Annotated in this window: 76 protein-coding genes, 1 pseudogene and 1 riboswitch (1 of these 78 running past the window's edge); of the genes and pseudogenes, 34 read left to right on the top strand and 43 right to left on the bottom strand. The window is 44.2% G+C overall.

Going from position 1 to position 103,241, the window contains the following annotated elements; translation table 11 throughout:
• The 4 genes from F551_RS0105290 to F551_RS0105275 all read right to left on the bottom strand — a co-directional run.
• A partial coding sequence (locus tag F551_RS0105290; protein WP_018996450.1) for a PEP/pyruvate-binding domain-containing protein occupies window positions 1-1,379 on the bottom strand: 1,379 nt, incomplete at its 3' end.
• Between the two features lie 13 nt (window positions 1,380-1,392).
• A complete protein-coding gene (dld, locus tag F551_RS0105285; protein WP_018996449.1) occupies window positions 1,393-3,114 on the bottom strand; it encodes a D-lactate dehydrogenase in 1,722 nt (573 codons plus the stop codon).
• Between the two features lie 93 nt (window positions 3,115-3,207).
• Window positions 3,208-4,506 (bottom strand): DcaP family trimeric outer membrane transporter, encoded by a 1,299-nt coding sequence (locus F551_RS0105280; RefSeq protein WP_018996448.1) that lies wholly within the window; start codon window positions 4,504-4,506, stop codon window positions 3,208-3,210.
• Between the two features lie 159 nt (window positions 4,507-4,665).
• Window positions 4,666-5,478 (bottom strand): FadR/GntR family transcriptional regulator, encoded by an 813-nt coding sequence (locus F551_RS0105275; protein WP_018996447.1) that lies wholly within the window; start codon window positions 5,476-5,478, stop codon window positions 4,666-4,668.
• A gap of 223 nt (window positions 5,479-5,701) precedes the next feature.
• Between F551_RS0105275 and F551_RS0105270 the strand changes: the two genes are divergently transcribed.
• From F551_RS0105270 to F551_RS0105260, 3 genes are all read left to right on the top strand, one after another.
• Window positions 5,702-6,781, top strand: a complete 1,080-nt coding sequence (locus tag F551_RS0105270; protein WP_018996446.1) for a TRAP transporter substrate-binding protein — start codon at window positions 5,702-5,704, stop codon at window positions 6,779-6,781.
• Window positions 6,782-6,855: 74 nt separating this feature from the next.
• Complete coding sequence (locus F551_RS16295) at window positions 6,856-7,611, top strand: TRAP transporter small permease subunit (protein WP_018996445.1); 756 nt, start codon at window positions 6,856-6,858, stop codon at window positions 7,609-7,611.
• 3 nt (window positions 7,612-7,614) lie between these two features.
• Window positions 7,615-9,063 (top strand): TRAP transporter large permease, encoded by a 1,449-nt coding sequence (locus tag F551_RS0105260; RefSeq protein WP_018996444.1) that lies wholly within the window; start codon window positions 7,615-7,617, stop codon window positions 9,061-9,063.
• Between the two features lie 731 nt (window positions 9,064-9,794).
• Here F551_RS0105260 and F551_RS17485 read toward each other — a convergent pair.
• A pseudogene (locus tag F551_RS17485) lies at window positions 9,795-10,929 on the bottom strand (IS3 family transposase).
• Window positions 10,930-11,677: 748 nt separating this feature from the next.
• Entirely contained in the window at window positions 11,678-12,736 is a 1,059-nt protein-coding gene (locus F551_RS0105240) for an alpha/beta fold hydrolase (protein ID WP_018996442.1), read from the bottom strand.
• An 810-nt stretch (window positions 12,737-13,546) separates the two neighbouring features.
• Here F551_RS0105240 and F551_RS0105230 point away from each other — a divergent pair.
• The 5 genes from F551_RS0105230 to F551_RS17480 all read left to right on the top strand — a co-directional run bounded on the left by F551_RS0105230 (window position 13,547) and on the right by F551_RS17480 (window position 19,908).
• The gene (locus F551_RS0105230) at window positions 13,547-15,694 is read left to right on the top strand and encodes a TonB-dependent receptor (RefSeq protein ID WP_018996441.1); all 2,148 of its coding nucleotides are present in this window, start codon (window positions 13,547-13,549) and stop codon (window positions 15,692-15,694) included.
• A gap of 154 nt (window positions 15,695-15,848) precedes the next feature.
• A complete protein-coding gene (locus tag F551_RS17090; RefSeq protein ID WP_018996440.1) occupies window positions 15,849-16,973 on the top strand; it encodes an alpha/beta fold hydrolase in 1,125 nt (374 codons plus the stop codon).
• Between the two features lie 233 nt (window positions 16,974-17,206).
• Window positions 17,207-17,482, top strand: a complete 276-nt coding sequence (locus F551_RS0105220; RefSeq protein ID WP_018996439.1) for a LysR family transcriptional regulator — start codon at window positions 17,207-17,209, stop codon at window positions 17,480-17,482.
• A gap of 372 nt (window positions 17,483-17,854) precedes the next feature.
• On the top strand, window positions 17,855-18,958 hold the full coding sequence (locus F551_RS0105215; protein ID WP_233355210.1) for a glycerophosphodiester phosphodiesterase family protein: 1,104 nt from the start codon (window positions 17,855-17,857) through the stop codon (window positions 18,956-18,958).
• A 413-nt stretch (window positions 18,959-19,371) separates the two neighbouring features.
• Window positions 19,372-19,908, top strand: coding sequence for a hypothetical protein (locus F551_RS17480; RefSeq protein WP_233355209.1), 537 nt, complete (start codon window positions 19,372-19,374; stop codon window positions 19,906-19,908).
• Here F551_RS17480 and F551_RS0105205 read toward each other — a convergent pair.
• On the bottom strand, window positions 19,905-20,381 hold the full coding sequence (locus F551_RS0105205) for an Lrp/AsnC ligand binding domain-containing protein (RefSeq protein WP_018996436.1): 477 nt from the start codon (window positions 20,379-20,381) through the stop codon (window positions 19,905-19,907). The two genes, F551_RS17480 and F551_RS0105205, sit on opposite strands and share 4 nt — an antisense overlap.
• Before the next feature lie 113 nt (window positions 20,382-20,494).
• Between F551_RS0105205 and putA the strand changes: the two genes are divergently transcribed.
• The gene (gene putA / locus F551_RS0105200) at window positions 20,495-24,166 is read left to right on the top strand and encodes a bifunctional proline dehydrogenase/L-glutamate gamma-semialdehyde dehydrogenase PutA (protein ID WP_233355208.1); all 3,672 of its coding nucleotides are present in this window, start codon (window positions 20,495-20,497) and stop codon (window positions 24,164-24,166) included.
• Window positions 24,167-24,212: 46 nt separating this feature from the next.
• On the opposite strand, the gene F551_RS0105195 is transcribed toward putA, so the two are convergent.
• From F551_RS0105195 to F551_RS0105185, 3 genes are all read right to left on the bottom strand, one after another.
• Window positions 24,213-26,384: a TonB-dependent receptor gene (locus tag F551_RS0105195; protein WP_018996434.1), complete on the bottom strand. Its 2,172-nt coding sequence runs from the start codon at window positions 26,382-26,384 to the stop codon at window positions 24,213-24,215.
• Window positions 26,385-26,430: 46 nt separating this feature from the next.
• Window positions 26,431-26,727: a hypothetical protein gene (locus F551_RS0105190; protein ID WP_155825769.1), complete on the bottom strand. Its 297-nt coding sequence runs from the start codon at window positions 26,725-26,727 to the stop codon at window positions 26,431-26,433.
• A 171-nt stretch (window positions 26,728-26,898) separates the two neighbouring features.
• A complete protein-coding gene (locus F551_RS0105185; protein WP_033404661.1) occupies window positions 26,899-28,515 on the bottom strand; it encodes a GMC family oxidoreductase in 1,617 nt (538 codons plus the stop codon).
• Window positions 28,516-28,648: 133 nt separating this feature from the next.
• Window positions 28,649-28,839, top strand: a riboswitch (cobalamin riboswitch).
• A 153-nt stretch (window positions 28,840-28,992) separates the two neighbouring features.
• On the opposite strand from F551_RS0105185, the gene F551_RS0105180 reads away from it, so the two are divergent.
• The 5 genes from F551_RS0105180 to F551_RS0105160 are packed head-to-tail and all read left to right on the top strand — an operon-like array spanning window position 28,993 to window position 34,941.
• Window positions 28,993-30,897, top strand: coding sequence for a TonB-dependent receptor plug domain-containing protein (locus F551_RS0105180; RefSeq protein WP_018996431.1), 1,905 nt, complete (start codon window positions 28,993-28,995; stop codon window positions 30,895-30,897).
• A gap of 5 nt (window positions 30,898-30,902) precedes the next feature.
• A complete protein-coding gene (locus F551_RS0105175) occupies window positions 30,903-31,748 on the top strand; it encodes an ABC transporter substrate-binding protein (RefSeq protein WP_018996430.1) in 846 nt (281 codons plus the stop codon).
• Entirely contained in the window at window positions 31,741-32,733 is a 993-nt protein-coding gene (locus F551_RS0105170) for a FecCD family ABC transporter permease (RefSeq protein ID WP_018996429.1), read from the top strand. The genes F551_RS0105175 and F551_RS0105170 overlap by 8 nt, the downstream gene beginning before the upstream one ends.
• Window positions 32,726-33,487, top strand: a complete 762-nt coding sequence (locus tag F551_RS0105165) for an ABC transporter ATP-binding protein (RefSeq protein ID WP_018996428.1) — start codon at window positions 32,726-32,728, stop codon at window positions 33,485-33,487. The genes F551_RS0105170 and F551_RS0105165 overlap by 8 nt, the downstream gene beginning before the upstream one ends.
• Window positions 33,484-34,941: a cobyric acid synthase gene (locus F551_RS0105160; protein ID WP_018996427.1), complete on the top strand. Its 1,458-nt coding sequence runs from the start codon at window positions 33,484-33,486 to the stop codon at window positions 34,939-34,941. Before F551_RS0105165 ends, F551_RS0105160 begins: the two co-directional genes overlap by 4 nt.
• 2 nt (window positions 34,942-34,943) lie before the next feature.
• Here the strand turns inward: F551_RS0105160 and F551_RS0105155 are convergent, their stop codons facing one another.
• The 4 genes from F551_RS0105155 to F551_RS0105140 all read right to left on the bottom strand — a co-directional run bounded on the left by F551_RS0105155 (window position 34,944) and on the right by F551_RS0105140 (window position 40,709).
• Window positions 34,944-35,765 carry a UDP-2,3-diacylglucosamine diphosphatase gene (locus tag F551_RS0105155; RefSeq protein WP_018996426.1) on the bottom strand — a complete coding sequence of 274 codons (822 nt, stop codon included), beginning with the start codon at window positions 35,763-35,765 and terminating at the stop codon, window positions 34,944-34,946.
• A 76-nt stretch (window positions 35,766-35,841) separates the two neighbouring features.
• Window positions 35,842-37,041, bottom strand: coding sequence for a serine hydrolase domain-containing protein (locus F551_RS0105150; protein ID WP_018996425.1), 1,200 nt, complete (start codon window positions 37,039-37,041; stop codon window positions 35,842-35,844).
• A 77-nt stretch (window positions 37,042-37,118) separates the two neighbouring features.
• The gene (locus F551_RS0105145) at window positions 37,119-39,488 is read right to left on the bottom strand and encodes a 1-deoxy-D-xylulose-5-phosphate synthase N-terminal domain-containing protein (protein WP_018996424.1); all 2,370 of its coding nucleotides are present in this window, start codon (window positions 39,486-39,488) and stop codon (window positions 37,119-37,121) included.
• Window positions 39,489-39,524: 36 nt separating this feature from the next.
• Entirely contained in the window at window positions 39,525-40,709 is a 1,185-nt protein-coding gene (locus tag F551_RS0105140; RefSeq protein ID WP_018996423.1) for a methionine gamma-lyase, read from the bottom strand.
• 115 nt (window positions 40,710-40,824) lie between these two features.
• Between F551_RS0105140 and F551_RS0105135 the strand changes: the two genes are divergently transcribed.
• On the top strand, window positions 40,825-41,280 hold the full coding sequence (locus F551_RS0105135; RefSeq protein WP_018996422.1) for an Lrp/AsnC family transcriptional regulator: 456 nt from the start codon (window positions 40,825-40,827) through the stop codon (window positions 41,278-41,280).
• A gap of 76 nt (window positions 41,281-41,356) precedes the next feature.
• Window positions 41,357-42,253: a 3'-5' exonuclease gene (locus F551_RS0105130; RefSeq protein ID WP_018996421.1), complete on the top strand. Its 897-nt coding sequence runs from the start codon at window positions 41,357-41,359 to the stop codon at window positions 42,251-42,253.
• Here F551_RS0105130 and F551_RS0105125 read toward each other — a convergent pair.
• The 13 genes from F551_RS0105125 to F551_RS0105065 form a co-directional block, all read right to left on the bottom strand.
• Window positions 42,250-44,433 carry an FdhF/YdeP family oxidoreductase gene (locus tag F551_RS0105125; RefSeq protein ID WP_018996420.1) on the bottom strand — a complete coding sequence of 728 codons (2,184 nt, stop codon included), beginning with the start codon at window positions 44,431-44,433 and terminating at the stop codon, window positions 42,250-42,252. The genes F551_RS0105130 and F551_RS0105125 overlap by 4 nt on opposite strands.
• Before the next feature lie 111 nt (window positions 44,434-44,544).
• Window positions 44,545-45,936, bottom strand: a complete 1,392-nt coding sequence (gene lpdA / locus F551_RS0105120) for a dihydrolipoyl dehydrogenase (protein WP_018996419.1) — start codon at window positions 45,934-45,936, stop codon at window positions 44,545-44,547.
• Between the two features lie 2 nt (window positions 45,937-45,938).
• Window positions 45,939-47,228 carry a dihydrolipoamide acetyltransferase family protein gene (locus F551_RS0105115; RefSeq protein WP_018996418.1) on the bottom strand — a complete coding sequence of 430 codons (1,290 nt, stop codon included), beginning with the start codon at window positions 47,226-47,228 and terminating at the stop codon, window positions 45,939-45,941.
• Window positions 47,229-48,242, bottom strand: a complete 1,014-nt coding sequence (locus F551_RS0105110) for an alpha-ketoacid dehydrogenase subunit beta (RefSeq protein ID WP_018996417.1) — start codon at window positions 48,240-48,242, stop codon at window positions 47,229-47,231.
• Window positions 48,243-48,246: 4 nt separating this feature from the next.
• Entirely contained in the window at window positions 48,247-49,479 is a 1,233-nt protein-coding gene (locus tag F551_RS0105105; RefSeq protein ID WP_018996416.1) for a thiamine pyrophosphate-dependent enzyme, read from the bottom strand.
• Between the two features lie 231 nt (window positions 49,480-49,710).
• Window positions 49,711-50,604, bottom strand: coding sequence for a 3-hydroxyisobutyrate dehydrogenase (gene mmsB / locus F551_RS0105100; protein ID WP_018996415.1), 894 nt, complete (start codon window positions 50,602-50,604; stop codon window positions 49,711-49,713).
• 40 nt (window positions 50,605-50,644) lie between these two features.
• On the bottom strand, window positions 50,645-51,793 hold the full coding sequence (locus F551_RS0105095; RefSeq protein ID WP_018996414.1) for an isobutyryl-CoA dehydrogenase: 1,149 nt from the start codon (window positions 51,791-51,793) through the stop codon (window positions 50,645-50,647).
• Between the two features lie 18 nt (window positions 51,794-51,811).
• Window positions 51,812-52,588 (bottom strand): enoyl-CoA hydratase-related protein, encoded by a 777-nt coding sequence (locus tag F551_RS0105090; protein WP_018996413.1) that lies wholly within the window; start codon window positions 52,586-52,588, stop codon window positions 51,812-51,814.
• A 5-nt stretch (window positions 52,589-52,593) separates the two neighbouring features.
• Window positions 52,594-54,087, bottom strand: a complete 1,494-nt coding sequence (locus F551_RS0105085; RefSeq protein ID WP_018996412.1) for a CoA-acylating methylmalonate-semialdehyde dehydrogenase — start codon at window positions 54,085-54,087, stop codon at window positions 52,594-52,596.
• 361 nt (window positions 54,088-54,448) lie between these two features.
• Complete coding sequence (locus F551_RS0105080) at window positions 54,449-55,213, bottom strand: 3-hydroxyacyl-CoA dehydrogenase (protein ID WP_018996411.1); 765 nt, start codon at window positions 55,211-55,213, stop codon at window positions 54,449-54,451.
• A gap of 201 nt (window positions 55,214-55,414) precedes the next feature.
• The gene (locus F551_RS0105075; protein ID WP_018996410.1) at window positions 55,415-57,049 is read right to left on the bottom strand and encodes an AMP-binding protein; all 1,635 of its coding nucleotides are present in this window, start codon (window positions 57,047-57,049) and stop codon (window positions 55,415-55,417) included.
• 27 nt (window positions 57,050-57,076) lie between these two features.
• Entirely contained in the window at window positions 57,077-58,780 is a 1,704-nt protein-coding gene (locus F551_RS0105070; protein ID WP_018996409.1) for an AMP-binding protein, read from the bottom strand.
• 156 nt (window positions 58,781-58,936) lie between these two features.
• Window positions 58,937-61,678: a TonB-dependent receptor domain-containing protein gene (locus F551_RS0105065; protein WP_018996408.1), complete on the bottom strand. Its 2,742-nt coding sequence runs from the start codon at window positions 61,676-61,678 to the stop codon at window positions 58,937-58,939.
• Window positions 61,679-62,096: 418 nt separating this feature from the next.
• Here F551_RS0105065 and F551_RS0105060 point away from each other — a divergent pair, with 418 nt between their 5' ends.
• The 3 genes from F551_RS0105060 (at window position 62,097) to F551_RS0105050 (ending at window position 67,768) form a co-directional block, all read left to right on the top strand.
• Window positions 62,097-63,116 (top strand): AraC family transcriptional regulator, encoded by a 1,020-nt coding sequence (locus F551_RS0105060; RefSeq protein WP_033404394.1) that lies wholly within the window; start codon window positions 62,097-62,099, stop codon window positions 63,114-63,116.
• Window positions 63,117-63,482: 366 nt separating this feature from the next.
• Complete coding sequence (locus F551_RS0105055) at window positions 63,483-65,360, top strand: DUF885 domain-containing protein (RefSeq protein WP_026296661.1); 1,878 nt, start codon at window positions 63,483-63,485, stop codon at window positions 65,358-65,360.
• A 224-nt stretch (window positions 65,361-65,584) separates the two neighbouring features.
• The gene (locus F551_RS0105050; protein ID WP_018996404.1) at window positions 65,585-67,768 is read left to right on the top strand and encodes a Tex family protein; all 2,184 of its coding nucleotides are present in this window, start codon (window positions 65,585-65,587) and stop codon (window positions 67,766-67,768) included.
• A 68-nt stretch (window positions 67,769-67,836) separates the two neighbouring features.
• Here the strand turns inward: F551_RS0105050 and F551_RS0105045 are convergent, their stop codons facing one another.
• From F551_RS0105045 to F551_RS0105015, 7 genes are all read right to left on the bottom strand, one after another.
• Window positions 67,837-68,232, bottom strand: coding sequence for a response regulator (locus F551_RS0105045; RefSeq protein WP_233355207.1), 396 nt, complete (start codon window positions 68,230-68,232; stop codon window positions 67,837-67,839).
• A 61-nt stretch (window positions 68,233-68,293) separates the two neighbouring features.
• The gene (locus tag F551_RS0105040; protein ID WP_018996402.1) at window positions 68,294-68,713 is read right to left on the bottom strand and encodes a response regulator; all 420 of its coding nucleotides are present in this window, start codon (window positions 68,711-68,713) and stop codon (window positions 68,294-68,296) included.
• Window positions 68,714-68,733: 20 nt separating this feature from the next.
• Entirely contained in the window at window positions 68,734-71,178 is a 2,445-nt protein-coding gene (locus tag F551_RS0105035) for a GAF domain-containing protein (protein WP_018996401.1), read from the bottom strand.
• 145 nt (window positions 71,179-71,323) lie between these two features.
• Window positions 71,324-72,016: a nitroreductase family protein gene (locus tag F551_RS0105030; protein ID WP_018996400.1), complete on the bottom strand. Its 693-nt coding sequence runs from the start codon at window positions 72,014-72,016 to the stop codon at window positions 71,324-71,326.
• A gap of 110 nt (window positions 72,017-72,126) precedes the next feature.
• Window positions 72,127-72,684 (bottom strand): rRNA large subunit pseudouridine synthase E, encoded by a 558-nt coding sequence (locus F551_RS0105025; RefSeq protein WP_018996399.1) that lies wholly within the window; start codon window positions 72,682-72,684, stop codon window positions 72,127-72,129.
• 105 nt (window positions 72,685-72,789) lie between these two features.
• Window positions 72,790-73,692, bottom strand: coding sequence for a hypothetical protein (locus F551_RS0105020; RefSeq protein ID WP_018996398.1), 903 nt, complete (start codon window positions 73,690-73,692; stop codon window positions 72,790-72,792).
• A gap of 110 nt (window positions 73,693-73,802) precedes the next feature.
• Window positions 73,803-74,684: a LysR family transcriptional regulator gene (locus tag F551_RS0105015; protein WP_018996397.1), complete on the bottom strand. Its 882-nt coding sequence runs from the start codon at window positions 74,682-74,684 to the stop codon at window positions 73,803-73,805.
• A gap of 111 nt (window positions 74,685-74,795) precedes the next feature.
• Between F551_RS0105015 and F551_RS0105010 the strand changes: the two genes are divergently transcribed.
• The 5 genes from F551_RS0105010 to F551_RS0104990 are packed head-to-tail and all read left to right on the top strand — an operon-like array spanning window position 74,796 to window position 80,724.
• On the top strand, window positions 74,796-75,944 hold the full coding sequence (locus F551_RS0105010; RefSeq protein WP_018996396.1) for an isovaleryl-CoA dehydrogenase: 1,149 nt from the start codon (window positions 74,796-74,798) through the stop codon (window positions 75,942-75,944).
• Window positions 75,944-77,545, top strand: a complete 1,602-nt coding sequence (locus F551_RS0105005) for a carboxyl transferase domain-containing protein (RefSeq protein WP_018996395.1) — start codon at window positions 75,944-75,946, stop codon at window positions 77,543-77,545. Before F551_RS0105010 ends, F551_RS0105005 begins: the two co-directional genes overlap by 1 nt.
• A gap of 4 nt (window positions 77,546-77,549) precedes the next feature.
• The gene (locus F551_RS0105000; RefSeq protein WP_018996394.1) at window positions 77,550-79,433 is read left to right on the top strand and encodes an acetyl/propionyl/methylcrotonyl-CoA carboxylase subunit alpha; all 1,884 of its coding nucleotides are present in this window, start codon (window positions 77,550-77,552) and stop codon (window positions 79,431-79,433) included.
• 2 nt (window positions 79,434-79,435) lie between these two features.
• Complete coding sequence (locus F551_RS0104995; RefSeq protein ID WP_018996393.1) at window positions 79,436-79,888, top strand: MaoC family dehydratase; 453 nt, start codon at window positions 79,436-79,438, stop codon at window positions 79,886-79,888.
• A complete protein-coding gene (locus tag F551_RS0104990) occupies window positions 79,885-80,724 on the top strand; it encodes an HpcH/HpaI aldolase/citrate lyase family protein (protein ID WP_018996392.1) in 840 nt (279 codons plus the stop codon). Before F551_RS0104995 ends, F551_RS0104990 begins: the two co-directional genes overlap by 4 nt.
• A 6-nt stretch (window positions 80,725-80,730) precedes the next feature.
• On the opposite strand, the gene F551_RS0104985 is transcribed toward F551_RS0104990, so the two are convergent.
• On the bottom strand, window positions 80,731-81,597 hold the full coding sequence (locus F551_RS0104985; RefSeq protein WP_026296660.1) for an alpha/beta fold hydrolase: 867 nt from the start codon (window positions 81,595-81,597) through the stop codon (window positions 80,731-80,733).
• Window positions 81,598-81,721: 124 nt separating this feature from the next.
• On the opposite strand from F551_RS0104985, the gene F551_RS0104980 reads away from it, so the two are divergent.
• The 5 genes from F551_RS0104980 (at window position 81,722) to F551_RS0104960 (ending at window position 85,333) form a co-directional block, all read left to right on the top strand.
• Window positions 81,722-82,420, top strand: a complete 699-nt coding sequence (locus F551_RS0104980; RefSeq protein WP_018996390.1) for a TetR/AcrR family transcriptional regulator — start codon at window positions 81,722-81,724, stop codon at window positions 82,418-82,420.
• Window positions 82,421-82,733: 313 nt separating this feature from the next.
• Window positions 82,734-83,441 (top strand): CoA transferase subunit A, encoded by a 708-nt coding sequence (locus F551_RS0104975; RefSeq protein WP_026296659.1) that lies wholly within the window; start codon window positions 82,734-82,736, stop codon window positions 83,439-83,441.
• A gap of 2 nt (window positions 83,442-83,443) precedes the next feature.
• The gene (locus F551_RS0104970; RefSeq protein ID WP_026296658.1) at window positions 83,444-84,073 is read left to right on the top strand and encodes a 3-oxoacid CoA-transferase subunit B; all 630 of its coding nucleotides are present in this window, start codon (window positions 83,444-83,446) and stop codon (window positions 84,071-84,073) included.
• Between the two features lie 3 nt (window positions 84,074-84,076).
• On the top strand, window positions 84,077-84,889 hold the full coding sequence (locus tag F551_RS0104965; RefSeq protein WP_018996387.1) for a 3-hydroxybutyrate dehydrogenase: 813 nt from the start codon (window positions 84,077-84,079) through the stop codon (window positions 84,887-84,889).
• Window positions 84,890-84,907: 18 nt separating this feature from the next.
• Window positions 84,908-85,333, top strand: a complete 426-nt coding sequence (locus tag F551_RS0104960) for a PaaI family thioesterase (RefSeq protein WP_018996386.1) — start codon at window positions 84,908-84,910, stop codon at window positions 85,331-85,333.
• Between the two features lie 5 nt (window positions 85,334-85,338).
• Here the strand turns inward: F551_RS0104960 and F551_RS0104955 are convergent, their stop codons facing one another.
• From F551_RS0104955 to F551_RS0104935, 5 genes are all read right to left on the bottom strand, one after another.
• The gene (locus F551_RS0104955; RefSeq protein WP_018996385.1) at window positions 85,339-86,163 is read right to left on the bottom strand and encodes a sulfite exporter TauE/SafE family protein; all 825 of its coding nucleotides are present in this window, start codon (window positions 86,161-86,163) and stop codon (window positions 85,339-85,341) included.
• Between the two features lie 93 nt (window positions 86,164-86,256).
• Window positions 86,257-87,267, bottom strand: coding sequence for a fatty acid desaturase (locus F551_RS0104950; protein WP_018996384.1), 1,011 nt, complete (start codon window positions 87,265-87,267; stop codon window positions 86,257-86,259).
• A 251-nt stretch (window positions 87,268-87,518) separates the two neighbouring features.
• Window positions 87,519-88,436 (bottom strand): hypothetical protein, encoded by a 918-nt coding sequence (locus tag F551_RS0104945; protein ID WP_026296656.1) that lies wholly within the window; start codon window positions 88,434-88,436, stop codon window positions 87,519-87,521.
• Window positions 88,437-88,477: 41 nt separating this feature from the next.
• Entirely contained in the window at window positions 88,478-90,478 is a 2,001-nt protein-coding gene (locus F551_RS0104940) for a hypothetical protein (protein WP_018996381.1), read from the bottom strand.
• Window positions 90,479-90,489: 11 nt separating this feature from the next.
• Window positions 90,490-91,818 carry a hypothetical protein gene (locus F551_RS0104935; RefSeq protein WP_018996380.1) on the bottom strand — a complete coding sequence of 443 codons (1,329 nt, stop codon included), beginning with the start codon at window positions 91,816-91,818 and terminating at the stop codon, window positions 90,490-90,492.
• 156 nt (window positions 91,819-91,974) lie between these two features.
• Here F551_RS0104935 and hemN point away from each other — a divergent pair, with 156 nt between their 5' ends.
• The 4 genes from hemN to F551_RS0104915 all read left to right on the top strand — a co-directional run bounded on the left by hemN (window position 91,975) and on the right by F551_RS0104915 (window position 97,921).
• The gene (hemN, locus tag F551_RS0104930) at window positions 91,975-93,396 is read left to right on the top strand and encodes an oxygen-independent coproporphyrinogen III oxidase (protein ID WP_018996379.1); all 1,422 of its coding nucleotides are present in this window, start codon (window positions 91,975-91,977) and stop codon (window positions 93,394-93,396) included.
• Between the two features lie 320 nt (window positions 93,397-93,716).
• Entirely contained in the window at window positions 93,717-95,120 is a 1,404-nt protein-coding gene (locus F551_RS0104925; RefSeq protein ID WP_018996378.1) for a DEAD/DEAH box helicase, read from the top strand.
• A 134-nt stretch (window positions 95,121-95,254) separates the two neighbouring features.
• Window positions 95,255-96,298, top strand: a complete 1,044-nt coding sequence (locus tag F551_RS0104920; protein ID WP_018996377.1) for a GGDEF domain-containing protein — start codon at window positions 95,255-95,257, stop codon at window positions 96,296-96,298.
• A gap of 336 nt (window positions 96,299-96,634) precedes the next feature.
• Complete coding sequence (locus F551_RS0104915; protein ID WP_018996376.1) at window positions 96,635-97,921, top strand: GGDEF domain-containing response regulator; 1,287 nt, start codon at window positions 96,635-96,637, stop codon at window positions 97,919-97,921.
• A 7-nt stretch (window positions 97,922-97,928) separates the two neighbouring features.
• Here the strand turns inward: F551_RS0104915 and mfd are convergent, their stop codons facing one another.
• The 3 genes from mfd to F551_RS0104900 all read right to left on the bottom strand — a co-directional run bounded on the left by mfd (window position 97,929) and on the right by F551_RS0104900 (window position 102,137).
• Window positions 97,929-101,384 (bottom strand): transcription-repair coupling factor, encoded by a 3,456-nt coding sequence (gene mfd / locus F551_RS0104910; RefSeq protein ID WP_018996375.1) that lies wholly within the window; start codon window positions 101,382-101,384, stop codon window positions 97,929-97,931.
• Window positions 101,385-101,461: 77 nt separating this feature from the next.
• Entirely contained in the window at window positions 101,462-101,848 is a 387-nt protein-coding gene (locus F551_RS0104905; RefSeq protein WP_018996374.1) for a hypothetical protein, read from the bottom strand.
• Window positions 101,849-101,861: 13 nt separating this feature from the next.
• The gene (locus tag F551_RS0104900) at window positions 101,862-102,137 is read right to left on the bottom strand and encodes an FAD assembly factor SdhE (RefSeq protein ID WP_018996373.1); all 276 of its coding nucleotides are present in this window, start codon (window positions 102,135-102,137) and stop codon (window positions 101,862-101,864) included.
• Window positions 102,138-102,227: 90 nt separating this feature from the next.
• On the opposite strand from F551_RS0104900, the gene recG reads away from it, so the two are divergent.
• A protein-coding gene (gene recG / locus F551_RS0104895) for an ATP-dependent DNA helicase RecG (protein ID WP_018996372.1) crosses the window boundary here: on the top strand, window positions 102,228-103,241 show its start. Its footprint extends 1,050 nt past the window's final position; the window shows 1,014 of its 2,064 coding nt (coding positions 1-1,014); its start codon is at window positions 102,228-102,230; the stop codon falls past the right edge of the window.

The following is a 103,241-nucleotide window of genomic DNA, read 5'->3' as shown; positions in this document are numbered from 1 at the left end:
CCGTGAATATCTTCTGGGCTTGTTTCGATACGAACAAGAATAACATTCTCACCCTTAGCCGCTTCATCAGCAGCCTCATCAGAATCAAACACAATCTTACCGATGGCGGCCCCTGGTGAGGCAGGAAGACCTTTTACAAACACCTGACCGGCAGCCACAGCTTCAGCTTTTGCATCTTGGTCAATCATTGGGTGAAGTAGCTGGTCTAATTGTGCTGGCGCTAAACGCAGCACAGCTTCATTTTCAGTAATGAGGCCTTCTTTACACATCTCAACAGCCATGGCCAAAGCAGCTGGTGCCGTGCGCTTACCATTACGCGTTTGCAGCATGTAAAGCGTGCCTTGCTCAACAGTGAACTCAATGTCCTGCATGTCGCGATAGTGTTTCTCAAGCTTATCTGACACATCAGTCAACTGCTTATAGACTTCCGGCATTGTCACTTCTAATGGGGCATCGTCAGAGCCCATCTCAGCGGCACGCGCTTTAGAAATTGGAGCTGGTGTACGAATACCTGCCACCACATCTTCACCTTGCGCATTGATGAGATACTCACCGTAAAAAAGGTTCTCACCTGTTCCAGGGTCACGCGTAAACGCAACACCCGTTGCGGATGTGTCACCCATGTTTCCGAACACCATAGACTGCACATTCACAGCAGTTCCCCATGAAGCCGGGATGTCATTGTGCTTACGGTAGAAAATAGCGCGGTCATTCATCCATGACCCAAACACAGCACCAACAGCACCCCATAATTGATCCTTTGGATCTTCAGGGAATGGCTCGCCATTATTGTTGGAAGTCACTGCAGCTTTATATTTGACGATAACATCCTGCCAGTCTTGTGCAGTCATATCTGTGTCTAGCTCATAGCCTTGTAGATCTTTATAATCTTCCAGAATGTCTTCAAACACATCGTGTGAAATGTTCAGCACAACATTTGAATACATCTGAATGAAGCGGCGATAGCTATCATAGGCAAAACGTGCATCACCAGAAAGCTTGGCAAGACCTTCTGTTGTTGTGTCGTTCAAACCAAGGTTTAGAACAGTGTCCATCATACCTGGCATAGAGGCACGTGCCCCAGAACGTACAGACACCAATAATGGGTTATCTGCAGCCCCAAAGACTTTACCTGTCTTGCCTTCAAGTGTTTTTAAGCTGGCTTCAAGCTGTTCATTCAGATCATCTGGATACTTACGGCCAAGATCATAAAATGCGGTACATACGGCTGTTGTAATCGTAAACCCAGGAGGCACAGGCAAACCCAAACTTGCCATCTCAGCAAGGTTGGCACCTTTTCCTCCCAGAAGGTTTTTCATTGTCGCGTCGCCATCTGAAGCGCCACCACCGAAATCATAGACCCATTTTGTGTCTTTCATCTAAAGTATCCCATTATTTATTATGTCCTGAACCACACCCGCAACCATATGATTTATCACGTGAGGTCTTCCCTATCCCAGGGTTAAAAGTGTTTGTCGGATCAAGTTTTCTAAAGAATTCAGCCTGATCTTCATCGGCCTCGTAAAGATGACCAACATTATGCTCCGCAGGATATTGAGCCCCTCTTTGACGCAACGTCTCCAGCATTTTTTCTTTCAATGCTTTAGGATCAGAGCCCTTTTTAACAATGTAGTCCTGATGAAAAACATGACAAAAGAAATGACCATAATAAAGCTTGTGTAAAATATGCTTGGATATCTCTTCAGGTAGCTCTTCAAACCAATCCTGATCATTGCGACGTAGCGCTATATCCAATGCCACAATATCTGATAACTTTTGCGGATGCACAGCCTCAAAACGCACTGGAGTTCCCGCAGCGACAAATCTATGCAAGCTCGCTATCTTGCCTTCTCTTTCAGAGCATTCATGAAACTCAAGCCCAGTCTCTTTTGCAAGTTGAGATAAATATACACGTGCATCTTCAATGCCTTGACCGTGCATTTTCAAAATCAGGTGATGCTCAAATTTATCCCGGTATTTAAGCATGAATTTTGGAAGAATATTCGGTGTTAAACGCGCGACAAGTTGCAAACAGCGGTCAAGCAAGTTCTTAGGCAAAAATGGAATTGAGTTTAACCGGCTATCGATTACACCCTTCCACTCAAAGAATTGCGGAAGACGGCTCGTTCCCAATACATCGATTAGAAATAGGCTATCCTTGCCATATTGCTTTGCAAAATCAAAAATCTCTCTATGCACATATTCAGCCGACACAGGCAGACTTGTAAAAGTCTTCAACATGTGCCGACGTAGTTCAGTCAAATCGCTCGTGTCATTGGTGCCGATGTAAAAAATACATTCTTTGTCATTGAGCTCATACGTATCCAAACGCACAGCAAAAACAGCTAATTTACCCGCACATCCACTGGCTTCATATAATCGTCGTTTATCCGCATTAAACCGCGCAGCACTATCAGCATCTACATTGCGCACACGTCGTGCATAATCTGTATCTGAAGCAACTTTATCATTGGAATATCGAATTTTTCCGTCAAAATTACCCTTCTCCAAATTGGTCAGAATTTCCTCCGGCGTATCTCCCAGATCTATTCCCAAATTATTGACTAACTCCAAGCTGCCATCCTCATTACGCTGCGCGTATATGGACAACTCAGTGTAAGATGGTCCGCGCTCAATCAATGAACCACCTGAATTATTGCATACGCCTCCAATAACTGAGGCGCCTATACAGGATGATCCAATCACAGAATGGGGTTGGCGGTCATATTTTCCGGCTATGTTTTCCAACTCATACAAAGTAGACCCCGCAAAACAAATAGCCTGCTTGCCTTCATCGATGGGATAAATGCTGGTCATACGCAAAGTGCTAATTATGACAACTTGACGATCATATTCACCTTTGGGTGTTGAGCCTTCTGTAAGCCCTGTATTGGCTGCCTGCATGATAATAATCACATCAGTATCAATGCAGATTTTAAGTACATCCCAATACTCCTTTAAAGTACCAGGACGAATGACTGCCAATGCCGCACCCTCTCCGGAGCGATAGCCCTGTCGATAGCGCTCGGTTGCACGCTCATCCGTGAGGACATATTTCGCGCCAACGACCTTTCTTAATGATGCAATGATCTGGTCTGAGGAGAGATTAAACATTCTACTATAAATCTAATTATTATTTGAAAAAAAACCGAACGAACAAAGTGTTGAAGGGAAATAGATATTGTCCGTTCGGTGAGTTGAGCGGCGTTAGAAGCCTTTCTTTACGGAGAAGGTAAATCTGCTGAGATCACCCGACAGTCCATTTTCCAATTCGCGTTCTCCAACGAGAACCTCCCCACCGACTGTCATTTTCGGAGCGACTTTTTTTGTCAAAGCTAGGAAAGCTGTCTGTGATTGTGATGTAACTGAATCACCTGTGAGAGCGACGTCATTGTCGATATCTATCCACGACAAACCACCAGACAAGCTGAAATCACCCAACACCTTACGATAGGCTATACTTGCGCTCACAGATGGGATTGCTTCAATACCGGTTCCATCAGCATCAATGACTGCGCCGGGAGAAATTCCCAAACCGACATAACGGCCTAGCCCTTCCCCACCTAAAACGTGGAAGCGAATATCATCCTTTCCAAGGTTTACGCGCCCACCCATTACCGCACCATATCCAGTCGTAGTGCCATCTACGATGCCGTTGTCCATTCTCAATTGGCGCGCAATTGCCGCAAAGGACAAATTCACAGTGTCATTTTTGAAATTGTATCGTGCGACCGCATCTGGAATGACGCTATCATCAACCAATCCAGCGCCTATAACGTTAGTGTTTGGATTTTCCAATGCAAATTGGAAATTACCCGCAGTGTAACGAATTAATGCTTGGCGTTGGAAAACCTGACTATCTGCAGGACCATAAAATGATGCGGTCTCAGGGATTGCTTGAAGAATTTGGAATGTTGACCATTCCTGCCCCACTCGCCAGTTTTTATAGTCTATATATGCTCTACGAATTCTTGGATTGAATGAACTTGAAACACCTTCATTTCCACCCGGAGAAAGAATAAAATCCAATTCAAAATAGGTTTTTAAACTATCCTCACCAACCGGTGTATCACTCCCAAATGCCAAGCGCGAAGATTGAATTGTGTAATCTGTGTAGACCGCATCATCCACATCTACCGCAGAAACAGGCGTTAATTGAGAAACATATTGGTCTCGCCCGACACTATTGCTTGCAATTTCACCATCACTGGTTTTTGTCACGTGAACATCAAGGTCTACAAACCCTGAAAATTTCATCTTGGTATTGCCAACCAAAAAACCATCGGTAGGAGCTGTTTTTTCAGACACCTCATCCACGCGCTTTTCGATGCGATCCACATCATCTTCTTGCGCATCAAGTTTTGATTTCACAGCGTTTAGTTGTTGTTCCAATAATTCTATTTGTGACCGCAATTCAGAGTTGGTTTGCGCCATTGCAGGCGACGCAAACCCAATCCCACTACATGCTAAAGCTGTCATCCCAAGATATTTCGAAATTTTCTTCATCGATTCCTCCCAATTCGGCAATTTCAAACCACTTGTTGCCGTTTTTTTTAGTGGTTCATATCAAGCCCTTAGGCTTAATTTCGGATACAGCTCGACCGTTCTCTACTTGCGATATTGCAAGAGAAGTGCACTCTCAAAAATTTCAGTTAAAAGGTGTGCTTACGTGGTCATGCCGCGTTTATTAGACATAATCTCCCGTTCTTTGGCTGCTAGAACATCCAAGGTTGATTCAATTACAAATTCGAGATGCGCATGTGCTGCTGCTTGCGCCCTCTGGCTATCTCCTTCGACAACAGCTTTTGCTATTGCCCTGTGCTGCTCCAACAATTCGTCTGAAACTTTTTCCAAGTCCAAAGACTCATTTCGATTGAAAAACACATTCGTTCTGTTCAACTCATACAATGAATTCATCATGTGAATGAGAGACCTGTTATGACTGGCATTCACGATGGCTGTATGAAATCGCGCGTCCCATTTGGCACCATTTTCTGAATCACCAATCGCATGTGACTCAGCCAATTTTTCCAAAATAGACAATATCGTTTCTTTGTCGCTTGCAGTGGCGCGTTGCGCAGCAAGTCTCGCGGCAAATCCTTCAAGCTCTTTCCGATATTCCAAATGGTCTTGAACTGCTGATGGATGACGCATGTAAAGACTTACCAATGCTGGAGACATAGCAGCGCCTGTTAACTGGCTTATATACGCCCCATCCCCCGCCTGAATGCGTACCAACCCGCGTTCGTCCAAAACCTGGAGAGCTTCACGAACCTTAGGGCGAGACACATCAAACTGTTCGGATAGGTCTCTTTCAGATGGAAGCTTGCTCCCCTGCTTTAGAACGCCCCCTAAAATGAGCATCTCAATTTGCTGAACAACAGCATCTGCTAACGAGCCATGGTCGATGCGATCAAACAACTCTAGTGAAGCTTTTTGTCCGACGAGCGATAACTCATTTTGATTTGCTTTTTCCATTTCTTCCTCCCTTTGAAAAGCGAATGGTAAATTTAGTTTACCTAGCAAAGCTAATTTTCACTAACGATTGCTTGTTTCGCCTCTCCGGGCATTACGCTATTTTCAAAATTTCATGGTCAACATACTTGACCAATTCGTATCGGTCAAGTTACTTTACCAATAATTCATCTAGACAAATATGAATAAAAGTCCGGTGAAGGAATATTAATAATGGGAGGATCCAATGAAAAACAGTGTACTAGCAAGCCTTTCGCTTATTGCGCTAACTGCATGCAATGCAGAAACGCAAACGACCGCAGAAGAAAAAATTAAACCAGTGGTTCAATCGCAAAAAATAGAAATGACCACAGTTTTTGGTAAAAACTTACCAATTTTGGGAACAGCTGCAGTCGATTTTTCAAACCGAATCAACGATATTTCGAATGAAGTCGAATTCGAACACTACGACCCTGGTAAACTCGTGCCTGCTCTGGAGGCGCTAGATGCAGTATCAAATGGATCAGTAGATGCATCCTATGCGATGTCGGGTTATTGGCAGGGAAAAATAAAGGCTGCATCCCTATTTTCAGCTGTACCATTCGGACCAGAAGTTGGTGAATACATCGGATGGATTTTATATGATGATGGTGCTGATCTTTGGCAAGAAATGTACGATACACACGGGTATAACGTAGTCGCAATGCCATGTGGAATTATTGCACCTGAAACATCTGGTTGGTTTCGAAAAGAAGTAAATTCTGTTGAAGACTTAAAAGGCCTCAACATGCGTTTCTTCGGTTTGGGCGCGTCTGTAATGCAAAAACTGGGAGTATCTACATCTCTTCTAGGTGCTTCGGACATCTTCCCCGCTCTTGAGCGCGGCGCACTGGATGCAACAGAGTTCTCCATGCCGAGAATTGATGCGCGACTAGGTTTCCACAAAATCGCGAAATACAATTATTTCCCAGGCTGGCACCAACCCGCAACAATTTCAGAACTTCTCATTAATAAGGATATTTACGCCGGATTGTCAGACACAGCTAAAGAACAGATCAAATCTGCTTGTTTGGCAAACCTGACAACAAATTTTGCTGAGGGTGAAGCCACAAACTTCCAAGCCATGATTGATAATCAGGAAAATAATGGTGTTCAGATCAGAAAATGGAGCCCAGAGCTCTTAGAAACTTTCGAAGACACTTGGTACGACATTGCCGATGAAATGGCATCTGAAGATGCGTTCTTCAAGAAAGTTTGGGACGACCTGCAAGCCTATCGCAGAGACTATTATGTCTGGTCAACAAACATATACATGCCTCGCGATTAATTGACCCGTAACTTGTTCGGTAGTGATGTAGGTTTATTCGACATCACTACCGCCTTTTTTGAAAGGGTAGTCTCATGGCGGGAACCTCCTCAAATAATGAACCATTGCAAAACACGACGAATGAAGTTGTTGGCAGCAAACTGGTTCGACAATTCGGCGACAACGCTGCATGGATCTTCATGATCCTAATTTTCGCAATTGTGTTGCAAGTTATTCTTCGAAAATTCAATGCAAACCAAGCTTGGTTGGATGATGCGCAATGGTGGCTCTATGGCTTCTCTATGACTGTAGCTTTTGGCTACGCCATCACGACCAATAGTCACGTTCGTGTAGACATTCTGTATGATCATTATTCACCTTCCAAGAAAGCAAAAACTGATATTTTTGCTCTTGGATGGCTGCTAATGCCCTTCATTGTTTTGATGATTGATGTCTTATTTCAATACGGGCTTACTTCGCTCAAAGCTGGAGAAGGATCAGATAGCCCCAATGGGCTACACAAGCTCTATATTTTAAAAATGAGCCTCCCCTTCCTGTTTGTACTTGCAGGCGTGGCAACGATATCGAAAGTCATTGAACATTTGCGCGAACTAAACAAATTTGGTGTGCATTTCTTGCTAATCGGATTGTTTCCGGGAGCTGTTTTTACAATAGAACGCACTCTCCATTATGTTGTTTGGTGGAATTTGAAAATAGCAAATCCAGACATGGCAACCGCTCGCATTAGCCGTTTGCCACAATTTGAAAACCTCCCTTTGATTGCTTTGCTGACAACTCTTGCTGCAATCGGTGCTGGTTTCACCTATTCAAAATTTAGAAAGGAGGCCTAAATCATGGAAATCCTTTCTCTTATTGGGAATATTATGGACTTGAACCAATGGTTAGTCCTGTCCATGTTCGTTGCATTTTTAGTGATGCTCATCCGAGGGATTCCGGTTGCCTATGGATTAGTTGGCATCAGCCTAATCTACACCTTAATCGCATTCTTCATTCTCGATCCCAATGCTCATGCCATCAACCAGCACATTACTTATGATGATACTGGGCTGACTTATAAACGCATGTCGGCAAATGGTGGTCGGTTCTTTGGTGGAATCATCAAAAACCCGGTATTGGTCGCTTTGCCTATTTTCATTTTCATGGGGCTAATGCTCGATCAGTCGGGCGTCGCAAAACGCTTGATGAATTCTATGCAAATCCTGTTTGGGCCCATGCGTGGTGGTTTAGCGATAACAGTTATGCTGATTGGCATAATTTTGGCTGCATCAACTGGCGTTGTGGGTGCATCAGTTGTTCTACTAGGTGTGATGGGCATTCCAGCTATGCTCAATCAAGGCTATGAAAAGTCGGTCGCTACTGGAACAGTCGCTGCAGCGGGAACGTTGGGTATTCTAATCCCGCCATCCATCATGCTTGTCATAATGTCAGATCAACTAGCAATTAGCCTTGGGGACCTCTTCATGGGAGCCCTTTTTCCGGGCTTGCTTTTGGGCGGCCTATATCTTGCCTATATCATCATTAAAGGATTAGTCTCTCCATCCTCAATGCCCGTTCCAGAAAACCGTCGTCCAATTACGCCACAAGTAATAAGAAACGTGTTGTTCGCGATTTTTCCGCCCATAATGCTTATCTTGTTAGTACTGGGATCAATATTCTTCGGAATAGCCACGCCAACAGAAGCAGCTGGCTTAGGCGCATTGGGAGCAACTATCCTTGCTTGGCAAGCCGGTCATCTACACCTTTACGTTATAAAAAACGTGCTAAAGCAGACACTTAATACTTCTGGGTACATAATTGGAATTTTTATTGCTGCTGCGTTTTTTGCATTTGTACTACGGCGATTTGGAGGTGATGAAATAATCGAAAACATGATTTTGGGGTCTTTTGAAAACCCTTATCTAGTCATCGCCTTCATCTTGTTTATCATTTTCCTACTCGGTTTTTTACTCGATTGGATTGAAATCACTCTAATTGTGATGCCGTTGATTTTGCCGATTGTGCAAGGATTAGATATCCCAGTTGACGGATTTGGTGTTGTTGAAGATCCAATTGTTGTGTGGTTTGCAATCTTGGCTGCGGTCACATTACAAACTTCTTTCCTAACTCCACCAGTTGGATTTGCCCTCTTCTACCTCAAAGGCGTTTGTCCAGAAGGTGTGACTCTTGGAGATATTTATAAAGGCATTATTCCTTTTGTTCTTCTTCAACTCCTTGGTCTAATAATTGTTTTCATGTTTCCACAAATTACAACATGGTTGCCTGCAGTGACCTATGGAAATTAGCTCAACCGCAATAGGATAAATAAACTTACACTTATAGTATCGCTTGCTTACTTATGCATCAATGCCAAGCGGGAAAAACTGACGATCCAATAAAAGAGTTGGCATTACACACTCTTGATTACTTTCGTCCGTATGAATCTCCAATACTAAATACGTCAAGTCTTTTAGTTGGAGGTTCACTCAGTAAGACAACAAAGGAAACGCCTACTCTTAAAACTACAACGACATGCCTATGACTTTGAATTACAGCTTTGCAGAGTTCTGATAGGTTATTTGATGTACTATCAAAAAACGCGCTTCATTTAATCAATATAAGCAGAACGAGATTTACCCGTTTAGGTTACAACCAAATGTACAATAAGGAATTTAGTGTTGAGTACTAAGTTAAGAAATTAGCGAAGAATGCTCTTGTGACCATTTCTAGTGAGAAATGCTCTGCTTACGAACTGATATTATTGGCACTAATTGAACGGATGATGAGTTACCCGGTGCTCTGATGCTACCTGATCGGCTTATTTTTGAGCATTATGTAGACTTCGATTGTTGCTAGTTAGCTTTTCGATTGCGTAGCTTAATCTGTTTCTTGACAAAGCTCACTCAGTGTTATTGTTATAATATAACATAAATGTAGAGGGCGATATGATAAGAAAAAGCACTTTCACTGAATCACTCTTGAATGATGCTTCCTTGCAGAAAGTGAAATGCTTAGCTCAGGTAGTCCAACCTCGATGTTAAAATCCAGCAGCGATTTTGACCTTGACACTAAGGCATAGGTCGGTGTTAAGGGCATACTCAGCGGGAGATTGACCATTGTGAGTTATGTGAGGACGACACTCATTGTAGTCACACCGCCAGGCCTTAATCAGGCGTCTTGCCTCGGGTAGAGACGCGAACCAATTAACGTTCAAGCATTCATCTCTCAGCGATCCATTGAAGGATTCGGTGTGGGTATTATCGGTTGGCGTACTAAGCCGCGAGAAGTCCATTTTCACTTTGTGATGATCCGCCCACAGATCGACGATCTATCCCGTGAATTCAGCGCCATTGTTGGCAAACAGAGTCCTCGGAGGTCCGCACAGATACACCAACCGGTTCAGTACCCCGTGCCACATCTTCGCCCCTCAGTCGCACCCCAACTTCGATCGCAAGGCACTTTCGCGAGTAGACATCTATCACAGTCAACAAGCCTATCTTTGACCCGCAAGATAACTGAGCATATACAAAGTCGAGGCTCCACGCTTCGCTTAATTGCGAGGGTTGACAGCGTGATTTACGATGTGCGGCCATCTTGCGCCGACGCGGCCGCTTCGCCCGTAGGCAAAGACCTTCTTAGACCTTCTTCACCATACACCCGATAGACGACATTGTGGCCAACCTGCCAGCCTTCCCGCTTCAACATGATGTGGACACGTCGATATCCAAAGCGGATGTGGGCCGAAACAAACTCATGCATTCGCTGTCGCAAAGCCGTCATCGGATCTCTCACTGAAGACTTGCGCTGGGTCGAGCGATGCTGGCGCGTAAACTTGCAAGCCCGTCGCTGGCTGTAGCCGTGCGCCTGCGTCACGTAATCTACAACCTGTTTCATGAGCGATGGCCGGGAAACTTTTTTGAGAGCACATCTTGAAGGACGGCTTTGTCCAAACTAAGTTCTGCAACGAGCTTCTTCAGACGCGTGTTCGCATTAAGCACTTGCTTCAACTCGCGGATCTGATCGGATTCCAGTCCACCATATTTCTTCTTCCACCGGTGATACGTTTGCTCGGGAATTCCAAGTTGCCCGATCAGGTCGAACACAACCATCCCCATCTCGGCTTGCTTTAGAGCTGCTACGATCTGCCCTTTTGAATAGTGTTTCTTCTTCACGGGGTACTCCTTCAAGATTCCCGCTGGAAAACTAACATACTTTCCGGACCACTTTTACAATGTCACGTCACGAGTCGTTCAAAAATTCACTTTAAACAACAGATTTTAGATATAACTTACAAAATCACCGGATTGGGGCCTGTGTTTTTGCTACACATTTTTCTATACAAAACGCTATACACAAAATATTTTGTATATAAATATCAAATACTTACAAATTTTATTAGCAGGCTCCTTCTCCGCCATATGGCTTTTGCATAGCTTTAGGAAAAATTTTAAACCTCAATACATTCAATAAGTTATTGTAGCGCCAATTCGTCACCTTTGGCCTAATTCCGCCTATCATCGTGCTCTACTCATACTAAAAAACATGAGATAGATTGGGCTTAAGTCTGGAAACATTGATTTGGTTCACTGTCAGGTAAAATTCAGTGTTCTTAAGCTTTGGATGAAAACTGAAATGCAATCAAGCAAGCTTCAATTTTCTTTGCTCTCATAAACATAACACTAGCTCACGAAAACTATCTCATGTGTTATGAATTGCAGGAACCTTGTGCGATCCAGATTGCATTTCTAGTTCGATCTTGGAACAAGAAAAACAAATTTGATTTAGAGGGACGGAACTGTTTTCAAATTCAACTGCAAATTCTACAACTGGATTTGCCCTCATTTACAAATCCGGCTGTAGAATAATACAAACTAATTTCTTTTTCTGTGTTCCAGTGTCTCCGCTTTAAAAAGCTCCATGCTATTCTACAACAATTCCATCCAGCTTTTCTTTTAAGCTTTTCATATCCCTTACAAACCAGTTGGGCCGATACACGTGCGCAGCATGCGGCGTGTCTGGGTATTCAATAACTTCAATCAATTCAGGGTGCAGTCGATGCAAACTTTCATTTTGAGCCGATAGATCTAAATTATCTCCTGTTGGATCTATAATTAGCATTGGAACATGAAGGTTGCGATATGTTTCCAATGGCAGAGTACGCCTCCAAGATTGATGAAACAGCGGCAATTCGGTTGCTTTTGATGGGTCAAAAGCAGCGCGCGACCCATCGCCCCAAAGCTTTTTTCCATCATAACGATAGCCAAAGGATCCGTCCTCATTTTCCGTGATCAAACTCGCGAGCGCAGGATAGGCTCCCTGTGGTATGGGGTTGGTCGCCATTGATTGAAACAATTCAAACATTTCTCTGAACATATCGAATTGAGTTAAGAAAGTGTTGCTCGTATCCGGCCCATAAGAAATATCTAATCCTTGAACTTGCGGGAAATATTTTTCCAGCCGGGCTTGAACATGGTCAGAACCGCCATCCTCAAGCACTAGCGCAAGTGCTCGATCAGGGTATTGTTCGTAAAAAGCTGTAGAAACAAACCCACCTAATGACAAACCGCCTATGACCGCTTTCTCTATTCCTAACTCATTCATAAGAGCATTTATGTCGTCGGCAATGTGAGATAATGTAAAGTTATGATCAGAAACGATTGTCTCGCCATGCCCACGAGAATCTATAGCAATCACACGATATCCAGATTCAACAAGCTCCTCAGCGACCTGAACTAATTCAAATGAACGGCTAGATAGTCCATGCGACCATATGAATGGTATCCCTTCACTGCTACCCCATTCTAGATAAAACAGATCAACATCATTTATTCGCAATGAATTCCCGTGCTCCTGCCGCACCCGCTCGTACTCAACCAATGCGTTTTCTACAAGAGACCTATTTTCAAGATTGTCTGCAAATAAACTGACTTCTGGAACGATCACGTCAGATAGGTTTTTTTCTTGAGAAGATAGAGTCATGCACCCACTCAAACACATTAATCCCGCTGTTGCCGCGACCAAATATTTACTGAATTTCGCGTTATAATTCATGGGTAAAAATCCTTTATTTGTTACGAACACCTTAGTTCGCAACTGATCCAAACAAGTCAGCACTGACTAATCAGACCAACCTCCACTCGCAGCTAAAGTATAGGTCGCTGATCTATTGTAAACGTGGTCAGGTGCGGGGAAATTCGCGATAAAAAGCCTTGATCCATGAATTCAGATCTATTGTTTTTCTTGTCCAAACATAGCCAACTCTTTGGGTAAATTCAGTTCGAATGTTTTTTCGAAATACTCGGGAAATATTGCAAAAATTCTATCCACATGAATATCTTTACGTGCTTCATAATGATGACAAAAACATCATAACATATTGAAAAAAATCAATTTATATTTTTTTCTTATTGATTAGATGTGAATTATGCCTGCTGAAATCGCACACCTCAATCTGACAAAGAAAGCAGATAACACTCAACATATTCACCTGCTCTATTCATCATACTTATAAAAGTATTGGTGCGCACTAAACAAACCATGTATTTGGCCCCAACCACCGATCTCACAGACCAGTTTAAAAACCTTGCAGCCAATTCTTTTTGCACTAACGTTTTTACTTGAATTCATTTTCAAACCGCAAGGTCAAATAAAAGGAACGTGCGGGATAGGACTACCGAAAAAATAGAGTGCTAACTTTTCTTCAATCGCCGGGGGCATTTTGCTTTTTCTGGAATTCTAGAAAACGGCGTTCAAAATCATTGCACAAGAATGCAATAATCGGAGGGAATGATGTTTTTGAGAGAATTTAACTGTAAACTACTATTGAGCGCCGCCGCGTATGCCGTAACGGCTGGGGGTGCCTACGCTCAACAAGCTGAGACAAGTGATGACGACGGCAAGCGGCTTGATACTATAGTAGTCTCTGCGGAAAAACGGGGTGATCAAACACTATTAGATACTGCAATATCTATTGGCGTTTTATCTAATGAAACTCTCGAAAGTGGAGGTGTCTCTGAAATTTCAGATGTACTTAACAATCTTGGGGGAGTTAACATTGTAAAAGTTGGAGCAGGTAATAACTCCATATCCATTCGAGGCGCTGCTGTTGACGATGTATTTGGTGGAGCTTCGACGGTTGGATACTATCTAGATGAAGCTTCTCTTGGCTTTGTTAGGTCTGCTATCGTTCCAGATACAAACTCATTTGATATGGAGCGTGTGGAGGTCCTTCGCGGTCCTCAAGGCACGCTGTATGGTGCAAGTTCACTCAATGGTGTTGTTCGAGTAATTACAAAAGATGCTGATCTTGATGATTTTGAGGTCAAAACTCGTGCTGGCATTTCTTCCACATCTGGTGGTAGTGAGAACTACAGAGGTGACATTGCCGTCAACGTTCCTGTTGTTCCCGGGAAATTGGCTGTTCGAGGTGTGGTCTCCTATGATGACTATAGTGGTTGGATTGATGCGCCTTCGGAAACGGACCTCTTCGGACTAGGTGGTGCAAAAAATGTGAATGGAGGCACCTCAGAGACTTACAGATTGAAAGTAAATGCTCAACCAACCGACACCTTGTCTGTGGAATTGGGAGCCTGGATCTCACGAGTAGAAGCTCAATCGACTAACCGAGCAAACGATGATGGGAATACGACCCTATTCGGAGCTGGGGAAAATGGTTTCCAAGATTTGGATATTTTTACGTTCGAAATCAACAAGGATTTTGGAAGTTTCAATCTTTTAAGCGCCACGAGTTACTCCGAATACAACACATATGGCACGCAGAACATTAAACTCAGCGGTATCGTTCCTCTTACAGTAACTCCAAACAAATATGGTGCCGAAAAACTCCACCAAGAATTGCGATTAACTTCGCAGCTTGAGGGGGATTGGCAATGGTCTTTAGGAGGAATGTATAGGAAAAGTGAAGAGCGCCTCATTCAAGGTGCCCCTGCATTTTTTCTCAATGCATTATTGGACGGTAAAGATTATTCTGAAGCATGGGCCCTTTTTGGTGAGGTCAACAAGTCTTTCTATGACGGCCTAGCCGATATTACAGTAGGTTTGAGATATTTTGAGGACACAATCGAAATTGAAGAATTGTCTAGCCTCGTTCCGCGTGGATTCTTAGTAAATGAAGAAACATCTTTTGATACTCTCACTCCACGTATAGTCCTAAGCGTTCACCCGCAAGAATCTATGACTCTCTACGCGTCATACTCTAAAGGGTTTCGTTCAGGAATTTTGCAGTCCCCTACATCGGTAGCAACTGACCCCACTTCCGACTTCCGAATTAAACCTGATGAAATTCACAATTATGAATTTGGTTTAAAAGGTGCATTGTATGATGGACGCCTCGTATATGATCTGGCCCTCTATTATTTAGATTGGACCGACATTCAACAACGCTCGATTTCTCCTATTGGTGGTTCGGTTGTCCGAAACACTGGTGATGCAAGTGGCCACGGCCTTGATTTGGGCATAACTGCAAAAGTAACTAAAGGCTTCACCGTCGGCTTAAGTGCAGGTTGGAACAATATTGAAACCTCTCGTGAAGATGCAGGAGCTGGTGTGTTACTCTTTGGAATTGGTGATCGAGTAAACAAATCTCCGGAATTCACTGGAAGCCTTTCAGCAGATTATGAATTCCCAATGGGTGATTCAAATATGATGGGTCGTTTCTCGGGTAGCGTAAGATACAATAGTGCTATGGATCGTCGTGACTTTGTCGCAGGAACAATAGTACCCACTGAATCCGATGAGCTATTGACTGGTCGAATGAGCTTTGATGTTGAAATGGACAATGGCGTTGGTGTCTCTTTGTACGCGAACAACATCTTCGATGAAGATGGAGCTATCCAACCCCGTTTAATCACTGCCGACTTTGAAGCACCACGACTTCGTCCTCGAACGATTGGTGTTCAACTGTCATATGATTTTTAAAGGAAACTTACTGCTTCCGGAGATGACTCCGGAAGCTTTTTCTGATGTTCGATCAGCTCAAGAATAACGACCGTGCAAAACACGGCTCATGGTTAGATCATAAACTCAGTTCATTTGTTGAAACTACACTTTTATATCCCAAAGGACGCTCTTCATGCACTCAACAGTAAAACTTTTTACATCGTTGACTTCATTGATTGTTGTCGCACTCAGTCTCGCTGCATGCACGACTGTCGAGCCTCACTCTCTTGAAAAAAGTGAAACAAAACCGACTGAGCAAAACTGGACAGTTTACGAAGATTCTCTCGAAAACAGAGAATTAGTGAACAATGCATTCCTACAATACCAGCAAGTAAAAAAGGACCATGGGAAAACTGTAAGGCTAAATGGAATAGATCTATTCTATCTTGAATGGGGAGACGAAACAGGAACCCCATTGATATGGTCACACGGTTATTCAAGTCGATCATTTGAACTTATGAAAGTCGCCGACAGATTGGTGGCCGCTGGATATCGGGTTATCGCTTTGGACAATCGAGGACATGGCGATACGCAAGTGAGCGATTACAATTTTTCGCTGTCTCATATTGCAGACGATATTAATGCTCTCATGGATGAACTCAAAATAGAAAAAGCCATCATCGGTGGGCTTTCTTTGGGGGGCTCCGTCACAACGACATTCTACGATCATTACCCAGAACGAGTACTTGCTTTAATCCTTGAAGATGGTGGCTCAGACCATATTCAATCGCGTATTGAAAAGCATTATCCTTACCTCAAAGACCTAAAAATCGGATATGGCCCCGATAGCAGCAAAGAATACTCTAGTCGTTTCGAGGCATTTCAAGGAATTGCTAGGCTTTATCAATCAGCATGGCAGCAACCTCTTCCCCTCGACCTCTATCCCATACTCGCCAGTCAAATTGTGGAAGCGGAGCCAGGTGTATTTAGATTGCATCATAACGGCCTGAAGCTATGGGGAGAAGGCACATCGGCTTTGCGAAACCCAAGTAAAGCACACGAATTACCCCTGCTGCATCAGTCTTGGAGACGCGTTCACCCCCTAATCACGTATCGTAATTTACATGTTCCAATGCTGATCATAGACCCTGTTGATGATTTTAATGATCTATCAGAGCAAAACGAACGCCTAAGAAGTCTGCATCCAGACCTGATTACTGTGTTGGATTACCGAGATACTCCCCATGCTGCACATCCGTTTAGGCCATCTTGGTTTGTACGAGATCTTACCAATTTCCTGCACAACATAAGCAATTAGAGGAATACAAGCCCCTTCAGATCCTTAGTTATAGAATACAAAAAAGTTAGCTACTCTTTCTCTCAATCAATAATATTTAGTCATTTCATTTTCTAAATACTTGTAGTTCGAAACATCAAACACGACTTTTAACCAAAGTCTGTTGTCTGAAATGAACTCTCGTGTGCTTTTGATCTATCTTTTTTTGAATGATGAATGCCATAATGCTTTGGTAACTTTTACGGAGTTGTGTCGTGGATAAATTTCGCGCAATGCAAACGTTTATTGCAGTCGCTGAGAGCGGAAATTTTGCCGAAGCCGCGCGTAATCTCAATATAAGCGCCCCTTCTGTAACTCGATTGGTAAACGAATTAGAAGCAGAACTCGGCGTTTTACTTCTCAACAGAACAACTCGCCATGTTGTTCTTACAGACATCGGAAAAAACTATCTAAGAGATATCCAAGATTTACTGTCAGACATGCAATATGCTGAAGAAAGCGCTAGAGGGGCAAACAACATCACTTATTAGACCATTGGTAGCAGCCATTAACCGAACTGGCAAAGCTCCATGAAAGGTCACTCCGCAATATTCAAGACACTGATGCCAAAATTAAACTTTTCTGCGAAGAAAATGTAAAACACCAAGTTGAATCTTTTGGAACTAACCCAATTGTTCGAATTACTTGAAAACGTGGACAAAACCTATCGATCCATGGATGGATTTATTCCATATGGGATGGACTGATACGGAACCTAGACCCGAGTATTTCACGATCAACTCACTCTTCAAGAATTCCTCGAGCGTAGAATCAGTTTTTTCAATTTTCATGGCTTCAGATTTGGAGTAATTCAAACTAGTGTTCTATTCAATACTTTGTTCCACTTCATAAAGAGATACATTATGAAGAAAATTCTGTTTTGCGGCTCATTAATTCTAGCTTCGTCATGTCAAAATAACACTATGAAAACCCACCCCATCAAAGAGACCCAACCGATAATTATCGCGCACCGTGGAGCTAGTGGTTATTTACCGGAACACACATTAGAAGCTTATAAGCTAGGTATTGAGATGGGTGCAGATTACATCGAACCTGACCTGGTGCTTACAAAAGATGGTGTATTTGTTGCGCGGCATGAAAATGAGATAAGCACAACAACGAATGTCGCCGATCTCGCCCAATTTAAAGATCGTCATACAACAAAAACCATAGAAGGTGTTGAGCATACCGGGTGGTTCACGGAAGATTTTACATTTGAAGAACTTAAAACTCTAAAAGCAAAAGAACGTTTACCTAAAATCAGACCCGACAACGCAAAGCACGACAATAAATTTGATATTGTAAGGCTTGAAGAAATAATTTTGTTTGCAAGAGAACAGAGCAAAATTCACGGTCGAAACATTGGTCTTTACATTGAATTGAAGCACCCCAAATATTTCAATGAGATCAGCTTGCCGATGGAAGATAGATTCTTATCTGTTTTATCCGAAAATGGCCTCAATTCGAAAGACGCAGACCTTCCTGTGTACATTCAATGTTTTTGGCCAGAACCACTCATATACATGAAGGGCAAAACCATCCATCCTCAAATTTTCCTGATGTACTCAGAAGCGCCCGATCAATCGGTTTTAGAATCGGTGGGAGTAAAAAATTGGGAGGAAAGCTATACGATTGAAGGGTTTGAGAAAATTTCTGAGTTTGCGGATGGAGTGGGCCCTTGGACTGGGTTAGTCTTTCCAGAAGGAAAAAGTAATCAACGCCAGAATACGTCTGAATTCATTGAGAATGCACATAAAGCAGGATTAAAAGTTCACCCTTGGACTTTGCGTGCGGAAAACGTTCATTTACCAGTAGCCTACCGTTCATCTGCTGATGCGGATAACTCAGTTTCAACCCAAGGCGATCTTTCCGCTTTTACGACAGATCTGATAAAAGCCGGAGTTGATGGAGTATTTACAGACCACCCCGACATTGCCGTCAGCGCTAGAAAGAAAGCTGCTAAGTAGCTACAATTCTAATACCAATCATTATAGATGGATGCCGGCACTTGTTGTTTAAAACTAAGTTATCGCTTGTTCAACTAATGCTCGAACGAAAACCAGTCATAACTAAACATGTTTATCAATGTTCTCTATCAAACAAGTCTTTCAACTTCGCAGCCTGCCGACTCGATAAATTAGGCTTCTTTATTTCCGGCAACAAAATTCTCAAGATTGCTCCTAACTTGCAAGAATATCTTTCATCCACGCAAGAAGAAGTACCTATAGCGACTTTCGGAGGCAGCCACTCAAACCACATTAGAGCATTTTCTGCAGTCACTTATGCTCTAAGATTAAATTCTCTTGTATTTTTGAGAGAGAGCCCCAACGGACACCATATTCCTCTGAAGGACCTCGCAACCAGAAAAGGTTGCAAAGTTATGCTGCTTTCTCCTGAAGAGTACAAACACCGTGAAAACAATGCTTTCATAAATAATCTAAAGTCTCAACATGGCCATTTTTATTTAATGACTGAAGGCGGGACTTCTCCCTCTTCTGTAAAGCATTTATCAAATGTGTTTTCGCAAATGGAAACATCAGAATTTGACCACTCAATAGTTCCTGTTGGAATGGGGGGAACTATAGCGGGCCTTGCTTCAGGGATGGGGAGCAAAGTCTTGGTCATTGGCATTTCCTCAGTGAAAGCAGACAAATCCCTCAATCATCGCGTCCGCACAGCACTTATCGATGCTGACCTACACGACCATTACAATTGGGAAATAAGCTATGACTATCACTTCGGAGGCTTCGGTAAGGCAAAGCCAGAATTAACAGAGTTTGCCATAGGTTTTGAACAGCAAACTGGGATAGAATTGAACCAGACTTACACGATGAAATCCGCGTTCGCGATGATCGACCTGATGAGAAAAGGGAAAATCTCAAATGTGCTATGGATGAACACCTATAATCCTAATTAACTTGCGCCAGGAATGTCCATAATAGAAGTGTCTTTAACTTCTTCCATTACTGGAAAACTGATTGTTTGATGCACATTCGGTAACTCAGCAATTACGTCTCCAAGCAGTTCTCTGAATTCAGTCATATCGGCGGTTCGTATCTTCAGTAGGTAATCATATCCACCAGATAGCATGTGACATGACATTACTTGAGGTACTTCTAGTACAGCACTATTAAAAGACTCTAGGGCTTTCCTACGTGTACTTTCTAATTTAACCTGCACGTAGACTAGATAGCTTTGTTGTATCTTTTGAGGATCAAGTTCAGCACGGTATCCTTTTATGTACCCCTTGCGCTCCAAACGTCTGAGCCTTTGCAAACATGGACTTTTTGTTAAATTTACACATTCAGCAAGGTCAACAATAGATATTCGTCCATCCTTTTGAAGCACTTTCAGAATATCCCTATCCTTCTGGTCTAAAAATTCACTCATACCTTCATTCTCAACCTATTATTTCTATATTACTAAATATAATAGAACAATATTTCCAAAAAATCAACAAATACAGCCACAATTACTTTTGTTTCGCGGTAAAATAATATGCAGTGAAAACCGCATCTTTAGGGCCATTTGCGATGAACGTGGAAGCAATCAACCAAAATTCAGAAAAAACCAATTCGAACAAATCATTAATTGGCATAAAAGCACAAATGGCAGCTCAATATACTGCTCCTGAACAACAAGTTATTGAGGAACTCAATAGTATTGCGTCTTTAACATCCGAACAGCAAAGAAACATCACCGCCCGAACAATTGAACTCATTAAAGATAGTCGAAATCAAGCGGGCAATGGATCACTGTTCGATCAATTCTTGCAAGAGTACGGATTATCGACGGCTGAGGGTGTAACCTTAATGCGCCTCGCCGAAGCGTTAATTCGTACGCCCGATTTTTCAAACTCCGCTATGCTTGTAAGAGATAAGCTTGGTTCTGGTGATTGGGATGCACACATAGCAAATTCATCTTCCATGCGTGTAAATTTGGCTACAGCAGGAATGCAGCTTTCTTCCTTTTGGATAAATAAAACTGGTGGTGTAAACGCATCAAATCTACTCGCCCGGCTCGGAGACAAGGTACTTCTGACAGGCATTGAGTATGCAATGGGAGTAATGAGTGGTCACTTTGTACTTGGAAACACAATTGCGAAAGCTCTTAAAAAGTCCAAGTCTTTTCATAAACAAGGCTACACCTTTTCCTACGATATGCTCGGAGAAGCTGCGCATACTTCTGGAGATGCAGAACGATACTTTCAGGCCTATTTACGCGCCGCTCACTCTATCCAGAAATCCCTACACAAAAAAAACAATATCAAATCTGCGCCCAGTATCTCTGTAAAGTTATCAGCACTCCACCCTAGATATGAGCTTTCTCAGAAACACGATTGCGTTCCGCAGCTAACTGAAAAACTGGTTCAACTCGCCCAAATAGCGACGACAGGGAATTTTGGTCTAACAATTGACGCTGAAGAATGCGATCGACTCGAAGTCTCACTCACAATCATTGAATACTTGCTGAGACGACCTGAACTTAAAGATTGGGATGGCTTAGGCATAGTTGTCCAAGCATATCAAAAACGAGCGCCCCAAGTCATCGAGTGGCTAAGGGAAATTGCGCAATCTACAAACAACAAGCTATCCATTAGGCTAGTTAAGGGTGCCTACTGGGACATGGAAATCAAACGGGCCCAAGAGCTAGGTTTATCAGATTATCCAGTCTTCACACGAAAAGAGAACACGGATCTGTCATATTTAGCTTGCGCTAAACTTCTATTTTCTGCTCCTGAATGGATCTATCCTCAATTTGCAACTCACAATGCCCAAACTGCGGCCTCAATAATTGAACTAGCTCCATCCGGCGTAGAATATGAATTTCAACGACTTCATGGCATGGGCCCTGAACTGCACACAAACCTTATGAAAATGGCCAATGTGCAAAGCCGAATATATGCTCCGGTCGGTCAATACAAGGACTTGCTACCCTATCTAGTCCGTAGATTATTAGAAAATGGTGCAAATAGTTCATTTGTGAATCAAATGCTTGATCCAGAAGTTCCAGCTGAGGATTTGGCCACAAGCCCATTTGATTTAATCAACAAAAACGCTTGTGCTGCTCATCCAAAAATTCCTCTTCCTACGGGGCACTTGGGACCAAAGCGAGATACCTCCAAAGGTTGGGATTTTACTCAGGAAAACACTGCCTTAGAATTGGAAAAAACGCCCCTTCTTCCAATTCCATCACGCGTTAGTTCTATTATAAATGGTCTGGAAGTGGACGGTGAAGAAACACCTGTCATTTGTCCATCAAGTTTTGAAACACAAATATCCACTGCCAATTTCGCAAATAGCCAAGACGCCTTAAACGCTATTGAAAACTGCGAGAAATCAGACTGGGCAAATGTATCTCCGAAAGAGCGAAGCAAACGTTTGATGAAAGCGGCTTCATTGCTTGAAGAAGAAGCAGATTCATTCTTTGGATTATGTGTTAAAGAGGCTGGAAAATCACTGCCAGATGCTATTGCTGAAATCAGAGAAGCTGTAGATTTTTGCCGATATTATGCTGTTGAAGCACAACAAACATCACACACTTCAAGAAGACCACTCGGAACCGTTGTTTGTATCTCCCCCTGGAATTTTCCATTGGCCATTTTTATTGGTCAAATTACTGCAGCGTTAGCTATGGGTAATACAGTAATTGCCAAACCTGCAGAAACAACACCTGTCATTGCGTACAACGCCGTTAAATTGCTTCACCGAGCCGGCATCCCGACTAACGCACTCCAACTCATTTTAGGCAAAGGTTCTAAGGTTGGCGCAACGCTAACATCTTCAGACAAGGTACATGGAATTTGTTTTACGGGCTCAACCAATACCGCGAAACTTATCTCCAAAACACTTGCCGACAATGGACGTCCCAACACACCGTTGATCGCCGAAACCGGCGGCATGAATGCCATGATTGTGGATTCCACTGCGCTTTTGGAACAAAGTGTTTCCGATGTAGTTTCTTCCGCTTTTCAAAGCGCAGGACAAAGGTGCTCTGCATGTCGTATCGTTTGTGTGCAAGACAGTATCGCTGACGATTTCATCACAATGCTTTCTGGCGCAATGGATCTCCTCAATACTGGGGACCCCGCACAATTATCAACAGATGTAGGACCAGTTATTGATCAATCAGCCTTCACAATGCTGCGGTCTTACATTGGAGAAGGCAAATCAAAATGGACAACCATTGGTGAAACTCCTCTATTTGAAAATGCCCACAACGGATTTTACATCCCTCCAACGGCTTTTGAGATCCCTTGTATTTCGGAGCTTAAGGAGGAAAAATTTGGACCTGTACTTCATATTGTTCGCTATTCAGCAAACAAACTCGGAGATCTAATCTCAGAAATTAACGCCCTAGGATACGGGTTAACTATGGGAGCACACACACGTATAGATGCACGTGTCGAAAACATTGCTGCTCAAGCCAAAGTTGGAAACCTCTATATTAACCGCAACCAAATCGGAGCAGTTGTCGGAGTTCAACCTTTTGGAGGCGAAGGCTTATCGGGTACTGGGCCGAAAGCTGGTGGCCCCCTTTATCTATTGAGACTTTCTCAAAAGGAAGCTGTAAAGCCTCACGAAAATAATGACGCCCCATTAGACAAAACATCATCTCCATTTGACGCTTCTATTCTATCAGAAATACGCAAAGAGCTCAGCATTTGGAGTGTGGAGAAAGCGAAATCCATCGTAAACTTCAACATCAAGCTTCCAGGCATAGAGACACACCTGCCAGGACCAACTGGTGAAAGCAACACTCTCTCGATTCATGCTAGGGGAATACTTGTTTGTTACGCTGAAACGCCAAACAACCTTCAAGGTCAATTTGAAAAAACTCTCTTAACTGGAAATGGGATAATTGTAGCAATTCCTGAAGCACTAAGACCATTCGCTACGGAATTAAAAAATAAGTATTGCAATCTCGGTATTCCGAAGAAACTTATCAATATTCAACCGGATAATCAGTTAAATAACATTCTTGCGCAAGATATTGATGGAGCCGTTATAGATGGGAAATATTCCCAATCTGTTGCCGATTATTTGTGCCGCAAGGAGGGCCCAATTTTGCCCTGCCTGTCACTGCAAGACGATATCGAAAGATTTGTTATTGAACGTACCGTTACAATTGACACGACCGCTGCTGGCGGAAACGCATCATTACTTGCTATGTAAAAAAAGGCCCAACGGTTTGAAATCGCTGGGCCCAATTACTCACAATTTATAGTGCTATTTTCAGCCCGAAGCGGTAATTCCGGCCTCTAGCTGGAACCGTATCTTTCAACACAGAGGTAGCGTGTCTAATTTCATCATCAGTCACATTTCTGATATCGAAAAAGATTTCAGCATTCTCAACCGGCAGCCCAAACTCAGATAGTCGAAGTCCTGTTTTGAGGTCCAGTTTAGTATATCCACTTGTGTCCAGAAAACCTTCGCCAGAACGTGTTTGCGCACCTGCAATAGTGACATCAGTGCCAGCAAAGAATTTACCCCAATCTGCTTCAAGGCCAACCTTCATTGTTAATGGTGGAATAAGCGGCACATCTTGGCCGTTATCTAATTCTGCTCGAACATATTCTAAGCTAGTGCTTGCATTCCAATCAGCATTTAACAGCGAGTCTGAAATACTGTGTTCGATGATGAACTCACCACCCCAGAAATCTGCATCTTCTTGAGCAAATCCAACAATTGGTAATTCATCCAACTCATCGACGATTTCACCACCTTCAAGTGCAGTTGTCGGCGTGAGGTAGATAAAATCACTGAATTGATTAACAAACAAATTCAGCCCAATCCTAGTTTGGTCTGTTCTCCACCGAACTGCACCTTCAAAATTCACTACAGACTCTTTATCAAGCGTAGCGTCACCTATTTCATATTGAGAAGTAGCCAGGTGAGGTCCGTTTGCAAACAATTCTGATTCGTTGGGTGCGCGCTCAGAATATCCAACTTGTGCGCCTACAAACCAACTTTCTCCTAAGTGTTTATGTGCGCCAAACGAGACATTGAACAGATCAAAATCTCTTTTCCCTTGCACATCATTTTCAAGTTCAATCTTTTCAAAACGAGCCCCACCCTCGATTGCTATGATATCGTCCCATTCACGTAATTCATATGCAAATAATCCAAAGCTTTGAGTACTTGTTGGTGTTATAAATGCTTCAGCTCCGTCAGCTGCAAGTTCTTTGTCCAAATACTGAAGCCCCCAAGAACCTTTAAGGTCACCAAAAGCATGACCAAGCTCTACGCGTGCTTCGGTTCCCTCATTCGTGAACTTAACGCCCACTTCATCGGGACCTTCAAACTCCAAATGTTCATAGTCTGAGTAAGACGCTGAAACGATAAGTTTGGTGAAGCCCGTTTCACCGAAATTCAAACCACCGCGCAAATCAAAGCGTGTTTGCTCAAGGTCAATAAACGGCATCTCTTCTTCGCCGTGTTCATCTTCCTCGTGCTCATGCTCATCTTCATGGTCTTCATCTTCCTCATCATCGTGATGCTCATCCTCGTCACCGTGAGCGTGTGAGTGACCAGGAATTCCGTATTCAGAAGTTGTGTGACGTACTGCAGCACCAAAGAAAGCGGTATCTCCAACCCAACTTACCCCACCAGACAACGTGTCCGTCTTCAGGTAGGAGTTTTCAAGCGTATCCCGCATTTCTTCTTCGTGTTCATCCTCGTGCTCATCTTCATCATCATGATGCTCGTCTTCTTCATGAGCCTCACTTGCACGAAGACGGTCTGACTCAGCAAAGGATGGAATGTCATAGTTTTCATAGTCGCGCATTGAACCAGACAGAGAGAATACAAAATCGCCCACCGCAAACTTCGCATTTGCCGCGACTTCGCTTCCTTCGTTGACACTATTGTAAGCAGAATAAAGTCCACCTGAGAATGCTTTTTCAGGTTTCTCTTCTACTATAAGGCCATCAATAACATTAATAACTCCACCTATTGCTTGGCCACCATATGAAAGTGCAGCTGGACCTCTGAGGATTTCAATAGCCTCTGCGTCAATACCATCAGCAGCAACTTGGTGATCAGGAGAAGATGCAGATACATCAACAGTACCCAATCCGTTGTTCAATACTAATACGCGTTCCGCACCTAAACCACGAAGAATTGGACGACTAGCACCAGCTCCAAAATGAGACGTCGCTACACCTGGCTGAGAATCTAAAGTCTCACCTAATGTCCCACCTAATGTATCAAGAATATCTGAACGGTCTAAAGCACTGGCATTTGATACCAATTCGCTAGCAACACGGTTTGGGCCTGCGCCAGAAACAATGATCGTATCTTGTCTGGATATGGCATCTTCCGCCAATGCAATTTGGCTAGCCGAAGCCAGCAGCATGGTCGCCCAAATAGGCGTTAATTTATTGGGTGTCATAGTCTTATCTCTACTCTAACAGAGTTATTCAGGAATTTTTTTGGATTCAAACTAAATCAGAAGGTGGTCCGCGTCCTCGAGAAGCTCTCTCATACGGCCAACGAATTGCATTAATATCAGGTTCTGAAACTGGATTTTCTAGAAAAATAAAATCAGCAAAAACAAAGATATAAGAAGATCTAGAAACAACAAAATCATCTTCCTGTAAAACATGCACTTCGCACATTACACATTCGTGTTCATGCGGATGATCGCTGTGCTCTGAATCGTGAATTATCGATGCTGTTTGCACAAACACAAACACCGCCGCTAGCACTATCCAGAGCCGGTTAATCGATTTCATTAAACAGAGATCCAGTAACAATCATTACAACAAAGTTGTTACTGTATAACATTTCATGATTTCAAAATACAAGAATGATTATGTGCTTTTTCAACCACTTTTAAATATAATTGGATATGATATCTCATTTGAGAATTGTCTTCTCAATCCAAAACAGGAATTGGCAACCCCCTAAGCTAGGCGATCCGAGAGGATCATGTCTGCAGCTTTTTCAGCTATCATGATCGTTGGAGCATTCGTGTTTCCACCTATAAGGGTCGGCATTATAGAAGCATCAACAACACGTATATTCTCCACGCCTTTTACCCTCAAAGAAGGGTCTACAACCGACATATCATCTCCCCCCATTTTGCATGTTCCCACTGGATGATAAATAGTATCCGACCTTGAACGAATGAACTCTTCCCATTGAGAATCCGTTTCAATTCCTTGAGTCAGTTTATCCTCTTTTAGATAAGGTTTCATTGCTGGTGCAGACATAATGTCTTTGGTCAACTTTGCGCCTTTGATCATAACCTTTAGATCACGCTCATCGCTCAGAAATCCAGGATCAATTAGTGGGGCATCATTAGGATTTGATGATCCTAGCTTTACATTTCCACGCGAGTAAGGGCGCAACTGACAAACGTGACAAGAATAACCATTTCCCCAATGCAATTTCCTACCATGATCATCAACAACAGCGATAACAAAATGCAGTTGAATATCCGGTTTATTCAAACTGTTATCAGTTTTTAAAAATGCGCCTCCTTCGGCCATAGGGCTAGATATCAAACCGCCCTTTCCAGCCAACCATTTCACAAATTCTCGACCAATTTTAAGGGACGGCATAACACCTATTCCAAAAACATCAGCAGACTTCGATGAATATGCGAGAGTTGTATCTAAATGATCCTGCAGGTTTTCGCCTACACCGGGCAAATCATGGACGACATCTATTCCTAAGTTGAATAACTCTTGGCCGTTCCCAACTCCGGACAACATCAAAACCTGAGGTGAATGAAAAGCTCCACCGGATAAGAGCACTTCGTTTCCAGCGAAAACTTCTTGCACTGTTCCTTTTTGCTCAAATCTTACACCAGTTGCAACTTTGCCTTCAAACAGTATTTTGTGGACTTTTGCACCGGTTTTTACTTCCAGGTTTGGCCTATTCATCACTGGGTGCAAATAGGCCGCAGCAGCCGAACACCTTTGGCCATTTTTCTCATCATCGAAAAACTGGGTAACCTGATAAACGCCCATTCCTTCTTGATCGGAACCATTGAAATCGTTGTTAGTCGGAAATTGTAATTCGTTTCCAGCACGAACAAATGCGTTAGTAATTTCCCTTGGCTCTCTCTGATCGCAAACGGCTAATGGTCCTGAATTTCCATGAAGACCATCAGTACCACGTTCGTTCCGTTCAGCTTTTTTGAAATATGGAAGTACATCTTCGAAAGACCAGCCTGTACAGCCTAACTGAGCCCATTCATCGTAATCTGTTTTATGTCCTCTGACATACAGCATAGCGTTGATCGCACTTGAGCCACCTAGCGCCTTACCTCTGGGTTGAAACCCCGTTCTGCCATTAAGCCCCTTTTGAGGAACCGTTTTTAATGCCCAGTTATTGATGGGAGGTTTTCCCCGTACCATAGCAACGATACCCGCAGGCGCTCTCACAAACACGCTTTTACCAGCGCCACCTGCTTCTAACAAACACACTCTGTTTCTAGGGTCTTCAGACAAGCGCGATGCCAACACACAACCGGCTGATCCACCACCAACGATAATGTAATCAAATTTGCTCATCAAAACCCCACTCAACACGAATTGTTCAAACCACATGACAGCATGCGCTTAATGCACTTTATAGAAAGTGGTGAACACAATTTTACGAACTGTAAACATCACGTTGCGTCATTTGACTTCTCTTCGCAATTGCAGCATAAGCCGTCGCAGATGGTGCTTTTTATACGAAAGCTAAGAGGGAAGTTGGTGAGAATCCAACACTATACCCGTAACTGTATACCAGAAGCGGATGATCATTAAGTCACTGAGAGTGTAACGCCTTGGGAAGACGATCATCAGCAAAGATCGGTAAGTCAGGAAACCTGCCATCGCATCGTTCGTCTTAGGCTCGGGAAGAGGCTTGGAAGGCGGAAGAGCGTGCCTCTTCTTTGTAACGATAAATCAAATAGCTTGGCCGTCTGCCTCCAACAGAGGAAGCCAATCATATCGTTATAAAAAGCGCTCTTTCAGACGGCGAAGTGCTTTGGACTAAAAGTTATGAACTATAAAACAGCCCTCCTCAGCGCAGCTGCAGCGACCCTACTGCCGGCTGCTATCGCCCAAGAAGCTGACGTTGACCAATCCACACAAGACACAATTTTGGTCACAAGCACACGTGCACTATCCATAGAGGAAGTTACATCTAGCTTCTCTATAATTGATGCAGAAGCTCTCAATCTTCGAAACTCAACCTTGATAGCAGATCAGCTACGTCTAGTTCCTGGTTTGGGAATTTCCAGAGCTGGCGCACAAGGTGGCCTCACTCAAATTCGTGTTCGCGGCGGTGAAGGAAACCACACAATGCTTCTAGTAGATGGCATTGAAGTTTCTAGCCCAGTTGGTGGAGAAACCAACTTTGGTCTTTGGTCTGGTTTGAATGTAGACCGCGTCGAAATAGCTCGCGGTGAACAATCATCCATTTATGGTTCCGGTGCTATTGGTGGGGTTATCGCTGTAACGACTGATCGTGACGCTCAAGGCGGCGAAGGACAAATCGAAGTTGGCTCATTCGATAGCTATCGTGGAAACGTAAACATTTCCGGCAATAATGATCTTGGAAATATTGGTTTCAATGCATCTACATTCAAATCAGATGGCGTAGATACATCAGGAAATGGTGGTCAAAAAGATGGTTCCCAAGATCAGGCCTACACGGTTTATGGGTCACTTTCACCGTCAGACAATTGGGAATTGTCCAGTCTTCTTGGTTATAGAAATGCAGAAGTAGATTTTGATTCAGATACCGATTTTGATGGCTTTCTAAACGATGTAGATCGCTCTAGCGAAACTGATCAGTATATAGTCGGTTTTGCTTTGGAGGCTGACGCAGCCGGGATCAAACACAATGCCCGTGCAAGCTTCAACCAAGTTACAATCAATACGCAACATGATGGTGTTTTTCAAAATGAAACTGACGGTAAACGCTATAAACTAGCATACCTGCCATCATACAAATTCGGTTCTGCCCTTAAGTCCGTTACAGTGACTGGTATTCTGGACTGGGAAAAAACGGAATATGAACGTGTTGATACAAGCACAGCTTTTGGTGACCCGAACCAACAGCAAGACTTCAAAACACTAGGCTTTGGAACAGAAGTTCTAACTCGTCTGCATGACTTTATTTTAAACGCATCTATCCGCCGTGACGACAACCAAGACAAGTTTGAGGATGCAACGACTTGGCGTGTTGGTGCTGCCTATAACCTACCAATTGACGGTAAAGTTCGCGCTAGCGTGGGAACAGGTGTTAAAAACCCAACATTTACTGAGCAGTTTGGTTTCACCCCAGCAAGTTTTGTCGGAAACCCTGATCTAAAACCTGAAAAATCTCAAAGTTGGGAAGTAGGCTATGATCAAATATTGGGCCCCATCACAGCCAGTTTGACATACTTTGAAGCTGACCTTGAAGACGAAATCTATACAAGTTTCTCCTTCAACCCAGACACATTTGCATTCAATTCAACTGCACTGAACAGAACCGGTGACAGCTCTCGTTCTGGTGTTGAGTTTGCACTTGATTGGCAAATCATGGATTCACTAAATTTAACCACTGCTTTTTCTGATATCACATCAGAAAATGATTCTGGAGAAGATGAAATCCGCGTACCAGATCAAACAGCAAGCCTATCTCTGGGCTGGCAGTCTGAAAACATCGATGGTCTAAGAGCAGGCTTGGCAATTGACTATGTTGGGGAACAAAAAGACAAAAATTTTGGTACTTTCCCAGCAACTGATGTCGATTTAGATGCTTATTCGCTTGTGTCAGCGAATGTAGAAATTCCAGTTTCAGATAGACTATCAGTTACTTTGCGAGGCGAAAATCTTCTTGACGAAAAAGCTCAAGATATCTTCGGTTACCACTCGACTGGAATCGGTGGCTTTGTTGGTCTCCGTTTGAGGTAGTAAAAATGAAAAGTCTGGCAATCCTTCTAACATTTCTTTGTCTCTCTACGGCTTGCTCACCCTCAAGTGAACAACTGGTCGAAGGACAAGATAATGACAGACCACAAAGGATTGTCAGCCTTGATTATTGTGCGGATCAATATGTCCTTAAGTTTGTTGATCCGCATCGTATACTTGCAGTGTCTCCAGATGCAAAAAAGAGCTTCTCTTACATGCGCAACGAGGCTGAAGATATTCCAAGTATTCGACCTTGGGCAGAAGATGTCATTCTTCAAAAACCCGATCTCATTGTTCGTTCTTACGGCGGCGGCCCCAATGCAGCCCATTTTTTTGAACAAGCTGGAATTCCCGTCTTAAATATTGGTTGGGCAAGTAATCTTGATGACATTGAACGTGTCATACAACAAATGGCTGATGGATTGGGCGAAAGTGAAAAAGGCGTTGCTTTGGTTCGGGAAATGCAAAAGAGGTTAGCCTCTATTCCCATTTCTTCGTCTACAGAAACCGCATTGTATATGACTTCTTCAGGTGTCACGACCGGCCCGGGGTCTCTTGTTCATCAAATGCTTCTCGCGGGTAACTATGAAAATTTTCAAACTCAACCCGGCTGGCAATCGCTTCCGTTGGAACGGTTAGCTTATGAACAACCTGATGCTGTTGCGGTTGCCATTTTCGAAGGTAGTTCAGCTAGGCTCGGAGCGTGGAGCGCTATGCGTCATCCTATTGCCAAAAAACAAATCGAAGACCTTCCAACAACCATGCTGGAAGGTGCCTGGACCACTTGTGGAAGTTGGTTTCTAGTAGACGCTATTGAAGCCCTTTCACTAACAAAGGCAGAATCTGATGACTAAAGACAATCTGCTAACCCCCATTCTTGTTTTTGCGATTTTCCTGACTTTGTTTTGCGGGTGCATGCTCGGATCTACCCCCATGGGCGTTGATCGAATAATTGGAGGTCTCACGGGCAATGGCAGTATTGGCGACCAGATAGTCATTTGGCAAATACGACTTCCCCGAACCCTATGCGCTGTCCTTGTAGGTATGGCTTTAGGAGCTAGTGGAGCTGCGCTGCAGGGGCTCTTGCGTAATCCTCTTGCAGAGCCTGGCGTATTGGGCGTCACCACCTGTTCTTCTCTTGCTGCAACTTTCTCAATTTACTACGGGATGACGGCAATATCTCCCATAGCTCTTCCCATATTCTCAATTGTTGGAGCTCTAATTGCGACAAGTATTTTGGCTTTCACGGCCATTCGAACTCAATCGGTCGTTACACTAATTCTAGTCGGAGTTGGTATATCCAGCCTATCCGCTGCCTTCATGAGCCTGTTGATGAATATGGCTCCCAACCCCTTCGCCTTATCCGATATGATCAATTGGATGCTCGGTTCAGTCGCAAATCGCAGTATGGACGACGTACTACTATCAGCTCCATTTATGCTGTTAGGTTTCGCAATTCTTTTTCTCACACGACATGGATTGTCAGCGTTAACTTTGGGGGAAGAAGCCGCAAGTGGATTAGGTCTCAATCTGGCCCGTCAAAGATTATTTGTTGTTGTAGGTGCAGGACTGGCAACCGGTGCATCGGTTTCAATTGCCGGCGCTATTGGGTTTGTTGGTATTGTAGCCCCCCATTTAGTTCGACCCTTCGTACAATATGATCCTGCTAGGTCAATCTTACCCTCAGCACTCTTAGCAGGCGTTTTCTTAGCAGTTGCAGATATATTAATCCGGATCGCACCTACACAAAACGAATTAAAACTTGGCGTTGTCGCAGCCTTGATTGGCGCACCGGCATTCATCTGGATAGCAATACATCGGGGTAGAACCAATGACTAAGCTAGCAGTACAAGACCTGAAAGTTCAGATTGATAACACGCCTTTGCTCAATGACATTTCACTATCAATAGGAACGGGTGAATTGTCCATTTTACTTGGCCCAAATGGTTCAGGAAAAACAACTCTATTAAGAGCAGCATTGGGCTTGATAAAAAAACAATCCGGAACTTCCAAGCTCAATGATGAAGACGTAGCTGCCTTGCCTCCTAGCATACGCGCCAAATCAATCGCTTATCTTCCCCAAATGCAGCAACTCGCTTGGCCTCTATTAGTCAAAGATATAGTCGCCCTGGGTCGCTTTGCTTATGGAAGCAATATCAACAAACTTACGTCAAAAGACAGAGATATTGTATATGAAGCGATTTCATCTTGTGATATCGAACACCTTAGCAACCGAAGAATGAACACACTTTCAGGAGGTGAGAAAGCTCGAGTGCATTGTGCGCGAACTTTTGCCTCTCGAGCACCACTTATTATTGCGGATGAACCAGTTGCGGCACTTGACCCCCGCCACCAATACAAAGTGCTCGATTTGTTCAAAAGCTATGTGGCCCAAGGGAATGGAGCATTGATCGTGCTTCACGATCTATCACTAGCGGCAAAGTATGCTGACCGTCTTATTTGGTTAAAGGATGGACAGATAGTTGCCGATGGAAGCCCCACGGAAACGCTTACTCCTCAACGTCTGGCAGATGTTTATCAAATAGACGCTGAAGTCGTTGGAAGCGGTATAACAATTAAAGGTGCAGTTTGACCGCCAAAGCTCTCATGCTGCAGGGCACTGGCTCGGATGTTGGAAAATCAGTTATTGTGGCAGGCCTTTGCAGAATAGCTACACGCCAAGGCCTTTCAGTTGCCCCATTCAAACCACAGAATATGTCGAACAATGCAGCCGCCTGCCCTGATGGGGGTGAAATAGGTCGCGCGCAGGCCCTTCAAGCAAAAGCGGCGGGAATAGAATTAGAAACTGACTTCAATCCGGTTTTGATAAAACCACAATCTGATACCAGCGCTCAAATCTTAGTACACGGTCACCCGATAGGAACGAGGGAAGCGTCTCAATACATGGATGAACGCAATACTCTTCTTCCAGCGGTATTGGAAAGTTTCAATAGATTGTCTCAAAAACACGACTTAATCATCATTGAAGGTGCCGGCAGTCCAGCGGAGAATAATCTACGGGAACGTGACATCGCAAACATGGGGTTCGCCACCGCTGCCGACGTTCCCGTTTGCTTGATCGGAGATATAGATAAAGGAGGCGTAATTGCCAGTTTAGTGGGAACTAAAAATGTGCTCTCCTCGACAGATTCAGCAATGATAAAAGGCTTCCTCGTCAATAAATTCAGAGGTGATCCAGCACTATTTAACGATGGTGTTTCCGCCATAGAAAAAATGACTAATTGGCCGTCTTTAGGTGTGATACCATGGATAAAAGCGCTGTCTTACCTTCCAGCAGAAGATGCCGTTTCAATAGTTACAGACCGTTCAAACAAAGATTCCATTCGCATTTGTGCGCCAATGCTATCTCGCATGGCAAATTTTGATGATGCTGATCCTTTAAGGCTTGATCCCAATGTAGACTTTCAATGGATTCCTCCCGGGCAATGCATTCCTCGAGATGCAGATTGTATTATTGTGTTTGGAACCAAGTCCACAATCGGCGATTTGGAATTCATTAGAAAGCAAGGCTGGGATCACGATATCATCGCGCACGCCCGTAATGGAGGCCATGTTCTTGGTATTTGCGGTGGATATCAAATTCTAGGCAATACAGTGTCTGATGATCGCGGTTCTGATGGTATCTCCGGCTCTGCATCAGGATTGGGTCTATTATCTGTTACAACAAACATGAAATCGACAAAAACCGTTCTACAGGTATCAGGTGAGCATTCCGCTTCGAACATGCCAATTACAGGATACGAAATCCACACAGGCGAAACAAATGGAAAAGATTGCCAACGCCCATTCTCAGTCGTCAATAATCATAAAGATGGAGCTATAAACCCACAAGGAAATGTGGAAGGAACATATATTCATGGGCTGTTTTCAAGCGATGCATTCCGTGAAGCCTGGTTATCTCAGCTGGGTACATCGAATACAGCTAGCTTTAATTACAATGCATCGACTGAAATGGCATTGGACAAATTAGCAGATGAATTGGAACAGGCTATCGATATCGACGCACTATTCAATATTGCGAGTTAGGATCAATTTGAGACTTCCGCGAGAGGCTTGGAAACTACTTTTTCTGTCTTTTTATAGTCTGCGCGCATAAACTCAGGTTTATGCTCAACAAGCTCCCAACGACCATCAAAGTGTTCAACTAATGCTGTACAGCTTTCCACCCAATCCCCATCATTCATGTAGGTAATGCCGTTGATCTCTCGCATTTCAGCTACATGTATGTGACCGCAAATAGCTCCATCATAGCCTTTACGACGACAATAATCAGCAACATGTTCTTCGAAACTATGAATGAAATTGAGTGCTTTCTTGGTTCTCTTCTTTAGTTCATTAGATAACGACCAATAGGGTAAACCTAATTTTCTGCGCACTTGATTGAGCTTAGTGTTCACCATCAGCATGAAGTTATATGCGTTGTCTCCAAGATACATGATCCACTTACGATCAGTTCTCATCATTCCATCAAACATATCGCCGTGGACAACCAAATAGCGTTTTCCATCAATGCCTTCATGCGTAATCCGGTTTTTCACATCAATATGACCGAAACTCATTCCAAAACCGAGAAACGCACGAAGAAATTCATCATGGTTTCCGACTATGTACGTGACGTCAGTATCACGTTTTGCGGCAGTCAATATTCGACGAATTACATTCGTATGAGCTTGCGGCCAAAACCACTTTTTCCGAAGCCGCCAACCATCAATAATGTCACCGACAAGATACAGCTTTTCACATGTATTGGATTTCAAAAACTCACACAAAGCATCTGCTTGGCATCCTTCCGAGCCAAGGTGAACATCTGAAATGAAAATACTCTTATATGTGGGTTTTCCTGTTGTCATAAAACGCAGGCATACAATGCTTCTGTATAAGTTTTATGACGTCTTTAATCCACTTAATGCAGCTCAATGCTTTGAACTAATGAGCACTTTCTTTATCAATTGCAGCTTTTAGAGCATTGTAAAACTCAGTACGCAGTTTTTGCCCTTGATCTTCGCCATTTCCCTGGGTCGTCTTCCAACTACTATTTGTTGCAATGACCAAATTTCTGGTAGGATCTATGTGCATTCCTTGACCATAAAGACCACCAGCCTGATATGGTCCATCATCAAAAGTCCACCATTGGTATCCATACCCTTCATTGGGTGTACCTGTATCAGCTTGTTTTGTTGTAGCTTTTTCAATCCACCCTTCCGGCACAATGGACTCCCCACCAACAGCTGCGCCTTCCAGCATAAATTGTCCAATTCGAGCAAAGTCACGGGTTGCAGCCTGAACACAACATCCCGCTAACTCAATTCCATCACTTCCAATTAGCCAAGTTGCTTTTTGCTGCATGCCAAACGGTTTCCAGATTTTCTCTGATGCATATTCAGCAAGCGATTTTCCTGTGGACTTGCTGATCAAAACTCCAATGAGATTGGTCTCACCAGTTGAATAGTGCCATTTCTCCCCAGCGGGATGCGCACGCGGGAGCTTTTTCATGTAACTTGTGACATTGGATAGGCCATCATCAGCTTCATAATCAAAGAACAGCGCAACATCAGCTTTTGGGTCTGCGTAATCTTCATTCCATTGCACACCAGATCGCATGGTTAGAAGCTGCTCGATAGTGACATCGTCATAGGACGACCCTTTTAGGCCCTCAATGTAATCGGAAACTTTGTCATCTAAGCTCTTGATGTATCCGTCTTTAACCGCCGCACCGACCAGCGTAGACGTGATTGATTTTGCGACTGAAAAACTTGTCCATCGACCATCTTCTTCAAAACCAAGGCCGTAACGCTCTAAACGGATTTCGCCATTATGAATTACGACCAAACCCGCATGATCTTGAGCATCAAAATACGTGTCAAAATCAAAGTCCCAATCAAGTGGTTTTCCTATAGGGAGCTCTCTAACATGATCGCCAACTTCAATAACTCTAGAGTCTGATAAAAGTGGCAATCTATCCAGCATTCTTAGGCCGGCAGTTCTCTGAGAATGAGACCATTCTAAAAGTCGTGCGGAACTTGGCAAATCGGAGAGTAAAGCACGCCAATCTGGCCCTATAGCCCAGCCAGCAACGACAGCACTAACCGCAATGGCACCAATAGATACACCTATTTTTTTCAACACGCCGACATCTCCCAAGAATTTTGATCAACATGTTGCCACTGTATTTAGGATGGTCAACCGTCCCCCTACGGAAAGGCTCAGACTGGACGCCCAACAGTTAAGCCATTCACTTTGTTGATGATTGCTTCCGCATCAATTCCAAAGTGACGATACAGATCTTTAATAGTTCCTGTTTGCCCAAAATGCTCAACTCCCAACGGAATACACTGATGTCCTGCCACAGCACCAATCCATGAGAGTGTTGCGGGATGACCATCAATAACAGTTATGATTTTACAATATGATGGGATCCCATTCATCAATGTTTCAATATGGCTTTCAGCTTTATCGTTTCCACGCGCTCTGGCCCGCTGTGCGGCTGTCCAACCAGAATTAAGCCGATCTGCTGAAGTGACAGCCAACACACCGATATCACGACGCCCTCCACCTATGGCAGCGGCAGCATTGATAGCTTCCTGCGCGACCGCACCTTGGTAAGCGATTACAATTTCACAATTTGGACCTGGTTTACGAAGCCAATACGCACCATCAATTGTGCCCTGCTTAAACTCATTATCAACACGCTTACCAGGTTGTTCAATTGGGTTGGTGGTTAGACGAAGGTAAACAGAGCCACCTGTTTCATCTCGAAGCCATGTTCGCTCATCAGGGTCATTACTTCCATCACGTTGAAGATAATCGAACGCCCACTCCATTACCACGGCCAATTCGTCTACAAATGCAGGCTCAAATGACGCCAAGCCATCTTGGCTCATTCCAATCAATGGAGATCCAACTGATTGGTGCGCCCCACCTTCAGGTGCTAATGTTACTCCCGACGGCGTTCCCACAATCATAAAGCGGGCATCTTGATAACAGGCATAATTCAACGCATCTAAACCACGCGCCACGAAGGGGTCATAAACTGTCCCAATCGGAATAAGTCGTTTTCCGAAGAGCGAGTGAGAGAGCCCGGCTGCCCCTAAGAGCAAGAAAAGGTTCATCTCAGCAATCCCTAACTCGATATGCTGACCTTCCGGCGCGAACTCCCATTTAGCGGTGGATGGAATTTTTTCGTTCTTAAACGTGTCTTCCTGAAATTCTCGAGCAAAAAGCTTGCGGCGGTTCACCCACGGCCCAAGATTGGTTGTCCCCGTTACATCAGGAGATGTGGTAACAATACGCTCTGCAAGCTTTGAGTTACCCTTTGATAATTCATCTAGAATTTTACCAAAGCCCATCTGAGTTGATATTTCGCGATCAGATTGCATTTCGATGGCAGGAGTTTCAATGCGCTTATCTTCATAGCGGCGGAAACCCTTGGAAAAAAATTTCGTATTATCCAGAAACGTTTGAAAAGCACTTACATCCTCCACGTTTGCAAATTTCTCCCATTCCTCTCCTTCAGCTATCCCCATATGGGATTGCCATTCACTCATCTGAGCTTTGCTCATCAAGCCGCCATGATTATCCTTATGGCCAGCTATGGGCGTTCCCCAGCCCTTAACGGTGTATGCAAGAAAACAGACAGGACGATCATGATCGATTTCATCGAAAACACGGGCCATTGTCTCCACACAATTACCGCCCAAATTTTCCATGAGTTCTGCAAGTTGCTCATCTGATCTAGCATCAATAAGCGCTGTCACATCCCCTTGATCACCAAGATCATCAAGCAAACGTTCGCGCCACACTGCGCCACCCATAAAGGTTAGTGCGGAGTATTTTTGGTTAGGACAATTATCAATCCAATCTTTGAGTTTATCGCCGCCCTTTTCTTGGAATGCCGCCTCTTGCAACACACCATATTTCACGCGAACCACATCCCAACCGAAGGCTCCAAAAATTTGTTCAATACGCTGCCACAGCCCTTCGCGCACAACTCCATCTAGGGATTGACGATTATAATCGATAATCCACCAACAATTACGAAGGTCATTCTTCCAACCTTCTTGCAAGGTTTCATAGATGTTACCTTCATCAAGTTCTGCATCACCAACCAGCGCTATCATGCGCCCAATCTGCTGCCCGTTCCCCCAAGGTTTTGCTTCTATGTAATCTTGCACCAATGACGCGAAAGATGTGATCGCAACACCCAACCCAACAGAACCCGTTGAAAAATCCACATCATCAATATCTTTGGTTCGGCTCGGATAAGACTGCACTCCACCAAACCCACGGAAATTCTTCATTTTCTCTAATGTTTGATTTCCCATCAAATATTGCATCGCATGGAATACTGGCGATGCATGTGGTTTCACGGCAACTCGATCTTCAGGCTTAAGCGCTGAATAATAGAGCGCAGTCATTATTGAAACCATCGATGCAGAAGATGCTTGATGCCCCCCAACTTTAATACCCTCCGTTTTTTCACGAAGATGATTGGCATTGTGAACCATCCAATGTGACAGCCATAGTAAGCGCTGTTCGATAGTTTTAAGGTGTTGGTTGGTTTCAGCCGTAATCATTTAATGTCCCTCGGCCCTTTTCGGACCTGTTATTTATTAGCTTTTTAAGGCTTGTTCTAGGTCAGCCCAAATGTCTACTTCATCTTCTAGCCCGACAGAAATACGTATCAAACCATCACTAATGCCGTGCGCCAGACGTTCCTCAGGTGAATAGGTTGAATGCGTCATGCTAGCTGGATGCTGAATGAGTGTTTCCGCATCGCCCAGTGAAACGGCACGTTGAATCATTTTCAACTTGTTCATTGCTGTGCGGCCAGCTTCAATTCCACCACTAAGCTCAAAAGCGATCATTCCCCCGAAATTGCTCATTTGACGTTTTGCAAGCTCATGTTGCTGAAAGCTTTTCAAACCTGGATAGCTAACATTCACGACAGCAGAATGTGATTCAAGTTTTTCAGCTATCTTCATCGCACTTGAACAGTGACGATCCATTCGCAAAGAAAGAGTTTTCAAGCCCCGCAATACAAGCATCGCGTTAAATGGCGACATGACACCACCTGTCATATCCTTCATGCCAAATAGTCGTACTTCTTGAATTAACTCTGCTGAACCCACTGCAAGACCAGCCACAACATCTCCATGTCCGCCTAAATATTTTGTGGCTGAGTGAACAACTACATCTGCACCCAATTCAATTGGCCGTGAGAGATAAGGGGTCGAATAAGTATTATCTACAACAACCTTGATATCTCTCTGATGGGCAATCTCAACACATGTCGCGATGTCGACAATTCGCATATTTGGATTTGCCGGAGTTTCAAAATAGACGACTTTTGTTTTGTCATTTATCGCGGCTTCCAAATTATTTGGATTAGTCAGATCAACATGAGTAATTTTGATCCCAAATTTAGCCAATCCATGCTGCATGAAGGAAAAGGTGCATCCATAAAGCGTCTTATCTACAATCAGTTCATCACCAGGAGACAACAACGTCCACAATACCGATGTAATGGCGCTCATTCCAGAGGCTGTTGCCAATCCTGCTTCCGCGCCTTCTAAAACCGCTATCCGTTGTTCCAATAGGTCTAGCGTTGGGTTGGAAATGCGCGAATAAAAATGCCCAGAACGCTCACCAGCAAATAATTCTGATCCAGCTTCAGCAGTTTCAAACGAGAAAGTTGAAGTTAAATGCAAAGGTGGAGTCAAAGCCCCTTCATGATCTTGTGGTTCATAAGCGTGATGTATAGCGCGCGTGTTAAATCCAAAGGCTTTATCAGTCATTTTTCCATCCCTACATGAAGATAAAGCATATTACACTAAAAACTAACGCATTAGATTGCGTTTTATGCTATGATAATGAATATTATTGGCATTATATATCAATTTTGGATCGATTATGGACAGTATTGACCGGAAAATAATAAGAGAACTTCAAAAAAATGGCCGTATTACCAATCAAGAATTGGCAACTAAGGTCAATCTCTCTCCATCACCCTGCCTCAGACGACTAAAGGCTTTGGAAGAACGCGGTATTATAAAAGGATATAGTGCCGTCATTGATGCCAAATCCTATGGATTACCACTTACAGCTCTTATCCGAATAAAGCTCGATCGACATTCTGAGGACGCGGTAAGACAATTTGAAGATCGCGTTAGGCGACTAGATGAAGTCATAGAATGCCATGTTTTAACTGGTGCTACAGACTACTTCATGAAAGTATTGGTGGCAGGACTCGAAGAATATGAAGAGTTTGTTCGCAAACAAATTCACCCAATCGGTGACATTAACTCAATCGATTCAAGCTTTGTATACGGAACAGTGAAAACGACAAATGTCTTTCCAGACATCTAGAAAGCAACACACTTTTCCCTGTCACCGCGAATCTCATTAAGATAATTGTTCGATCAATAGATGAGCAGTACCTGAAATGGCGGGAAATTCGAATTTAAAGCGGTTTGCGCATGAATTAGAGCAATCTGGAGACTACAGAGTTCTCAAGCGCTTAGTTCCACCCTTGCCTATGAATTTTATAGGCGCCCCATTCAAAAGAGGGCTAATGATCGATACTGAAACAACTGGTCTGGATTTCAACGAAGCAGAACTGATTGAAATCGCGCTAGTGCCTTTTGAATATTCGACAGAGGGCAAACTCGTGACCTTTGGAAAGGCACTTGATCAGTTTCAAGAACCTTCCAAACCCATCACCGAAGAAATCACTAAGTTAACAGGCATAACCAATGAAATGGTTTCAGGCCAGTCGATCAATATAGCAGAAGTCGATAAATTGATCGAAGAATCTGACCTCATCATAGCACACAATGCTTCTTTTGATCGTCCATTTGCAGAACGACTAACACCCGCTTTTAAAAACAAACCTTGGGCATGCTCACTCAAAGATATTGATTGGAAAGAGGAAGGCTACGAGTCTCCAAAGCTCTCTTTCTTGGCCATGGAACATGGGTTTTATTACAAAGCACACCGTGCGGATATCGATTGTTGGGCAACAATCAAAATTCTCGCACAACGCTTAAAAGCGTCCGGCGACCGCGCCATGACGAAATTGCTAGAAAGTGCAAGACAGGAACGATGGCGCATTTGGGCGACTAATACTGATTTTGCAAAAAAAGACCTGCTCAAGGACCGAGGATATCGTTGGGAAAGTGGACAAAATGGCAAACCAAAATCCTGGTATGTCGATATTCCTGCGGACGACAAAGAATCTGAATTAGAATATCTCAAAAACGAAATTTACAATGGCTGTCTTCCTGACCTGCCAATGGTACACATCACCGCTTTGAACCGCTTCTCAGAGGAAATTGGCTAAACACTTTTTGGTCGTTTTACCGATACCTTCACTGACTTAAAAGCCGGCGTTTTGCTGCGTGGGTCAACTTCCAACCCAGTCAGAACATTCGCTTCGGGATAGTACGTCATCAGATTGCCAGCTGGTAGATCAAACTCAACAATCTCAACATCGGGCATTTCACCGTTTTCACTTTGCAATGTAATCCGATCGCCCGCTCGACATCCCAGATTTTGAATATCGTCTTTATTCATCAAAACAGTCCAGCGGTGGGATGTATTGCGATAGCTATCTTTTTCTTCGTAAATAATAGAATTGAATTGCCCTTCACTTCTAATCGTCGACATCATAAATTCATCGGTATTGGCTGCGCTGATTTGAATTGAAGTCTCTCGAAAACTTGCCCTACCATTTGCAGTGTTGAAATTAGGTTTGTGCAACAATCTGTTTTCTATGTGAAATTCCCGTTTCGCGACATCAATATCTTTCAGCAAAGACAATCCAGGCACTATAGATGCAATCGCATCACGTGTTTTGCTGTGCTGTTTAAATGCACCAAAATCAATAGAGCAATCAGGCAATAGTTTTAGCGCCAAATCAGATAGAATGACACTTTCGGGACGCACATTATCCAAGCGCTCAATTCCCCCATCGCTCAGACGAACATAGTTAAACATTGATTCTTGGGTGGTCGGCTCCCACTCCTCATCACGCGCAGTTACAGGCAGAATTAGCATTTCGCTGTCACTCACACCCATCAAATGGCTCTGATTGAGCGTTGTCGTTAAACAAACCCGAAAACCTATATTGTTTAACGCCTTTTCGGCCCATAATGAATTTGGGTTTGCAGCATACAGATTGCCTCCCATAATCAACGCTGCATCAACTTTGCCTTCATAAGCAGCCTGCATGCAAGCCATCGTATCCATGCCCTTTTCAGTGGGAAGCTGAACTTCATAATACTGTTCTATTTTTTGAATAACATCCTCAGTCAGAACAGGCTTCACGCCGATGGTCCCCACACCCTGTACATTGGAGTGGCCCCTTAAGGGCAGAAGACCTGCACCTTCCCTTCCAATCATCCCCCTCATAAGCGCAAGGTTAGCTATGTATTCCACATTTTCTGAGCCATGCTTATGATGCGTAATGCCCATTCCCCACGAAAACACAGTATTGTCAGATACTGCGTAAATCTCTGCAACTTTTAAAATCTGATCACGCGACAAACCACTTTCTGTCGTGATTTCAGCCCAAGATGTCGATTGAATATTAGCTTCAAAAGCTGCAAAACCATCAGTGTAGGTTTCAATAAAATCTGCATCTAAGCATTCTAGTTCTATTAGCGCTTTCGCTATCCCTTTAAACACCCATAAATCTTGCCCAATATTTGGTTGCAAATATTCTGAAGCAATTTCAGACCCACCCACTAACAGTGATTTCGGGCTTTTAGGCACAGCGAATTTAATGAGTCCGGGTTCCTTAGCTGGATTGATAACAATAACGTTTCCACCGCGCTCCCGACAGGCTTTTAGTTGATGAATATATCGCGGGTGGTTTGAAGCTGGGTTTGCACCGATGACAAAAATTGTGTCTGCCTTTTTGAGGTCTTCAAACTCCACCGTCGCGGTGCCTGTTCCAATTGTAGAACCAAGTCCGACACCCGTGGCCTGATGACAATAATATGAGCAATTATTGACATTGTTTGTTCCATAAACGCGCGCCAACAACTGGAAAACAAAGGCAGCTTCATTTGAAGAACGCCCAGAAGAATAAAAAAATGTTCTGTTCGGATTTGTTTGTTCGAATTTCTGAGCAGCCAATTCAATTGCAGTATCCCAATCAATTACTTCATATTTTTGAGAACTGGCGGATTTATGTATGGGAAAACCAAGGCGACCCAAGCGCTCTATTTCACGAGGTGACAGTTCGCTTAATTCGGATATCGAATGCGCAAATATTTCTTTTGGAATAGAAGGCTGAATATCTGTTGATTGGGCTTGCACACTTTTATTGCAAACGGAAGGAAACTCACCCGCTTCATTAGTCATGCCACCCAACTGCCCCCCCATACCAAAAGCACACGCTTTGCAGGTGTTTTTAGATGTCAGCGCTTTTGTTGCTTTTGCAACGCCAATTTTTCGAACTGTATTTAGCGTATACAGAACCTTTTTTGCGCCACCACCAACAGGTTGAGAATCCATAAGTGCGTTTCCCGTCCATCTTATTGAGATATAATCCTGACGAGAAACGCGGGAGGAATCAATCACCTTCACTAAATGAAAAGATCATTCAGGAAGGCGAGTGATTGAAACTTAGATGTGAAGCGCGTGCCCTAGTGCTCCAAGTGCTGCCTCTTGCAATGCTTCTCCGCGTGTTGGGTGAGCTTGAATAGTCAACGCAAGGTCCTCAAGGGTTGATGCCATTTCAATAGCCAGCGAGAAAGACGCTGACATCTCCGAAATTTCCGCACCAACGCCATGAATCCCGAGCACTTCATGATTGTCCTTACGCGCAATCACCTGCACAAAACCATCTTCACGCTCAGTGGACATCGCGCGGCCTGAAGCTACAAATGGGAATTTCCCTTTGATCACCTCAATTCCCGCTGCTTTTGCATCAGCGACGCTTAAGCCAACAGAAACAACTTCAGGATCAGTGAAACACACAGCGGGAATACAACGTTTATCCCAAACGCGCTTATTGCCCGCAACTAGTTCAGCTACCATCTCACCTTGTGCCATGGCACGATGTGCAAGCATTGGTTCACCTGTCACGTCACCAATGGCATATACGTCTCGCATTGAGGTTTGGCACTTTTCATCAATCGATAGGAATGGGCCGGACATTTTCATTGAAAGGTCTTCTAAGCCAAAACCGGATAAATTAGGTCGACGACCTACGGTCACAAGTACTTTGTCCGCCGCGATTTTGATTTCTTTTCCATCAGCTTCCACCAAAAGAGATTTTCCATCTTTGGACATTCCCTTGGCTTTAGTGGATGTGTGTAGAGTAACGCCAAGCTCTTTCAAACGCTTTTCCACTGGCTTGCTTAACTCTTTGTCGTATTGAGATAGAATATGGCTTTCTGCTTCTACGACAGTAACTTTTGCACCTAGTTTGGCATACGCCATCCCCAACTCAAGCCCGATATATCCACCACCAACAACGGCAAGCTTTTTGGGTATTTTTTGAAGCTCCAAAGCTTCAGTGGAGCTAATGATTTTTCCACCAAATGGTAAGAATGGAAGCTCAACTGCTTGCGACCCAGTCGCGATAACAACATTCTCCGCATAAATGCGTTGCACACCATTGGATGTTGTTACCTCAATAGCCTTGCCATCCACAAAGTTTGCACGGCCCCGAATATGCTCAACACCCGCTTTTTTTAGTAATCCCGAAACACCGCCTGTTAAACGTTTTACAATTCCGTCTTTCCAATCAATCGTCTTGGAAAAATCGATACTCGGTGCCTCTGCTCTTATTCCCAAAGCATTGTCGGTTGTGTTGTGTACTGCTTTCTCGAATTCGTTTGCAGCGTGGATAACCGCCTTAGAAGGGATACACCCAACATTCAGGCAGGTTCCACCTGGTTCTTTTTCTTCAACTACAATTGTTTCAATACCGAGTTGGCCCGCGCGTATCGCACACACATAGCCACCCGGCCCTGCACCAATGACGAGCAATTTACATTTCTTGTCTGACATATTTAGCTCCCCATGAAGATCAGTGCTGGAGTTTCCAGAAGTGTTTTTAAGCGCTGTACGAACACCGCGGCATCCCAACCATCGATGATGCGATGGTCAAAACTTGATGAAATATTCATCATCTTGCGAGGAACAAATTCCGCACCATCCCAATGCGGTCGCACCACCATTTTGTTGACACCAACAATCGCCACCTCTGGGTGATTGATTATTGGTGTTGTTGCGATAGCGCCCAAAGGACCAAGCGACGTAATCGTAATTGTTGAACCACTTAATTCATCGCGCTTAGCTGTTCCCTCACGAGCGGCAGTAGATAGCCGCGCCAGCTCAGATGCAGTATCCCAAACAGACTTCGCTTCAGCGTGACGTACAACAGGCACAATCAGGCCATTGTCAGTCATCGTCGCAATTCCTGCATGAACGCCCTCAAACCGACGAACAAAACCCTCGTCATCATAATAATGAGCGTTCATCTCTGGATGTGTCTTAACAGCTTCAACAAGCGCAGCTGAGATAAAAGGCAACAATGTAAGTTTTGGCTTATCACCACGATCAGCATTTAGCTTTGCACGCAATTCTTCAATCGCGGTCACATCAACTTCTTCGACAATCGTGATGTGCGGAATGCGTTCATTTGCTAATGACATTTTTTCAGCGATCTTCTTACGAAGGCCATTGATTTTAATGTCGGTTTCGCCAGTCAACTCACGACGAATCAAGTTGTTCGAACTACCAATTTGTCCTGTAGGATTAGCAAATACACGGTCCAAATCTGCTTGCGTGATACGTCCTGCTGGACCAGTTCCAACCACTTGTCGTAAATCAATACCGCCCTCTAATGCACGGTGACGCACAGCAGGAGAGGCCAAAGGCGCTTCACCTTCAGCACGTGGCGCACTAGCACTTGATGATGGTGCCGCTGCCGCCGGCTTTGATACCATTGGCTTCGCTGCAACTGGCTTTTCAGCTTTGGGCTCAGGATTTGCCTCTGCTTTTGGAGGAGTTTTCGTTTCCTCGGGCTCGGAACTGGCTTCTTCGATGTTTACATCGTCGCTTGTTTCAATGCGTACAAGGTCTGACCCAACAGCAAGGACTTCGCCCACGTCAGCAGCCACCCATGTTATCTTACCATCACATAGTGACGGGATCTCTACAGTTGCTTTGTCAGTTAGAACCGCAGCTAGAACATCGTCTTCGCGAACTTCATCGCCAACTTTGACACTCCATTCCACGATTTCAACTTCGGTTACACCCTCACCAACATCTGGAAGTTTAATAGCAATCGTTTTCATTTAAGCCTCCACAGTTTCTACTAGAGCGCGGCCAACACGTTTAGGGCCAGGGAAATAGTCCCATTCTTGCGCATGCGGATAAGGAGCGTCCCACCCAGTTACACGAACAATTGGAGTTTCAAGGTGGTAGAAACAAGCCTCTTGAACTTCGGCAATCAATTCGGCACCAAAGCCTGAAGTTCTGGTTCCTTCATGGATTACAACGCATTTGCGCGTTTTCTTTACCGACTCCACTATCGTTTCAAGATCAAGAGGAAGGAGTGTACGAAGATCAATGATTTCTGCATCAATCCCTGTTTCTTTCACAGCGGCCTCAGCAACGTAAACCATTGTTCCGTATGCCAATATAGTGACCGCTTCTCCCTCACGGAAAACGTTGGCCTTACCAAGTTCTGTCTTGTAATACCCTTCTGGAACTTCACCCAATGGATGCGTCGCCCAACCAACAGATTTGGCGTCGTGGTGACCATCAAATGGACCATTATAGATACGCTTTGGTTCTAAGAAAATCACAGGATCAGGATCTTCAATCGAAGCTATCAAAAGACCTTTGGCATCAACTGGAGAAGATGGCTGAACAACCTTCAATCCTGCGACGTGTGTAAACAATGCCTCAGGACTTTGACTGTGTGTTTGTCCACCAAAAATACCACCACCTGTCGGCATCCGGATAGTCATAGGACAAGAAAACTGCCCTGCTGAACGGTGACGAATTCGCGCCGCTTCTTGAGTAATCTGATCATAGGCAGGGAACATGTAGTCTGCGAATTGTACTTCCACACAAGGTCGCATACCCTGCGTTGCCATACCTACACCCATCCCCACAATAGCACTTTCATTGATCGGTGTATCGAAAACACGCTCAATTCCATACTTTTCTTGAAGGCCTGCTGTACAGCGGAACACTCCTCCAAAATACCCAACATCTTCACCCATGATAATTACCTTGGGGTCTTTTTCGAGCATTATATCCATAGCCGAACGAACGGCTTCAATCATTGTCATTTTGGCCATTGGACTATGCTCCCATTTCTTGACGTTGACGTTTCAAGTGCTCAGGCATCTCTTCATAAACACCTTCAAAAATCGCTGACGGTGATAGGTATTGTGGATTGATGAAAGTGCCTAAAGCTTCACTCTCTTTTTGAACGGCGATGACTTCATCCATAATTTCAGCTTCACCCTGTTTATGGCGATCTTCAGACCACTTTCCTCTTTGGATCAGGTATTGCTTCAACCGTTCTACTGGATCACCTAGCGGCCAAGCATCTGCTTCGTCTTTTGGACGATATGCAGACGCGTCATCTGAAGTTGAGTGAGCTGCGACACGATATGTCACCCACTCAATCACGACCGGCCCATGACTATTTCTAGTGCGTTCGGTTGCCCACTTTGTCGCCGCTAACACAGCAAGGAAATCATTTCCATCAACGCGAATAGACGGAATTCCATATCCAACTCCGCGGTTAGCAAATGTTGCTGCTGTCCCACCTGCGATACCGTTGAAACTTGAAATCGCCCATTGATTGTTTACGACATTTAGGATCACCGGCGGTTTATAAACCGCTGCGGTCACCATTGCAGAGTGATAATCGCTAGCGGCTGTGGCTCCATCACCAATCCATGCTGCAGCGATATTGTCTGTACCGGTCAAAGCTGCTGCCATTGCCCACCCAACCGCCTGGACATATTGAGTTCCTAAGTTACCGGAAATGGTGAAAAATCCATAATCCTTGGCAGAATGAAGCGTAGGTAATTGACGACCACCCAAAGGATCATTCTCGTTTTGATAATATTGTCCAAACAAATCTTTTAGAGGGTAACCACCCGCCACCAGCAACGACTGCTGACGATATGTTGGAAAATTCATATCACCTTTATTCAGTTGACGTTGAAACGCACATCCAATCGCCTCTTCACCTGTACACTGAAGATAGAAAGTCGTTTTCCCCTGACGTTGAGCATTCAACATGCGGGCATCGATAGCTCGCATTTTAAGCATGTCTCTTAGCCCTTCTAAAAGGACGTCGTCATTGCCCTCTTCTCCAAGATAATCTGCCCATGGCCCCACTGCATTCCCGTCATCATCCAAAACACGGATCAGACTATTTGCATATTCAAGAGTGTCCTCTGCTGTAATGTCCAAAGGAGGAACAGGAAGCGCTCCTGGTTCTGGAAAATCATATCTTGAAAAGTCTGGTGTCTCACCGGGCCGGGCCGATGGAGTTGGAAAATTTATTTTAATAGGCATCCCGCGTAAATCCTCATTGAAAATCAGAAAAGGAGAGCAATTAGCGCAAAGCTTCACTCTCCCATTCGACATCATATTATGAAGATTAGAATAACCCAAAAAACGCGGTAATGCTTATCTTTTATTGCGCATATTGGCAGTAAGTTGAGCAATTTATGCTAAAATATTTATGATAATTAGCATTAATTACCTTCGCAAAACTCAATTGAAATTTCGACTTTTTCCCTAAGGTTACAAACGCCCTTGTATCAGTTTCATGATTCCCGAAAAATCTAGGTCATCTTTTTGAGCAGATTCCATAAGCGCATATAATGCTTCTGCTTGCGCACCCAATGGTGTTGAAGCTCTAGCGGAGCTTGCTGCTTCTTGCGCTAAACGTAAATCTTTCAACATCATAGCCGCGGCGAACCCCGGTTGATAGTCGCGATTGGAAGGTGCGGCCTCTACTGGTCCCGGCGCAGGACAATAGGATGTCATAGACCAATTTTGTCCCGATGCTGTCGACGCTATGTCAAAAAACGTTTGAGCATCCAACCCAAGTTTGTCTGCCAGATTGAACGCTTCACACGTGCCAATCATATGGATGCCAAGAAGCATATTATTGCAAATCTTGGCTACCTGACCATTACCCGCATCTCCGGCATGGAAAACATTCTTCCCCATCACATCGAGGAAAGGTTTAGCTTTTTCAAATGAACTTGTTTCGCCACCCACCATGAAAGTCAAAGTACCAGCTGTAGCAGCGGCGGTCCCGCCGGATACCGGAGCATCAACAAACAACTGCCCTTTGGAGATCAATTGCTCACCAACACGACGCGCGGTCTCAACATCAATCGTAGAACAATCAATATTTAAAACCCCCTGCTTTAAGGTTGAAGGAAGACCCTCCTCGCCCAGATACACAGATTCGACATGCTTACCTGAAGGCAACATTGTTACGACTGTATCAATCGCACTGCCATGGAACGCATTTAAAGAAGTTACTTCAACAGCGCCTTGCGACACCAACGAGTCTACAGCGACTTTCGAGAGGTCAAACACATGAACTTTATGCCCCGATTTAACGAGGTTGGACGCCATGGGTCCACCCATATTGCCCAACCCGATAAATAGAATTTCAGCCATTGTTTAACCTCTCGATTTTTCGCCCGTCCCGGAACTATCTTTAATTTGTGCTATCTTTGAGCACTTCACGGGCTGTGATCAGCCTCATGATTTCGTTCGTGCCTTCCAATATCTGGTTAACACGAACATCACGGAGCATACGTTCCAAAGGATAATCCCTTAGGTATCCGTACCCACCATGTAATTGCAGCGCGTCATTCACAACTGCAAATCCTGTATCTGTGACAAAGCGTTTGGCCATGGCACAGAATTTCGTTGCATCAGCTCCCTTTTGATCGAGCTTCCAAGCAGCTTGATAGAGCATGACCCGAGCTGCTTCTAATTCGATGGACATGTCAGCCAATTTGAACTGAATCGTCTGTTGCTGATTCAAGCGCTTGCCAAATGCTTTGCGTTCATTTGTATATTCAATCGCCGCTTTAAGAGCTGCATTTGCCGTACCCAACGAACATGCAGATATATTCAAACGTCCGCCATCAAGTCCTTTCATCGCGAAAGTGAAACCTTCACCTTCTTTTCCGACTAAATTTGATGCAGGAACACGGCAATTATCAAATGAAACCACGGCTGTTGGCTGGGAATTCCAACCCATTTTGCGTTCGTTTGCACCAAAGGATAAACCTGGCGTACCTTTTTCCACGATTATTGTGGAAATTCCTTTTGGCCCGTCTTCACCCGTTCTAACCATCACTACATAAACATCAGAAACACCCGCTCCTGAGATAAATGCTTTCGAGCCGTTCAGAATGTAATCATCTCCATCGCGAACAGCTGTCGTACGCAACGCAGCGGCGTCAGAACCCGAACCAGGCTCAGTTAAGCAATAACTTGCTATTTTTTGGCCACTAGTAAGTTGAGGACAATATTTTTGGCGTAGTTCTTCGGAACCAAAACTATCAATCATCCATGAACACATATTGTGGATTGAGATGAAAGCGGCAGTCGAAGTACACCCAGATGACAACGCTTCAAAAATCAAAGCAGCATCCAGACGACCAAGACCTGAGCCCCCAACATCATCTCTAGTGTATATTCCCAACAGCCCAAGTTCAGCTGTTGATTTTATAACATCGATTGGAAAATGCTTTTGCTCATCCCACTCCTCAGCATTTGGTGCCAATTGCTCATCAGCAAAACGCAGCGCCATATCCTGAATTAGTGTTTGATCTTCATTTAATGCAAAATCCATTTCGATAGCCCCGTTATTTTATTTATCTCTGAAATCAGCATCGCGCTTGGAAACGAAAGCATTCATGCCTTCTTTCTGATCCTGCGTGCTAAACAATGCTTGGAATAGGCGGCGTTCAAATCGCACACCTTCAGTTGTCGGCAGCTCAAGAGAAGCACTCACCATCTCTTTATTCGCCATAATCACAGGAATTGAATATGAAGCGATAGCTTCAGCTGCCTCAGTCGCAATGGTCATCAAATCATCAGCCGCGACGACGCGGCTAACCAGACCAATACGATCTGCTTCAGTGGCATCAATCATGCGACCTGTGAGGACCAAATCCATCGCTTTTGCTTTTCCGACAGCTTTCGTCAAACGTTGAGAACCACCCATTCCTGGTGACACGCCTAACTTGATTTCCGGCTGCCCAAATTTAGCTTTCTCAGATGCAATGATAACATCACACATCATAGCAAGCTCACATCCACCGCCAAGCGCAAAACCATTTACCGCGGCGATTACAGGCTTACGCGCAGCCGCAAATCTATCCCATTTGGAAAAGTAATCTTCCATGTACATTGACACAAAGCTATGGCTTTCCATCTCTTTGATATCAGCTCCGGCAGCAAATGCGCGACCCGCTCCTGTTAAAACACTCACTGCAATTTCAGGATCTGAATCCAATTCAGCTATAAGGCTAGCTAACTCGGTCATCACCTCAGAATTCAATGCATTGAGTACGTCCGGACGGTTGATCGTTATAAAAGCAATCCGGTTCTTTTTTTCCAGAAGGATTGTGTTGTATGTGCTCATGTCTCTTACTTCATCGTTGGAATTGTAAAGTCAGAGCTTAACACATCATCGGGCCAGCGCTGTGTGACAGTTTTGACCTTGGTCCAGAACTTAACACCTTCAGGGCCGTGCTGGTTTGTGTCACCAAATGAAGATCGCTTCCAGCCACCGAATGTGTGATACGCCAAAGGTACTGGAATAGGCACATTGATACCCACCATCCCCACTTGAACACGATTAGCAAAATCACGTGCAGCAGAACCATTACGTGTAAATATACACACACCATTTCCATACTGATGGTCAGAAGGCAAAGCTATGGCCTCTTCCAAATTGTCTGCGCGAACAATTTGTAAAACAGGGCCAAAAATTTCTTCTACATAAGATTGATGTTCAGGCTTTGCATTATCTAGCAAAGTTCCGCCCATGAAATAGCCTTCTTCGTAGCCTTCAAGAACAAAATCTCTTCCATCGACTAGCAGGTCTTGCCCTTCATCAACTGCCATCTGGATATAATCAGCAACACGCTGCTTGTGAGCAGCCGTTACCAATGGACCAAGGTCAGCTTCTTCACTCAATGAAGGCCCAATATTCAATGACTTAACACGTGGGATAAGCATCTCAACCAGTTTATCCGCTGTTTCCTTACCAACAGGAACGATCACCGGCGTCGCCATGCAGCGCTCTCCCGCTGATCCGTATGCTGAACCAATAACTTGGTTCACAACGGTGTCCATATCTGCGTCGGGCATAACAATCATATGATTTTTCGCGCCACCAAAGCCTTGAACACGCTTATTATTCGCTGCGCCATTTGCATAAATGTATTGAGCTATATCGGATGACCCAACAAAGCTAATGGCCTCTACCCGTGGATCTTCTAACAATGTATCAACAGCTTCCTTGTCACCATTGACCACATTTAACACGCCTTCAGGCGCACCCGCTTCTGTCATCAGCTCTGCAAGACGCATAGGGACAGATGGATCTCGCTCAGATGGTTTCACCACAAAGGTATTTCCACACGCGATGGCCACACCAAACATCCACATTGGTATCATAGCTGGGAAATTAAACGGTGTTATACCCGCACATACACCCAATGGTTGGCGCATCGAATAAAGATCAATACCTGGCCCGGCACCTTCGGTGTACTCACCCTTTTGAAGGTGAGGGATTCCACAAGCAAATTCTATAACATCAAGACCACGCTGAACATCTCCACGGGCGTCTGGAAGCGTCTTACCGTGTTCTGAAGACAGCATACGCGCGAGATTGTCCATATCTTTTTCAACAAGAGCTTTGAAGTTGAATAAAACTCTTGCACGACGTTGTGGGTTTGTAGATGACCATGCTGGAAAAGCCTTCTCAGCAGCAGCGATCGCAAGCTCTACTTCAGACTTAGTTGCAAGTGAAACTTGCGCCTGCACTTTTCCTTCTGTCGGGTTGAGAACATCGTGGAGACGCCCAGAATTCCCCTCAACAATAGCCCCGTTAACGTAGTGCTCAATCTTCTTCACAACAATCTCCCAGGAGGATTATACCCTCATATGTCATATTTTATAGAACTTTATGCTCATATTATTATATATTGAGCAAGTTTAATTGCCAATACAGTGTAACAGAAATAAATTATTTTCGAAATTCAGAAAAGAAATTTTTCTATTCTTAAAACGAATACATACATAACCAATTGAAAAACATGAACTTTACGACATTACGTTAGGTTAGATTTATTTCTGATCTAAATTGTTTTTTTTCAACTCAAATTGCTCTCAATGTTAATATGAAATCAACAAAGCAAAATGATGAGCGGAGAGAGAGAGAGAACAAACGTGTTCTAAAGAAACTTCACCCTCTCCACTTCACTCACGTCCCTTATTATTGCGGCAATCTAATCCCGCCATCCAGACGAACAGTTTCACCATTCATATATGGGCATTCCACCAAAAACTTTGCCAGCTTTCCGAATTCAGCTGGGTTTCCAAGACGTTTAGGAAATAATGGTTGCTGAGAAAGAGCCTCGCGTGCTGCCTCAGGTAGCCCTGCCATCATAGGTGTCATAAATAGTCCAGGAGCTATGGCGTTCACTCGGACTCCTTGATTGGCAAGATCTCTCGCCATCGGTAAGACCATACCAACCACACCACCTTTGGATCCAGCATACGCGACTTGACCTTTTTGACCGTCAAATGCAGCTATAGATGCAGTGTTTACGATAACACCACGTTCACCATCTTCATTTGGTTCATTTTTTTGCATTTCAGCTGCAGCCAATCGGGCAACGTTAAAGCTACCGATCAAGTTGATATTGATCGTTCTTTGGAATGAGGCCAGTGTATGTGGTCCTTCTTTCCCAACTGTCTTCTCTGCAGTAGCAATCCCGGCACAATTGACAGCAACCGAAATTTTCCCAAAAGTTTCAATTGTCTTTTCGATTGCAGCTGTAACTTGGTTTTCATCCGTAACGTCAGTCTGAATGAATATTGCGGCGTCACCTAATTCAGCTGAAATAGCTTTTCCGCGTTCTGCATTCATATCCCAAATAGATACTTTCACACCACTATTAACGTATTCACGGACGGTTGCCTCACCTAAGCCTGATGCCCCACCAGTTACAATTGCTACCGCATTTTCAATCTTCATCTCAATTTTTTCCTTTTTTCAGCCACCACCCTTGCGCAAAAGCACTCCAAGACCTCACTTTTCGCAATATACACAAAATTTACCCCTGTAAACTCGCAATTGCGGGTTATTTAATCTATACTTATTGAAAATAAAGGCAATTATCGACCAAATAAAGCAGCGATTCTTGGCAGTTTATCTGGTCGAACGCTGTAATCGGATTTAAGCTTTTTCCCACTCAGCCGTTTTCAATTCTTTGCGTTTGATTTTACCGCTAATCGTTTTGGGTAGCGTTTCAACAAATTCGATTTTTCTCGGATACTTATATGGCGCTGTAGATTCTTTCACATATTGCTGAAGCTCAGTTTTAAGATCGTCGCTGGGCTCGAAGCCTTTTGCTAGAATGATAAACGCTTTTACGACCTCACCACGAGTTTCATCCGGGCTCGCAATAACAGCAGATTCAGCAACTGCTTCATGCTCAAACAGTACACTTTCAACTTCGAACGGTCCGATACGATATCCGGAAGACAGGATTACATCGTCTGCACGCCCAACAAACCAGAAATACCCATCAGCATCACGCATAGCGCGATCGCCCGTTAGATACCACTTATCATGCTTATAGACAGCCGCAGTTCGTTCCTCATCATTCTTATAGCCATCAAACATGCCTAAAGGTTTCGCTTCTGGCAAAATGTTGACGGCTATATCTCCCTCTTGGTCAGCCGCAAGAATATTACCATCATGACCTATAACCTGAAGATCAACACCTGGGGATGGTAATCCCATCGAACCGGTTTTTGATTCCATACCATCAAAATTCCCACACAGAAGCACAGTCTCTGTTTGTCCGTATCCTTCGTAGATCTTCATACCAGTTTGCTCGTTCCAAAGATCGATAACCTCAGGATTAAGTGGCTCCCCAGCACTCACACAACGTTTAAGCGCTTTCAGTTTTACGTTTGAGATATTCATTCTTACAAACATTCTATACACTGTTGGAGGCGCACAAAGCGTTGTAACATTGTACTTCGTCAGCCAATCTAAAGTCTGATCGACATCAAATGCTTCGCTATGAAGAGCAAAAACACCAGCCCCAACAACCCACGGTGCAAACAAGCTTGTCCATGCCGCTTTGGCCCACCCCGTATCTGACAAATTCCAAATCAAATCGCCAGGTTTAGCTGCAATCCAGAATTCTCCGGTCAATTGATGACCCAACGGATAATCATGACGGTGAACAGTTAGCTTTGGCTGCCCCGTAGTTCCAGAAGTAAAATAACAAAGACTTGCTTCGTCAGCCCGCGTTTTAGCTATTTCGAAATCAGGTTCGACACCACTTCTCATCTGCTCGTAAGATAACCAACCATCCGGTTTCTTGCCGTCTACATTGATCTTACAGCCACTCCAGCCAAGTTTAGCCGCACCTTCATCTACGATTTCCACAAGGTTATCATTCGTGATGATAGCTTTTGCATTTGCAGCCTCTAATCGATATGCAATGTCTTTAGGTTTCAGCTGCACTGTACCAGGCGAAACTATGGCACCAATTTGAATACATGCCAGAACGATTTCCCACCAACGCGCTTCACGTGACATGATAGCAAGAACAGTGTCACCGCGCCCTACTCCAGCAGACTTTAATACAGCTGCCGCATGCGCTGCATCTTCTACAAGCTGGTTATAATTACGAACGATTTCCCGTCCATCAGGGTGCGTCCAATATAGAGCAGTGGCCTCAGGTTGACTTTGCGCCCACCCTTTAAGGGTGTCTCCCACAAAATTATAATATTCTGGCTTGTCCCACTCAAATTGCGCGCGTTTTTCTAAATATTCTTTTGCCGACTCTAACATTTTTTTCTCCGGGAATTGCGCGTTTTGCTAAGCTGTCTCTGCAGCTTTTAAATTTAGTTCTTTTGTCATGGCATCGCGCATTAAGAATTTTTGCGCTTTACCGGTAACAGTCATTGGGTATTCATCCACGATGCGGGCGTAAGCAGGTATTTTGTAATGAGCAATTTTGGTCTTTAACCAAGCCATTGCACTTTCAGCTGTAAGATCAGAATCGCTAACGGTCACAATCCAAGCACAGGTCACTTCACCAAATTTTTCATCTGGCACGCCAAAGACTTGAACGTCTTGAATTTCCTCATGAGCTAACAAATATTCTTCTATCTCTTTTGGATAGATGTTCTCGCCGCCCCGAATAACGACATCCTTTGATCGCCCTGTAATGTTCGCATACCCGTCGTCACTGATGACAGCTAAATCCCCAGTTCGCATCCACCCTTGTGCGTCAATTGCTTTGGCGGTCGCCTCTTGATCACCCCAATACCCGTGCATCACAGAATAGCCTCGTGTGCACAATTCCCCTATCTCCCCGCAAGGAAGCACTTTGCCATTCTCATCTATAATTTTTGCTTCAAGATGAGGGTGAACAACCCCAACTGTGGATACGCGTTTTTCGATAGGGTCATCGACCTGTGATTGAAAACTCACCGGACTTGTTTCAGTCATACCGTAACAGATTGTTACGTCTGGCATTTGCATCTCAGACAACACGCGGCGCATTATCTCAATAGGGCAAGGTGAACCCGCCATAATACCTGTTCTTAAACTACTAAAATCGTAATCTTTAAAAGTCTCCGCTGCCAACATCGCGATAAACATTGTTGGCACCCCATATAACGCGGTACATTTTTCTTTTTGGATGGTTTCTAGAGTTGTGATTGGATCAAAACCATCGCCCGGGTAAATCATAGTAGCGCCATGCGTTACCGCAGCAATATTACCCATGACCATTCCAAAACAATGATATAAAGGCACAGGAATACAAACCCTATCCCGCTCGGTGAGCTTTATTCCTTCTCCAACGAAATACCCATTGTTTACAATGTTATGATGGGTCAATGTGGCCCCTTTAGGCATCCCCGTTGTGCCACTTGTGAACTGAATGTTTATTGGATCTTCAGGCTGTAATTGATCCTCTAGCTCATCAAGGGTGATGTAATCTTCAGGCTTTCCCATCTCATACAAAGCTTCAAACCCAACAAGGGCGTCTTTAATTCCCTGCCGGTTGATCAAAATTCCATAACGAAGTTTTGGCGCTTTAGTTGTAGTTTCAGTGTTGCCAAATATATGTGGCGCGACACCACGAAGCATTTCCACATAATCTGATGTCTTGAACTTATCAGCAATGATAATTGCCGCACACTCAACCTTATTAAGCACGTATTCTAGTTCCGCAGGACGGTATGCCGGGTTGATGTTTACAAGTGTTACCCCCGCACGTGCGGTCGCGAATTGAGTTATAGCCCATTCAACATTGTTTGGTGACCAAATACCTACTCGTTCACCCGGTTTTAGACCTAATGCAACCAAACCTGCCGCAATTTTAGTTACCCGTTCATCGAATTCTTTGTAAGTAAGTTTCAAACCTTGATGAACAGAAATCAGGGCTTCATTTTCGGGTTTCTCAATTGCCACATCTTTAAGAATACGGCTCACAGTTTTGTATAAAAGCGGTTGATCGGAAGCACCCGATACATAACTTAATTTTGGCAAGGCTGGTGAACTCAAACTCATAATATCTACTCTTTTGAACTCTATTTCTTCTCCGGCTAGTTAAATTGTTAATGCCGCATGGATCACATACCAGCCTGCAACAATGTGATCCATGCGGTCCCCGACTAACTGGAAACCCTATTGGAAGGTTCAGGTTTCATGACAGCTAGCCTCACCCTAAAACGTCGTTTTAAGGCTGACATAAACACGACGCCCACGAGGATCATAAGCACGCGCTTCATAGTTACCGTTCGTTTTGGCAAATGGTGGGTCTTCATCAAATGCATTGAGAACACCAACCACTAGAGCCGCAGAACCGTCTCCCATGAATTCTTCGAATGTGTAGCTATATTGAGCATCGAAGGTGACTTGCTCATCACGCTGGATATTTCCAGCCTGATCGTCCGCCAATCCATCGACGTAACGCAGATATGTATTTACGTTGTGAGCACCGGCATTAAACCGCACTCCCATGTTTCCGCGCAATTCAGGAGATGGAGAACCAAAGTTTGTAAAGTTCCGGTTACCCTTACCATCAATTGAATTACCATTCACTCCGGTCAAGTCGTAAGCAACAACATACGTACCCTCAATGAATGGTGTGATGCTACCAAACCCTGTTTCGATGTCATAGCTCGCTGAAAAATCAACTACGCTAGTATCAATTGCGTTAGCATTAATGAAGTCAGCAACGACCTGCCCAACTGTTCCACCAGGTGTCACAATAATTTTCGGGTCAGCGGTCGCTGCAGCAATAACTGCAGCTGAGTCAGTAGGGTCAATTCCGGCCACAGCAGCATTGATGATACCTTGGACATTTTCAGCCGTTAGAACATCTTCAAAGCTGAAGTCAGTATAATCAATTTCGAACTCGAAGTTTCCGAAGTTGAATGTACCACCAACATTAAACGCTTTAGAGGTTTCAGGGTTTAGGTCTGCATTACCGTTTGCACGCGCTGAAATGAAGTTTGTCGCCCCATTGAAGCTAACTTGCGTAAAGGTTGTCTGCGTACCAAACAGTTGGAATGTTGAAGGCGCACGGAATGAAGTCGAATACGATCCACGCAATGTCGCCCAATCGGCCGGACGGTACACCAAACCAATTTTAGGATCTGTCGTATCTAGACCATCAATTGTTTCATAACGCAGAGCACCTTGAACTTCTAATGTGTCATGTAAGGGTAGTGATACCTCTGCAAACACAGCCCACCCTTCACGTGAACCTGTAAAGTCTGGGTTACCAACAAGGAAAGAGAAACCATCCTGATTTGAGATAGTGTCATATTGGTGAGACAGGCTTTCTTCACGATATTGACCACCAAACGCAGCACCAATTGTACCACCTGGCAATTCAATACCTAGATCTCCAGAAACAACGAAGTCCAGAGTCAGCGCCTCTGATTTAGAATCAAGCGTCTGTTCTCCAAAGATGTAATCTCTGATTTCCTGACCATTTTTAATGGCTGTAGTATTATTTGGGTCCAAAGCTGAACCAAATGGGTTCCAATAATAACACCCAACCGAATTGTCGCCTGGCGTAATACCTAAAGCTGTTGCAGCTTCAATAGTACGAGCCTGACAATCGGCACCACCAAAACCAGCAACCGCATCGATAAAGTGGTCTGTGATCGTGTCACTTTGCGTAACCTGACCTTCACTAATCCCTTTGGTTAGAGACACTTCCCAGAAAATGTCATCCGTAATCGAACCTTCCAAACCTGCACTGAAGCGGAATGTGTCATTCTCGAAGTTATTCTCTGTTGGAGCCTGACCAGATCCTAGCGGGCGACCAAAATATCTTACATCTTCACCAAAGATATTAAATGGCGCGTAAGCAGGCACTGGCGCATTATCCAAGATAAAAGGATAGCTCGGAGAAGTGTTACGAGCAGCACGTGTCCGAGAGAAAGAAATCTCTGCGAAACCACCTAGATTATCAGATAAATCATTCGTGTACTTAGCATACCCTTGGAAACGGTTTTCCTTCGGGACAACAGTTTGCTGATCGTGGAAGTCAAAACGACAAACGCCTGCTAGCAATCCACCAAGCTCTTCACATTGTGGGTCTGGTGTAAAAGTTCCACCCCCTGCTTGAGGGATCCCCAAACTTGCAGCAACAGCAGGCGAAACACCGATAAATGTACCTGGGCTACCCACACCAGATGTGTTTGTGCCTTCAATAGAACTCAACCAAGGAACCTCTTCACCATATAAAGGTGTACGGTCCATATATGATGCTGCAGCGACTAGATTACCCCAATCCCCTTCAACACCAACAATACCTTCGATTTTGGAATCAACCTGATCACCATCAGACACGCGCGTCTGATAATCAGCCTTAAGTTCCATCCCAACGAAATTGTCACGCGTAATGAAGTTTGCCACACCGGCAACCGCTTCAGAACCATAAATCGCAGAAGCACCATCTTTAAGAATTTCAAGACGTTCAATTGCAATACTTGGCACTAAGCTGTTCGTGTCAACGAATAGAACACCATCCGTTGTTGGTACACTCGATTGCACCTGACGCTTGCCGTTCAACAGCACCAATGTGGACGCAACACCCAAACCACGTAAGTTTATGTTACTTGTACCAGTCGTGTATCCAGCTGTGAAAACATCAGCGTTGTTTTGGGAACCAGCATTGATAGAAAGCGTTTCAATCAAGTCTCGTACATCTTGAGCCCCAACTGCGCCCAAGCCTTCTTGACCGATAGACTCGATTGGAGACGCCTGATCATTGAATGATGATCTTTTGATGTTTGAACCGGTGACCACAATCTTTTGAAGGGTTTTCTTCTCTTCATTTACTTGAGAAACAGTATCTGTCTCAGCGTCCTGCGCAAAAGCATTGAAAGAAAAAGTTGCAGCTATAGCACTCGCTATCGCTGTATTCAGTTTTAGATTTGTTCGTTTCATAATTTACCTCCCAGCGCTACTCTCGATCTTTTACACCCCTCGCCTTAAGGCCTATATCGGTGTCGTCGGAGTTTCCGCTAAGTTAACATTCATCGAATTGAACAAACATGCTATCTTGTGAACGAAAATTTCAGTTCAATTTGCGCAAGGATCATTCAAAAAAAGCTATTTTTGAGAAGATTAAAACACATTTTTACCCCACCTATTTCCAAATTTGTCCCTGCTATTATGTCGTTTTTTTTGAATTCCGGTGGAAGATGGATGACTTCTTTAAACCGATGTTGATTCAAAGTTTGGCACTCTGACGTTAACCTTGTCAGACTTGACGTTGGCCCTTCACTACGTCACTCTTAAAAGAAAAATAGAAAAAATATAATTGGGAGAAGTAGGCTGTAAATAGCTGAAAACGTGCGATAAAATGTTATCTAATATTACCCCTGAAACAGATAGGCATTACACACCAAATCAATCAATTCGAGATCAAAATAGTATATTTCGAACAAGTAATTTGGATGAAGCACACGAACTAATTGCGAGAAAAGTAAGCCCGCACAATATCGATGTGTTGGACCATAAAGACAAACTAGACATCCATTTCCGAGGCCTTACAAACGATTCCATTTCATTGCTTAAAATTGGTTATGGTGCGAAAGTGTACGCTCAACCTGATGAGCATCGTAATTTGTTCTTTGCGCACACAGTTCTCCAAGGACATAATACATTGATGCGGGCCAAAACCGAAATCGATTTGCGTCCTTCTCATTCAATGATGATATCTCCCGAATCCCCTTATCAAATGAAGATTGCTGAAAACACTGAAAGACTCGTGATCGGGATTAACAAAGACATTCTACAACGTCATTTGGAAACGCTACTCTTTGAAGAAATAACCGCACCTTTGATCTTTGATACGATTGCTACAACTCAGCACAGCTCGCAGATCTGGCAGAATCAAATTGGAAATGTCGCTCGCATTGCCCTAGCAATGGAGGGAAAGCTTCGAAGAAATCAAATGTTGGTTTCATATATGGAATCAATCTTAACGACTGCGCTTTGTATATTTCCTCACAACTACTCTGACAAACTTTCCAATGACCCGATCGACAGCGATTCAATAAAAATCCAACGCGCTATTGATTTCATTAATGACAACCTGAGAGACAACCTTACTCTTCTCAAAATCGCAAAAGAATCTGGTGTCTCCGGTAGAAGTCTCCAACTTTTGTTTAGAAAAAAGTTCAACCAAACACCTTTAGAGTATTTCAGAATTAAACGCCTGCAAGCTGTCAAAGCCGAACTTGAAATGGCCCCCCCAGGCACACGAGTAACCGATATCGTATTAGATTTTGGGGTTACGAGTTTTGGACACTTCTCCAAACAATATAAAGAACTTTTTGGCTGCACTCCAAGAGAGAGTCTGTCATCTACAATCAACTAATGTTGGACGAATAAACGCCCTTAAGTTTGAATACCACAAACAAAAAAACATGTACTTGCGAATCGCTTTATCAGTTTTGATGGAACGATTTCTGATGTCCAATTATTGCAATTCCATCAGATAACCTGATGGAATTTTCTACCCCCGCCACTTTGGATACTCCCAACTTAAGAGAAGCAATATAGCCTGCACTCAATGCTATAGTATAACAAATTATGACCACTTTTTGAGTTGAATGATAATTTATCACTCAAAATTGAGCGCTTTTGCAGACTATTATTCTATTTGGAGTGCACCAAATCCTTGCCCGAATGTAAAAGAACTGCCAATAAATCGATAATCGATAAAACGGGGAAAGGATTTGCTATGCAAAAAACCAGTTTGACTGCCTTAGCGACTATATTGGCGCTCGCTGCATGTGAACCAAAATCAAATACACAGGCAACAACAGAAAAGCCAGCTGTGACCTATACTGCTGAAGAAGTTCAGGCAGAGTCGCAGCGTTTAAATGAATGGCTTGACGCCAAATATGAAGAACAGATTGCGCAGAGCCCAATCCAACTAACTTTTCTCGGCAAAGACGTCGATCAAGACAAAATAGATGACTTTTCGAAAGAACAAGAAGTTCGTCAATTAGCTTGGCAAAAATCAAAAGATGCAGAAATGAAAGCCTCCTTTGAATATGACAAGCTTTCAACAGAAGCTAAGACTTCCTACGACATCGCGGCTTATCAATTTGAGCTAGCTGAAGCTGCATCACAATTCACTTCCAACGACTATGTTTTTGAGCAAATGAACGCCGTTCATGGCTTCTTTCCTCAACTCCTGATTGCCTTCCATAAAGTTGAAGACGGGGAGGATATGGACAATTATCTTTCACGTATCAATGAATCATCCCGCGGTATGGAACAACTAATTGCAAGATCAAAAGAAAATGCAGCATCTGGTGTACGCCCTCCATATTTCTCATTCGAATTAGTAATCGCTGAAGCAAAGAAGATCATTTCTGGTGCACCATTCGATGAAAGTGGCGAAGACAACGCTGTCTGGGCAGATGCGAAATCTAAAATAGCTAAACTTCTTAAAGACGAAAAAATTGATCAGGCAAAAGCTAATCAACTAACAGCTGATATCCAAACAGCCCTTCTTGAGAAATGGAAACCTGCATACGACGCCCTGATTGCATGGCAGGAAGAGGACAAAGTAAACGCTTCATCAACAGCAGCTGGAGTTGGATCACTTCCTGCTGGTGTCGATTACTATAATGAACGACTAGCAAACCAGACCACAACGAAACTTACTGCCGATGAAATTCACGAGATCGGTTTGAAAGAAGTTAATCGTCTTCGTTCTGAAATGGAGACAATCAAGGTTGAATTTGGTTTCGATGGAACACTGCAAGAGTTTTTCACCTTCCTCCGGGATGAAAAATCTGATGAGCGTCTTTATTACCCAAATACCGATGAGGGTAGACAGGGCTATATCGACGACGCCACTGCAGCTATTGATAAGATCAAAGCCGTGTTACCTGACTATTTTGGAATCCTACCAAAAGCAGACCTAGAAGTGCGCCGTGTTGAAGCTTTCCGCGAACAACCAGGTGCGGCACAGCACTATTTCCCTGGGACTCCTGACGGGTCTCGTCCAGGGATCTACTATGCGCACTTATCTGACATGGAAGCCATGCCTAAGCGTGAACTAGAAGTAATTGCATATCATGAAGGACTTCCGGGCCACCACATGCAACTTTCTATTGCGCAAGAACTTACAGATATTCCTAAGTTTAGAACGCAAGCTCGTTTCACAGCGTATATCGAAGGTTGGGCGCTGTACACTGAAGCTCTAGCCAAAGAGATGCCGGGCACATACGAAGACAGCCTGTCCGAATTTGGCCGTCTTGGATCTGAAATGTGGAGAGCAATCAGACTAGTTCTTGATACTGGCCTTCATTCGAAAGGCTGGACTGAAGAACAGGCTATTGCTTATTTCCAAGAAAATTCAGCAATAACAACAGATCAAGCGCGTTCAGAAGTTCGTCGCTATATGGTTCTTCCCGGCCAAGCGACTAGTTATAAAATTGGTATGCTGAAAATTCAGGAATTGCGTGCAGATGCGGAAAAAGAACTAGGCGACAAGTTTGATATCCGCGGGTTCCACGACACAGTTCTCGGCGGTGGCGCTGTGCCACTCACTATCCTTGAACGACGCATAGATGATTGGGTTGCTACTGTTAAAGCAAAATAATTACCCCAACATATAGTTTTTGTTCTAAGCCCCGATGCATGTGTATCGGGGTTTTTTTCTTAGTTTTCAAAATCGGATAAATTTAAGTGAAATTTATCCGATGAACAGACCTTTTTAAACCTTCTATAAACCTGTTGAATATCACTTGGAATTAACGGTTCGCGCGCGTATCGAAAAATGAATTTCAATATTTTGACGCTCTATTCGTCAAACAGGATTTAGATATGACCAATAAGTCTTCCTTCAAAACCCAAACTGCTAAAATCATTGCGAGAGAACTTTCTGTCCCAGACACTAAAGTGATTGCAGCCATGAACTTAATTGAAGAAGGCGCAACAATTCCTTTTATAGCAAGATATAGAAAAGAGGTTACTGGTGGCCTAGACGATACGCAGTTACGCAAACTCTCTGAACGTCTGACATATCTGACCGAGCTGAATGATCGAAGAGTTACAGTACTTAAGTCCATAAAGGACCAAGACAAGCTAACGGCAGAACTTGAAAAACAGATCAACGAAACAGAGACGAAGGTTGAGCTGGAGGACCTCTACGCTCCCTACAAGCCTAAACGCAGAACCAAAGCTTCTATGGCCATCGAATCCGGGCTCGAACCTCTAGCAGACAAACTTCTACTAAACCCTGCTATAGACCCAACAAAAGAAGCAGTCGCCTATATATCCAATGACAATGGTGTTGAGGATCTAAACGCCGCATTAGAAGGTGCTAGGAACATTCTAATTGAGCGTATCGCAGAAACGCCCAAAGTTGTCCGCCCTGTTAGAGAGAAGATATGGAACGCCGGCGCATTAGAATCGAAGATTGTCAAAGGAAAAGAAAAAGAAGGTGAGAAGTTTTCCGACTATTTCGAATTCGATGAACCAATTAGCGAAATGCCTTCACACCGCGCTCTTGCCCTTTTGCGCGGACAAAAAGAGGGTGTTTTAAAAATCAATTTGGATATTCCTCACGATCCCAGCAGACCTCACCCAGTAATTGGGACAGTTATGAGAGAATTTGGCATCTCCAATAAAGGTCGTGCTGGTGATCATTGGATGGCTGAGACGGCAGCAAAAGCCTGGAAATCCAAGTTAGCCTCTTCAAGCGCCAACGACTCAATTTCTCGCCTGAAGGAAAAGGCCGACGCGGAAGCTATTCGCATTTTCTCACGAAATGCTAAAGACCTCCTCCTCGCTGCTCCAGCTGGTGCACGGGTTGTGATGGGAATTGACCCAGGTATCCGAACCGGATGTAAGATTGCTGTTATAGATCAAACCGGAAAGGTTGTGGACACAGACACAATTTACCCCCACGAACCGCGTCGCGATTGGCAAGGTTCTCTTACGACAATTGCCAAGCTCTGTAAAAAACACAAAGTCGAACTCGTCAGTGTTGGAAACGGAACTGCCAGCCGCGAAACAGATAAACTCGTTGCTGAACTATCTAGCAAAATGCCTGAACTTAAACTCACGCGTGTCATTGTTTCGGAAGCTGGTGCTTCTGTTTATTCCGCGTCTGAATTAGCAGCAAAAGAATTTCCTAATCTAGATGTTAGCATTCGAGGAGCAGTCTCCATCGCACGACGCTTACAAGACCCTCTTGCTGAACTTGTAAAGATCGATCCCAAAGCCATCGGTGTTGGACAATATCAACACGATGTTGATCAAAGCGCTTTAACACGCTCTCTAGATGCCATCGTCGAGGATTGTGTAAATGCTGTCGGAGTTGATGTGAATATGGCTTCAGCTCCGCTTCTTGCACGCGTGTCTGGCTTATCTCAAACGCTCGCAAATAACATTGTTGAATTCAGAAATGAGAACGGACCGTTCAAGGCACGTACTGCATTAAAGAAAGTCCCCCGTATGGGCCCCAAAGCCTATGAACAAGCAGCTGGATTTTTGAAAATTGTAGATGGCTCAAATCCTCTAGATGCTTCAGCTGTGCACCCTGAGGCCTACCCCGTTGTAAAGAAAATATCAGAAAAAACCGGCCGCTCCGTTAAAAGCTTGATTGGAGACAAGGCATTCTTATCCAAACTGAACCCAAAAGACTTTGCCAATGAGACATTTGGAGTCCCAACGGTAAAGGATATTATCGCAGAGCTTGAAAAACCGGGCCGTGACCCAAGACCTGAATTCAAAACGGCATCATTGCAAGATGGGATTGAAGAAATTTCAGACCTTAAAGAAGGCATGAAGTTAGAGGGTACGGTGTCCAATGTGACCGCTTTTGGAGCCTTTGTTGATTTAGGCGTTCACCAAGACGGATTGGTACACATCTCACAACTAGCGGATCGCTATATTGAAGATCCGCATGATGTTGTCAAAACCGGCGATGTTGTATCAGTCATTGTTATGGAAGTAGACGTTCAAAGAAAACGTATCGGACTAAGCATGAAAGCAGCTCAATAGGTTGCTCTCAAAACATCGATCAAAAACAAGCTCTGAGACAATAATAACAAGTCTCAGAGCTCTAATTTCTATGCAGACAAAACATGCTCATTGAGCACATCAACAAACTTTGTTGTTGCCAAGTCATCTTTCGATAAAACACCTGCAAGATGCTGATCTATTTCTTCTGTACCAACACTTTCAGGAATTTCACCGGAAAAAAGTACAATTGGTCCCGTGTAGACCTCTATTAGTCTTTCTACCGAAAAACGAAAATCGAAATGCGGTGGCAACAAGTTATCTAATAAAATTAAATCTGGTTGTTTTTTTTTGATCAATAAACATGCAATTTCTAAGTCATTCGCATGCTGAACATCAATACTCTCAATGCCAGCTTTACCGATGTACGCATCTACCAATTTCGATACATTTGCATGATCATCAACAACCATCACTGAGGGTTGTTTTGTAGATAATTTAGACAAGCTAGTTTCCGGCATTTACAACACAATATCCAATTTATTAGGTATCTTGATTACCTAATTTTTATTCAGCTACCAATCTTGGCAATTTCACTTCTTTAAGCCAGAAGTCTTGCAATAGAGATGCAACCCGTTGATATCCAGCGATGCTATCCGGTTTCACCATGTAGGCGTTTGCATGACGACTGTAGGAGTCATCGATATCGGATTCGTTTTCAGAAGTAGATAATACAATCGTTGGAATGCTTTTATATCTATCGTCAGACTTCAATACATCCAACAATCCACGCCCACCCATACCAGGCATATTCAAATCAGTAATGATAATCTTGGGAAGTGTACCGTTTTTAAGAGCATTGAGAGCGCACTCAGCGTCTTTCACAACTTCGATATCAAGTTCCTCATCAGCCTTATTTAAGGCTTTCAGAATAAATTTTTGATCTTTTACGTCATCTTCTACAAGCAATATCGCAGTATTTGTCATGTCAATATTTCTTCCATTGCTTAATAACTAAATGCCATTACGAATCTTGCCCCATCTACGTGGTCGGAATCAAGATATAAATCGCCATCATGCATCGCCAAGATTTTTTTACACAACGCAAGCCCTATTCCCGCTCCTTCTACATCATTGGAATGATGTAACCTTTTGAACGGCTCGAATATTTTTTTCTGAAACTCGGCAGGAACACCCACTCCGTTATCTTCAACTATAATTTTCTTTTGTCTTCGGGGAACATCGGTTTCCGAATAAATCCTTATACAAAGATTATCTGACTCAGAGTATTTGCAAGCGTTTACGATCAAGTTTTGAAGAACTTGGACCATCAGTGCGCTATTCACTGGATAATTGAAAAACTTCTCTTTTTCTATAACACCATTTACGGCTTGAAGTTCCTGAGAAGATTGTTTTTCAGCCTGTTCAACAACTTCACCAAGGTAGATATCCTTTTTAGTTATCTTCTGACTATCCAACTTGAATAGATCATACAAACTTCTAACCATGGTCCGCATTTTCCGCAAACCGTCTTCTATTTCTGACAGATATTCCGCCGCCGTTTCAGGCAACTCCATATCATGTTCATTTAATTCATCGACAAGTAGTTCAGCAAACATTGCCGACTGCCTGAGAGGCGCTTGCAAATCATGAGACGCAACGAAAGCAAAATCTGACAAACTCTCGTTCAATCTTGAAAGCTGCTCTTCTTTTGTTTTCAAAGCAGTTATATCATTTGCAACCGCCAGGATAGTTTTCTTACCATCCTCTCCGACCATTGGGATTTTGTCAGTTGATATCCATCCCTCTACGCCCTTACTTGGCGCATAGGATTCAATAATGTTACGACGCGGCTTTCCACTTTCAAGAACAACCTGATCATCCTGATAGTATTTTTCTGCCATGTCAGGGAAAAGCTCTTCGGTCGGCACACCCTCTACTTCCTTGGGGTCAGTTAACCCCGCAGATTCCACGGCTGCTTTATTAGCTCTAAGGATTTTGTTTTGATCGTCTTTATACCAAATTCGAGCTGGCACATTATCTAGGACCAATCTTAACTCTTCATTCAAACGCGTGTAATTCTGCAGTGCGTCTTGCACCTCTATCGCATGGCCAATACTCGAGGCTATAATTTCCAAAATTTCTAAATCAATGTTCGATGAATTATTTGCACGAACGGTATCCCGCACAAAACTAATTGAACCGTAGAAATTCCCGTAAACAAATATTGGAGCGCCTAAATAACTTTTGAAATCACACTTTGGAACAGCGGGGTGAGCTACAACATCGTCAGCAAGGAGGTTATCGAAAACATGAGAAGTACGCTCTTTTGCCACAATGTTACAAACAGTATCTTTTAAATCTAAAACTATACCTGCGCGAACACCCTCTAACTCTCCCACAAACGCTTTAATTAAATAGTTTTGGCCTTGTATATTTGAGACAAACCCATTGGCTGCACCGAATGTTTTTAAACCTAATTCCAATAATTCTTCGAGGTATTTGGAAAGATCTGAACTGGCAAGCGGTGATATTTCTTTAAGCGCTTTTACAGTCAATTCGAATTTTTTGCGATCGGTGATAACGGTTGAAGAAACTGTCAGCCCATCCTCACCACATTTCTCACCATACTGCCGAAACCAACCATCAACACCATCGGCTTGATAACCAAATTCATAAACGTCAGTTTCTCCGGTTTCCACAACTTGGATATGCCGCTCAAAAATTCCCGTTTCTACAACATGAGGGAAATGATCAAGAAAGCTGTTGCCAACAATTTCATCGACAGTCTTTTGAGTGACTTTTAGAAAAGCCGCATTAACAGCCAACATTTCAAAATCTATAATTTTTCCTTGCTCATTTCGGATGGCTTCAAGCCTAAGAATTGCCGCTTCGCTTGCATTTAAAATAGATTGCGAAATTTCAATTTCCTTCTTCACCGAATCGGCAAGATCCATGACTTCGCGTGCTAGACTATTTTTTTCAAGAAGATCTCGAACTGCATTGGCCAGCCCAGAGAGCAGCTTAACATCTTTTTCGGTTAGTTTTCGAGGAACTCTATCTATCAAACACAAAGTCCCCAACGCAAACCCGTGACGCGTGAGAAGTGGAGCTCCTGCGTAGAACCGAATATTCGGCTCGCCTGTGACCAAAGGATTCTCCGAAAACCTAGGATCTTCAAGGGCGTCTTCAACAACCATGACTTGGTTTTGCTGAATCGCATAGTGGCAAAAAGCGACGTCTCTAGGTGTTTCTTCTACACCATCTAACCCCACATTGGACTTAAACCACTGCCTATTCACATCTATCAAAGATACCAGTACAATTGGTACATCAAACAATTCAGAAGCAAGCTGCGTGAGGTTATCATACTCTTTTTCTGGAGGGGTATCCAGAATACCTATCTCTCTCAGAGCTTCTAATCGTGCCAATTCTGTGTTGAGTTGATCCATATTAGCAAACTTAGAGGCAGCTTATGATATCTCATTAAGCTACTTAAAAGTTATCTCCATCTCGGTTCTCGATTTACGACTTTCAAGTACAATCGACAGTATGTTGGTAAATTAACCCTGAAACATATGATTTTACAATGCAACCCTAGTTAAACACTGTTGCAATTTCTGAAAAAGGTTTCTTAAGTTTCGCAACCGCTGGAACAACCGCGTCAGTGCTTGGATGGCCGACCGTCAGAATCATTGTCGGCTTTTCGTGATCTGGGCGATCACACAATCCATTCAAAAACCTCATAGGGTTGGGTGTGTGTGTTAGCATTGATAACCCCGCCTGATGTAATGCAGTAATCAACATGCCAGTCGCTATTCCGACACTTTCGGGAACATAGTAATTCTTAAATTTGCTTCCATCGTCATAAATGCCAAATCTTTGAGAAAAAATCACGATCAGCCACGGAGCATCTTCAAGGTGTGGCTTTGATTCATCTGTACCAATAGGCTCTAAAGCTTTGAGCCATTCATCTCCACCACCGCCGGCATAAAAAGCTTTCTCTTCTTCCTCTGCCGCTAATCTGATCTTTTTCTTCATTTCTGGGTTAGAAATTGCAACGAAATGCCATGGTTGATGGTTAGCACCTGACGGAGCTGATCCCGCTGCCTTAATGGCATTTTGAATAACTTCTTCGACCACTGGTTTGGTATCGAATTGTCGCACAGAATGCCGCTTTTGCATGTTGTCCAGAAAAGCCTTCGTTCTGGAAAGCATTTCTTGTTCGGAAAAATCAAATCTGTCTGGAAGCGACAAAGCCTCGTATTGAACGTTCTTCTTGCTAAACAATTTGTCCCTCCAGCAATTTTACGCAATCTCTGTATTTTGAGAATACAATCGACTGCTTTCAATTTGATTCTTGAGATCAAATTACATTCACTAGAGATATGTTAGAAGAATTAACTAAGAGTTTGAACCACCCAATGTCCATTTTCAACACCATCGATAGTCCAACTTCCAATTCGGTATCTTATTAAACGAAGAGTTGGAAATCCAATTGCAGCAGTCATTCTTCGGACTTGTCTGTTACGCCCCTCCGAAATCGTGATTTCCAACCATGTATCAGGTACTGTTTTACGAAACCTAACTGGAGGATCTCTTTCCCAAAGGGCGGCGGGGGCTTCAATAATCTTCGCTTTACACTGCTTCGTCATTCCATCTTTCAATGAAATGCCCGAGCGCAATTTATTCAAGTCTTCTTCGCAGGGCTCGCCCTCTACTTGAACCCAGTAACACTTTTCCATTTTGTGCTTTGGGTCACTTATTCGATGTTGCAATTTTCCATCGTCAGTGAGCAACAATAAGCCTTCACTATCTTTATCAAGACGTCCCGCAGCATATACATTGGGGACATTAATAAACTCAGACAACGTCTTCCGCGTCGATCCAGCATTTCCTGCATCGGTAAATTGAGAGAGGACATTAAAAGGTTTGTTGAACAAAACTATCTTAGACATTTAAAACCTAATGCCATGACATTTGGTAAAACACCATGCCCAATTCAGCTCTCCAACCCAAAGATACCTCACCCCAAAAATGTTTATAAGCCAAGGGGGGGGGGATTATGAAATGTCTTTGGCTAGAAGTGTTTCTTTATCTATTTCAAAAGTGATTGGCGTATGTTTTTGTTCGACTGTTTTTTTGAATATTTTAATAAAACGAGCAATCACTGCTTTAAAAACCACTCCCAATCCGTTTTTTGCAGGTAAGCTTGAATCAATTCCCATTGAGCGACGCATAACACCATTGGTATACATAGCATTGGCACGTAGCAAACCGCTCGTCGTCATATATTCACACGACAGGGAAACATTGAGCATATCGCCATTTTGAACGCGGTGAGGTGCATTTTGCGGCCAAGTGACAGCCATTCCTGGTTTCATTTCTAGCGCTGTCACATGCTTATCAAAACTGTGTTGAAAACTCATCTCTTCTTCTTGTTCTTTTAGAACAACAGCTTCGATCTGACTGGCCGTCGCAAACGGCGGTTCAGCCGGATACAATGACACTGTTTTTTCACCGCGCACCTGCACAAGACATACAAAAGGTATATCCAGATGATAGTGTACATGGATGTTCGGAGAAGAAATCAACACCCCTACATCCTGTTTCATGGAACTGATTGAAGCTGCATCATCCAATTGAGAAAACAATTGCTGCTTAATAGCTTCAAATTCTTCAAGATGATTATTCACTGCGCGCAAATTCAGCCAAATCTGCCCTCGTTTCACAGCTTCTAGCAACTCAGCGCCAGTTAAGTTTTCCGCTTTCCCGTGGATAGCCTTAACCTTACCTTCAGCATGTTCAGGAAACTTGTATATCCCCATCTCATCTCTGGGATATCGATCCAATAGGTCAGCTAACCCTTCGTCTGTGAAGTGTTCACTTTCATGCCCATCATGCTGACATGTTATAATCTCAGTTGAAAAAACTTCAGATGTATTTTCTGGCCACTGAAACTTCATTTTGTTACCTAAATTGGAGCTTAAATCCTGACTTGGATCATCTTTACTTCCGTTAGCACAAAATATGCCTCAAACAACTATTTGCTACATATAACCAAACTATCGATTAGTTAGCGCTGCCATTTCTTTCGTATCAAGTCCACAATTTGCGGTGATTCATGGTGCATATGCTCTGCATGGCCAGCCCAGACCAATCCGATTGATCTGACAATTTCGAAACCAGACAATTTGCGCATAATCACCCCATTCCATGTGTAACTATCGGGCATTATGGTTACCCCTAGACCGGCACGAACCATTTCCAAAACTCTCTCATCATTGGAAGAACGAAATGCAAAAAAAGGCCTCACTCCTCTTTCAGTAAAGTGACGACTTGTTTCAGAAAGCGCCTCGCAATGGCGCCTAACGATCATAACATTATCCGCCAGCGCTTCACCCGGAATAGAAGGTTCCCCCGACAAGGCGTGGTCTTCAGACATTGCTATGGAATAGCCCTCCTGAAACAATGTCTCTTCTAAAAAACGTTCACCACCCCTATCTGTAAGTGTAAGAGCAACATCCACTCGTCCACGCGCCAAAAGGTTTGTCAGTTCTCGCTCACTTCCCTCAATCAATTCTACCCGCGAAGCATTGCCGCCGTCCTGATTATCTAACTGTGACGCTTCGATTGCTTTTGCTATCAAGGTTGCGGGAACACTGGAAAGCACACCAAGCTTGAATACTGGTTGAGGTTCCAGACCTCGCACAGCCCTTTCGGCTTGATTAAAGTCACTCTCAATCCTTCGCGCGTATTCAAGCAATTGCGTTCCAGCGTCAGTCAGATGAATACGACGATTGGCACGATGGAATAACTTTGATTCCAACTCTTTTTCCAATTTCGCTATTCCAACGGAAAGAGTTGGTTGAGCAACGTTTAGGTGCGCAGCAGCTTTTGAAAAGTTTCCCTGATCCACAACGGCCAGGAAGTATCGAAGTAAATATCTATCTATCATAGATAATATCTATACCATATATAGTTTAATTTCAATTTTATCTATTATACAAAAAATGATACCGTAGGGAAAAGAGGCAAGAGCCCCATCCATATTCGGGAGATACACGTAATGATGAATCTAGATTTCGCTTTAGGTGAAACAGCTGACATGATCCGCGACACATGTCGTCGTTTTGCAACAGATAAAATTGCTCCGATTGCAGCCGATGTAGATCAGGAAAACAAATTCCCTCGTCACCTCTGGACTGAAATGGGAGAATTAGGCCTTCACGGCATTACTGTTGCTGAAGAAGATGGTGGCCTAGGGCTTGGATATCTTGAGCACGTTGTTGCAATGGAAGAAATCTCTCGTGCTTCTGCGTCAGTTGGTCTTTCATATGGTGCACACTCAAACCTTTGTATCAACCAGTTACGTCGCTGGGCTACTCCAGAACAGAAAAAGAAATATCTCCCCAAACTTATTTCCGGTGAACACGTCGGTTCTCTAGCTATGTCAGAAGCGGGTGCCGGATCTGATGTTCTGGGAATGGTAACAAAAGCGGAAAAAGTTGACGGCGGATATGTGCTAAACGGCACAAAGTTCTGGATCACCAACGCACCCGAAGCCGACACACTCGTTGTATACGCACGGACAGACCCAAACAACAAAAGCCATGGCGTAACAACGTTTATTGTTGAGAAAGGCATGAAAGGTTTCTCTGTCTCTCCGAAACTAGACAAGATGGGAATGCGAGGTTCGGATACTGCTGAACTTGTGTTTGAAGATTGCTTTGTCCCTGATGAAAACGTGATGGGCGAAGTCAATGGTGGTGCTAAAGTGCTTATGAGTGGTTTGGACTATGAGCGCGCTGTTCTTGCTGCTGGTCCACTTGGGATCCTACAAGCATGTCTTGATATTTGTGTGCCTTATGTGAAGGAACGCAAGCAGTTTGGTAAACCAATTGGTAGCTTCCAGCTCATCCAAGCAAAAATTGCCGACATGTATGTCGCTCTAAACTCCTCACGTGCATATGTATATGCTGTGGCCAGAGCCTGTGATGCTGGACAAACAACACGCTTTGATGCGGCCGGTGCCATCCTTCTTGCAAGCGAAAACGCTGTTAAATCCTCACTTGAGGCTATCCAAACACTAGGTGGTGCTGGATATCTTAAGGAATGGCCGGTTGAACGTCTTCTTCGTGACGCAAAACTCTACGATATTGGAGCCGGAACAAACGAAATTCGTCGCTTCCTAATCGCAAGGGAGTTGCTAGGTTAATGAGCGGTCCAACAATCACTTCTAAAATCGATACAGCTTCCGAAACATATCAGAGGCGTTTCGACACAAACAAAGCACTTAGCGAAGATTTGCGCGAAAAATTAGCCAAAATATCACTGGGTGGATCAGAAAAAGCACGTCAAAAACACGTCTCACGTGGAAAGCTCCTCCCCCGCGACCGCTTGGAAACTCTGCTAGATCCCGGCTCTCCATTTTTGGAAGTTGGGCAAATGGCAGCTTTTGGTCTCTATGAAGACCAAGTTCCAAGCGGTGGCATGATTTGTGGCGTTGGGCGGGTATCTGGTCGCCAAGTTATGATCGTGGTCAACGACGCAACTGTTAAGGGTGGAACATACTACCCGATGACAGCTAAAAAGCACTTGCGGGCTCAAGAAATTGCGGAACAAAACCACCTGCCATGTATTTATTTAGTCGATTCTGGTGGTGCAAACCTACCTCACCAAAGTGAAGTGTTTCCAGACCGTGATCACTTTGGCCGTGTATTCTTCAATCAGGCAAACATGTCCGCTAAAGGCATTCCACAAATTGCCTGTGTGATGGGTAGCTGTACAGCTGGTGGTGCTTATGTGCCCGCCATGTGTGATGAATCCATTATCGTGCGAAACCAAGGAACCATCTTTCTTGCAGGACCACCTTTGGTAAAAGCAGCAACAGGTGAAGAAATTACAGCAGAAGAATTAGGTGGCGCTGATACTCACGGACGCAAATCCGGTCTAGTTGATCACATCGCAGATAACGATGAACATGCGCTAACTATCGTACGCGACATTGTATCAACATTGCCACCGCAAACTCTTCCTGAGCTCAATATTCAGCAAGTGAGAGAACCGCTTTACGATGCTGAAGAAATATATGGTGCACTGCCTGTAGATCTGAAAACTCCATTTGACGTTCGCGAAATCATTGCACGTCTCGTTGATGGTAGTGAATTCCACGAATTCAAAGCCAATTTCGGTGAAACACTTGTAACAGGTTTTGCGCATATTTGGGGAATGCCAATTGCAATTCTCGCAAATAATGGTGTGCTGTTCTCTGAAAGCGCACAAAAAGGTGCTCACTTCATCGAACTAGCTTGTCAGCGAAAAATCCCAATCCTTTTCCTTCAAAATATATCCGGCTTCATGGTGGGTGGAAAATATGAAGCAGAGGGCATAGCGAAACACGGGGCAAAAATGGTGACTGCAGTTGCGACAGCTCAAGTCCCCAAAATAACCGTTCTTATCGGCGGTAGTTTTGGTGCAGGTAACTATGGAATGTGCGGACGCGCCTACTCACCACGCTACCTTTTCACATGGCCAAACAGCCGCATCAGTGTGATGGCGGGTGAACAGGCTGCTAGTGTGCTTGCAACCGTGAACCGTGACGCAGCCAACTGGACACCAGAGCAAGCAGAAGCCTTCAAGCAACCTATTCGCGACAAGTACGAAGAAGAGGGACACCCCTACTTTGCTTCAGCGCGATTATGGGATGATGGTGTCATTGACCCAGCACAAACACGTGATGTGCTCGGCCTCGCTTTCGCCTCAACTCTTAATGCGCCGATAGCTGATCACGCTCAGTTCGGTATGTTTAGGATGTAATGCAATGATTAAAAAAATTCTTATTGCCAACCGTGGTGAGATCGCTTGCCGAGTCATCCGCACCGCAAAGAAAATGGGCATTCAGACTGTTGCTGTTTATTCAGATGCTGATGCAAATGCCTTACACAAAAAATCCGCAGATGAGGTGGTGCACATTGGTGCATCTCCGGCTACTGAAAGCTATCTTATCGGTGAGAAAATCATTGCAGCAGCCAAAGAAACTGGCGCAGATGCTATCCACCCCGGATATGGTTTCCTTTCTGAAAATGCCGACTTCGCAGATAAAGTTGTCGAGGCAGGCATTAAGTGGATCGGTCCCAAATCATCTTCTATTCGCGCCATGGGGCTTAAAGACTCCGCCAAAGCTCTTATGGAAGCAGCTGGGGTTCCATGTACACCTGGATATATGGGCGACGATCAATCTGCCAAGCGCCTTGAAAAAGAAGCTAAAGCAATTGGTTATCCCGTTTTGATTAAAGCCGTTGCTGGGGGCGGCGGTAAGGGTATGCGCAAAGTCGACAATCCAAAAGATTTTGTCGAATCCCTAAAATCTTGTCAGCGTGAAGCCGCCTCTTCTTTCGGTGATGATCGTGTCCTTCTTGAAAAGTGGATCACAGCGCCACGCCATATAGAAGTTCAAATTTTTGGTGATGAGCATGGCAATGTAGTCCACCTCTTCGAACGAGATTGTACGCTGCAAAGACGTCACCAAAAGGTCATCGAAGAAGCTCCAGCATTCGGAATGGATGAAGCAACACGAGAAGCCGTTTGTGAAACAGCCAAACGTGCCGCAAAAGCTGTAGATTACGTGGGGGCCGGAACGGTCGAATTCATTGCGGACGCCTCTGGTGATCTAAGTGCTGACAGCATCTGGTTCATGGAAATGAACACACGCTTGCAGGTGGAGCACCCGGTAACTGAAGCCATCACTGGTGTTGACCTTGTAGAATGGCAAATACGTGTAGCATCCGGCCAGGAAATCCCGAAAAAACAAGAAGAGCTTTCCATCAACGGTTGGGCAATGGAGGCGCGTCTCTATTCAGAAAACCCTGAAAGCGGTTTTTTGCCTTCAATTGGTAAGATTCGAACTCTCAGCATGCCTTATGATGTGCGCGTGGATACTGGAATTCAAGAGAATGCTGAAATCTCACCATTCTATGATCCAATGGTAGCCAAACTCATTGTTCATGAAGATACTCGTGATGAAGCCATAGCTAGCCTAACTGATGCATGTGAAACAGTTGTTACTTGGCCAGTGCAGAACAATGCAGGGTTCCTTCATAAATTATTGAGTGAAGAGGCTTTTTCTACGGGCAACTACACCACTGCTTTCATCGATGCCAATCTAAATGCGCTCGTAACCAAACCCGAGCTAAGTGAAAGCTCAATGAAAGCGATTGCTTCATTCCTAGTAGAAGGTTCAGAGAGCGAACCTTGGCATGAGCTAATCGGTTTTAGAAATGGAACAACGCCAAATCCATATATGAAGCTTAATGTTGATGGTGAGATTAAATCTATCAACCTTCTGGATGAAGTCGGTGCATATCCAGTATGGCATGAACTTCCTCAAGGCTTCCTAGTTGTTGAAAATGGATGGCCTTTTGCTGTCACAACTGCGCGTAATGATGGAAAATCAGGCTCTGGGCAGCAATCCGACGGGTCAATCCTATCGCCAATGCCAGGTAAAATACTGTCCCTTTCAGTATCAGAGGGAAAGACTGTTTCCAAAGGGCAATCTCTTGTCACACTTGAAGCCATGAAGATGGAACACTCTATGAGCGCTCCATTTGATGGAACAGTGACGGAAGTTTCCGTCGAAGCCGGACAAAACGTGATGGAAGGTGTAACCCTTCTCGAAATCACCCCTTCGGAAAGCAAGGAGTCTTAAACATGGCCGGAAAACACTTTGATGAATGGAATGTCGGCGATGTCATTAAACATGATCTTCGTCGAACAGTGACCGACACTGACAACATCATGACGACCACCCTCACGCATAATCCACAACCACTTCATCTGGACCGTGAGTATGCTGAAGCAACAGAGTTTGGAAAAGTTGTTGTGAACGGCATATATACTTTTGGTTTGATGGTTGGCGTTTCCGTCGGTGATACAACATTGGGGACGCTCATAGCAAACTTAGGCTATGATAAAGTTGTGATGCCAAACCCTGTATTTGTTGGTGATACTCTACGCGGGGAAACCGAAGTTACTGAACTTCGCGAAAGCAAATCTCGGCCTACCGCAGGCATAGTTACCTTTACGCATCGTATGTATAATCAACGCGATGAATTGGTTTGCCAATGCCTAAGAACAGCACTGTTGAAGAAAGCAAACGCATGATTTTAAGATCGCTTCTTTTTGTTCCCGCTGATCGGCCAGATCGATTTGAAAAAGCAATGGCTTCAGCTGCTGATGCTATCATTTTGGATATGGAAGATTCCGTTGTACCAGCGCGAAAAGAAGAAGCAAGAATCGCTGTTTCAGCATTCTTAGAAAACTCTTCACCCAAACCTGTGTTTGTCAGAATTAATCCACTGACAACACAGTGGGCGGCGAAAGATGTTTCATCTCTTATCATTTCTCCGCCAGATGGCATCATGTTGCCCAAAGCGGAAGGCTCTAAATCTATCCGCGACCTGCTCAAACTGCTAAATGGAAATACGATTCCTATTCTTCCAATTGCCACGGAAACGGCGGCTTCAGTTTTTGAACTAGGAACATACAAAGATGTCGCTGACCACCTTATAGGTCTCACATGGGGAGCTGAAGATATGCCGGCGTCCATTGGTGCGACGACCTCGCGTCATGAGGACGGCAGCTATACTCCGCCCTATGAGATGCTACGTAGCTTATCTTTATTTGCAGCTCATTCTGCCAATGCTGCTGCAATCGATACAGTTTATGTCGACATTAAAAATACTGATGGTCTCGCAGCATATGCAGCGCGCAGCCGTAGAGATGGCTTCACGGGAATGATGGCTATCCATCCATCCCAAACAGAAATTATCAACGCAGCATTCACACCAACACAGGCTGAGATTGATCACGCTCAATCAATTATTGACGCTTTTGCCGAAGCTCCAGAATCAGGAGCATTGAAGGTGAATGGTAAAATGGTTGATGCCCCCCACCGCGTCCAAGCTGAAAAACTTCTAGCTCGCGCTAAAGCAAAGTAATACTGCCTACAATTTATCTTCGATACGCTTTAAAAAGCTTTCAATCGCCTTAACGCAAACAGGTTCATCAAGTATTGGGGCATGGCCAACATTGGGCACACTCACAATTTTGGCTCTTCCATGACGGTGAACCATTTTGACCGCTGTATCTACTGAAAACAAATCAGACAATTCACCCCTAATTACTAGCAGTGGCCGCTTATAGGTCGCCGCGTATACGGCCCACATTTGCATTTCAACCGTAAGACTTGGCGAGACACTTTTCAATGCGGAAGCTATTTCTGGATCATAATCCAGCACAAATTTTCCATTAGCGTTTTCTACATGTGTACGTTTTGCAAATGCCAACCAATCGTTGAACGCAAAATTTGGATAAACGTCATGTTGAGAAACTTGAATAGCTGTCGCTGCGGCTTCCAAACTGTCATGCTCAACAAAATCCCCGACATATTCTGAAATTCGTTTTAGCCCAATAGGTTCAACTTTCGGACCTACATCATTCAAGATCACACCCAATAGCTGCGACGAAAGAATTTGACTCAAAATCAACGAGATAATTCCGCCCATAGAAGTACCGATTAACACCATTTTTTTGGGCTGCACGTGATCCAATAACTCTATAACATCTTGGGCATACACATCGGGACGATATCTTGAAGGATCATGATCACGATCAGACTTTCCACGCCCCCTAACGTCCATCGAAATATACCTGCGATGAGCCGATAATTTCGACAGTAACGGGTCAAAGTCTTTATGGTTCCGCGTAAGCCCATGCAGGCATAAAACTGTGAGATCAGCATCTACAGGTCCGCAAGACTTCGCGAATAAATTCAATCCATCTCGCGATTGGAAAATAATGTCCCCGTCCATCAATGATGTCTCTCACTCTCAATTCATTTTTCAACAAATGTTGGACAAGAATCTCTTAAAGTACAATAGTCAGCCTTTAGAAATGGCAACCTCAACGTAAAACAAGGCTGAATACACTCGCGGCATGACTGGATCGACTCAAACTAAATCAAATACAAAAAGCAATCGCATAGATAGACGAACTCGCATCCTCGATGCAGGCGAAATTCTTTTTTCTAAACGCGGATTTGATGCAGTAACTCTCAGAGAGATAGCGAAAACAGCTGGAGTAGATCTTGCTCTTCCAAACTATTATTTTGGCCGCAAGAGCAAGGTGTTTGAAGCTGTTTTTAAGAGGCGTGCGAAGTTAATAAATGACTGGCGTTTGGACGCTCTGGAGGATGCTATTGAGGATGCACACCCTCACCCGCCTTCAATTCGTAAAATCATGGAAGCCTATCTCAAACCCATCCTAACAGGACCACACATTACCCAACCTGGTTGGCGTGAATACTATGCTCTAGTCGCGTATGTGAACAACTCCTCGGAATGGGGAGCAAGTTTGATGTCAGAATTCTTTGACCCAATGGTCGACAATTTTCTTGATCAGCTCAGAGCCACTTACCCAAATGCATCAGAGGCTAATATGCTATGGAGCTATCACTGTTTATCCGGAGCGCTGACATTAGCTTTTGCTCAAACTGGACGCTTAGACGTACTTTCCAACAATAAACTAAAATCTACCGATCTAGAGCGCGGTTACGAGGTTATCCTCGAATTCTGTATTGCTGGGTTTGAAGCCAATTGCGGAAATAACCTTCAAACAAAGTCGGAAATTGATTAATCATTCGCCGCTTTGCTGGCCAAACAAACAAGGTGAACGTATTGAGTTTCATCTCAATTTATTGCGCTTATTTGTGAATCCTCCCAACTGAAACTGCCTACTTTCAAGGCTCACAAAAAGAAAATAAGTATATAAATTCAATTACTTAAAACACGACCTTTAGCGAAAATTAGTATTCACTTTTCTTAGCGTTAGTTATTTTTCAACACGTGTTGATTTCAACGAACGTTGAAAGTATACTTTGGAGAGATACAGTCAAATAATGACAAATAAGTTCGAACATTCAGCATTCGGACTAAACAGGGGAAGATTTATGGCGACAAAAATATATCCTGACGCAAAGTCTGCACTAGATGGTCTACTTGAAGATGACATGACCATTCTATCTGGCGGCTTTGGTCTATGTGGAATTCCAGAATTGCTGATTGAAGCAATTAAGCAAAACGGCTGTAAGGGCCTCACTGTCATTTCAAACAATGCAGGTGTGGATGGTTTTGGTCTTGGCGTTTTACTTGAAAACAAGCAAGTCAAAAAAATGATTTCTTCCTATGTCGGTGAGAACAAGGAATTTGAACGCCAATACCTTAATGGAGAGTTGGAACTGGAGTTCAACCCACAAGGAACTCTTGCCGAGCGTTGTCGTGCAGGCGGTGCTGGTATTGCTGGCTTCTACACTAAAACTGGTGTCGGTACTGTCATCGCAGACGGCAAAGAACACCGAGATTTCAATGGTGAAACGCACATTCTAGAAACAGGCCTGACAGGAGATATTTCCATCGTAAAAGCATGGAAAGGTGATGCTCAAGGAAACCTAGTTTATAGAAAAACAGCAATGAACTTCAATCCAGACATGGCAACCGCAAGTAAAATGACAATTGCCGAAGTGGAAGAGATCGTTCCCGTTGGATCACTGGACCCAGCCCACATACACACGCCGGGCGTATTCGTTCAACGCGTCATCCAAGGCGAGCATGAAAAACGCATCGAAAAAGTAACAACACGCGCAAAAGAGGAGTCCTAATTATGCCTTGGGATCGTAATCAAATGGCTGCGCGTGCAGCTCAAGAATTGGAAGACGGTTTTTACGTCAACCTCGGAATTGGAATTCCAACGCTCGTATCAAACTATATTCCAGATGGCGTCGACGTTACTCTACAGTCTGAGAATGGTATGCTTGGCATGGGTCCATTCCCTTATGAAGGTGAAGAAGACCCAGACCTGATAAATGCTGGTAAGCAAACCATCACAGAGTTAGACCGGACAAGCTTTTTCTCTTCTTCTACGTCTTTCTCAATGATCCGCGGCGGGCATATAAATCTCGCAATCCTAGGCGCAATGGAAGTTGCAGAAAACGGTGACCTAGCCAACTGGATGATCCCCGGAAAGCTTGTCAAAGGCATGGGCGGCGCGATGGACCTTGTTGCTGGTGTTCAACGCATTGTTGTCGTTATGGATCACGCAAACAAACGCGGAGAATCTAAACTTCTTCAAGAGTGTACACTTCCACTTACAGGTAAAGCAGTTGTGGACCGTATCATCACTGACCTTGGCGTTTTTGATGTAGTTGAAGGCGGTCTGAAAGTCATCGAATTAGCACCGAATGTAGACATGGACGAAGTCCGCTCCAAAACACTTGCAAATTTAGTGGACTAAAAAATGACCAAACACCCCATGAGTGAGTTTCTTGATTTAACTGGTAAAAATGTTCTGATCACAGGATCAACCAGCGGCATTGGTCAAGGTATAGCTGCTGGCCTTGCTCATGCGGGTTGCAATGTCATGATCAACGGGTTTGGAAACCCTCAGGAAATTGAGGTTTTCAGATCCAATTTAGAAAACCAGACTGAACGCAAAGTCATTTATTCAGACGCAGACCTCACATCAGTCGCCTCCATTGAAGGCATGTTTACCCAATTCAAAGAAGAATTCGGTGACATTCATGGCGTAGTCAACAATGCTGGCATCCAGCATGTCGCACCCATCGAAGAATTTCCGATTGAAAAATGGGACCAAATAATTTCTCTGAATTTGTCTTCTTCTTTTCATACAACTCGTCTCGCGTTTGCGGAGATGAAAAAACGAAAATGGGGGCGCATCATTAATATTGCTTCAGCCCATGGCCTGACTGCATCTCCATTTAAGTCAGCTTATGTGACTGCCAAACATGGTATTATGGGACTAACAAAAACAACCGCATTAGAAGGTGCGGAATTTGGCATACGCGTGAATGCAATCTGCCCAGGGTACGTAAAAACTCCGCTTGTCGAAAACCAAATCCACGATACAGCGAAAGCGCGAAACATGTCGGTGGATGACGTTATCAGTAAAGTTATGCTAGACCGCCAACCAACCAAGGAATTTACCACGACGGAAGAAATTGTCCGCATGACTTGCTTCCTGATGTCTGATGCGACAAACAGCATTACAGGCGCGGATATAAAGATGGAAGGTGGCTGGACAGCTTTATAACAATGTCCAATCAATGTCATGGGCGATAAAGTTTCAATAGATATTCCATCAGGCTTTGAAGAAATTTCTGCTCGTGGGCCATTCGCAAACTTAACTGGACCATTTTTTCGGATGGTAAATTCCGATAACGCACCAGCGACCACTTTTGGGTTTATGCCAGAACAGCAGCATATGAATGGGCTAGGCTTTATGCATGGCGGCATGGTTTGCACATTACTTGACCTCTTTATGGCCCAAGCAGTTAGCGAACGATACAAACGCCGCCTTGTGACAACAAATATGCAAATTGAGTTTCTCAAAACGCTTCCAGCCGACCATTGGATCGAAGCGACGGTTTCAATTACTGAAGTTGATGCAAGAAATGTTCGCGCTCACGCCAGTCTGCTCTCAAGAGGTTCAGAGTGCGCTTCCGGTAATGCTAGCTTTAGACTGTTCAGACGATAACCATTTTACCCAGCGAATGCTCTATAGAGCATGTTAATCGCCATCAAGGTGAGGAGCACTCCAAAGATTTTCTTTAGCAAAACACCATCAAATCCATGCGCAAATCGGGCTCCCAAAGGAGCTAAAGAAGTAGTCATTGCGGCAATTAAAAGAAAGCCAGGAAGACTTAGGTATCCGATAGAAAAGGGTGGTAGCCCCACTTCTCCCCATCCGCTGAATGCATAACCTATTACAGCAGCGAAACCTATCAACGCCCCAAACCCAGCACTTGTTCCTATGGCTTGATGTATAGGTCGCCCACACAATACCATTGTGGTTACCCCAAAGACACCGCCGCCAATACCCATTAACGATGAGCACACCCCGATAATAGATGAAACCGCCCAGCCCATTGGTCCATTGGGAACATCTTTGGCCAAGCGCCAATTGGGTCGCCCAAAAACAAGTTGTGCAGCTAGAATTAAAGCCACAAAGCCAAAAAATATTGTTAAACCGCGACCTGACATTATCGAAGCAATTAAACCACCAGCCAACGCCCCCATCATCATTGTTGGGCCCCAACTTTTCAATACACCGACGTCCACAGCCCCTTTTGAATGATGGGCTAGAACCGAACGAATGGATGTAGCAATAATCGTTGCTAGAGATGTACCTACAGAGACGTGCATTGCCGTTTCTGAATAACCAAGTGAGCTCAAGGTAAAATACAAGGCAGGTACGATGATTACACCGCCGCCAATACCGAACATTCCAGCCGCTATTCCTGCAATTCCACCCGCCCCTATGAGAGCCAATAGTAAATTGAGATTATCCAATATTAGTTCGACCAAACCGCCCTGCCTATTCGCAACTTCAGTGTAAAAAAAGCTGCCGATTACTCAGCAGCTTTCATTATTTTCAATCTAGATCAGTTCTCTGAATCTTCAAGCAAATTGCTTTCTGAATTGACGAAACGAAATCATACGCTCGTTCTGTTCATCCCAAAGCGTCAACGAAACGCACTTGAAACTCTCCCAGAAAGTCAAACGATTCATATCTTTCAGTTCCGGGTGATTTTTCAATACCTTTGGAAGATTGTAGAATGGAATACGGCTTGCTGCGTGATGAACATGATGGATGCCGATATAGCCAGTTAGCCAACTAAAGGGTTGCGGCAAATCGTAGAATGAACTCCCCAATAATGCACCTTCTGTGTGGCTCCAGTCTTTGTTTCTGAACCAGCGAACATCTTCAAATTGGTGCTGAACATAAAACAGCCAAACACCTAAAACAGCAGCAAAGAACACGGTAGGAATAAACACGGCGAGCAAAGGAGCCCACCCAAAATTTGAAACGATCACCCATCCAAGCGCCAAGACCGCAACATTAGTCCCAATAGCACTCACCCATGGTCGCCACCCTTCTTTCATAATTCCTGAAGGAATGCGGTGCTCTAAAAAGAACATATAAATTGGGCCGATGATAAACAATGTAATCGGGTGACGATAGGCACGATACCCAAGCTTATTTAGAGGGCTTAACTCCTGATACTCTTCAACAGTGAGCGTATCAATTGCCCCCAACCCGCGACGATCAAGATTACCTGACGCAGCATGGTGAATAGCGTGAGTGCGACGCCATACATCATAAGGTGTCAGCGTGACTATACCCACAAATCTTCCAACCCAATTGTTCAAAGTCGGTGATTTAAAAAATGAATGATGCCCACAATCATGCTGAATGAGGAACATGCGAACTAAAAAGACACTTGCAGGAATACACATTAATACTGCAAGCCAGATCTTGCCCGAAACAGCTCCCCAAAATCCAATTGCCCACAGCGCCGCTAATGGCAAAATGGTCAACAGAATCTCAACAAGGGAGTTTTTCAAGTTAGGTGTCTGGTAGGCTGAAAGTATCTTCCGCCATGCCGGCTGTTTCGTTTCAGTCGTCATACGGTCTCTATCTCTTACAGGCCGCGGCCATAACTCTATACCAAATGCCAAATACCCACTCTGCTTAAAATATAAGCAACTTGGAACACTTAGCCGCCCCCGCATGGAACGTTGATAACCTGTCTAATGTTCAGTTGGGTACAGTCAAGACTAGATATCACTAGATTCAGTAAAATCAGGGGATTCTTAAAAAAAGGTGCTACCCATTTTCAAATAACGAAAGGCCAGCACCAATTTGAAATCAAATATAATTAGTTGGATACAACACTGCTTGCACGCAAGCACGCGAGATGGACTTTACTTGCTAGAGTTCCACGGCAATTTCGTTCTGTTGGGCTAGCATTACACGAATCGTCGGGACTAAGATTTAAGGTTACAGCTGCATGCGCTAACAGTTCACCAGAATCTTTTCCGTATGGCACCAAATTTCCATTTGCATCCTGATTGATACTCAATCCGACGCGTCTATTAATTTTAGTCATTGCCTTATCGGCTGTGCATACAGAAGCAAATAATGATCTTTCAATTGTTTCTTCAGTTGCAGTCTTTTCAGCTTCATCAATTTGCAGATGTTCCGCCCAAGAGTTTTTTACATGTTCAGTATACGCTTGGGTTAAACTGCGCGCTGCCTCCCAATTTATGGGAACATCACTTTTTCGATCCGCAATGCGCATCAATTCAGAAGATGATCTTCGTGAAAAAATCGTAGCATCATGAATTCTTGCGGCCGAACACATGCGGGGATCGCTCGTCGTGGCACAAGAAGATTTAACATCTTCAACCGACTCTTTTGCCGCTGTGTATAAATCGGCTTGCCCGTCCATGTTGGGCAACTCAATTAGTAAAACCCGCGCTTCCATTTCAAGGAAACGACATCCCAATGCATCTTCAGGCCGAACGGTGACAGACATATTTTCGGTTTTGGATACGATGCTATTTATTTGGTCCAGCCGACTATGCACAACTGCATTTGAATCTTCAGCTTGCGCTGCTTCATCTTTAATAGCCTCTAGAACCTCCAAGTCCTTACCGTATTCACATTTGGGTAAATTTGCAGCCTCTTCGGAAAAACTCGAATTTGAGCCATTCGATGTTTCAGTGGTCGCACAAGCAGTTGCAAGTGCTATGGTTGAGCCAACAGCTAAAACTCTCACTAACTTCATATGCATCTCCAACTCCTCGAATTGCAATTTAATCCCAATGGGGCCGACTAAATTTCGAATGCCTCGCCACCACTTTGTAGCGCTTCGATAATTTCATCGCTACTTATCTGGTCCACAGCTCCCGGGCCGTGTTCTAATATATGCGCCACAAAATACTTGTACACGTAGAGCCATTCATCAGCATTCATTGTAGTCGCGTGATCGTCCGACATGGACATCTGGTTTAGCTTATCAATAAACAGCCCTAATTCATGGACATGCGCTCTTTGCCCATCTTCTGTTTGCATATTGAAAGACCGAACCAGATTTGCATTAGCGGCTTTGATTGTTGCGGTAAGCGCTTCTCGTAAAGTTTCTCCGAATAAAACACTTCCGGCTACACGTCCTTCCGTTTGAAGAAGGTCACTGGCTTTCAATAGCACATGTTTTACAAGCACCAGTCCAATTTCATGAGCAAAACCATCATCAGCATCTACGGAGAACAACACCCCCGGATTGCGCGCGGCTGTCATCGTCATCACTGAAATAACAGAACGCCAATCTTGGGCATTCAACAATCCCAATTCATCAGTAGATATTGCCTCTGCTGCGATACGCGCGATTTCTTTCACTTCTGAATTTGCCGAGCGCCCGGTCGCCATATGGGGGTGCGCAGCAATATGGCTTGCCATTAGTTTCACAAGATCAACCGCTTGCTCTCTAGTAAACAACTGCGCCAACAAATTTTTTCGTTCACCGCCCGAAAGACCAGTTTTCAATCCTGTCATAAGGTCAGCAAACAAATGGCTGTAGATATCAGCCCAAGCACCATCCCAATCCGCATCGCCAGCTTTCGCTTGGATGCGAGCAGTTCCATATTCAGCAGCGACATCAAACGCGGCAGTTACTATCTCTGATCCAAAGCCTGAATCCAGATCAAACGGTGGAGGAGCCATCGTTTCCATGACCTTCGCCATATTCTGCAAGAATTGACGTGCCGCACCCGTTTCCAATGAAGAGCCACGCATGAACAATTCAGGCCGTCGTGAAGCCGTTTTCAACGCAGCATCATAAACCTTTAAAGCTCCAACCTCTGAAAGCGCGTCCACGATATTAAACGCGTCTGGTCGGATGGAGACCGCATCTCCCAACACCGTCCGCGTGATTTCGCCCATTAGCAATGAAGATCTTGCATCTCCCTTTAAAAAGGCATCCGCATTGTCATTAATGGCAACTAGAGCACCATGCGCCATTGGCCCAGAAATCACACGTGTCAATTTCTCATGAGCTAAAAACTCAAGCCCTTCGCTTGCATCAACCTCTGCTTTTAAAGGCTCGATCATTCCAACAATTACGGGCTTCCAGCGGTCCTCTGATGTAACAAGCTCAGGATGTTGAGAAACTGAAACGAGCGCAGAATGCACAAAAGTTTTGACTAATCTCTCGCCAAAACCCTCTTCTCCGCCGCCATCCAACTTCAATCGGTCCACTAATCCATCGAGACTTGGGATCAATCCATGTAGGATGCTTTCCGCTTTTTTATCAAAACCCAATACTTGTGGCTGGGTCCCAATTACGCCTAGCGCGACATCGGCTAATTCGAGCCCAAAGCGTGCCCAACCAGTTGGTTTGGTACTAGAGAACCACTCTTTATGAATATACTGAACACGCGGATCTAAAGATGCATTTCGTAATATTCGGCTATCGACGGCAGAAGGAATTTCATTGCGAAGAGCATCATAGAGAATGTCGTGACAAATCGCTATTTGTGACCGCTGCCGATCACACGGAACATTTAATTCCATGGCATCACCAGATGCGAGACTTCTTTCTGTAAATAAAGAATCTAGCATTCCGCCGGATTTGCATTGGTGATGTAAATCTTTCCTGCGGTATACAAAATCTACCGCCATCCACTGAATTTCTTCAGCATCATGCATGGGGAATTTATTCGTGAATACGGTAAAATCACGCTGTAACAACTGATCTCTTCGAGCGTTACGAGCTGCTTTCCCAAGTTGGATCACCCCCGAAACAGCAGTCATAAAGAGAGCAGGTGATAACATCATGATCTGTCTCCCTATCCTCTATATTTTCTTATTCCGCTTTGCGTATCTTTTCGTGGCGGCGGTCCATTGCGGGTTGGCATTTCACCAACATAAACACCAGCCTTCGGAATAATTGGTGATGCTTGCTCTAATGAACTGCCTCCACGGCTGCCAAATTCACCTGTAGATACATTCGTAACGTCTTTTCCAGCTACAGTTAGGAAAGCATCTGTAAGAAGATCCAAATCTGGTTCAGCACCAGGAGACGCTAGCGACCCCTTTATTTCACGAGGGCGCCTCACCTCACCATCTGACACTACAGATGACGGGACTGGATTTCTTGATCTAACTCCACCCACTCCCGCCGAAGCGTTTCTTAGAGCAAATGAAGCCATTGCTTTAAACAAATTGAACCAGAAATTTGCCCCGAGACCAATTAAGCCAGCAGTCGCGATCATACCTACCAACCATTGCCCACCTTCGGGAGTTAAAATACGAGGAATTGCGGCACTTTCATACACGCCAAACAGGTTCACAGATTCTGTGAACCCTTTTACATCGCAATTCGCATTTGAAGGGTTGTCACAATAAGGAAAAAAGTCCCGCCCAACCGGGAAACCTGCATTGGATAGAATACGAAAATCTGAAGAAATTGTAGATGCAAGACCAGTCGTAGCACCGGTATCTTGTTGAGCGAGTGTCGCTTCGGTCACCTTTTGAGCAATAAATCCGTTAAGCGCTTCCTCTGAGTTGAAGGTGTTCAACACACCACTTAGCGCTCCTTGATTAGTCGCTAAATGAGAATAGATCGACAACGCATTCAAGTTGCCCAAGGAAACAATCAATAGCGCAACAATGGTTGTAAACACTTTGGCCCGCGCGCCGAAATATTCAGACTGGCCTGCTCCATACCGATCGAACTCATAGACAAGCCGATTCAGCGACTGTTTCACTTGAGGTCGATTCATGCTGGACAATCGCTGCCCATAATCTGTTTGGGTCAATTGTTCGACAAATTGTAGTTTTGAGAGATTTTCAAACCGCCGAGTGAATACATTCAGAAACGGTATATTGGCGATCCACCACCAACGCCCTTTACCACCATAAGCCGGGCTCCGAGTCATTTGTTTGGCAAACTTGCTAGCCTCTCGCGAAGATCCACCATCGGTGCCCTCAGTCACGTCGGGATATTCAGGGTCGAGCGGCATCACAACACCATCATGTAGTGCGCGTAGCATCTCTTGCATGCCTCCGCCTCTTAAAGCGAAGACCTTGTGAATTGCCTCAACAACGACCGAAGCTATTGTCGACATCACCGCCATAATGCCCGCGAAAGCAAATAATGCGAGTATCCAATTCATAATTCGTCCCCTCACCTGAAGATCGAAAAAACGCTACTTCCACAGCAGTATAACCGACAAACACCCACCCACAAGCGATTATTAAAACTTCATTAATTACCTGATTTAAGATGTTACGCACAATCCTACACTTTGCAGCGCTGTACCGCGACACAAATGACAAGTTGTCACGCGCCAAACCACCACACTGACAAACTTCTCAACCCTATTTATTTTATGGTTATGAGACAAAACTGGCTACCATACGCAAAAACGAACGCTCCAAGGTATACTTCCTACCCCACAGCTGTTCAATTTAACGAAAACACCAATTTGGAAACAGCCACAGACTGGATGAAATCACTCAATCCAGACGAAGCTATTTCAGTTTATACTCACATTCCGTTTTGTGAAAAACTCTGCTGGTACTGCGGATGCCACACCACCATTCCAAATGGATATGATCGAATAGGTCGATATTTTGAGACTTTGCTAAAAGAAGTCCAACTTTGGAAAGAAGAGTTAGGGCAGCACGCGGGCGCATCACACGTTCATTTTGGAGGCGGAACCCCCAATGCCCTAAACGCTGATCATATGTTACAATTGTTAGATGCTCTTCACGATGCCTTCCGCATTCGCGAGGACGCAGAAATAGCAATTGAACTTGACCCGCGAACACTAGACCTAAACATGATCCGATCATTAGCTGCCGGCGGCGTGAACCGAGCTAGTTTAGGTGTGCAAGACTTTAATTTGAAAGTTCAGCAAGCAGTTAATCGCGTCCAACCATTTGAGCTTGTTCGGGAATCTGTGGAACGTCTTAGAAATTGGGGAATTCGTGGCCTAAATTTTGATCTTTTATATGGATTGCCTTTCCAAACTGCTGACACCGTCAGAGACACAGCCTTAAAAGCTGCAAAACTTGCTCCTGATAGAATATCTGCGTTTGGATATGCCCATGTTCCATGGTTTGCAAAACACCAAAAAGCTATCGATGAAAACGCACTACCAGATACTGAAGCCCGCTTTGCGTTATTCAATGTTATTGCTGAAACCCTGCAGTCCGAAGGTTATGTTGCGATAGGCCTTGATCACTTCGCTCGTGAAGAGGATCCTTTGGCGAAAGCCCTAAGCGCAGGAAGCTTAAAACGCAATTTTCAAGGATATACAGATGACGCTTGCGATACTCTAATTGCCATGGGAGCATCCGGAATATCTGAATTCCGACATGGCTATTGTCAAAACCTGAAAAACATCCGTGATTGGTCAGAATGTGTGGAATCGGGGAAACTTCCTATTCAACGGGGAGTTCCTGTCTCTGACGATGACAGACTTCGTCGAAAAATCATTGAAAAATTGATGTGCGATATGTCAGTCGATGTTGAAGAAATTTGCCAGCAACAAGGTCATTCCGACACTGAATTAAACAAGTGCTTTGAATTTCTGAAACCTCTGGCCAATGACGACATATGTCATATTGATGGTTCCGTAGTGAGTGTTCCAGACGATGCGAGGATCTTTCTAAGATCAGTTGCGCAGGCATTTGATGAATATGCATCGCCATCGAACAATAGTCCTAGGCACGCCAAAGCAGTCTAACGAGACAATCAATCCTCAGCAGATAATCAATTGAGTTAGAAACCTATTTTACTTAACATATTCACTAGATTTACTGTGTTTTATTGGTGACTATCTTTGTATTCTCGTCCCAACTCCACGAGTTGACATTGACTCTATACATAACCGCCCTATGTTGCGCACCGATCGATGGGCTGCAGTTGCGCAGCGCTTGCGGCATTCAAGCGCCGCTTAAACAACCCAGCTTTATCTCTGCAGACGGCAATCCGGCATTCAGTAGTAATTAAGCGCAATATAAGGTCGGGAGCTCCACAAACATAGCCCCGAACACATTCTACTGTATGACTTTTGATGACCTAGAATTAGACCCTCGTGTATTAAGCGCTGTTAAAGATACTGGCTATACCGAGCCAACACCTATTCAAGCGCAAGCTATTCCAGCTATCATTCAAGGTAGAGATGTTACTGGTATTGCTCAAACCGGAACCGGAAAAACAGCAGCGTTTGTGCTTCCGATGATCCATAAACTTGGACAAGGCCGCGCGAAAGCCAGAATGCCGCGCACGCTTATCCTTGAGCCCACACGTGAACTCGCGGCTCAAGTAGCTGACAATTTTGAAAAATACGGTGTAAACCACAAACTCAATATGGCACTCCTCATTGGTGGTGTTTCATTTGCTGATCAAGATAAGAAACTTACAGCTGGTGTGGATGTCCTGATCGCAACACCTGGCCGTCTAATGGACCACTTCGAACGCGGTAGACTTCTTATGACTGGTGTACAAATGCTAGTCATAGATGAAGCAGACCGCATGCTCGACATGGGATTCATCCCAGACATTGAAAAAATCTGTAAGTTACTTCCACCTCGTCGCCAAACTCTCCTTTTTTCTGCAACAATGCCTCCTGAAATTGCTAAGCTTACTAAGCAATTTCAAAACGACCCCAAGAAAATTGAAGTTGCTCGTCCCGCGCAAACAGCAGAAACCATTACTCAACACATATCCAAAGCTCCCAATAATAATGATGCAATAAAACGCGGTATGCTTCGCGCAATCATTGGAAGCTGCGAAGTCAAAAACGGAATCGTATTCTGTAATCGCAAAAAAGAAGTCGATATTGTCGCTAAATCACTGAATGCACATGGGTTTGACGCAGCTCCAATTCATGGAGATCTTTCACAATCCTACCGTATGGAAACATTGGATAAATTCAAAAACGGTGAACTCACCCTACTTGTTGCGTCTGACGTTGCAGCTCGTGGCTTGGATATCCCAGATGTCGGCCACGTATTCAACTACGCTCCACCACCAAATTCAGATGATTATGTACACAGAATTGGCCGTACTGGACGCGCCGGACGTAAAGGTGAAAGTTATACAATTGTATCACCGAATGACGAAAAGCTTTGGGATGCAGTCGTGAAACGGATTGGTAAGGACGTCCAAGAGTTCGATAACGAAGCCATTCAGTCAGCAATTGAAGAGATTTCTCAGCGCCCTGAACGCAAAAAAACAAAAAACGAAGGCAGAAACGCTAAAAGACGTGGGCGTCAATCGAAAAAGCAGGAAGTTCAAACAACTGAAGAAACTAATCAAGTTGCAAATGACATTGTAAAACCTGCCGAGAATAAGAAAAAAACGAATCGTCGATACAAAGACGACCTTGGCCCATCATTCAAAGGTATGGGAGATCATGTTCCTGCCTTTTTGCTACGACCAGTAGATACCACACCCACAAGCTGATAATTAAATTTAAATTGATACAAGATCAGCCATAGACTTTAGAATTTTTCTATCTTGGTTAATCAATATTTACGTTTTCCGTTCATAAGTGTTTTTATTGTGAATGAAGACTTTATTGATGGGGCCTGCCTAGAATGTATGAGCAACTCAAAGGACCAAGTGGAATAAAAACTGGTCATGCTGCAGTTGATAAAATTGAAGAGCACAAGCTATGTGCTACGCCTCAAAACTATGAAGTTTGGCTAAATTACATTGCAGGCTGGACCCCCGACCTTGCTCGAGAAGTTGATGATATCATTTCTACCGAAGGCCAGTTGACCGACAGCCAGCTAGAAAAAATCCACAGCAAGTTCTTCGCAGCAACTCAGTTGTCTTCTCAGGTAATGGAAACTGGGACTAAGATAGCAAAAGAAATTGCTGAAGCCGTGGAAGCGTTGAGAAGCGCAAGCACTACTACAGAGCAATACAGCGTGACATTGGACAATGCCGCTAAAAGCCTCTCAAATGACAACATTTCAGGTGACTCACTTAACCGGATCGTTTCTGTCCTTTCCACCTCCACAAAGGAAATGTCAGATATCAATGAAAATCTAAATCAACAATTGGTTAGCTCTACAGAAGAAATAGAATCTCTAAGAGTATCTCTGCAACAAGCACGAGCCGAAGCTTTAACTGATGGCCTAACAGGAGTTGCTAACCGAAAGCAGTTTGATGAAGTTTTAGGACGCAGAATTAATGAAAGCCTAGAGTCTGGCTCTGACCTCTGCCTTGTGATTTGCGATATCGATTTTTTCAAAAAGTTTAACGACACTTGGGGCCATCAAACTGGTGACCAAGTTATCCGCTTCGTGGCCAACTCTCTCTCTCAAAAAGCTCAAAATGACTCATTGGTCACACGCTATGGCGGTGAAGAGTTCGCTATCATTATGCCGCGGACGAATTTGGACACTGCCCATGAATTTTCTGAAAGTGTAAGAACAACGATTGAGAGAAAGAAACTTATAAGACGCTCCACAGGTGAGCCTTTGGGCCAGGTCACAGTTTCTTTCGGGATTGCTCAGTACAGCGCTGGCGAAGAACATACTGTATTAATAGAACGAGCAGATTCATGCCTCTATTATTCCAAGCAGGCGGGTAGAAACCGAATTACACTCGAATCTGACCCCGGCATAGCCTAACGAATACTTTGGCATTCACAAAAAAAGGCCGACGTATTGTTTACGTCGGCGCAGTCAAGGAACAGTTGACTGCGTCGGCCCTAGAGGGACTTAAAAGCCTCTTCAGTCATGCTTTATACTTAACAAACTTTGCCTGAATTCAGTTTGAGTGTGGAATTCAGGTTCAGTTCAGAATCCCAAATTCATATAATTAAAAAATAATACAGTAACTTAGCACAATCTCCAAAATTCCAATTATCAAAAATTTCTTAGAAATTTGATATATTAAGATAAACTAAGCGCAACATAAATCAGGCATGATTTCTACAACCAATTACTAAGGCTGTAGGTATTTCAATGGCGCGTCATCAATTCTCAACAAATCTCACAGTTTCTGTTGTTTGTGGAGACCACGGACGCGCCCAACACATTTGCAATATTTTACAAAACCAACAACTAGATGCTCGCTCTGGTGAGTTTGCAGATCCTAGCGACATATTCCTGTTTGATCTTAATTCTTGTCGTCCTGCGCTCATCGAAGATATCGTTGGCTATGCACAAGACTGCAAAGTATCTCACCCATTAATCGCTACATTGGGTCAATTTCCATGCGGTTCACCTGCTCCCGACAACATAGACATACGATTAAGTACCGATAACGCTTTGTATCTAGCGCGGTCTCGCTTCCATTTTGCGCATAGAACAGCTGCGAGGCGCGCAGAAGTAAGACTAAGACGAGAAAGCTATGAGAGATATGGGCTGAACTCTGCACCCGATGCAAAACACCACAACAAAGACATTCTCTATGTCGGAGAAGCATCTCGAGAGTTTTTGTCCTTAAAAGATCACCTCGAATCTCAAGGCTTTAATCTAACAGCCTCCTTCAGCGCTTACACAGCGTTTGACTATCTCCATGATCACTCTTTCGGTGCAGTCATATTAGATACCACCGCAGAAAACCTTAAAGGTGACAATTTTTGCGGAATGATCAGGCGTAGCCCTAATTTATCGGAAATTCCTTTGCTTGCGATAACTCACGAAGACTTATCGCCAAGCGAGGATATTTTTGAGAGCGCTACAGACCTGATAGATACAACTGCCACGGAAGAAACCGTCGCCAACTTACTCAAAGAGCTAGTCGTTAATCGAGGCCCATCAGCCAAAGACTTTGCGGCTCCTAGTGACGCTGTAACAGATAAAGTAACAGGGCTATTCACGCGTCAATTCTTCGAAGATCATCTTAATGCACAAGTGGAATGGTCGCTCGATTATGGGCAGCCATTATCCGTTTTGGTACTTACCGTTCTTGGGCATACTGATGGTCCTCCGGATGTCTGTGACCTCACATATACAGCTCGCGTTGTAAAAACCTTGCTGCGTGTTCAAGATGCTCCAACGCGGCTCGATGAATCAACCTTGGCGATTTCGATGCCAGGTTCTTCAAAAGAAGATGCTATGATCGCAGTACGACGCATTGAAGGAGTGCTCGATGCTACAGCGTTTGAAAGCAGGCCGGGCCAGCCAAACCGCCAAGTCATGATAAAGTGGAGTATTGCAGAACTAAACGCAGACCAGTCATCTGATCAGCTTCTGTCACAAGCAATCTCACAAGATAAAAATAGCAACCGTTTTGCAGCAGCTTAGCGTATGTTTAGTCTTCCTTAGCTGCGCTTTCTAGCTCTTTCAAAACACCTTTAGCCGCCTTCAATCTGTGCTCTGCATTAGGCCAAACACCATTGATAACCAGCTTGCCATCTGGCCGCAGCTTCATCATAGATGGGCGAGTGTGCACCCAAGCAATTAATTGAGCCGGATTGATTGGCGGCTGGTCTCGGAAAGTGAACACAGCTCCCTTGGGCCCGGACGTCAATTTAGATATGCCCAGATCCTTACACATGTTCTTTACCGCAGTTACTTCCAGAAGCTGCTTAGTTTCGTCAGGCAACTCACCAAAACGGTCGATCAACTCTGCGGCAAAACTTTCGCGTTCTTCCTCGGTGTTGAGGTCAGATAGGCGACGATAAAGCGTCAATCGCTCCGTTAGATCCGCCACATAATAATCAGGAATCAACACAGCGGCACCAAGATCAATCATCGGCGACCAATCATCTGATGGCTCTAACTCACCTGTTTTAAGCGCATTCACCGCATCCTCGAGCATTTGTTGATACAGTTCGACACCAACTTCCCGCACATGACCCGATTGAGCATCCCCGAGCATATTACCACCGCCACGCATATCCAGGTCGTGGCTAGCCAACATGAAACCAGCCCCGAGGCTGTCTAACGATTGAAGAACTTTCAAACGTTTTTCCGCTGTTTCTGACAGCACCATATCTTTTTTAGTGGTCATATAGGCGTAAGCGCGCAATTTGGATCGACCGACACGACCACGAAGCTGATACAGTTGGGCAAGTCCGAACTTATCTGCTCTGTGAATGACGATTGTATTCGCGCTTGGAATATCCAATCCGGATTCTACAATTGTCGTTGCCAGCAACACATCTGCCTTACCATCATAAAAATCATTCATAATGTCTTCGAGTTGACCAGATGCCATCTGACCGTGCGCTGACAAGAAAGAAACTTCAGGCACTTGTTCCTTCAAGAAACGCTCAAGGAATGGCAGATCAGACACTCGCGGCGCAATGAAATATGACTGTCCTCCGCGATATCTCTCCCTTAGCAACGCTTCACGGATCGTAACAGGATCGAATTCCACAGTGTAGGTTCTTACAGATAACCGGTCGATCGGTGGCGTGGCGATAATTGACAGATCTCGAATACCTGTCAGTGCCAATTGTAACGTTCGCGGAATAGGGGTCGCAGATAATGTCAGCACGTGAATGTCTGACTTCATCTCTTTCATGCGCTCTTTGTGCTTCACACCGAAACGCTGCTCTTCATCAATTACAAGCAAGCCCAATCGTTTAAAGTCTACTTGCTTTGAAATAACAGCATGCGTTCCAACAACCACATCAGCATCACCATTTGCAAGCATCTCTCGCGTTGTTGCTTGCTCCTTGGCAGATACAAAGCGCGATAGCTGGCGCACTTTTATCGGCCATCCATCAAAACGCTCGGTAAAGGTTCGATAATGCTGACGTGCAAGCAATGTTGTTGGCGCAATGACAGCTACCTGCATACCACTCATCGCCGCCACAAATGCCGTTCTTAAGGCAACTTCAGTTTTACCAAACCCAACATCACCACACACGAGGCGGTCCATTGGCTTTCCTGACGCCAAATCACCCAAGCAATCTTCTATAGCATTAAGCTGGTCATCAGTTTCTTCATATGGAAAACGCGCACAGAATTCATCAAACAAACCATCTGCATCAGCAGTTTTGTCCGCTTTTTTCATCTCACGTTCGGCAGCGATACGGATAAGGTCACCCGCCATTTCCATGATATTTTTCTTGGCTTTTGCTTTGCGGGACTGCCACCCTGCACCGCCAAGTTTGTCCATAGATCCTTCGCCAGAGTCCGCACCATATCGACTGATCAATTCGATATTTTCTACCGGCAGAAGGATTTTATCACCACCCGCATACACAAGCTCAAGGCAGTCATGAGGTGCTGTACCGACATCGACTGTTCTTAGCCCTTCATAGCGCCCTACACCGTGATCAATGTGCACAATCATATCGCCAGGAGATAGTGACGCAGCCTCGGCTATGTAGCTTGCTGTCTTCCGCTTTCGTTTGCGAGGACGTGCAAGCTTGTCGCCAAGCATGTCTTGTTCTGCGATAACTGCCAGATCATTAAAGGTGAAACCCGCCTCCATGGAGGTCTCGACAATTACCGGAGCATTTGCAGCTTTGGCCGCCGACCAATCTTCGGCTGTACGCACTTCTGGCATTCCATGGTCTGACAACACGGTCTTCAAACGATCAGCCGACCCAGCCGACCATGCTGCAAACACAACTTTTCGTTTGTTTTCTATGTGCTCTTTGGCAAGTTTTACAGCTGAATCAAAAACATTTGCTTCTGGGTTTGAACGTTCAATTGCGAAGTCCTTCCCAATTTGGGCTCCCACGAAGAGCACATCTTTTTTCTCAGGAGATTCAAATGGATGGAAACGCACTACCGCACCAGATGAACGTGTCAGCTTAAATTCTTCTTCGGTGAGATACAGTTCTTCTGGGGGAAGAACTTTTGCTTCCATTACATCTCCACCAGCTGCATGTACGCGGGTTTCAAAATAATCTTTCGCTTGCGCTATACGATCAACACCAGCTGCTTCCGCTTGATTGTCGAAACCGAGCAATGCATCCGCACCAGCATACTCAAGAAGTGTTTCTAGTTTTTCGTGAAATAACGGTAGCCATTGATCTATACCTTGGCGCCGAATTTTAGCGCGCGCAGATTCAAAGTTTGGGTCACCACCGGGAGGACCAAAAGATTCAAGATATTTACGACGGAAAAGCGTTAGCGCATCATCGGTAAAAAAGATTTCACTAACCGGTGCAAAGGCAATCTCTTTTAGCTTGTTTGTTGAAACTTGAGTCTCAGGATCAAACGAACGGATAGATTCAAGGTTGTCACCAAAAAAATCTAATCGCACTGGCTCAATACGGTCAGGCGGGAAAATATCGATAATCCCCCCTCGAATAGCGTATTCACCCGGTTCGCGGACTATATCTGTTCGCGTGTATCCATTGATTGTTAGGTAATCTTGCAAAGATTGCTGCTCGACGTCTGCCCCAACACCCGCAGCAAAGCTGGCTTCAGCCATTTTTGTGACTGGTGCAACGCGTTGCACCATCGCATTGGCTGTCGTGACAACAAGAATTTTCTCTTTCGGGTCACGATGCGACAAACGCGCCAAAGCGGAACACCGCATAGCCGAAATATGTGCTGTTGGACTTACACGATCATACGGCAAACAATCCCAAGCCGGAAAATTGATTTGGGTCATGTGAGGCTGAAAGAATTTTGCGATTGATAGTACCTGCAACGCCTGCCTGTCATCTCGCGCCACATATACGCCGACTCCGCCGCGCTTGTTTATCGCCTCAACAAACACCCGCACGTCCGCACCAAAGGGTGATCCATAAGCATCGATAGGAGCTTTTATGCCTGCAAGCGTATCCCAGACTTTCATTCAATACTTGCTTTCTTATCTAAAAATATATGATCAAATTACACTAAACTTCGTGACCAACCGCATTCACGGGAATACTAGAAAACATCAAGCCCGAGGCTAAATAGAAATATTCCATATCCAATAAACCCTACTGACATCATTCTCAGAGCTTGTATCGATTGTTCGCCTGCTTTCAGAGTTAGGTTAGGAACAATAATCAACGCACAACCTTTTAAAACAGCAAGACCGCCTAAAATTGAAACCGCTATTTGGTCTGTAGTCTTCCATGGAACAATGTTCACCAAGACGATCATTCCAATGATGAAATGCACCGCACCCGACAAATTTATCAAAACAGGGTCTGACTTGTTTCCCATTTGGGTCATACGTTGAAAAAATTTAGGTGAGACCACAAATCCCACCCCGGTTGCGATCAGATATGTACCACCCACAATTGCTATCTTATCTGCCACATCCATCATTATACTAAAAACCTTACAGTAACCCAACTGACTTCATGTAAGCGGCAACATCAAATTTTCGGAGCCAGTTCAAAACAGAACCTTGATACTCGTCAGGTGTTTCTTCGTTTTCGAGTATCCAGCCATACACTTCTTGATCACCAGCATCCAACAATCTTTCGAATTGATCCAACTGATCATCATCAAGTTCTTCAATATGAGTTTTCGCAAATCCACCCATGATAAGGTCCATTTCCTTAAATCCACGGTGATCCGCTCTAAAGAGCAATTTGCGTCTACGCACATCCATTTTAACCATCTCCAAAATTTGAATGCAGACACATAGGATGGTTTTCGCTAATTGTCAGGTCATACGCGCTGGAATATCGTGATTTAAATTATGAGACCTGAAATCCTCTTCCCTTTTTTTAAGGATCTAAAAAGCCTTTCTGGCATCGGTCCTAAAACTGCCCCCTTACTTCAAAGGCTAACGGGCGGCGATAAGGTATTGGATTTACTGCTTCATTTGCCGCACGAATACATAGATCGCCGAGTGAAGCCTTCATTCTTTGAAACCATTGTGGGCGAAATCGCAACTGTAAAAGGCACTGTTGATTCGGTATCGGCAGGCCACGGCAATGCGCCGACTAGAGTCCGCCTTATTGATGATACCGGCTTTTTGACACTCGTTTTCTTTCGAGCCCAACCAAGCTGGCTACAAAAACAATTTCCGATGAATCAGGAAATGATTGTTTCAGGCATGATTGAGGATTTTAATGGAACGCGCCAAATGGTGCATCCCGATCATGTATGCAATCCTGAAAAAGGTGAAGAACCACCGCGCGTGGAACCTGTATATCGCCTCACAGCCGGCGTTACATCTCGTACTATTCGAAAAGCGATCTCAGTTGCCTGTGAGGGGCTGACCAACATACCAGAATGGATTGACCAATCTCTTGCACAATCAAAAAACTGGCCTAGCTTTGTTGATGCCTTGAAGCAACTGCACTTACCTGAAGAGTTGGATATCCCAGCATTTGAAAGTGCTCGTCAAAGGCTTGCATATGATGAAGCACTCGCACGCGAAATGGCGATGAATGAACAGCGTTTAGAGCGAAACAAAACACCTGCAGAGTCGATTGCAAGACACAACCACGCAACCAACAACTTGCTAGACGCCCTGCCTTTTGCACCAACGCGCGCGCAGCTAAAAGCATTTGATGACATTCAATCAGACATGGCGCGTAAATTACCTATGCGCCGTATGCTTCAAGGCGATGTCGGTGCTGGTAAAACATTGGTGGCCGCGCTGGCGATCGCCCAAGCAGCGGCTTCGGGAAAATTCACGGCATTCATGTCTCCAACCGAAGTGCTGGCGAGGCAACAGGCAGTTTCGCTCCACAAATTCCTGGAA

The sequence above is a fragment of the Hirschia maritima DSM 19733 genome, from assembly GCF_000378345.1.
Taxonomy (GTDB): domain Bacteria; phylum Pseudomonadota; class Alphaproteobacteria; order Caulobacterales; family Hyphomonadaceae; genus Hirschia; species Hirschia maritima.
Note: the sequence above shows the minus strand (reverse complement) of the source record. Positions and strands in the feature narration are given on the sequence as shown.

What these genes read in the sequence shown, in the direction of transcription:
- dld (WP_018996449.1), bottom strand. Translation starts at nt 3,114, where the DNA reads ATGTTTAATCTCTCCTCAGACCAGATCATTGCATCATTAAGAAAGGTC.
- F551_RS0105280 (WP_018996448.1), bottom strand. Translation starts at nt 4,506, where the DNA reads ATGAAGAAAATTTCGAAATATCTTGGGATGACAGCTTTAGCATGTAGT.
- F551_RS0105275 (WP_018996447.1), bottom strand. Translation starts at nt 5,478, where the DNA reads ATGGAAAAAGCAAATCAAAATGAGTTATCGCTCGTCGGACAAAAAGCT.
- F551_RS0105270 (WP_018996446.1), top strand. Translation starts at nt 5,702, where the DNA reads ATGAAAAACAGTGTACTAGCAAGCCTTTCGCTTATTGCGCTAACTGCA.
- F551_RS16295 (WP_018996445.1), top strand. Translation starts at nt 6,856, where the DNA reads ATGGCGGGAACCTCCTCAAATAATGAACCATTGCAAAACACGACGAAT.
- F551_RS0105260 (WP_018996444.1), top strand. Translation starts at nt 7,615, where the DNA reads ATGGAAATCCTTTCTCTTATTGGGAATATTATGGACTTGAACCAATGG.
- F551_RS0105240 (WP_018996442.1), bottom strand. Translation starts at nt 12,736, where the DNA reads ATGACTCTATCTTCTCAAGAAAAAAACCTATCTGACGTGATCGTTCCA.
- F551_RS0105230 (WP_018996441.1), top strand. Translation starts at nt 13,547, where the DNA reads ATGTTTTTGAGAGAATTTAACTGTAAACTACTATTGAGCGCCGCCGCG.
- F551_RS17090 (WP_018996440.1), top strand. Translation starts at nt 15,849, where the DNA reads ATGCACTCAACAGTAAAACTTTTTACATCGTTGACTTCATTGATTGTT.
- F551_RS0105215 (WP_233355210.1), top strand. Translation starts at nt 17,855, where the DNA reads ATGAAGAAAATTCTGTTTTGCGGCTCATTAATTCTAGCTTCGTCATGT.
- F551_RS17480 (WP_233355209.1), top strand. Translation starts at nt 19,372, where the DNA reads ATGCTGCTTTCTCCTGAAGAGTACAAACACCGTGAAAACAATGCTTTC.
- F551_RS0105205 (WP_018996436.1), bottom strand. Translation starts at nt 20,381, where the DNA reads ATGAGTGAATTTTTAGACCAGAAGGATAGGGATATTCTGAAAGTGCTT.
- F551_RS0105195 (WP_018996434.1), bottom strand. Translation starts at nt 26,384, where the DNA reads ATGACACCCAATAAATTAACGCCTATTTGGGCGACCATGCTGCTGGCT.
- F551_RS0105190 (WP_155825769.1), bottom strand. Translation starts at nt 26,727, where the DNA reads ATGAAATCGATTAACCGGCTCTGGATAGTGCTAGCGGCGGTGTTTGTG.
- F551_RS0105185 (WP_033404661.1), bottom strand. Translation starts at nt 28,515, where the DNA reads ATGAGCAAATTTGATTACATTATCGTTGGTGGTGGATCAGCCGGTTGT.
- F551_RS0105180 (WP_018996431.1), top strand. Translation starts at nt 28,993, where the DNA reads ATGAACTATAAAACAGCCCTCCTCAGCGCAGCTGCAGCGACCCTACTG.
- F551_RS0105175 (WP_018996430.1), top strand. Translation starts at nt 30,903, where the DNA reads ATGAAAAGTCTGGCAATCCTTCTAACATTTCTTTGTCTCTCTACGGCT.
- F551_RS0105170 (WP_018996429.1), top strand. Translation starts at nt 31,741, where the DNA reads ATGACTAAAGACAATCTGCTAACCCCCATTCTTGTTTTTGCGATTTTC.
- F551_RS0105165 (WP_018996428.1), top strand. Translation starts at nt 32,726, where the DNA reads ATGACTAAGCTAGCAGTACAAGACCTGAAAGTTCAGATTGATAACACG.
- F551_RS0105155 (WP_018996426.1), bottom strand. Translation starts at nt 35,765, where the DNA reads ATGACAACAGGAAAACCCACATATAAGAGTATTTTCATTTCAGATGTT.
- F551_RS0105145 (WP_018996424.1), bottom strand. Translation starts at nt 39,488, where the DNA reads ATGATTACGGCTGAAACCAACCAACACCTTAAAACTATCGAACAGCGC.
- F551_RS0105140 (WP_018996423.1), bottom strand. Translation starts at nt 40,709, where the DNA reads ATGACTGATAAAGCCTTTGGATTTAACACGCGCGCTATACATCACGCT.
- F551_RS0105135 (WP_018996422.1), top strand. Translation starts at nt 40,825, where the DNA reads ATGGACAGTATTGACCGGAAAATAATAAGAGAACTTCAAAAAAATGGC.
- F551_RS0105130 (WP_018996421.1), top strand. Translation starts at nt 41,357, where the DNA reads ATGGCGGGAAATTCGAATTTAAAGCGGTTTGCGCATGAATTAGAGCAA.
- F551_RS0105125 (WP_018996420.1), bottom strand. Translation starts at nt 44,433, where the DNA reads ATGGATTCTCAACCTGTTGGTGGTGGCGCAAAAAAGGTTCTGTATACG.
- lpdA (WP_018996419.1), bottom strand. Translation starts at nt 45,936, where the DNA reads ATGTCAGACAAGAAATGTAAATTGCTCGTCATTGGTGCAGGGCCGGGT.
- F551_RS0105115 (WP_018996418.1), bottom strand. Translation starts at nt 47,228, where the DNA reads ATGAAAACGATTGCTATTAAACTTCCAGATGTTGGTGAGGGTGTAACC.
- F551_RS0105110 (WP_018996417.1), bottom strand. Translation starts at nt 48,242, where the DNA reads ATGGCCAAAATGACAATGATTGAAGCCGTTCGTTCGGCTATGGATATA.
- F551_RS0105105 (WP_018996416.1), bottom strand. Translation starts at nt 49,479, where the DNA reads ATGCCTATTAAAATAAATTTTCCAACTCCATCGGCCCGGCCCGGTGAG.
- mmsB (WP_018996415.1), bottom strand. Translation starts at nt 50,604, where the DNA reads ATGGCTGAAATTCTATTTATCGGGTTGGGCAATATGGGTGGACCCATG.
- F551_RS0105095 (WP_018996414.1), bottom strand. Translation starts at nt 51,793, where the DNA reads ATGGATTTTGCATTAAATGAAGATCAAACACTAATTCAGGATATGGCG.
- F551_RS0105090 (WP_018996413.1), bottom strand. Translation starts at nt 52,588, where the DNA reads ATGAGCACATACAACACAATCCTTCTGGAAAAAAAGAACCGGATTGCT.
- F551_RS0105080 (WP_018996411.1), bottom strand. Translation starts at nt 55,213, where the DNA reads ATGAAGATTGAAAATGCGGTAGCAATTGTAACTGGTGGGGCATCAGGC.
- F551_RS0105075 (WP_018996410.1), bottom strand. Translation starts at nt 57,049, where the DNA reads ATGTTAGAGTCGGCAAAAGAATATTTAGAAAAACGCGCGCAATTTGAG.
- F551_RS0105070 (WP_018996409.1), bottom strand. Translation starts at nt 58,780, where the DNA reads ATGAGTTTGAGTTCACCAGCCTTGCCAAAATTAAGTTATGTATCGGGT.
- F551_RS0105065 (WP_018996408.1), bottom strand. Translation starts at nt 61,678, where the DNA reads ATGAAACGAACAAATCTAAAACTGAATACAGCGATAGCGAGTGCTATA.
- F551_RS0105060 (WP_033404394.1), top strand. Translation starts at nt 62,097, where the DNA reads ATGTTATCTAATATTACCCCTGAAACAGATAGGCATTACACACCAAAT.
- F551_RS0105055 (WP_026296661.1), top strand. Translation starts at nt 63,483, where the DNA reads ATGCAAAAAACCAGTTTGACTGCCTTAGCGACTATATTGGCGCTCGCT.
- F551_RS0105050 (WP_018996404.1), top strand. Translation starts at nt 65,585, where the DNA reads ATGACCAATAAGTCTTCCTTCAAAACCCAAACTGCTAAAATCATTGCG.
- F551_RS0105040 (WP_018996402.1), bottom strand. Translation starts at nt 68,713, where the DNA reads ATGACAAATACTGCGATATTGCTTGTAGAAGATGACGTAAAAGATCAA.
- F551_RS0105035 (WP_018996401.1), bottom strand. Translation starts at nt 71,178, where the DNA reads ATGGATCAACTCAACACAGAATTGGCACGATTAGAAGCTCTGAGAGAG.
- F551_RS0105025 (WP_018996399.1), bottom strand. Translation starts at nt 72,684, where the DNA reads ATGTCTAAGATAGTTTTGTTCAACAAACCTTTTAATGTCCTCTCTCAA.
- F551_RS0105020 (WP_018996398.1), bottom strand. Translation starts at nt 73,692, where the DNA reads ATGAAGTTTCAGTGGCCAGAAAATACATCTGAAGTTTTTTCAACTGAG.
- F551_RS0105015 (WP_018996397.1), bottom strand. Translation starts at nt 74,684, where the DNA reads ATGATAGATAGATATTTACTTCGATACTTCCTGGCCGTTGTGGATCAG.
- F551_RS0105010 (WP_018996396.1), top strand. Translation starts at nt 74,796, where the DNA reads ATGATGAATCTAGATTTCGCTTTAGGTGAAACAGCTGACATGATCCGC.
- F551_RS0105005 (WP_018996395.1), top strand. Translation starts at nt 75,944, where the DNA reads ATGAGCGGTCCAACAATCACTTCTAAAATCGATACAGCTTCCGAAACA.
- F551_RS0105000 (WP_018996394.1), top strand. Translation starts at nt 77,550, where the DNA reads ATGATTAAAAAAATTCTTATTGCCAACCGTGGTGAGATCGCTTGCCGA.
- F551_RS0104995 (WP_018996393.1), top strand. Translation starts at nt 79,436, where the DNA reads ATGGCCGGAAAACACTTTGATGAATGGAATGTCGGCGATGTCATTAAA.
- F551_RS0104990 (WP_018996392.1), top strand. Translation starts at nt 79,885, where the DNA reads ATGATTTTAAGATCGCTTCTTTTTGTTCCCGCTGATCGGCCAGATCGA.
- F551_RS0104985 (WP_026296660.1), bottom strand. Translation starts at nt 81,597, where the DNA reads ATGGACGGGGACATTATTTTCCAATCGCGAGATGGATTGAATTTATTC.
- F551_RS0104980 (WP_018996390.1), top strand. Translation starts at nt 81,722, where the DNA reads ATGACTGGATCGACTCAAACTAAATCAAATACAAAAAGCAATCGCATA.
- F551_RS0104975 (WP_026296659.1), top strand. Translation starts at nt 82,734, where the DNA reads ATGGCGACAAAAATATATCCTGACGCAAAGTCTGCACTAGATGGTCTA.
- F551_RS0104970 (WP_026296658.1), top strand. Translation starts at nt 83,444, where the DNA reads ATGCCTTGGGATCGTAATCAAATGGCTGCGCGTGCAGCTCAAGAATTG.
- F551_RS0104965 (WP_018996387.1), top strand. Translation starts at nt 84,077, where the DNA reads ATGACCAAACACCCCATGAGTGAGTTTCTTGATTTAACTGGTAAAAAT.
- F551_RS0104960 (WP_018996386.1), top strand. Translation starts at nt 84,908, where the DNA reads ATGGGCGATAAAGTTTCAATAGATATTCCATCAGGCTTTGAAGAAATT.
- F551_RS0104950 (WP_018996384.1), bottom strand. Translation starts at nt 87,267, where the DNA reads ATGACGACTGAAACGAAACAGCCGGCATGGCGGAAGATACTTTCAGCC.
- F551_RS0104945 (WP_026296656.1), bottom strand. Translation starts at nt 88,436, where the DNA reads ATGCATATGAAGTTAGTGAGAGTTTTAGCTGTTGGCTCAACCATAGCA.
- F551_RS0104940 (WP_018996381.1), bottom strand. Translation starts at nt 90,478, where the DNA reads ATGATGTTATCACCTGCTCTCTTTATGACTGCTGTTTCGGGGGTGATC.
- F551_RS0104935 (WP_018996380.1), bottom strand. Translation starts at nt 91,818, where the DNA reads ATGAATTGGATACTCGCATTATTTGCTTTCGCGGGCATTATGGCGGTG.
- hemN (WP_018996379.1), top strand. Translation starts at nt 91,975, where the DNA reads ATGACAAGTTGTCACGCGCCAAACCACCACACTGACAAACTTCTCAAC.
- F551_RS0104925 (WP_018996378.1), top strand. Translation starts at nt 93,717, where the DNA reads ATGACTTTTGATGACCTAGAATTAGACCCTCGTGTATTAAGCGCTGTT.
- F551_RS0104920 (WP_018996377.1), top strand. Translation starts at nt 95,255, where the DNA reads ATGTATGAGCAACTCAAAGGACCAAGTGGAATAAAAACTGGTCATGCT.
- F551_RS0104915 (WP_018996376.1), top strand. Translation starts at nt 96,635, where the DNA reads ATGGCGCGTCATCAATTCTCAACAAATCTCACAGTTTCTGTTGTTTGT.
- mfd (WP_018996375.1), bottom strand. Translation starts at nt 101,384, where the DNA reads ATGAAAGTCTGGGATACGCTTGCAGGCATAAAAGCTCCTATCGATGCT.
- F551_RS0104905 (WP_018996374.1), bottom strand. Translation starts at nt 101,848, where the DNA reads ATGATGGATGTGGCAGATAAGATAGCAATTGTGGGTGGTACATATCTG.
- F551_RS0104900 (WP_018996373.1), bottom strand. Translation starts at nt 102,137, where the DNA reads ATGGATGTGCGTAGACGCAAATTGCTCTTTAGAGCGGATCACCGTGGA.